Origin of the sequence: Zunongwangia sp. HGR-M22 (assembly GCF_027594425.1) — a bacterium.
In the GTDB taxonomy this organism is placed as follows: domain Bacteria; phylum Bacteroidota; class Bacteroidia; order Flavobacteriales; family Flavobacteriaceae; genus Zunongwangia.
Genome location: NZ_CP115159.1, coordinates 1,717,743 through 1,833,085, shown reverse-complemented (window position 1 = coordinate 1,833,085; position 115,343 = coordinate 1,717,743). Strand labels below are relative to the sequence as shown.

99 protein-coding genes and 1 riboswitch (2 of these 100 cut by a window edge) are annotated in these 115,343 nt (G+C 34.8%); of the genes, 64 read left to right on the top strand and 35 right to left on the bottom strand.

Features of this window, described 5'->3' with window-relative positions; genetic code table 11:
• On the bottom strand, positions 1 to 2,500 hold the start of the coding sequence (locus PBT91_RS07940) for a translocation/assembly module TamB domain-containing protein (RefSeq protein WP_270061245.1). It extends 2,510 nt beyond the left edge of the window; only the first 2,500 of its 5,010 coding nucleotides appear in the window; its start codon is at positions 2,498 to 2,500; its stop codon lies off the left edge, out of view.
• Positions 2,501 to 2,916: 416 nt separating this feature from the next.
• On the opposite strand from PBT91_RS07940, the gene PBT91_RS07935 reads away from it, so the two are divergent.
• The 3 genes from PBT91_RS07935 (at position 2,917) to PBT91_RS07925 (ending at position 5,280) form a co-directional block, all read left to right on the top strand.
• On the top strand, positions 2,917 to 3,753 hold the full coding sequence (locus PBT91_RS07935) for an OmpA/MotB family protein (RefSeq protein ID WP_270061442.1): 837 nt from the start codon (positions 2,917 to 2,919) through the stop codon (positions 3,751 to 3,753).
• 244 nt (positions 3,754 to 3,997) lie between these two features.
• Positions 3,998 to 4,306, top strand: coding sequence for a hypothetical protein (locus tag PBT91_RS07930; RefSeq protein ID WP_270061244.1), 309 nt, complete (start codon positions 3,998 to 4,000; stop codon positions 4,304 to 4,306).
• A gap of 218 nt (positions 4,307 to 4,524) precedes the next feature.
• Positions 4,525 to 5,280, top strand: coding sequence for a hypothetical protein (locus PBT91_RS07925; RefSeq protein WP_270061243.1), 756 nt, complete (start codon positions 4,525 to 4,527; stop codon positions 5,278 to 5,280).
• A gap of 66 nt (positions 5,281 to 5,346) precedes the next feature.
• Here PBT91_RS07925 and PBT91_RS07920 read toward each other — a convergent pair whose 3' ends face one another.
• The 3 genes from PBT91_RS07920 to epsC all read right to left on the bottom strand — a co-directional run bounded on the left by PBT91_RS07920 (position 5,347) and on the right by epsC (position 8,631).
• On the bottom strand, positions 5,347 to 6,861 hold the full coding sequence (locus tag PBT91_RS07920; protein ID WP_270061242.1) for a DEAD/DEAH box helicase: 1,515 nt from the start codon (positions 6,859 to 6,861) through the stop codon (positions 5,347 to 5,349).
• 95 nt (positions 6,862 to 6,956) lie between these two features.
• On the bottom strand, positions 6,957 to 7,844 hold the full coding sequence (gene cysM / locus PBT91_RS07915; protein ID WP_270061241.1) for a cysteine synthase CysM: 888 nt from the start codon (positions 7,842 to 7,844) through the stop codon (positions 6,957 to 6,959).
• Positions 7,837 to 8,631, bottom strand: coding sequence for a serine O-acetyltransferase EpsC (gene epsC / locus PBT91_RS07910; RefSeq protein WP_270061240.1), 795 nt, complete (start codon positions 8,629 to 8,631; stop codon positions 7,837 to 7,839). Before epsC ends, cysM begins: the two co-directional genes overlap by 8 nt.
• Before the next feature lie 195 nt (positions 8,632 to 8,826).
• Between epsC and PBT91_RS07905 the strand changes: the two genes are divergently transcribed.
• The 5 genes from PBT91_RS07905 (at position 8,827) to PBT91_RS07885 (ending at position 14,935) form a co-directional block, all read left to right on the top strand.
• Positions 8,827 to 10,020 carry an MFS transporter gene (locus PBT91_RS07905; RefSeq protein WP_270061239.1) on the top strand — a complete coding sequence of 398 codons (1,194 nt, stop codon included), beginning with the start codon at positions 8,827 to 8,829 and terminating at the stop codon, positions 10,018 to 10,020.
• Positions 10,021 to 10,135: 115 nt separating this feature from the next.
• Complete coding sequence (locus tag PBT91_RS07900; RefSeq protein WP_270061238.1) at positions 10,136 to 11,968, top strand: Xaa-Pro dipeptidyl-peptidase; 1,833 nt, start codon at positions 10,136 to 10,138, stop codon at positions 11,966 to 11,968.
• A gap of 213 nt (positions 11,969 to 12,181) precedes the next feature.
• Positions 12,182 to 14,053: a DUF4139 domain-containing protein gene (locus tag PBT91_RS07895; protein ID WP_270061237.1), complete on the top strand. Its 1,872-nt coding sequence runs from the start codon at positions 12,182 to 12,184 to the stop codon at positions 14,051 to 14,053.
• A 234-nt stretch (positions 14,054 to 14,287) separates the two neighbouring features.
• On the top strand, positions 14,288 to 14,476 hold the full coding sequence (locus PBT91_RS07890; protein WP_270061236.1) for a helix-turn-helix domain-containing protein: 189 nt from the start codon (positions 14,288 to 14,290) through the stop codon (positions 14,474 to 14,476).
• Between the two features lie 12 nt (positions 14,477 to 14,488).
• Positions 14,489 to 14,935, top strand: coding sequence for a DUF4870 domain-containing protein (locus tag PBT91_RS07885; RefSeq protein WP_270061235.1), 447 nt, complete (start codon positions 14,489 to 14,491; stop codon positions 14,933 to 14,935).
• A 63-nt stretch (positions 14,936 to 14,998) separates the two neighbouring features.
• Here PBT91_RS07885 and PBT91_RS07880 read toward each other — a convergent pair whose 3' ends face one another.
• From PBT91_RS07880 to PBT91_RS07865, 4 genes are read right to left on the bottom strand one after another with little or no spacing between them, the layout of a single operon-like run.
• Positions 14,999 to 15,625, bottom strand: coding sequence for a DUF4252 domain-containing protein (locus PBT91_RS07880; RefSeq protein ID WP_270061234.1), 627 nt, complete (start codon positions 15,623 to 15,625; stop codon positions 14,999 to 15,001).
• 11 nt (positions 15,626 to 15,636) lie between these two features.
• A complete protein-coding gene (locus tag PBT91_RS07875; RefSeq protein ID WP_270061233.1) occupies positions 15,637 to 16,167 on the bottom strand; it encodes a DUF4252 domain-containing protein in 531 nt (176 codons plus the stop codon).
• Between the two features lie 10 nt (positions 16,168 to 16,177).
• Positions 16,178 to 16,639, bottom strand: a complete 462-nt coding sequence (locus PBT91_RS07870) for a hypothetical protein (RefSeq protein WP_270061232.1) — start codon at positions 16,637 to 16,639, stop codon at positions 16,178 to 16,180.
• A complete protein-coding gene (locus PBT91_RS07865) occupies positions 16,626 to 17,135 on the bottom strand; it encodes an RNA polymerase sigma factor (RefSeq protein ID WP_270061231.1) in 510 nt (169 codons plus the stop codon). The genes PBT91_RS07870 and PBT91_RS07865 overlap by 14 nt, the downstream gene beginning before the upstream one ends.
• A 126-nt stretch (positions 17,136 to 17,261) precedes the next feature.
• Between PBT91_RS07865 and PBT91_RS07860 the strand changes: the two genes are divergently transcribed.
• On the top strand, positions 17,262 to 18,704 hold the full coding sequence (locus tag PBT91_RS07860) for a S41 family peptidase (RefSeq protein ID WP_270061230.1): 1,443 nt from the start codon (positions 17,262 to 17,264) through the stop codon (positions 18,702 to 18,704).
• A gap of 176 nt (positions 18,705 to 18,880) precedes the next feature.
• Here PBT91_RS07860 and PBT91_RS07855 read toward each other — a convergent pair whose 3' ends face one another.
• Together PBT91_RS07855 and PBT91_RS07850 are read right to left on the bottom strand one after the other, a co-directional pair.
• Entirely contained in the window at positions 18,881 to 19,990 is a 1,110-nt protein-coding gene (locus tag PBT91_RS07855; protein ID WP_270061229.1) for a YncE family protein, read from the bottom strand.
• Between the two features lie 10 nt (positions 19,991 to 20,000).
• Positions 20,001 to 21,836 (bottom strand): TonB-dependent receptor plug domain-containing protein, encoded by a 1,836-nt coding sequence (locus PBT91_RS07850; protein WP_270061228.1) that lies wholly within the window; start codon positions 21,834 to 21,836, stop codon positions 20,001 to 20,003.
• Between the two features lie 32 nt (positions 21,837 to 21,868).
• Positions 21,869 to 22,098, bottom strand: a riboswitch (cobalamin riboswitch).
• Between the two features lie 69 nt (positions 22,099 to 22,167).
• Between PBT91_RS07850 and PBT91_RS07845 the strand changes: the two genes are divergently transcribed.
• The 8 genes from PBT91_RS07845 to PBT91_RS07810 all read left to right on the top strand — a co-directional run bounded on the left by PBT91_RS07845 (position 22,168) and on the right by PBT91_RS07810 (position 29,396).
• Positions 22,168 to 23,307 carry an ABC transporter substrate-binding protein gene (locus PBT91_RS07845; protein ID WP_270061227.1) on the top strand — a complete coding sequence of 380 codons (1,140 nt, stop codon included), beginning with the start codon at positions 22,168 to 22,170 and terminating at the stop codon, positions 23,305 to 23,307.
• The gene (locus PBT91_RS07840; RefSeq protein WP_270061226.1) at positions 23,307 to 24,338 is read left to right on the top strand and encodes an iron ABC transporter permease; all 1,032 of its coding nucleotides are present in this window, start codon (positions 23,307 to 23,309) and stop codon (positions 24,336 to 24,338) included. Before PBT91_RS07845 ends, PBT91_RS07840 begins: the two co-directional genes overlap by 1 nt.
• Positions 24,339 to 25,139, top strand: a complete 801-nt coding sequence (locus tag PBT91_RS07835; protein ID WP_270061225.1) for an ABC transporter ATP-binding protein — start codon at positions 24,339 to 24,341, stop codon at positions 25,137 to 25,139.
• A gap of 322 nt (positions 25,140 to 25,461) precedes the next feature.
• A complete protein-coding gene (rmuC, locus tag PBT91_RS07830) occupies positions 25,462 to 26,901 on the top strand; it encodes a DNA recombination protein RmuC (RefSeq protein WP_270061224.1) in 1,440 nt (479 codons plus the stop codon).
• A 90-nt stretch (positions 26,902 to 26,991) separates the two neighbouring features.
• Positions 26,992 to 27,360: a 6-phosphogluconate dehydrogenase gene (locus PBT91_RS07825; RefSeq protein WP_270061223.1), complete on the top strand. Its 369-nt coding sequence runs from the start codon at positions 26,992 to 26,994 to the stop codon at positions 27,358 to 27,360.
• The gene (locus PBT91_RS07820; RefSeq protein ID WP_270061222.1) at positions 27,357 to 27,908 is read left to right on the top strand and encodes an acyl-CoA thioesterase; all 552 of its coding nucleotides are present in this window, start codon (positions 27,357 to 27,359) and stop codon (positions 27,906 to 27,908) included. The genes PBT91_RS07825 and PBT91_RS07820 overlap by 4 nt, the downstream gene beginning before the upstream one ends.
• Before the next feature lie 2 nt (positions 27,909 to 27,910).
• Positions 27,911 to 28,873: a bile acid:sodium symporter family protein gene (locus PBT91_RS07815; RefSeq protein ID WP_270061221.1), complete on the top strand. Its 963-nt coding sequence runs from the start codon at positions 27,911 to 27,913 to the stop codon at positions 28,871 to 28,873.
• 70 nt (positions 28,874 to 28,943) lie between these two features.
• Entirely contained in the window at positions 28,944 to 29,396 is a 453-nt protein-coding gene (locus PBT91_RS07810) for a hypothetical protein (RefSeq protein WP_270061220.1), read from the top strand.
• Positions 29,397 to 29,403: 7 nt separating this feature from the next.
• Here PBT91_RS07810 and PBT91_RS07805 read toward each other — a convergent pair whose 3' ends face one another.
• The 3 genes from PBT91_RS07805 to rpmH all read right to left on the bottom strand — a co-directional run bounded on the left by PBT91_RS07805 (position 29,404) and on the right by rpmH (position 33,042).
• The gene (locus tag PBT91_RS07805; protein WP_270061219.1) at positions 29,404 to 29,808 is read right to left on the bottom strand and encodes a DUF423 domain-containing protein; all 405 of its coding nucleotides are present in this window, start codon (positions 29,806 to 29,808) and stop codon (positions 29,404 to 29,406) included.
• A 119-nt stretch (positions 29,809 to 29,927) separates the two neighbouring features.
• The gene (gene carB / locus PBT91_RS07800; protein ID WP_270061218.1) at positions 29,928 to 32,780 is read right to left on the bottom strand and encodes a carbamoyl-phosphate synthase large subunit; all 2,853 of its coding nucleotides are present in this window, start codon (positions 32,778 to 32,780) and stop codon (positions 29,928 to 29,930) included.
• A 103-nt stretch (positions 32,781 to 32,883) separates the two neighbouring features.
• The gene (rpmH, locus tag PBT91_RS07795) at positions 32,884 to 33,042 is read right to left on the bottom strand and encodes a 50S ribosomal protein L34 (RefSeq protein ID WP_013071475.1); all 159 of its coding nucleotides are present in this window, start codon (positions 33,040 to 33,042) and stop codon (positions 32,884 to 32,886) included.
• A 152-nt stretch (positions 33,043 to 33,194) separates the two neighbouring features.
• Here rpmH and PBT91_RS07790 point away from each other — a divergent pair, with 152 nt between their 5' ends.
• Both PBT91_RS07790 and PBT91_RS07785 read left to right on the top strand, forming a co-directional pair.
• Positions 33,195 to 33,710 (top strand): DUF2892 domain-containing protein, encoded by a 516-nt coding sequence (locus tag PBT91_RS07790; protein WP_270061217.1) that lies wholly within the window; start codon positions 33,195 to 33,197, stop codon positions 33,708 to 33,710.
• A gap of 128 nt (positions 33,711 to 33,838) precedes the next feature.
• Complete coding sequence (locus tag PBT91_RS07785; protein WP_270061216.1) at positions 33,839 to 34,576, top strand: TlpA family protein disulfide reductase; 738 nt, start codon at positions 33,839 to 33,841, stop codon at positions 34,574 to 34,576.
• Positions 34,577 to 34,602: 26 nt separating this feature from the next.
• On the opposite strand, the gene PBT91_RS07780 is transcribed toward PBT91_RS07785, so the two are convergent.
• From PBT91_RS07780 to PBT91_RS07770, 3 genes are read right to left on the bottom strand one after another with little or no spacing between them, the layout of a single operon-like run.
• Entirely contained in the window at positions 34,603 to 35,526 is a 924-nt protein-coding gene (locus PBT91_RS07780; protein ID WP_270061215.1) for a M28 family metallopeptidase, read from the bottom strand.
• Positions 35,527 to 35,553: 27 nt separating this feature from the next.
• A complete protein-coding gene (locus PBT91_RS07775; protein ID WP_270061214.1) occupies positions 35,554 to 36,498 on the bottom strand; it encodes a lytic transglycosylase domain-containing protein in 945 nt (314 codons plus the stop codon).
• Position 36,499: 1 nt separating this feature from the next.
• On the bottom strand, positions 36,500 to 37,213 hold the full coding sequence (locus tag PBT91_RS07770; RefSeq protein WP_270061213.1) for an alpha/beta fold hydrolase: 714 nt from the start codon (positions 37,211 to 37,213) through the stop codon (positions 36,500 to 36,502).
• 193 nt (positions 37,214 to 37,406) lie between these two features.
• Between PBT91_RS07770 and PBT91_RS07765 the strand changes: the two genes are divergently transcribed.
• On the top strand, positions 37,407 to 38,123 hold the full coding sequence (locus PBT91_RS07765) for a pirin family protein (protein WP_270061212.1): 717 nt from the start codon (positions 37,407 to 37,409) through the stop codon (positions 38,121 to 38,123).
• A 64-nt stretch (positions 38,124 to 38,187) separates the two neighbouring features.
• Entirely contained in the window at positions 38,188 to 38,493 is a 306-nt protein-coding gene (locus PBT91_RS07760; protein ID WP_270061211.1) for an N-acetyltransferase, read from the top strand.
• On the opposite strand, the gene mtaB is transcribed toward PBT91_RS07760, so the two are convergent.
• Positions 38,490 to 39,821 carry a tRNA (N(6)-L-threonylcarbamoyladenosine(37)-C(2))-methylthiotransferase MtaB gene (gene mtaB, locus PBT91_RS07755; protein WP_270061210.1) on the bottom strand — a complete coding sequence of 444 codons (1,332 nt, stop codon included), beginning with the start codon at positions 39,819 to 39,821 and terminating at the stop codon, positions 38,490 to 38,492. The genes PBT91_RS07760 and mtaB overlap by 4 nt on opposite strands.
• 316 nt (positions 39,822 to 40,137) lie before the next feature.
• On the opposite strand from mtaB, the gene PBT91_RS07750 reads away from it, so the two are divergent.
• From PBT91_RS07750 to PBT91_RS07740, 3 genes are all read left to right on the top strand, one after another.
• Positions 40,138 to 40,932, top strand: coding sequence for a HipA family kinase (locus tag PBT91_RS07750; RefSeq protein WP_270061209.1), 795 nt, complete (start codon positions 40,138 to 40,140; stop codon positions 40,930 to 40,932).
• Positions 40,910 to 41,293 carry a DUF3037 domain-containing protein gene (locus PBT91_RS07745; protein ID WP_270061208.1) on the top strand — a complete coding sequence of 128 codons (384 nt, stop codon included), beginning with the start codon at positions 40,910 to 40,912 and terminating at the stop codon, positions 41,291 to 41,293. Before PBT91_RS07750 ends, PBT91_RS07745 begins: the two co-directional genes overlap by 23 nt.
• A gap of 158 nt (positions 41,294 to 41,451) precedes the next feature.
• A complete protein-coding gene (locus tag PBT91_RS07740; protein WP_270061207.1) occupies positions 41,452 to 41,715 on the top strand; it encodes a hypothetical protein in 264 nt (87 codons plus the stop codon).
• A 71-nt stretch (positions 41,716 to 41,786) separates the two neighbouring features.
• On the opposite strand, the gene PBT91_RS07735 is transcribed toward PBT91_RS07740, so the two are convergent.
• Together PBT91_RS07735 and PBT91_RS07730 are read right to left on the bottom strand one after the other, a co-directional pair.
• Complete coding sequence (locus PBT91_RS07735; RefSeq protein ID WP_270061206.1) at positions 41,787 to 42,959, bottom strand: GlmU family protein; 1,173 nt, start codon at positions 42,957 to 42,959, stop codon at positions 41,787 to 41,789.
• Positions 42,960 to 43,144: 185 nt separating this feature from the next.
• Complete coding sequence (locus PBT91_RS07730; RefSeq protein ID WP_270061205.1) at positions 43,145 to 43,399, bottom strand: type B 50S ribosomal protein L31; 255 nt, start codon at positions 43,397 to 43,399, stop codon at positions 43,145 to 43,147.
• Between the two features lie 146 nt (positions 43,400 to 43,545).
• On the opposite strand from PBT91_RS07730, the gene PBT91_RS07725 reads away from it, so the two are divergent.
• From PBT91_RS07725 to PBT91_RS07695, 7 genes are all read left to right on the top strand, one after another.
• Complete coding sequence (locus PBT91_RS07725; RefSeq protein ID WP_270061204.1) at positions 43,546 to 44,085, top strand: DUF4199 domain-containing protein; 540 nt, start codon at positions 43,546 to 43,548, stop codon at positions 44,083 to 44,085.
• A gap of 6 nt (positions 44,086 to 44,091) precedes the next feature.
• Positions 44,092 to 45,051 (top strand): glycosyltransferase family 2 protein, encoded by a 960-nt coding sequence (locus PBT91_RS07720; RefSeq protein WP_270061203.1) that lies wholly within the window; start codon positions 44,092 to 44,094, stop codon positions 45,049 to 45,051.
• Positions 45,052 to 45,119: 68 nt separating this feature from the next.
• On the top strand, positions 45,120 to 46,850 hold the full coding sequence (locus PBT91_RS07715) for a phospho-sugar mutase (RefSeq protein ID WP_270061202.1): 1,731 nt from the start codon (positions 45,120 to 45,122) through the stop codon (positions 46,848 to 46,850).
• Between the two features lie 15 nt (positions 46,851 to 46,865).
• The gene (locus tag PBT91_RS07710) at positions 46,866 to 48,695 is read left to right on the top strand and encodes an ABC transporter ATP-binding protein (protein ID WP_270061201.1); all 1,830 of its coding nucleotides are present in this window, start codon (positions 46,866 to 46,868) and stop codon (positions 48,693 to 48,695) included.
• A gap of 188 nt (positions 48,696 to 48,883) precedes the next feature.
• Positions 48,884 to 49,429, top strand: a complete 546-nt coding sequence (locus PBT91_RS07705; RefSeq protein WP_270061200.1) for an RNA polymerase sigma factor — start codon at positions 48,884 to 48,886, stop codon at positions 49,427 to 49,429.
• A 32-nt stretch (positions 49,430 to 49,461) separates the two neighbouring features.
• Positions 49,462 to 49,992 (top strand): hypothetical protein, encoded by a 531-nt coding sequence (locus tag PBT91_RS07700; protein WP_270061199.1) that lies wholly within the window; start codon positions 49,462 to 49,464, stop codon positions 49,990 to 49,992.
• Positions 49,993 to 49,997: 5 nt separating this feature from the next.
• Positions 49,998 to 50,444, top strand: a complete 447-nt coding sequence (locus PBT91_RS07695; RefSeq protein ID WP_270061198.1) for a hypothetical protein — start codon at positions 49,998 to 50,000, stop codon at positions 50,442 to 50,444.
• Between the two features lie 99 nt (positions 50,445 to 50,543).
• On the opposite strand, the gene PBT91_RS07690 is transcribed toward PBT91_RS07695, so the two are convergent.
• Positions 50,544 to 51,620 carry a WD40/YVTN/BNR-like repeat-containing protein gene (locus PBT91_RS07690; protein WP_270061197.1) on the bottom strand — a complete coding sequence of 359 codons (1,077 nt, stop codon included), beginning with the start codon at positions 51,618 to 51,620 and terminating at the stop codon, positions 50,544 to 50,546.
• An 83-nt stretch (positions 51,621 to 51,703) separates the two neighbouring features.
• Between PBT91_RS07690 and PBT91_RS07685 the strand changes: the two genes are divergently transcribed.
• Positions 51,704 to 52,918, top strand: a complete 1,215-nt coding sequence (locus PBT91_RS07685; protein ID WP_270061196.1) for an RsmB/NOP family class I SAM-dependent RNA methyltransferase — start codon at positions 51,704 to 51,706, stop codon at positions 52,916 to 52,918.
• A 215-nt stretch (positions 52,919 to 53,133) separates the two neighbouring features.
• On the top strand, positions 53,134 to 56,799 hold the full coding sequence (gene purL, locus PBT91_RS07680) for a phosphoribosylformylglycinamidine synthase (protein ID WP_270061195.1): 3,666 nt from the start codon (positions 53,134 to 53,136) through the stop codon (positions 56,797 to 56,799).
• Between the two features lie 69 nt (positions 56,800 to 56,868).
• On the opposite strand, the gene PBT91_RS07675 is transcribed toward purL, so the two are convergent.
• Complete coding sequence (locus PBT91_RS07675) at positions 56,869 to 57,474, bottom strand: DUF4136 domain-containing protein (protein ID WP_270061194.1); 606 nt, start codon at positions 57,472 to 57,474, stop codon at positions 56,869 to 56,871.
• A gap of 341 nt (positions 57,475 to 57,815) precedes the next feature.
• Between PBT91_RS07675 and PBT91_RS07670 the strand changes: the two genes are divergently transcribed.
• From PBT91_RS07670 to PBT91_RS07630, 9 genes are all read left to right on the top strand, one after another.
• Positions 57,816 to 59,594, top strand: a complete 1,779-nt coding sequence (locus tag PBT91_RS07670; RefSeq protein WP_270061193.1) for an AMP-dependent synthetase/ligase — start codon at positions 57,816 to 57,818, stop codon at positions 59,592 to 59,594.
• Positions 59,595 to 59,757: 163 nt separating this feature from the next.
• The gene (locus PBT91_RS07665) at positions 59,758 to 60,216 is read left to right on the top strand and encodes a MarR family winged helix-turn-helix transcriptional regulator (RefSeq protein WP_270061192.1); all 459 of its coding nucleotides are present in this window, start codon (positions 59,758 to 59,760) and stop codon (positions 60,214 to 60,216) included.
• A 51-nt stretch (positions 60,217 to 60,267) separates the two neighbouring features.
• Positions 60,268 to 62,673 carry a 3-hydroxyacyl-CoA dehydrogenase/enoyl-CoA hydratase family protein gene (locus PBT91_RS07660; RefSeq protein ID WP_270061191.1) on the top strand — a complete coding sequence of 802 codons (2,406 nt, stop codon included), beginning with the start codon at positions 60,268 to 60,270 and terminating at the stop codon, positions 62,671 to 62,673.
• A 36-nt stretch (positions 62,674 to 62,709) separates the two neighbouring features.
• Complete coding sequence (locus PBT91_RS07655) at positions 62,710 to 63,060, top strand: four helix bundle protein (RefSeq protein WP_270061190.1); 351 nt, start codon at positions 62,710 to 62,712, stop codon at positions 63,058 to 63,060.
• Positions 63,061 to 63,102: 42 nt separating this feature from the next.
• On the top strand, positions 63,103 to 64,293 hold the full coding sequence (locus tag PBT91_RS07650; RefSeq protein ID WP_270061189.1) for an acetyl-CoA C-acyltransferase: 1,191 nt from the start codon (positions 63,103 to 63,105) through the stop codon (positions 64,291 to 64,293).
• A 63-nt stretch (positions 64,294 to 64,356) separates the two neighbouring features.
• Positions 64,357 to 64,689 (top strand): four helix bundle protein, encoded by a 333-nt coding sequence (locus tag PBT91_RS07645; RefSeq protein ID WP_333474244.1) that lies wholly within the window; start codon positions 64,357 to 64,359, stop codon positions 64,687 to 64,689.
• 63 nt (positions 64,690 to 64,752) lie between these two features.
• Positions 64,753 to 66,561 (top strand): acyl-CoA dehydrogenase family protein, encoded by a 1,809-nt coding sequence (locus PBT91_RS07640; protein ID WP_270061187.1) that lies wholly within the window; start codon positions 64,753 to 64,755, stop codon positions 66,559 to 66,561.
• Positions 66,562 to 66,668: 107 nt separating this feature from the next.
• Positions 66,669 to 68,438 (top strand): mechanosensitive ion channel family protein, encoded by a 1,770-nt coding sequence (locus PBT91_RS07635; RefSeq protein WP_270061186.1) that lies wholly within the window; start codon positions 66,669 to 66,671, stop codon positions 68,436 to 68,438.
• A gap of 20 nt (positions 68,439 to 68,458) precedes the next feature.
• Positions 68,459 to 69,556 carry a mechanosensitive ion channel family protein gene (locus PBT91_RS07630; RefSeq protein WP_270061185.1) on the top strand — a complete coding sequence of 366 codons (1,098 nt, stop codon included), beginning with the start codon at positions 68,459 to 68,461 and terminating at the stop codon, positions 69,554 to 69,556.
• A gap of 23 nt (positions 69,557 to 69,579) precedes the next feature.
• Here the strand turns inward: PBT91_RS07630 and PBT91_RS07625 are convergent, their stop codons facing one another.
• The gene (locus PBT91_RS07625) at positions 69,580 to 71,379 is read right to left on the bottom strand and encodes a glycoside hydrolase family 15 protein (RefSeq protein WP_270061184.1); all 1,800 of its coding nucleotides are present in this window, start codon (positions 71,377 to 71,379) and stop codon (positions 69,580 to 69,582) included.
• Between the two features lie 95 nt (positions 71,380 to 71,474).
• On the opposite strand from PBT91_RS07625, the gene PBT91_RS07620 reads away from it, so the two are divergent.
• The 5 genes from PBT91_RS07620 (at position 71,475) to PBT91_RS07600 (ending at position 77,110) form a co-directional block, all read left to right on the top strand.
• Positions 71,475 to 73,682, top strand: coding sequence for a bifunctional alpha,alpha-trehalose-phosphate synthase (UDP-forming)/trehalose-phosphatase (locus tag PBT91_RS07620; RefSeq protein WP_270061183.1), 2,208 nt, complete (start codon positions 71,475 to 71,477; stop codon positions 73,680 to 73,682).
• Positions 73,683 to 73,807: 125 nt separating this feature from the next.
• Positions 73,808 to 74,098 carry a YtxH domain-containing protein gene (locus PBT91_RS07615; protein WP_270061182.1) on the top strand — a complete coding sequence of 97 codons (291 nt, stop codon included), beginning with the start codon at positions 73,808 to 73,810 and terminating at the stop codon, positions 74,096 to 74,098.
• A 227-nt stretch (positions 74,099 to 74,325) separates the two neighbouring features.
• The gene (locus PBT91_RS07610; protein ID WP_443089639.1) at positions 74,326 to 75,678 is read left to right on the top strand and encodes a M28 family metallopeptidase; all 1,353 of its coding nucleotides are present in this window, start codon (positions 74,326 to 74,328) and stop codon (positions 75,676 to 75,678) included.
• A gap of 316 nt (positions 75,679 to 75,994) precedes the next feature.
• On the top strand, positions 75,995 to 76,192 hold the full coding sequence (locus PBT91_RS07605; RefSeq protein WP_270061181.1) for a hypothetical protein: 198 nt from the start codon (positions 75,995 to 75,997) through the stop codon (positions 76,190 to 76,192).
• A gap of 33 nt (positions 76,193 to 76,225) precedes the next feature.
• Complete coding sequence (locus tag PBT91_RS07600) at positions 76,226 to 77,110, top strand: hypothetical protein (RefSeq protein WP_270061180.1); 885 nt, start codon at positions 76,226 to 76,228, stop codon at positions 77,108 to 77,110.
• A gap of 45 nt (positions 77,111 to 77,155) precedes the next feature.
• On the opposite strand, the gene PBT91_RS07595 is transcribed toward PBT91_RS07600, so the two are convergent.
• On the bottom strand, positions 77,156 to 79,282 hold the full coding sequence (locus PBT91_RS07595; RefSeq protein WP_270061179.1) for a Tex family protein: 2,127 nt from the start codon (positions 79,280 to 79,282) through the stop codon (positions 77,156 to 77,158).
• Positions 79,283 to 79,356: 74 nt separating this feature from the next.
• Positions 79,357 to 80,325, bottom strand: coding sequence for an App1 family protein (locus PBT91_RS07590; RefSeq protein ID WP_270061178.1), 969 nt, complete (start codon positions 80,323 to 80,325; stop codon positions 79,357 to 79,359).
• Between the two features lie 48 nt (positions 80,326 to 80,373).
• Between PBT91_RS07590 and PBT91_RS07585 the strand changes: the two genes are divergently transcribed.
• From PBT91_RS07585 to PBT91_RS07555, 7 genes are all read left to right on the top strand, one after another.
• A complete protein-coding gene (locus PBT91_RS07585) occupies positions 80,374 to 81,270 on the top strand; it encodes a diacylglycerol/lipid kinase family protein (protein ID WP_270061177.1) in 897 nt (298 codons plus the stop codon).
• A 283-nt stretch (positions 81,271 to 81,553) separates the two neighbouring features.
• Positions 81,554 to 84,637, top strand: a complete 3,084-nt coding sequence (locus tag PBT91_RS07580; RefSeq protein ID WP_270061176.1) for a SusC/RagA family TonB-linked outer membrane protein — start codon at positions 81,554 to 81,556, stop codon at positions 84,635 to 84,637.
• A 9-nt stretch (positions 84,638 to 84,646) separates the two neighbouring features.
• A complete protein-coding gene (locus PBT91_RS07575; protein WP_270061175.1) occupies positions 84,647 to 86,188 on the top strand; it encodes a RagB/SusD family nutrient uptake outer membrane protein in 1,542 nt (513 codons plus the stop codon).
• A 108-nt stretch (positions 86,189 to 86,296) separates the two neighbouring features.
• Entirely contained in the window at positions 86,297 to 89,641 is a 3,345-nt protein-coding gene (locus PBT91_RS07570; RefSeq protein WP_270061174.1) for a VCBS repeat-containing protein, read from the top strand.
• Positions 89,641 to 92,910, top strand: a complete 3,270-nt coding sequence (locus tag PBT91_RS07565) for a VCBS repeat-containing protein (protein WP_270061173.1) — start codon at positions 89,641 to 89,643, stop codon at positions 92,908 to 92,910. Before PBT91_RS07570 ends, PBT91_RS07565 begins: the two co-directional genes overlap by 1 nt.
• Positions 92,911 to 92,912: 2 nt before the next feature.
• Complete coding sequence (locus PBT91_RS07560) at positions 92,913 to 94,253, top strand: vanadium-dependent haloperoxidase (protein WP_270061172.1); 1,341 nt, start codon at positions 92,913 to 92,915, stop codon at positions 94,251 to 94,253.
• A 3-nt stretch (positions 94,254 to 94,256) separates the two neighbouring features.
• On the top strand, positions 94,257 to 95,150 hold the full coding sequence (locus tag PBT91_RS07555; RefSeq protein ID WP_270061171.1) for a hypothetical protein: 894 nt from the start codon (positions 94,257 to 94,259) through the stop codon (positions 95,148 to 95,150).
• 248 nt (positions 95,151 to 95,398) lie between these two features.
• On the opposite strand, the gene PBT91_RS07550 is transcribed toward PBT91_RS07555, so the two are convergent.
• Both PBT91_RS07550 and PBT91_RS07545 read right to left on the bottom strand, forming a co-directional pair.
• Positions 95,399 to 96,052 carry a gluconate 2-dehydrogenase subunit 3 family protein gene (locus tag PBT91_RS07550; RefSeq protein WP_270061170.1) on the bottom strand — a complete coding sequence of 218 codons (654 nt, stop codon included), beginning with the start codon at positions 96,050 to 96,052 and terminating at the stop codon, positions 95,399 to 95,401.
• Between the two features lie 9 nt (positions 96,053 to 96,061).
• Complete coding sequence (locus PBT91_RS07545) at positions 96,062 to 97,768, bottom strand: GMC oxidoreductase (RefSeq protein WP_270061169.1); 1,707 nt, start codon at positions 97,766 to 97,768, stop codon at positions 96,062 to 96,064.
• Between the two features lie 148 nt (positions 97,769 to 97,916).
• On the opposite strand from PBT91_RS07545, the gene PBT91_RS07540 reads away from it, so the two are divergent.
• The 7 genes from PBT91_RS07540 (at position 97,917) to PBT91_RS07510 (ending at position 104,659) form a co-directional block, all read left to right on the top strand.
• Positions 97,917 to 98,918: a sugar phosphate isomerase/epimerase family protein gene (locus PBT91_RS07540; protein WP_270061168.1), complete on the top strand. Its 1,002-nt coding sequence runs from the start codon at positions 97,917 to 97,919 to the stop codon at positions 98,916 to 98,918.
• A gap of 14 nt (positions 98,919 to 98,932) precedes the next feature.
• Positions 98,933 to 100,159, top strand: coding sequence for a nucleoside permease (locus PBT91_RS07535; RefSeq protein WP_270061167.1), 1,227 nt, complete (start codon positions 98,933 to 98,935; stop codon positions 100,157 to 100,159).
• A gap of 15 nt (positions 100,160 to 100,174) precedes the next feature.
• Positions 100,175 to 101,314, top strand: coding sequence for a Gfo/Idh/MocA family protein (locus PBT91_RS07530; RefSeq protein WP_270061166.1), 1,140 nt, complete (start codon positions 100,175 to 100,177; stop codon positions 101,312 to 101,314).
• Between the two features lie 18 nt (positions 101,315 to 101,332).
• Positions 101,333 to 102,385: a sugar phosphate isomerase/epimerase family protein gene (locus tag PBT91_RS07525; protein ID WP_270061165.1), complete on the top strand. Its 1,053-nt coding sequence runs from the start codon at positions 101,333 to 101,335 to the stop codon at positions 102,383 to 102,385.
• A gap of 224 nt (positions 102,386 to 102,609) precedes the next feature.
• Positions 102,610 to 103,221, top strand: a complete 612-nt coding sequence (locus PBT91_RS07520) for a superoxide dismutase family protein (RefSeq protein WP_270061164.1) — start codon at positions 102,610 to 102,612, stop codon at positions 103,219 to 103,221.
• A 101-nt stretch (positions 103,222 to 103,322) separates the two neighbouring features.
• Positions 103,323 to 103,853 carry an RNA polymerase sigma factor gene (locus PBT91_RS07515; protein ID WP_270061163.1) on the top strand — a complete coding sequence of 177 codons (531 nt, stop codon included), beginning with the start codon at positions 103,323 to 103,325 and terminating at the stop codon, positions 103,851 to 103,853.
• The gene (locus PBT91_RS07510) at positions 103,853 to 104,659 is read left to right on the top strand and encodes an anti-sigma factor (protein WP_270061162.1); all 807 of its coding nucleotides are present in this window, start codon (positions 103,853 to 103,855) and stop codon (positions 104,657 to 104,659) included. The genes PBT91_RS07515 and PBT91_RS07510 overlap by 1 nt, the downstream gene beginning before the upstream one ends.
• A 275-nt stretch (positions 104,660 to 104,934) precedes the next feature.
• Here the strand turns inward: PBT91_RS07510 and PBT91_RS07505 are convergent, their stop codons facing one another.
• The 7 genes from PBT91_RS07505 to PBT91_RS07475 form a co-directional block, all read right to left on the bottom strand.
• A complete protein-coding gene (locus PBT91_RS07505; RefSeq protein ID WP_270061161.1) occupies positions 104,935 to 105,687 on the bottom strand; it encodes a LytR/AlgR family response regulator transcription factor in 753 nt (250 codons plus the stop codon).
• A gap of 9 nt (positions 105,688 to 105,696) precedes the next feature.
• On the bottom strand, positions 105,697 to 105,993 hold the full coding sequence (locus PBT91_RS07500) for a 2TM domain-containing protein (protein WP_270061160.1): 297 nt from the start codon (positions 105,991 to 105,993) through the stop codon (positions 105,697 to 105,699).
• Positions 105,994 to 106,008: 15 nt separating this feature from the next.
• Positions 106,009 to 106,281: a 2TM domain-containing protein gene (locus PBT91_RS07495; protein WP_270061159.1), complete on the bottom strand. Its 273-nt coding sequence runs from the start codon at positions 106,279 to 106,281 to the stop codon at positions 106,009 to 106,011.
• 8 nt (positions 106,282 to 106,289) lie between these two features.
• Entirely contained in the window at positions 106,290 to 107,627 is a 1,338-nt protein-coding gene (locus PBT91_RS07490; protein WP_270061158.1) for a 2TM domain-containing protein, read from the bottom strand.
• 59 nt (positions 107,628 to 107,686) lie between these two features.
• Entirely contained in the window at positions 107,687 to 108,304 is a 618-nt protein-coding gene (locus tag PBT91_RS07485) for a hypothetical protein (RefSeq protein ID WP_270061157.1), read from the bottom strand.
• Positions 108,305 to 108,404: 100 nt separating this feature from the next.
• Entirely contained in the window at positions 108,405 to 110,555 is a 2,151-nt protein-coding gene (locus PBT91_RS07480) for a TonB-dependent receptor (RefSeq protein WP_270061156.1), read from the bottom strand.
• A 153-nt stretch (positions 110,556 to 110,708) separates the two neighbouring features.
• Positions 110,709 to 112,016, bottom strand: a complete 1,308-nt coding sequence (locus PBT91_RS07475) for an NAD(P)/FAD-dependent oxidoreductase (RefSeq protein WP_270061155.1) — start codon at positions 112,014 to 112,016, stop codon at positions 110,709 to 110,711.
• Between the two features lie 126 nt (positions 112,017 to 112,142).
• Between PBT91_RS07475 and PBT91_RS07470 the strand changes: the two genes are divergently transcribed.
• Together PBT91_RS07470 and PBT91_RS07465 are read left to right on the top strand one after the other, a co-directional pair.
• Positions 112,143 to 112,637: an RNA polymerase sigma factor gene (locus tag PBT91_RS07470; protein ID WP_270061154.1), complete on the top strand. Its 495-nt coding sequence runs from the start codon at positions 112,143 to 112,145 to the stop codon at positions 112,635 to 112,637.
• Positions 112,638 to 112,640: 3 nt separating this feature from the next.
• Complete coding sequence (locus PBT91_RS07465) at positions 112,641 to 113,282, top strand: hypothetical protein (RefSeq protein WP_270061153.1); 642 nt, start codon at positions 112,641 to 112,643, stop codon at positions 113,280 to 113,282.
• A 29-nt stretch (positions 113,283 to 113,311) separates the two neighbouring features.
• On the opposite strand, the gene PBT91_RS07460 is transcribed toward PBT91_RS07465, so the two are convergent.
• Both PBT91_RS07460 and PBT91_RS07455 read right to left on the bottom strand, forming a co-directional pair.
• Positions 113,312 to 114,124: a lysophospholipid acyltransferase family protein gene (locus PBT91_RS07460; RefSeq protein ID WP_270061152.1), complete on the bottom strand. Its 813-nt coding sequence runs from the start codon at positions 114,122 to 114,124 to the stop codon at positions 113,312 to 113,314.
• A gap of 100 nt (positions 114,125 to 114,224) precedes the next feature.
• The gene (locus PBT91_RS07455; protein ID WP_270061151.1) at positions 114,225 to 114,863 is read right to left on the bottom strand and encodes an NUDIX hydrolase; all 639 of its coding nucleotides are present in this window, start codon (positions 114,861 to 114,863) and stop codon (positions 114,225 to 114,227) included.
• On the opposite strand from PBT91_RS07455, the gene PBT91_RS07450 reads away from it, so the two are divergent.
• A protein-coding gene (locus PBT91_RS07450) for a peptidylprolyl isomerase (RefSeq protein WP_270061150.1) crosses the window boundary here: on the top strand, positions 114,862 to 115,343 show its 5' portion. Its footprint extends 277 nt past the window's final position; the window shows 482 of its 759 coding nt (coding positions 1-482); the start codon lies at positions 114,862 to 114,864; its stop codon lies off the right edge, out of view. The two genes, PBT91_RS07455 and PBT91_RS07450, sit on opposite strands and share 2 nt — an antisense overlap.

The following is a 115,343-nucleotide window of genomic DNA, read 5'->3' as shown; positions in this document are numbered from 1 at the left end:
TAACCAAGAAAACTTCTTTAAGAATAGGAGCCTGAGAAATTTTCCCCTTCAGAAATAAATTTACGGGATTCTTTACGGTGTCGGTATTATCTTCTTCGGTTAAATAATTTTGATAATGACGTCGTAACGCATTACTAAAATCTGCCGGACTCGCATTAGATCGAAGATCTAAATCTACCATTTTATTATCTACTTTTACAGAAGTTGAATCTGGCCGAACGTGCGCCGACAAATTTAAATTCCCTAGTAAATAGGTTTGGCTATCGTAAACAGCAACACCGTCTTCTATTTCTGCAGATGCATCGTATTCTTTAGAGTTTCCTTTAAAAGATCCATTTAATTTAAAACCGGTTCTTATATTGCGATTGGCTATACCAAGTGCTGCCAAATCTGCTCCATCTAAATCTAAATCCAATTTAAATTCTGGTGAAACCGAATCTAACACAACATTTGCGACAAGATTTGTGTTTAAATTATCGTCTTTATAAGAGCTTTTTACATCACCAATACCATCTGTTATATCACCTGTGATTTTTAAATCTTTAATAGGATAATCATTATAAGTAAAGCTGCTAATGTTTGTTTCTAATTGCGCATCTAAGGTATTCACAGAATTACCACTTCCCTTTGCTTGTAAAGTAAGGTTCAATTTCCCTAGAGACGGATTTTGAAGTAATTCTCCTAAACCAAGACTATCGATTTTAACATTGGCATCAAATGCTATTTCTTTGGTGTTCTGGAAGTTTCCTTTAGCGGCAATTGCCCCTAAGCTTGAATTTAAAGTGGCATCTGCATCGATATCATTTGGCGTGCCTGCAAGACTTCCGCTAAGACTAATATCTTTAGGTAAAGAAACGCCTAATTGTTTTTCGTCTAAGAAATAATTTAGGTCCTTTTTAGTAGATTTCGCTTTAAAACGAGGAATATTAAAATAAATATTATCGGGATCTGTTGCATTTTGAATTTGCCCATTAAGTACTAAAGAAGTCTGGCTACCCCAAGAAATATTTGCTGAAGGTATTTTTATATTGGCGAGTGTCCCGTTTGCACTAATCCTTCCCGTAACCAATTTACGACTTAAAGCTTTTACATGTTGATTTTCTTGAAGTGCGGGCTGAAACCTAAAAACTTCATTAATATCTAATTGAATTTCTGATAGATTAGCTTCTACAGTTACAGCCTCTGGATTTTCTATCAAAGATTCTATAGAATTATAAGATAAATTCGCTGCCCCTTTAATTTCATTATTATTTAATGCTATCATTAAATTCTTGATATTCAAAGAAGAATTATCCATAGCAATTTCAGTAGAAAAATCTCTTAACTCTAATCCTGAAGCTTCACTGAAAGTAATGTTATCAATATCAGCATTTACCTGACGGTCTGCTAGTAGTAGTTTTCCCGTCTTCAGGTTCAGATTTCTCAATTTCAATGCATTCGCATTAAAAGTTCCTTGTTCTATCTTAGCACTATCTACAATGTAAGCGATATTGTTTTTGGCAAGATCAATATTTTTAACTTCTACTTTCCAAACAGGCCAGGTAAAACCAGCAGTATCTGTTTGCGTGGAATCCTGATCTTCAGATTGTGCTGTCTTTGTTTGCATTCTTAAAAGCGCATTGGCTTTTTTAAGCTGAACTTTATTTAGCTTAATTTCATATTTCCCAAGATCCATATTAGGCATTTCAGCCAAAAATTCTGGAATATGAATATCAGCCAGTATCCCATCTGGATCAGATTGATATTTTGCATTTACATTATTTAAACGAAGCTCATCTACCTCTATAATTGGTAAGGGCGCTTCAGAATCTTCGCTTAGTGGTAAGGGTTTGGTTTGTTTATAAACTACCATCGTATTTTTTAGCGACGCATCTGCCACTGCAAATTTCATATTCTGAAGGTCGGTATTACGCATAGAAACATTCAATTCCCCCAGTTGTAGTTCAGCATCCATCCCTGTAACCTCATCATTATAATTTACGATAATGTTTTGAAGATTTACATCCCCAATACTAATTTCCATGGGAGACGATGTGGTATCTTGTGGCTGTTGTTGCTGTGTGCCGGTAGAATCTGAAGAAGCAAAAGCATCCATCAAAAATTGGTAGTTGAAACCTTTAAGACTATCTTTTCTATAAATATTTGCCTTAAGTCCTTTTAGATCTAATTCATTCAAACCAAACGCTCCTCCTTTTATAATTGGCCAGATGGGAATATTTGCTTCTAAATTGTGGGCATAAACTAGAGTATCTCCCTTTTCATCTTCAAGATATAAACCTTCCAAACTAACAGCGCCACCAAAAGTGATAAATAATCGATCGATATTAACCTTGGTATTTGTTTTATCCTCTATAGTAGAAACTACCTTATTTACAATGATATTTTGTCCCCAGGGACTTCGGATAAATAGAATAAGCAGAATTAAGAAAATAAGTATACCCGCTAAGATCTTGGCGGTAATTCTTAGTGCTTTTTTCAGTTTTGGATACTTCTTACTCAAATGTAGGATGTCTTATGTAGTTGTGGAAATTACGACTGCAATTAAATACTAAGAAGGCATATTCCTGCCTATATTCTTATAATCTTCTGTTAAAATTAAAAATACAAAACTGTGGAATAGATTCCACAAAAGCTTAGAAAAATTCAACACTTTCTCAAATGTACTCAAAAATGGTCTTTGTTCAATTAATTTTAAAACATCGTACTAACTATTGATTAACAGTAACTTAAATTACAATAATCGAATTTTGATAAATCTTGGACGAATTTTTGACTTTTCTCTCGCCAATTGTGAAAGAAGTTTGATAAGATGTTATTATGCTAAAAATAGACATAATTCTAAAATGCCTTAATAGTAGAAATGATTTTAGAAAAACTTTTTTATTAAACTATAACCACTAAAAAATTTAAAAAATGATGAGAAAGACTTTAGCAGTATCAATTTTTTCAACGGCTCTTTTAGCCTCATGTGTTTCTAAGAAAAAGTATGTCGCTTTAGAAGGAGAACTAAATGATACTAAAACCACATTACAAAAAACGAGAGTCGAAAAAGAAGAAATTGAAGATAAATATGCCGCTATAGAGGAGCGCGTTGCCGATTATAACGCAAAGATTAATTCGCTACGTTCTTCTAATGACGAAAAATTAGAATTGAACGATGTAACGGCAATGTCTAACAAAACTAAAGAGCAAATGAGAAAAACCATTGCAAAAATGGATGCTTCTCAATTAGAAGGTGTTGAGACAATTGAAGATTCGATTAATGCTGCGATTTCTTATAATTTAAAAAGTCAAATTACCGAAGGTAAAGATGGCGACGATGTAGATATCACCGTAGATAAAACAGTAGTAATGATCAATGTTTCTGATAAATTACTATTTAGAAGCGGTAGTTACAGATTATCTAGAGATGCGCAACCGCTACTTAAAAAACTTGCTGAAGTAATTAATAGTGAACCGGCAATGGAAGTAATGGTAGAAGGTCATACCGATGATCGTACAATGGTAGAAGATTCTTGGTTAGAAGATAACTGGGATCTAAGTGTACGCCGTGCAACAGCTGTAGTTAGACAATTACAGGATAAATACAATGTAGATGGTTCTAAGCTAATCGCTGCCGGTAGAAGTAGTTATTCGCCTTTAGTTGAAAATACCTCTAAAGAAAACATGTCGAAGAATAGAAGAACAAGAATTGTGGTAATACCAAATCTTGATAAATTTTTCGCAATGTTAGATTCTGAAGGGGAAATCTAAAATCGCACCTAGTAAATTTCTCCGGGGCAAGCCCACGAAGCATTTTAGCTGAACGCGTTTTCAAACTTTAAAAATTTACTAACGAGACAAGTCTCGGGGTATTTACCCTCCTAGAATAAAAGCTATAAAGCGGAACTTAGAAGTTCCGCTTTTTTTATGACTTGTTTTAAGAGTTTTTTAAATCAAGCTTAAGTTTGATTTTTGAACATTATGCCTCTATTTTTTTATATTGAAAAGAAAAATTATGAGCGCATATAAGGAAAATAAAGATCAGGAATTACCTTACAACCCTGAAATCACTAAAGACGATCAGCAAGCCCTTAACGAAAAAGGAAAAAGCATGAATAAGGGCCAAGACGCAGCACTAGATCATACGCAAACGAATAATGATTTTGCAGCAAAAGATCTGGACATCCCGGGAAGAGAAGATGCAGATACAAGCAGCAACGGTAATGATATTCCTGATGAAGAAAATAGACAGTTTAATAAGCGCGGCGTTAAACCGGACTATCAGAAAGAAAAGGAACACCCAAATTCCAATAAAAAGATTTAGAATTATAGGTCTTGAATATTTCAGCTACAGCAGAACTTTCCGGTTCTGCTGTTTTCATTTTCATGAATCTCCTTCAGCAATAAAAAAATTTAAATCGGCGTTATATTCATCTAATTACTAATATCTTCAATACGATATAATTTTTATGCAATCTGTGTAATCTAAATTTACTTATTGCCCAAGCTTTCAATGATCATAAACCTGAATTATGCTTTACCATGCTAACCATTAAACATCTTCAAACATTACTATTAATAGTTTTCGGTATTTTTTATTTGAGCGTTAATGCTCAAAAAGTTAGTGGTTACTTATATGATAGTGAAGGCATCGTTTCAAATTTCAAGATAAAAAATCAAAACCAGGGATTTTATACGGAAACAAACGAGAGAGGTTTTTTTGAAATCACAGCTAAGGTTGGTGACAGCATTTTATTTAATTCTATTGCTTATAATAGGTATACATTAATTGTAAAAGAAACAGATTTCAATAAGAATGTTGTTGTAGAACTTAACTTTAATACTTTAGATGAAGTAAAGATAAATAGCGGTAAAAGTTTTAAAACCGATCCAGATCAATTAGATGATGAACTTAATGCAGGAATACAATACAGCATTAAAAATAATCCATTGGATTATCGTCCCAGTAACGGAAATCTATTAGAAATACCTCGATTAATTATAGGCCTATTATCTAAGAAAAACGGAAAAACAAAAGTTACTACTGAAGAAGAAAAAGTTTTAGCACCTGAAGATTATCATCAACTCTTTGAAACCGATAATTTGTTTAATGCTGAATTTTTGAGTGGAGACCTTAATATCCCAGAGCATCAGCATTATCTTTTTATCGACTATCTGGCAACTAAGAATTATACCTCAGCGGTGCTTCAGGAAAATAGGAAACTAGATTTCATAGACATACTTCATCGAGCCGCAAAAGAATTTCACGAGCAGCGTATTTCCAAAGAAAATAGATAGCGGTTAATGGTTCAAACAAATAAACCTCTTGCTTTCACAAGAGGTTTTCTTTTTTTTATATCTAATTTAGAATTCTTTATTGATAGCCATTCTTAATTTTCTGGAATAATCTTCTTCTAACCAATCACGATAGTTCTTGGTACTTTTAGAAATACAATAGGAATATTGCTTGATTCTGGAAGATATATCAGCTTTTAATTCTTTAGCCAAAATTCTTGCATCAAATACATCTTCACTATTTTCTACACACATTTTTACATGCTGTTCTATAGACCATTCCAATACCGCTTTCGATTTAAGTCCGCGTTTAATAACATCGTCATAGGCTGCCTCTACATCAAAATCGACACTTTCAGAATTTGCAAATTGCTCGCGTAATTCTGGTGGCATTTCATACTTAAACTCACGTTCTATTTCTTCGTCACTTAATAGATTTTCAAAATAGAAATCTGGCGAACGGAAGATTTGTCTCCAGTCTATTGGTGAACTCCAGTGACCAAAACGTGCCATATTATTACCAAGATCAATAACACTAAACTCCTTTTTTCCTGGGAGCACCCTAGATCCACGACCAATCATCTGGAAATAAAGGGTTAACGATTTTGTTGCACGATTCAGGATAATAGTATCTACCGTAGGTTCATCAAAACCTGTAGTAAGAATACTTACTGAAGTTACAATCGCATCTGGTGTATGTTTAAACCACTTTAGAATTTCCTTACGATCCTGTTTGCTTGTCGTATTATCTAAATGCCGAATATTATACCCCGCTTGTTTAAAAGTATAATACACCTCTATAGAAGTATTTATACCATTATTAAATATTAGGGTTTTCTTTCCTTTAGAGCGTTCTAGATAAGCATTTAAAAGCTTTTCCTGCATCGACATATTCGTATACAGCTCTTCGGAAGATTTTACGGTATAATCACCATTCATTCCTACTTTTAAAGCAGATAAACCTACATTATAGCTATAAATATTAGCTCTGGCCAGGAAACCTTTTTCTATTAATGAAGATATCGAATCACCAACGATTAATTCGCGGTAATTATCCTTCATCGGTAATTTGATGTTAGAACTAAGCGGTGTTGCAGTTACACCAAGAATGAAGCATTTTTCAAAAAACTTAAATAATTTTCTAAAACTATTATAATGCGCCTCATCAATAATCACCATCCCAATATCTTCAAGATCTAATTTATCATCATGAAGACGGTTATTTAAGGTTTCTACCATAGCCACAAAACACATATAATCGTGCTGATCTGGTAGCTCTTTAACCTTACTGTTTATAATTTTATTCTTAACCCCAAAATCGGAAAGCATTTTATTAGTTTGCTTACATAGCTCGATTCTATGGGTTAGAATTAATACTTTCTTTTCTGTTCGCTGAATGTATTCTCTTACAATTTCAGAAAAAATTACAGTTTTACCTCCACCGGTTGGTAATTGATATAGAAGATTATAATGCTCTGGATTTTCATCTATTACACTAAAAATCTTATCGATATCGTTTTGTTGATATCCATATAACTGCTTATCTACCTTCTTTTCGCTAATTCCTAAATCTGAAACTTCCATAAACCCTGTTTTAATCTGCAATTTTGCAAAAATAGCGCATTTTTCAGGTTTATAGAAATTATCTGAGCATAAATCAACATTTAAGACTTAATTAATTAGTTTTCAAATAAATCTGAAGATAAATATCGGTCACCACGGTCGCAAATGATGCTTACCACTACACCTTCTTCTAACGTATCACATAATTTTAGGGCTGCTGCCGTCGCTCCTCCACTACTCATCCCCGCAAAAATCCCTTCTTCTTTTGCCAAATGTTTAGTCATTTCCCGAGCTTCGTTTTCGCTAACTTCAATTACCTGATCTACCTTAGTTTCATCGAATATCTTCGGAAGATAAGCTTTTGGCCATTTTCTAATCCCAGGAATACTAGAATCATCTGTAGGCTGCACACCTACAATTTGTATAGCTTTATTTTTCTCCTTAAGATAAGTTGAAGTTCCCATAATAGTTCCCGTAGTTCCCATACTAGAGACAAAATGCGTCACCTTATTATTGGTATCTTCCCAAACTTCGGGACCGGTAGTTTTATAATGTGCCTTCCAGTTATCATCATTACTAAACTGATTAAACATATAATAAGCTTCATTTGCTACCTTAGCTTCTGCATAATCCCTACTTCCTTCGATTCCTTTTTCAGCACTGGTTAACGTTACTTTGGCGCCATAGGCTCGCATGGTTTGCACACGCTCTTTAGTAGCATTTTCAGGCATCACTAATTCAATCTTCAGCTTAAACATCGACGCTATCATGGCCAGGGCAATACCGGTATTGCCACTAGTTGCTTCAATCAGCTTTGTTTTTTCATCTATATCACCGCGATCCAAAGCACTTTTAATCATATTATAAGCTGCACGATCTTTAACGCTCCCACCCGGGTTTTGCCCCTCTAACTTGAAAAACAGTTTAACGTTTGGATTGTTTACTAATGTTCTGGCTTCTACTAATGGTGTATTTCCTATTAGTCTGAATATCGACTTACTCATTTTGAGCTGTATTTTTAATATTAATTTGTGGTGTATGGGAAACCATAGAATTTGCGGGAACAGATTTTGTTAACCATACATTCCCACCAATTACGCTGTTCGCACCAACTACAGTATCACCGCCAAGAATAGTTGCGTTGGCATAAATAGTAACATTATCTTCTATCGTAGGATGTCTTTTTACCTTGCGAAGATTTCGATCTACATACAAGGCTCCAAGGGTAACCCCTTGATAAACCTTTACATTATCCTTAATAACCGCAGTTTCTCCTATAACTACACCTGTAGCATGATCTATAAAAAACGGAACACCAATTTTTGCACCGGGATTAATATCTGTACCGGTGAGATTATGGGCACATTCTGTCATTAAACGTGGTACTAACGGCAAACCAAATTTGTAAAATTCATGACTTAATCTATAAATGGCTATAGCAAAAAAACCTGGATAAGAAAGACAAACTTCTTCTACCGAATTTGCAGCGGGATCGTTCTCTGCGATTGCCCGGGCATCAGCATTTAATTTCTGAAGAATCTCGGGTAACTTTTCAATATACTCTTTCCAAATATTTCTACACGGCGTGTTTGGTTTCCAGCAAACAAGATCGGCTAGCGCTTCAAATTCCTTTTCTAACGTCTTTAGATTTTCATCAACCTCGGTATCTTCATCAAACAACGTGTAAAATAAATGTTTGGTAAAAGCTTCCGTTTTTTCCTTAATCTCAAATTTAAGATTAGGTAATTTCTTATGGTTTTTTATTTCTTTGATTACTGTCTCCAGATTCATTACTTGTTTGCTATTTAAAACCAAAAATAAGGATTAAGATTACAATAGCCGAAGAATATTATAAAGCTTTCATAGTAACCTATGGGATTTATTGGTTTTATGCCAATATAAAAGTTTTTAAAAATGAAATTGAATAAAATTTTAAAGCGATTTATTTAAAGCACTCTTAATTATATATTTGTAAAAACTCTGCATTTGAAGGATTTTTATAAATTTATCATCACTAATTTTAAAAAACTTAGCTTCGGCTGGATTCTTACATTTTTATCTAGTTTTGGACAAACGTTTCTTATTTCTCTCTACGTACCAGAAATTATAAAAGCCTTTTCTATTTCTGAAGGTACATTTGGCGCCATCTACGCCGGTTGTACGGTTACCGCATCAATAATAATGTTAACTGTGGGCCACACTGTAGATCATAAACCAGCTAAAACCGTAACCGCTTTTAGTATTACCGGACTCGCCATTGCGACTATTTTGCTGGGTTTTAGTTATTATTTTATTCCGTTGATTATTTCCATAATCATGTTGCGGCTATTTGGGCAGGGTTTGCTTACGCATATAAGCATGACATTAATTTCTAAAATATTTGATAAAAATCGTGGAAAAGCACTTAGTTTTTCTTCGCTAGGATTTTCTATTGGCGAAGCTATTCTCCCTATTTTAATTACAACAATTATCGCTTTTTACAACTGGAGAGTTGCGGCGATTGGCAGTGGTGTTTTATTATTGTTATACCTCATTAAACTGAAATTCACCAATCTTAAGCATTTTGATGATAAGCTGATTTCTATAAAAGGAAATACCACAAAAAAACTGGTTAAAAATTATAAAGAAATCATCTTCGATAAAAAATTTGGAATACTAATGCCGGCGGTTTTCGCAGTGAGTTTTATCAATACCGCAGTGTTTTTTTATCAATATATTTTCGTGGAACAAAAAGAATGGTCAGCGACGCTTTACGCTTCATTTTTTACGGCTTATGCCATAATCCGACTTGTATTTTCATTATTTGGTGGCGTTTGGGTTGATAAATACACCGCAAAAAAACTATTCAGATTTTATCTAATTCCACTTAATATTGGTCTTTTACCATTTGCTTTTATGGACAGCATAATAGGCGCACTTGCATTTCTTGTTTTGGCGGGGATTACCACAGGAATTTCAGGAACGGTAAAAACCGCTATTATTGCTGAAGTTTATGGAACCGAAAATCTTGGCGCCATACGAAGTATTTTTACCATGTTTATGGTAATTAGCACAGCATTAGGCCCCTTAATTGTCGGATTTTTAATCGATAACGATTTTTCAGTTTCTGCTATTCTTTTGATACTAAGTATTCTGTTAATGTCAGTTATTATAAATTCACAACGAATTAATAGCATTTGATTTTTCAAAGAAGATTTTAATTCGTTCAATTAACTTCAGAAAAACAAATAAGCAGAAATGTTTATATTTATCAAAATCTGAAATTTAATCCCTAAACCTCATTAATTATTTTAAGATGATTATAAGAAAAAACGCGCTTTTCTTGTTTGCATGTTTTGTTTTAAACGCGATGCTAGCTCAAGAAACAGCCAAAGTTACCCCTATTTTTAAAGACGGAGAAGCCCAAATTGTTCCTGAATTTGAGGATGAATCTAAATGGATACGTCATGATCTTTGGGTAGAAACCGAATTTGATACCGATGGAGACGGTAAACCCGATCGTATGCATGTTGATGTTACCCGACCAGAGCAAACCGAAAGCCAAGATTTAAAACTTCCAGTAATCTACGAGTCTAGTCCATATTACGCTGGAACTGCAGGTTTTGCTGAAGGTATTTTTTGGGATGTAAATCACGAACTTGGCGAAGAACCAAAAGAACGAGTACATCCTGAAGTTGAAAGACGTGGTGAGCGTCCAATTATTTCAAACTCACAAATTAAAACTTGGGTTCCAAGAGGATATATCGTAGTTCATTCTTCGTCTCCCGGAACGGGATTATCTGATGGTTCTCCAACCGTTGGAGGCGACAACGAATCTTTGGCTCCAAAAGCGGTAATCGATTGGCTTAATGGTCGCGCAAAAGGATATAAAGAACGTACCGGAAACGAAGAAGTAAAAGCCTACTGGTCTACCGGAAAAGTAGGGATGACGGGGACTTCATATAATGGAACTATTCCACTTGCCGCTGCTACTACCGGAGTTGATGGCTTAGAAGCAATAATCCCTGTAGCGCCAAATACATCGTATTATCATTATTATCGCTCTAATGGATTGGTAAGATCTCCAGGTGGTTATCTTGGGGAAGATATTGATGTTCTTTATGATTTTATTCATAGCGGAGTCGAATCTAAAAGAGCTTATAGCAATAAGACAATTCGTGATACAGAAATGCGGAATAATATCGATAGGGCTACCGGCGATTATAATGAATTTTGGGCCGGCCGTGATTATTTAAACGACATGGAACCAATGAAAGCTGCATTACTAATGTCTCACGGATTTAATGACTGGAATGTAATGCCAGAGCATAGTTACCGTATTTATAAGAAAGCGGAAGAAATGGGATTACCAACACAAATCTATTATCACCAAAACGGGCATGGTGGTCCTCCACCAATAAGCATGATGAATCGTTGGTTTACTCATTTTTTATTCGGAATTGAAAATGGAGTTGAAGACGATCCTAAGGCTTGGATTGTAAGAGAAAATGATGCCCCTAATAATCCAACACCTTATAAAGATTACCCAAATCCTGAGGCTAAGAAAATTACGATGTATCTAACTAAAGGTGCACCGAAAACGGGCGGTCTTACTCTAGAGAAACAAAGTAATCAAGGAAAGGAAACTTTAGTTGATAATTATTCTTTTAGCGGAGAAACACTAGCGCAAGCTGAATATACCAATAATCGATTGCTTTTCGTTACACCTACTTTAAAAGAAGATCTTCATCTTTCAGGAATTTCGACAATAAATATAAAATTATCTAGTAGTAAACCAGCAGCCAATCTTTCGGTTTGGATGGTTTCTTTACCGTGGACAGACGGTCGAAATTCTAAAATAACCGATAACATTATTACACGCGGTTGGGCCGATCCACAAAACCACAAATCGATTAGCGAAAGTGAACCTCTAAAACCAGGTAAATTCTACAAGCTGAAGTTCGATTTAATTCCGGACGATCAAATTATTCCAAAAGGACAGCAAATAGGTTTAATGATTTTTTCTAGCGACAAGAACTTTACATTACATCCAGAACCAGGCACCGAACTTACAGTAGATTTAGACGAAACTTCGATTAGTATACCTGTCGTTGGCTGTGAAGAAGCAATTAAAAAGGCTATAAAATAACACTCAACATTATATAAAATCGGCTAGTATTTTCTGGCCGATTTTTTTTATTCTTTAAAATGAATAAACTATTGGATAAGACTACCATTTCAGTAATAACTATTCATTTTTAAATATTCTTATAACTTCTATTTTATCTTCAAGAGTTATGTGATCTATTTTTTATTATCTTTCCTATAAATCTAATTTTGGATTGATAATCTGCTCTTAATTATGAGAAAAATAATTTTACTTTTAATTGTCTTAACCACCTCCACATTTAACGCACAAACCATCAATGAAAAAGAAATAGCTACTGAAGTTAGCGAAGTCACTGTATTTCTTGATGGCGCCCAGATTACCAGAAAAAAGAATGTTTCTGTAAATAGTGGAATTACAGTTTTAAAATTTACCGATCTATCTCCGTTTATAGATGGAAAAAGCCTTCAGGTAAAAGCCGAAGGAAACATAACAGTTCTCGCGGTAAATCATCAACAAGATTATTTAAATGAATTGGAAAAATCTTCAGAATTAGAAACTCTAGAAGCTGAACTCGGTAAAATCGTTCAAAAAATAGAAGTTGAAAGAACATATTTAACTGTAATCCAGGAAGAAATTGCCTTTCTAAAGGAAAACAAAAATGTTGTCGGTAAAAATGAACAGGTAAATGTTGCCAATCTACAACAGACGGCAGATTTCTACGGAAAAAAGCTAACTGAGCTAATGCTAAATGAGCTCAATAGAAAAAGAACTATTGAAGAACTTACGGTTGAAAGAACAAAAGTTGAAAGACAGATTACAAGCATTAATAGCAAAAAAGATTACCCTAATGGCGAAATATTAGTAAAAATCGATGCAAAACAAAGCACTTCTTTTCCTGTCGAATTAAACTATATTGTAGAGAATGCAGGATGGTTTCCTTCTTACGACATTAGAGCTTTAAATATTAATGAGCCCATTACACTTGCCTATAAAGCAAACGTAAAACAAGACACCAAAATCGATTGGAATAACGTAAAATTAAAATTTTCTTCGGCTAATCCATCCAATTCAGGCATGGCTCCTAAGTTACAAACCTATTATTTAGATTACAATACCTTACCTCCCTCCTATGATCTTACTAACAATACAGTAGAAGGTAAAGTTGTTGATCCGCAAGGGGAAGCACTACCAGGAGTAAACGTAGTAGTTGCGGGTACTACGATTGGTACCATTACAGATTTTGATGGTCACTATTCAATCACAATCCCAGACCAGGAAAGTAATTTGGAGTTCTCTTTTATCGGCTTTAAAAATCAGGTTCGACGAGCTAATCGAAACAAAATTGATGTTGTTTTACAGGAAGATACTAATGCCTTAGAAGAAGTTGTCGTTGTAGGTTATGGCGGAAAAAATAATCGTATTTCTGATGCGCTTGCAGGCAAAGTGAGTGGTGTTTCTATAGGTTCAAGAAGTAAAAAGAAAAGTTTACCCATACCAAGCGTTCAGACAGAAAATCAAACCACTGTAGATTTTGAAATCGAAACACCATATAGCATCAAGTCTGATAATAAAAACTATGTGGTAGAAATGACGGCTTACGAATTACCGGCAGAATATCAATATTACGCAGTTCCGAAGATAAAAAAAGAAGCTTTTCTAATCGCGAATATTACAGATTGGGAAAAATATAATCTTCTAGAAGGCGAAGCTAATATCTTTTTTGAAGGCACTTATATTGGTAAATCCCTAATGGATGTACGATATATAACCGATACTCTAGAAGTTTCTTTGGGAACGGATAAAAAAGTATCTGTTAATCGTGAAAAATTAAATGATTTTACTGAAAAGCAGTTTATAGGAAACAAGCGAGAAAAGATCAAAGAATGGGAAATTACCGTAAAAAACAATAAGAACGAAGCTATCAATATGATTGTGCTCGATCAGATTCCTATTTCTACTACTGAAGATATTTCAGTTGAAACCGAGCAATTATCAAATGCTAAATTGAACAAAGAAAATGGCGAAATTAAATGGGAATTTAATCTCGATCCATCCCGAGAAATAAAATTCAATCTTGAATATTCTGTGAAGTACTCTAAAAACAGAAATTTAATTTTGGAATAAGATATCTTAAATGTTGTTGGTTTTAGTAAACTATCAGTTTTTAGAATAGTAAAAATAACTACACCAAAATAGAAAACATAATCTATAAACTAATGAGGAATAAGCCATTTGTAATAAAGATTACATAAAGTTGACAGGAAGTTGTCGTGAAAATGACCAGCGGCTTCGTGATTTTGACTGGTAAATTTGTATTCATGATCGAGTTAATTTTTAATGAATCAAAATCGAGCAATTATGGAAAATCAAAATTTATCAAGCCATATTAAAAACTTCAGAATCCAAAAGGGTTTTTCTCAGGAAGCACTTGCTGAACATTCGGGATTAAGTGTTCGTACGATCCAGCGTATGGAAAAAAATGATAGTATGCCAAATGCAGATTCTCTTAAAAAAGTGGCTGAGGTTTTAAAAATTCCTATTGAATAACTATCTAAAAACATGAAGTCACTTAGCGATCAACAATACCTTAAAGCTTTAAATCTTTCGTCCTTATCTTCTCTCATTTTTGTCTTTTGGTTTGGCACTACATTACCAGTGGTTTTAATTTTAAGTTGTTTTATACCTGCTATCATGTGGGTTTGGAAGAAAGACCAGATTGAAGGAATAGATGCGCTTTCTAAAACAATTATTAATATTCAGCTTACATGGACTATTTTTGTCTTTTTAGCATACTTTTTTATTAATGATATACTATTCAAATTCTTACTATCTCCTCTAATGCAATTTTTGAAGTTTGATTCTTACGATTCAAACCTAGCTATCAATAATAATTATATTTGGGGAGGAATCATTCTATTAAATATATTTCTAATATTAATCAATACATTTAAAGTTCACTCTAAAGAAAAATTAAGATCTTTTTTAAAAATCAACTTTATTAAATAACCAAAATAAAAAAAGGGAATACACTTGCATTCCCTTTTTTTTCAACTAAATTAAAACAGTAAACTAATTTTCTGTAGATAATGTATCTACTTCAACATCGATCGAAATACCAGATTTTACCGTTGTAGAATCCTTCGAAACCTTTATATTGTCTGAATGTGCTCCCATCATTCCGGCGATTCCTTTTAATCCATCGACATTGATATCTTCAGAATCCAAAGATTTTATGAGCTCCATGATTTTTTGGGGATTCATATTATTACCTAAGATTCTTGCAACACCCATTCCACGTCCATTATCATAACCAAATGCTACGATTTCGTCTATCGCGTCGTCTTTTCCTGTAAAATAAAGTGCCCCTTTTCTTTCATTGCTTCCGTATTTCATAAGCAATTGATATTCATCATTGCTAAAAATTTCTTCCAATTCAGCTTTTTCAGCAACAAACGTGTCATTTTCGTCATTTAAAGGATAAGCCAGAACATTTATTTTTCGCACACTTTCCAAAGTTTCGCGCTGTTCCGAGTCCAAATTATCCATATTAGCAAACAAGCTGGTTGGGATATCAATAGCGATAAACTTGCTATCTTCTTGATTTTCTACGTAATATTGCTGTAGTGTCTTTTCGTTATTACAGGCTAACATTAAAAGACATATTGCCGCAAAACTGATGGTTTTGATGATTTTCATAATTTTTAATTTTAGTTCTTAGATTTTGCGTTTTTTAATTGATCTGCCCCGGGAACATTAAGATCTGAAGTTAATTTAGAGAGCTGTGTAAGATCGATTTTACCGGTAATTCTTAAGATTACTGAAATTGGCTTACCCTCGTCATCACCATCCATAAACATTAAAAGTTCTTTTACAATATCATCATTCTTTCCGTCTGATTTTGAATAAAATTTAATGTTTTTACCCGAATCTTTAATTCGCATAAGTTCGTCCAAAGAGCCTTTGGTTAAATACGAATCGAAATCTTTTGACATCTGGCTTCTTATAGAAGATGAGTTGGTTTTATATAATCTTATCTCACTAAGATTCTCGATCATTTCCATGTATTTTTTAGCTTCGGGATCGCCCTCGCTAAGATCTACTTTAGATAACATTTTAAACATTTTACTGGTCATAACCATCGCATCGACATCTTTCATGTTTTCATACTTCGCAAAATCCTGTGATTGTGCTAAAAACGGAGCCATAAAAAGGGCTATAATTGCTATTATTCGTTTCATTTTCTGTTCGTTATTTGTTATTGATTATTTTTTCTGTAGGGTTACTAAACTCCTTTAAATACTTTAAATCTTGTTTACCCTCATTCATTAAATTTGAAATCATTTGCAGCGTTTGTTTGGTTTTCCGGTAGGTTATTTCTTCCTGAGATAATTGGCCCATATTTTCTGAATTCAATTCAGAATCCTTATTCTGAAAGAAAAATATACTGAAGATAAGTGCAATCATCGCCGCAGCATACATCCATGATTGTGGCCTTAGTTTCGTCTTCCGTTTCTCCGGTTTTAATTGGAGTATTTCACCTGAAGTTTCCTTCCTGTTAAAAGCTGAAAAACTAAACATTATTTTGTAAGGCCGGTGCCGTGCATCTACTGCTTCACTATCAAAATAATCCTGAAGTTCTTTTTCTTCTTCCAAGCTCGTTTCTGCTGCATCATACTTTTTTAGAAGCATGTCTATTCTATCCAATTCCATAGCTGTGTTGTTTTATAAGGCTTTCTTTTATTTTTTTTCTTGCGCGTGAAAGTGCGACTCTCACAGCGGTGTTTTTCATTTTCATTATTTTACAAATCTCATCAAACTCGTATTGCTCAACATCTCTTAGTTGAAAAATCACTTGCTGTTGTTCAGGTAAACTTTTTAAAATTTCGTTTATCCATTGCATTTCATCTTTCAGTTCTAATTGCCGCTGGCCAGAGATTTCGTTATTATCATAATTAGTGTGTACTATCCTAAGATTATTGTTTTGCTTAAGCTTTAATTGATCATAACAATAATTCTTGGTAACCGTCATTGCAAACGCCTCTATGTTGGCATAGTCATTGATTTTATCCTGTTGGTTCCAAAGTTTAATAATCACATCCTGGGTAGCATCCTGTGCCGCTTCCTTAGATGTAAGCAATCTTAGCGCCAAACGATAAATCTTATCCTTAAAAGGGTTGATAATATTTAAAAATGTTCGTTCTTTCATGAATTGATGGTTGGTTTTAACTACCCTTTCATACTTACGACGGACAACTATTTATTTTGTTACAAAAAAAATTCATTTACTTTAATTTAAAGTATTTTAGTACTTTACCTACTTAAAAAATTTTATATGAAAAAAAGAAGCTTACTTATATCATCATTACTTTGTAGTATTTTATTTATCTCTTGTGCTGATGATATGGACGATGAAGTACGAGATCCACAATATCTGGAAATCGCAGATTTCATCTATAGAGGAATGAACGATATTTATCTTTACAAGCCGGGTATTCCTCAATTGGCTGATAATTACTTTACCAATAATGAAGATTATGAGGATTATCTAAAAAGTATGGACAGTCCTGAAGAACTATTTGACAGCCTAACATTTCCTTTAGATAGATTTAGTTTTATTACCGACGATTATATTGAATTAGAAAATAGTTTTAGCGGAATTTCAAAAACTACAGGGGTAGATTATAGATTATATCTTTTAAATTCTAACGATCTGGTTGGAATTGTACGATATATCGTTCCCGGCAGTAATGCTGAAGGTACCGGAATTGAAAGAGGAGATTTATTTATGCAAATAAATGGAGAATCTTTAAACCTAGATAATTATCAATCTCTGTTATCTAGCCCTTCTGTTACATTTTCTATAGCCCAACTGAACGGAAACCTTATTGAGCAAACCGGGGAAGAAGTGAAAATAAGTTCTTCTCAAATAACAGAAAATCCTATTCTTCTTCAAAAAGTTATAGAAACAGACGGTAAAAAAATTGGATATTTAATGTATAACAGTTTTGTAGCAGATTTTGATGCTCAACTTAATGATGCTTTCGCTTATTTTAAATCTGAAAATATTAACGATTTAGTGTTGGATCTAAGGTATAATGGCGGTGGCAGGGTGAGTTCTGCTACTCGTTTAGCTAGCATGATTACAGGCTCTAATACCGGTGAAATTTTTGCGAAAAAACAATGGAATGAAAGTTACCAAAACTATTTGTTGGCCGAAGAACCAGACTTTTTATTTGATTATTTTACTGATAAAATCGACAACAATGTACCTATCAATAAATTAAATTTAAACAAATTATATGTTATAGGAACCTCAAGCACGGCCTCTGCTAGTGAATTAGTAATTAATGGATTAAAACCTTATATAGATGTAATTACTATAGGAACTACAACAACAGGAAAATCACAAGCATCTGTAACATTATATGATGGAAAAAATTTTGAAAGACAATATGCAAATCCTAATCATACCTACGCAATTCAACCTTTAGTTTACGAATCTGTAAATGCAAATGATATTGTGGTTCCATACACTGGTATAGATCCAGATGTAGAAATTGCTGAAGAACTAGATAATTTTGGCATTCTTGGCGATCTATCTGAGCCACTTTTAGCCGCAGCTATTGCCAAGATTACTGGAAATTCACAAGCGCAATCTTTTGCAGCTAAAAAAATGCAGATCAATTATCAGGAATTTAAAGAACGTGGTGCTTCAAAGCCTGATTACAAAAGAATGTATATAGATAAAGTTCCGGGTATAAGGAGCAACAATTGATTAGCTGATAGATTTCCCTCTTATAATAATAAAAGCCCCGGATTTCCGAGGCTTTTTCATAGGTGATAGTATCTTTTTAGCTTTCGCTAATTATAGATACTATTTTAAAACGAAAACTTTTTCTTCTAATTTTGTATAGGATATTAAAGTTTTCTAAAGATTGAGAACAAAAAAGGTTAATCGTTAAAATAGAAGCTGTTTGGTCCAACACCTACATTAAATTCTTTCACGAATTCTCCACTGGTCGTATAGATTTCTACAGTTCCAGCAGAGGCAAAATCTCCACCATCTGATGTATAGATATAACCACCGTCTACTGTGAATCCATACATTTTTCCGTAAGCTGAACTGCTTTCATATGAGAATAATGGCGATTCTGGCGATTCTAGATCATCTTCAGTAATAGCATAAACAGAAGTTCCAGAAGTAAAATAAATTATTCCATCTTCAATATCAAGATTATTAGTGGATCCAATATTACTTAGATCTGTTTTAGTTAATTCTTCCCCAGTATTCAAATTTAAAGTATAAAGATTCTGGTTCGACAAGGCATAGATTACGTTATCAATGATTTCTATAGAAGTTAAACCTTCAGTTTCATCTTCATCATTTACAAAAAGCTCATAAGAATCTTCAAATGCATTTGTTTCAGGATTAAATACTAGAATACTGTTCCCTAATCCAAACGCCGCGTTTTCAACGTAAATTAAACCATCCTTTTCGAATACTTGTCCTAAGACTTTACCAGCTTGTATAGTTTTTTCTACTTCCAGAGTTTCCAAATCAATAACAGTTAAAAAATCATCTGTAGTATATCCATCTCCCCAAGTCAAATTACGATTGGCCACATAAGCTTTACCATTGTAAGCGACACCAAACATAGGAACGGTTAGACCGTTATCAACAATTCCTTTATATTCAAATGTATAACGATCTACAGCAGTAATCAGATTGGACCCGTTAGAAATTATATAAGCATTATCTCCATCAAAAAATATGGATTGAACATAATTACCCAAATCCATTTCTTCGTTTACGGTTTCAAAAATATTATTTTCTACGGCTGTAAAATCCCAATCTAAAAAGGAAACAGTTCCTGCCGCCTGGGATCCTTCATTTAAGATAATTACGCCTTCTTGATATGGATTCTCTCCTTCACCCTCTTCTCCAGTAGGAGTTTCTCCCTCATTTCCATTGTCGACAATAAAATCATCATCACTGCTACATGAGCTAAAAAATAAAGAACCAGCAATGGCTCCAAAGACTAAAATTTTTTTCATTTTCATTGGTTGACTATTAAAATTTAAAATTTATATACATATTAAAATTGATTCCCGGCATCCACCGGTTTTCTACATTTTGATATTCGGTATTAAATAGGTTGTTTACTTTTCCGCCTAACTGCCAATGCTGCCTTTTATCAATCGCGTAAGAAAGTCCGAGATTGGTTAAAAAATATCCCTCGAGTTCATCACTATGATCGGTTCTGGTAAAAACCTTCCCGTTATATAAAAACTGAATAGATGGCGTAAATCGATGAATTTGGTAGGTAATATTTCCATTTATTTTATGAAAGGGAACATAAATCAACTGGCGGTTGTTTTCAGCATTTTCTGAAACATTATAAGCATAATTAAAATTGACCTCTACGATTTTATTTCTCGAGAATTTCTTTCTCCAATTAATGTATGATTCAACTCCGTAAATCTCTACTTTATCTTCGTTCATTGGTCGCCAAACTCCATCTGCTCCCGGCAACCAACGAATCATATCTTCTACCTGATTATAAAATAAAGTAAGTCCTAACTCAATATTCTTGATATTGAAAACATTCCCTATTTCGGCCTGATTAGAGGTTTCTGGATTTAAATCTGGATTTCCAGCAGATGCCCAATACAAGTCGTTATAGGTTGGGATTCTAAAATTTCGGGATCCATTAAATTTTAAGGTATAAAAATCACTAAATCTATAATCGGCTCCAAAAGAAAATAAAAGCGGACTATCATAATTTTCCGTTGCTTCTTTTCGCAAGCCAATTTCGTACTTCAGTTTTTTAGTAAGACAATGCTTCATTAAAACTGCTGCTGAAAAAATATTACGTTTATTTTCTGCAATGCTACTGCCCTCGCCTTTAGTATAGGTATTCTGGATCACTGTATTAAACAGAATATTTTTTGAAGCTTCGTAGGCTAGATCATATTTTGCAATATAACTTTGTGCATTTCCGAAGGTAAAATTATCAGTATTGATATTTCCGTAATATTGATATTTTTCCTCTATAAACGCTAACCTAGTAATCTGAGTGAAATTAGAAAATTCACTATTCCATTCCAACAAATTACGATACGTACGATCGATATATTTGGTTCGGTTTTCTGATGGTCGAATGAGCGAAAAATGACGTTCACCGTCATAAAGCTCACTAATAAACTTAAGCGTGTTCTTAGAATTAAATCGATAACCCAGCGTTACGTAGGCAGAATTATTATAAAATTCGCCATTTAAGTTTTTACCGCGGTCGTTAGGATAACCGTAATCATTATCGCTGCTATTTCTAGAAATTGCTAAATTTAAACTCCAATTATTTTTTGCAGTTTTAAAATTGTAGCGCGCATCGAGCGTATTAAAACTTCCGTAACGCAGTAAAAGATGATGTTCCTGTTGTTTTTTGAAGGATAAAATATTGTTTAAATGAACACTTCCGCCAATCGCGCCCGTACCGTAAACAACGCTACCACCGCCACCACGTACCGATATTTGATTGTAAGCACCACTATTTACTGTATTAAAGTCTAATTGCCCATTAAACTGAGAATTAATATTAATCCCATTCCAGATCACTGCGGTTTGTGAAGCTGAAGTTCCTCTAAACGATGGTGATGAAACCATCCCGAGACCGTTTTCCTTAAAATAAATTGGAGTGTTAAAGCTTAAAACCTCGGTAAGCAATGGATTATTTCTTGTAAGAAGCGAATCTGATAGTGATGTAATATGCTGCCCTGTCGAAAATTTTTCGAGTTTATCGTCACTTAACAAAACTGTATCTAAAACCGTAATATTATCGGTTTGAGAAAAAATTTTAGACGTAAAAAGCCCTAAGGCTACAATTAAAAAAAGTAGTTTATTCTCCATACACCAGCGACTTTTATCCCGAAAGTCAATCCGTTTTTTATTATGCTCTGGCAGGTCTCCTGGCTAGCGTCTTGTAAATTACCTTCCCATCTTAAAAGACAGTGGTTTTGAAGTTTATTACAAGCATTCCTAAACGGAACAAAGCTTACAGTTGCGGGAACAGCTCAGGTTTTAACTAAAAATCTGCGTTTTAAAAAACTATTTTAGCTTTTCCTGATTCCCTTTTAATCGGCAATGCCGAACCAAAATTTCGGTGCGAATTTAATCATTTCCTGTTCTAAAGCATCTTAATTTCTAAATAATATTACTTTTGAAGTCAAAATTCAATCTTGTGAAGAAACTCGGAATCCTTTTAATTTTTCTTTTGAGCTTTTCCTGTAAAGACATAGGAAAGTCTGAAAAAAAAACCACAAACCTGCAAGGTCAGGAAATTGAAATTAAGTACGCCAACGGATTTTCGATCACTCAATTTGAAGATTACAGCATTATCGAAGTCAACTCCCCATGGCCTGGAGCTGATAAAACTTTCAAATATTTATTAGCTGAAAAGAATGCTCAACTTCCAGATCATTTAGAGTACGACCAAAAAGTAAATATTCCTGTAAAGAAAATTGTAGTGACCTCTACTACTCATATTCCGGCTTTAGAAGAACTTAACGAAATTGAATCTTTAAAAGGATTCCCTGGGTTAGATTACATATCGTCTAAAGAAACCAGAAAATTAATAAATTCAGGAGCAATAAAAGAAGTGGGGAAAAACGAAAGTTTAAATACCGAGGTTTTGATCGACCTTCAACCAGATGTTGTAATAGGCTTTGCTATTAACGCTGATAATAAAAGTTTTAGCACGATCGAAAAAACAGAAATCCCTGTAATTTATAATGGCGAATGGACCGAATCTTCAGCACTTGGAAAAGCCGAATGGATTAAGTTTTTTGGAGCGCTTTACGATAAATCTAAAGCAGCAGATTCAATTTTTCGAGGTATTGAGATTAATTACAATGAAGCTAAAAAGTTAGCTGAAACTGTCGAAAATAAACCAACGGTGCTTAGCGGCTCTATGTATAACGATCAATGGTATGTACCTTACGGAAATAGCTGGCAGGCGCAAATGATCAAAGATGCAAATGCAAATTATCTTTGGGCAGATACCGAAGGATCTGGGAGTCTTTCGCTTTCGTTCGAATCGGTTTTAGATAAAGCGCAAAATGCCGATATCTGGATAAGTGCAGGGCAGTTTACTTCCTATTCCGCTATGTTAGAACAATCGCAACATTACTCCCAATTTAAAGCAGTTCAGGATAAAAGAGTTTACTCGGTAAGCATGAGCAAAGGCGAAACCGGCGGTGTGATTTTTTATGAACTTGGTCCACAACGTCCAGATCTAATCCTTAAAGACTTAATTTCGATATTTCATCCACAGCTTTTAGAAAGTTACGAACCTACATTTTTTAAAGCTTTAAATAAATAATGCAGCATACAGCAAAATATGTATCGATATTGGTAATTTTAGTGCTTGTTTTATTTGCGCTAGCCTTACTGAATATCAGTTTAGGATCGGTACATATTCCTGCGAGAGACATTTTTTCCTCACTTTTTAATGCTGAAGTTTCTAAAGAAACCTATCGATATATCATTTTAGATTATCGGCTTCCAAAAGCATTTACTGCAATAATCGCCGGATCGGGCTTAGGTATAAGTGGTCTTTTAATGCAAACCATGTTCCGAAATCCGCTTGCGGGGCCCTATGTTTTAGGATTAAGTAGCGGGGCGAGTTTGGGCGTTGCTATCCTTATAATGGGATCCACTTTAATTGGTGGCAGTTTTATTGCACTAGCACTTTCCAAATGGAGTTTAGTGATCGCTTCTAGTATAGGCAGTTTAATTGTACTTTTTGCCGTTGTATTAGCTTCAGTTCGTTTACGAGACACGATGGCAATTTTGATTATAGGATTAATGTTTGCAAGTTTAACTGGCGCATTAGTTAGCATTTTAAGCTATTTTAGCCCGGCTGCGCAATTGCAACAATATATTTTCTGGTCTTTTGGAAGTCTTGGCGATCTTTCTTGGGCAGAAGTAGGTATCCTCTCTGTTTTCTGGTTTTTAGGAATTAGTCTAGCCATTTTCTGCATAAAAAATCTAAACAGCTTATTGCTTGGCGAAGAATATGCACGCAGCCTGGGAGTTAATATTAGTCAAAATCGAATGCTAATTATTATTGCTACAAGTTTACTGGCGGGAAGCATTACCGCCTTTTGCGGCCCCATTGCTTTTATAGGATTAGCAGTTCCACATTTAATTCGGCAAATCTTACCCATAAACAATCATCTTATTTTATTACCGGCAGTAATTTTAGGTGGTGCAATTTTAATGCTTATTTGCGATATCGTGGCGCAACTACCGGGAATGGAATTTACATTACCAATCAATGCTATAACTTCGCTAATTGGCGCTCCGGTGGTGATTTGGTTACTCATTAGAAAACAAAAATTTCAGTTTTAAATGCAATCCAATCCTGAAAATATAACCTTAAAAACCACGAATCTCGAAATTGGATATCAGGATAAGCACGGAATAAAATCGGTTGCCGAAAAAATTAATATTGAGGTTCACAAATCTGAATTAATTGCGGTGATTGGTGTAAACGGTATCGGAAAATCAACCTTCTTGCGTAGCATTTCAGGAATTCAGCAACCTATTTCAGGAACTATTGAAATTGAAAACAAAAACCTGAAAGATCTTAACAATTTACAGCGCGCAACGCAAATTGGTTTAGTGCTTACCAACCAACCAATTTCAAAGAATCTTAGTGTTTTTGAATTGATCGCACTGGGTCGCCAACCGTACACAAATTGGTTGGGAAAGCTCTCTAAAAACGATACTGAAAAAATCGAAAATGCAATTAAACTTACTTCTATAGAGGCGCTAAAAAATCGTAAATGTTACGAGCTTAGTGATGGCCAATTACAACGCGCTTTAATTGCACGAGCAATTGCCCAGGATACGCCAATTATTATTCTAGATGAGCCCACTACACACCTGGATATGTATTATAAAGCTAATGTTTTTAAGCTGCTTAGAAAACTTGTAAAGCAGACCGAAAAGACAATCATTTTTGCATCTCACGAAATTAATTTAGCGATTCAGATTTGCGATAAAATTATTTTAATGCATCCCGAAAAAACACAAATCGATACACCCGAAAATCTAATTTTGTCTGGTGCTTTTCAAGATCTTTTTCCTCAAGATCTCATTCAATTTGATAAAATTTCAGGAGCTTTTCGTATCAAAAATGAAGACTAAAATTCGATAGAAGCACATTTGGTTTTATAGAAAATTAAAAGTTATACTTCTCTATTTAATTATTTATTGCGTCGAAAAATAAGAATCTTGTCATCCCAAAAATTGATTCACAATTCATATTGTAATCTACTTTAATAAACCCTAAAATCACGTTCAGGAAGATATCTTTTTGAGTGATAATTCTGCTATATTTTTAGACTAATTATCACTATAAATACTTCTCTAAAATGAATGTCATTTTGATTAAAAAATCGCTTTAAATTTCACTGATTTCAAGTCTTAAAAAACTTATGATTATATTTGAAACAAACCTGCTTATTCCATGAACCAAATTTTGCCCTTTTTAGTTGTATTTATCGTTGCTTTAGCCTTAGGATTTGTTATTGGCAAGTTAATTTCTGGACTAAAATCCAAAAATAAATTAGCTATTCAGGAAGAAAAAAACAATCAACTTACACTTGAAATAGAAAAACTTAAACAACTGGAATTCAAAAACTTAAAAGAATACGAAAGAAACATCGAAAACACCAAACATGACTTGCTAATAAAATTAGCAGAGGTGAGACAAGAGCGAGAAGAGATTAGGAAAGAGAAAGATTTTTTCCATAACGAATTAACGCGAAAAAATGCAGATTACGAGCATCTTTTAGAACGACAAACCGAGCAAAAAAAAGAGCTAGAAAACCTTCAGGAAAAATTCAGTATTCAGTTTGAAAATTTAGCCAATAAAATCCTCGAAACTAAGTCTGAAAAATTCACCAATTTAAACAGAGAAAATATTCAAAATATCCTCTCTCCACTTCAGGAAAAAATTCAACTTTTTGAAAAGAAAATTGAAGAAGGAAATAAAGAAAGTATCGATAGACATGCCATGCTTCGCGAGCAAATTAATGGCCTAAAAGATTTGAATTTACAAATGAGCAAAGAAGCTAATAATTTGACGAAGGCTTTAAAAGGTGATACAAAAATGCAAGGGAATTGGGGTGAAATGATTTTGGAACGTGTACTGGAAAAAAGCGGATTGCAAAAAGGTAGAGAATACAGTGTGCAGCAATCTTTCACTACAGATGATGGTAAACGCGTTTTACCCGATGTTATTATTAATCTTCCTGGTAATAAAAAAATGATCGTAGATTCTAAAGTTTCACTAAATGCTTACGAGCGATATGCAAACGAAACCGAGGAGAGCGACAAACCAACGCATCTTAAAAATCATTTAATCGCGATAAGAAATCGCATAACTGAGCTAAGCCGAAAAAATTATCACCAATTATATGATGTTGAAAGTCCAGATTTTGTTTTACTTTTTATCCCTATCGAAGCTGCCTTTGCTGTGGCCTCTAACGAATATCCAAATTTATACAGCGAAGCCTTTGATAAAAATATCATTTTAGTGACGCCTACAACGCTTTTAGCAGTGCTAAGAACCATCGATAGCATGTGGCAAAACGAAAAACAAAAAGAAAATGCTATAGAAATAGCCACACAAGCGGGAAAATTATACGATCAATTTACTAATCTTACCGAGGAACTTCTAAAAGTAGGGAAGCAACTGGGCACGGTGCAAAATAGTTATGATAGTGCCATGAAAAAACTTACCGGAAAAGGGAACTTGATTTCTAGAGTAGAAAAACTGAAAAAATTAGGTGCTAAAGCAAGCAAACAGATTGATAGTAAACTGGTAAAAAATTCTAACAACTTAATAGAACAACATCCTGAAAAAAATCTTGGTATATTTGAAGAATCTGAGGATGAATCGTAAGAAAATTATTTCTTGAAACCGATTTATTTTATTCATAAAATTTGCCTGAATCATTCGTTTAGATTTTATGAAGCTTACAAAAAATTAAATATGAAAAAAGTTTTATTCTATATCCTTGGCGGTATTTTCCTGTTGTTTTTGCTGTACTATGCATTCGCCTATTTTGCTACCTATAGCGAAGGAACCCGGACGGGTGAACTTATAAAATTCAGCAAAAAAGGAGTTGTTTATAAAACCTGGGAAGGTGAAATAAGTCAGGGTATTAGTGGTGCCCAGATTTTTCAGTTTTCAGTTTTAAATAAAGATAAAGACGTTGTAAAAGCGCTTCAGGAAAACGAAGGAAATTACGTAAAGCTGTATTATATTGAGCGTTACGCCACATTTCTTTTTTGGGGTGACAGTAAATATTTTGTCACCGAAGTTGAAGAAGCTAAATCCCCACATTTTAGAGATCGATGACCAATTCAAAAGAATTTAAACGAGTAGAAGATTCACAGGTAACTATTTCAGAATTAATGTTACCCAACCGAGCTAATTTCAATGGAAAAATACATGGAGGCTATGTTTTATCGCTTTTAGACCAAATTGCATTTGCCTGCGCCTCAAAACATTCAGGAACCTATTGTGTTACCGCGAGTGTAGACACTGTAGATTTTCTTGCTCCCATAGAAGTTGGTGAACTTTTAACCATGAAAGCTTCCGTAAATTATGTTGGGAGAAGTTCTATGGTTATAGGTATTCGTGTGGAAACCGAAAATATACAAACCGGCGAAACAAAACATTGTAATTCGTCCTATTTTACTATGGTGGCGAAAGATAAAGAAGGAAAATCAATTAATGTACCCGGTCTGATTTTGGATAATGATCATGATATAAGAAGATTTACCAAAAGTATCAAGAGAAACAAAATGAAGAAAAAACGAGGTAACGAGTTTAAAGAAACCGATTTTGCTTCAGAAAATTATCTGCACATGTTAGAGGATTATAAAGTAAAAATAGAGCGCTAGCTGTGAAATTAAACGGTTTTATTGTTTCGTTATTTGGGGTTATTTTATTGGCTTATTTATTTCCGCAGGGAAATGATTTACTGCCTTTAAAAACAATTACTGATATTGGCATTGGATTTATATTCTTTTTCTACGGACTCAAACTCGCGCCCAAGGAAATAAAACAAGGGCTTTTAAATTACAAAGTGCACATTATTGTGCAACTAACAACCTTTGTAGTTTTTCCGCTCTTAGCGCTCTCCTATTTGCCTTTTTTTGAAGAGGGAACAGATTCTGAACTATGGACTGCAATATTCTTTTTGGCTACACTGCCTTCTACAGTAAGCAGTTCTATTGTAATGGTTGCTCTTGCCAAAGGAAATTTACCTACGGCTATTTTTAATGCAAGCTTATCTGGACTTATAGGTATTTTCGCTACACCAATTTGGCTAAGTTTTATTTTAGGTAAAAATGCCGATTTTCAATTTATTGATGTACTCATTAAGTTGGGGTGGCAAATTATGCTTCCTCTAATTTTAGGTTTGGTTTTACAACAGTACTTTGGCAATTGGGCTAGAAAATATAGTAAACAACTAGGTTTGTTTGATAAAGCAATAATACTTGTTATCGTTTACAGTAGTTTTAGCCATTCCTTTACCTCTAATTTATTTAGCAGCATTGATGCCGGTGGCTTTGCAAAATTAATATTAGGTGTTTTAGTTCTTTTCTTTGTAGTGTATTACGGAACGGCTTTAGTGAGTAAACTTTTAAATTTACCTACAGAAGATAAAATTACGGCTCAGTTCTGCGGAACAAAAAAATCTCTTGTTCACGGCTCGGTAATGGTAAAGGTGATTTTTGGGAATGCAGCAAATACAGGTCTACTTCTACTCCCTATAATGCTTTTCCATTCTTCTCAGCTAGTAATCATTGCATATTTTGCTGAAAAGTATCGCAAACGTAACTTAGATACCGCTGAAGTCTAATAACAAATAAAAAAATGTTAAGCGATTTGAGTTTTTAAAAAGACAAACTACCTTTATAAAAAATAAAATAATGAAAATTCGACCGATTATTTTAGGCTTGTGCGGAATCTTAATTTTTTCATGTAAAAATAATGAAACAAAAAGTGCTAAACCTACTGAAACTATTGTCGAAGAGCCTATACAAGCGGAAGAAGAAATTCCTGTAATGATGTGTTATATGTACGCCTCTGAAACAGATACCATAAGTTTAAACATAGAGAAACTCGACAAATCTGTAACAGGAAGTTTAGTATATATGCTTCAGGAAAAAGACGTAAATCGTGGGCGCATCGATGGCGAGATGAAAGGAGATACGCTATTCGCAGAATATTCTTTTATGAGCGAAGGAAAAAATTCAGTGAGACCTATCGTTTTTTTGCAAAAAGATGATCAATTAATTGAAGGTACTGCCACAGAAGATAGCACGAGCTATTCATTTAACGAAAGTTTTCCGCTAACCAGAACTAATTGTGGTGTAAATTAAAAAGTAATTATTGCGCCGGATTTAAATATGTTGCAATTTCAGCAATATTGATTGTAAACAAGATCCAACCAATAATTAAAATAAGTCCGCCTAGTGGTGTAACCGGCCCTAAAAATTTCATTTTCTTCCCCTTGGCATCGCTTAATACCAATCCATAGATACTGAAGGAAAAAAGTAGCACTCCTATCACAAAACACCAACCGGTAATTTGCTGCGAAACTTCTCTAAACGGAAAGGCAATCGCTGTAATTATGAGTATTAGCGCATGATACATCTGGTATCGCACACCGGTTTCAAAACTTTTTTGTTGATCTTCAGATAATTTCTTTTTTAAAGCATGGGCACCAAAAGCTCCTAAGACTACCGCTAAACCACCGTAAATTCCACCTATAACTAAAAATAGTTCTTTCATTCTTTAAATATTCTACTCTAAATTAGCTAATTTCAGTATCAAAAATTAAAAATCCTCTGTTGTATTTTGTTTTTCAGCTAAAATACGACAGAGGATTTATTTTTTAAAAGCAACCTAATCTATTTGCTTAAATACATTTTTCTTCTTGTATAAAGATTATAGAAATCATCATCTTTTAGATCTTTTATAAAAAGTATGCTTTCTCCTGTACTCTTCATCTCTGGTCCCAATTGCTTATTAACTTTATGGAATTTTTCGAAAGAGAATACCGGTTGTTTTATCGCATATCCATCTAATTGCGGATTAAAGTTGAAATCTTTAATCTTCTTCTCACCAAGCATTACTTTGGTTGCGTAATTCACATAAGGTTCTTTGTAAGCTTTCGCGATAAAAGGAACGGTTCTGGAAGCTCTAGGATTTGCTTCTATAATAAATACCTTGTCATCTTTAATTGCAAACTGAATATTAATTAGACCAACTGTATTAAGTGCTAAAGCAATTTTTCGCGTATGATCTTTAATTTGCTGAAGAACTAAATCCCCTAAAGTAAAAGGAGGAAGTAGCGCATTAGAGTCTCCTGAGTGAATACCACAAGGCTCAATATGCTCCATTATACCAATAATATAAACGTCTTCACCATCACAGATGGCATCAGCTTCAGCTTCTATAGCTCCATCTAAATAATGGTCTAGTAATAATTTATTATTCGGGATCTTTCGTAATAGATCTACTACAGTTTCTTCTAATTCCTGTTTATTGATCACAATTTTCATTCCCTGCCCACCAAGCACATAAGAAGGACGAACCAAGATCGGGAAATCTAATTGATCTGCCAATTTAAGGGCTTCTTCCGCATTTTCAGCTGTTCCAAATTCAGGATAAGGAATATCATTATTTTGAAGCAATGTAGAGAAACTACCACGATCCTCGGCAAGATCTAAAGCTTCAAAACTGGTTCCCATAATTTTGATTCCGTAGCGCTCTAATTTTTCAGCAAGTTTTAAAGCCGTTTGCCCACCAAGCTGAACGATAACACCTTCTGGCTTTTCATGCTGAATAATATCATAGATATGTTCCCAGAATACAGGTTCAAAATAAAGCTTATCTGCAACATCAAAATCTGTAGAAACCGTTTCTGGATTACAGTTAATCATAATGGTTTCGTAACCACATTCAGACGCAGCTAAAACGCCGTGTACACAACTATAATCAAATTCGATTCCCTGGCCAATCCTATTTGGGCCAGAACCTAATACCACAATTTTTTTGCGGTCGGTTACTGCACTTTCGTTAGAAGTATATTTTTCTCCGTTAGGTTTTTCGATTTCAGCTTCAAAAGTCGAATAGTAATACGGAGTTTCCGCTTTAAACTCTGCAGCGCAGGTATCAACCAGTTTATATACACGGTTAATATTTAGGTCGCTACGTTTTTTATGTACTTCACTCTCTAAACATTTCACCATAAAAGCGATTTGTCGATCTGCAAAACCTTTTTGTTTTGCCTCTAGCATCAAGTCTTTAGGAAGTGAATTTATATCGTACTTAGTGATCTCATTCTCTAACATGTAAAGCTCTTCGTATTGCTTAAGGAACCACATATCGATTTTAGTAATTTCGTGAATACGGCTTAAAGGTATACCAGCCTGTATGGCATCATAAATTACAAATACACGATCCCAGCTGGCATAAGTCAGCTTTTCAATGATCTCGTCATATTTCGTATAACTTTTTCCATCTGCACCCAATCCATTTCTCTTAATTTCTAGAGATTGAGTTGCTTTATGTAAAGCTTCCTGAAAAGAGCGTCCAATACCCATTACCTCACCAACGGCTTTCATCTGAAGCCCTAAAGTTCTATCTGAACCTTCAAACTTATCAAAATTCCAACGTGGAATTTTAACGATCACATAATCCAAAGATGGTTCAAATAAAGCTGAAGTAGATTGGGTAATTTGATTATCTAATTCGTCTAAGGTATATCCTAAAGCTAATTTGGTAGCAATTTTTGCAATTGGATATCCAGTTGCTTTTGAGGCTAATGCGGAAGATCGTGATACACGTGGGTTGATTTCAATCGCATAGATCTCTTCTTTTTCATCTGGACTCACTGCAAACTGTACATTACATCCACCGGCAAAATCACCGATACTACGCATCATTTTTATAGCAAGATCTCGCATTCTCTGGAATGCAGTATCACTAAGCGTCATGGCTGGAGCTACAGTAATAGAATCTCCGGTATGGATTCCCATAGGATCCATATTTTCTATGGTACAGATAATTACTACATTATCATTTTTATCTCGAAGTAATTCTAATTCGTATTCTTTCCATCCAAGTAAGGCTTTATCGATAAGAACTTCGTGAATTGGAGATGCTTCTAAACCACGAGTAAGCATTTCGTCAAAATCCTCGGCTTTATGAACAAAACCTGCTCCACTTCCACCTAATGTAAAAGAGGCTCTAATTACTAAAGGAAAACCAAATTCTTGTGCTACTTCTTTTCCTTGCAAATAAGATGTAACTGTTTTAGCAGGAGCTACAGGAATACCTATACGTCCCATTAATTGTTTAAACTGCTCTCTATCTTCAGTAATATTAATGGCATCGATATCTACACCAATAAGTTTTACATTATAATCTTCCCAGATGCCTTTATCATCTGCCTCGATACATAAATTTAGTGCAGTTTGCCCTCCCATGGTTGGCAAAACGGCATCGATATTTGGATGAGCTTCCAGAATCTCGATGATAGATTTTGTGGTAAGTGGCTTCAGGTATACATGATCTGCCATTGAAGGATCTGTCATGATTGTTGCGGGATTAGAGTTGATAAGAATCGTCTCTATACCGTCTTCACGCAAAGACCTAAGGGATTGCGTTCCTGAATAATCGAATTCACAGGCCTGTCCGATCACAATCGGTCCAGAACCAATAATCAAAATACTTTTAAGATTGTTGTTTTTGGGCATTTTAAATTGTGTTGTGGTGCTATAAATGTAAGAAGCTATTAGATATAAAAAAAGGCGTTACTTAAAAAGTAACACCTTTAATATTTTAACTTACTAATTTTCATTAGTGCTTATGTCTGTTTTCAGAAGATACAGATAATTTCTTTCTCCCCTTTGCTCTTCTTCTAGCAAGGACTTTTCTACCGTTCACACTAGCCATACGCTCTCTAAATCCGTGCTTGTTTTTTCTTTTTCTCTTAGATGGTTGAAACGTTCTTTTCATTTTACTGTATCTTTAAACTTCTGTGAAATCTTTTTTATTGCTCTTTTTAAAACTGCGTGCAAATATACAAAGCTTTTTAACTCTTCCAAATAGAAAATTAAATTATTTTTAAATCTTTTTATTACCTTTGGCCGCTCAAAAATCTATGCATTATGTTCAATAAAAATATAAAGTTAGTTTTAGCAGGATTAGTTTTAGCTGCGGCCGTTTGGCAATTTATCGAAGGGTATATTGGTAATGGTATTATGCTTGTTCTTTTAGCAGGAATCTTTATATTTTTATATTTTAAAAATGAAATTATTCTTCTTGCGTTTTTAAGATTAAGAAAACAAGATTTTCCCGGTGCGAAAAAATGGTTGGATAAAATTAAAAATCCAGAAGCTGCTTTAACCAAAAAACAACAGGGCTACTACTGGTATTTACATGGACTTATGGTTTCACAAACCAATATTACACAAGCTGAAAAATTCTTTAAAAGAGCTATAAAATTAGGGTTGGCCATGGATCATGACTTAGCAATGGCTAAACTGAATCTTGCGGGTATTGCAATGACCAAAAGAAGAAAACGCGAGGCTACAAATTTACTTTCCGAAGCTAAAAAACTAGATAAACACGGTATGCTAAATGACCAGATTAGAATGATGAAGCAGCAAATGAAGAAGATTTAAGCTCATTTCCAAGCATTTAAGCTTTAACTAACTCTTTACCTAAAATATTCACTTTTAAGCGATTATATTTAATTAGCTTGTTTATTTTCACTAAATTTGGTATGCACTAACCATGTAGACCACGACCAATGCAGAGATCATTATTTTTAATATTGACCTTACTGCTTTTTACCTTCTTTACTGGAATTTCTCAAGAACAGGAAAAAGAAGAGAATCGATTATTATTTTCGGAAGCTCTAGCCCTACACCTTCCTCAATATAACGATAAAGCAAATAAGGCATACCAGCAAAGAAATTTTAAAGAAGGAAAACGCTTATTCGATTCCTTAACTAACAACTGCCTGTCTGGATCGTACATTGATGATTTTAGACTTTTCAATCTTAGAGACAAAGAAGTAAGATTACACGATATACACAAGCCAATTTATTTAATAACCTATGCTTCTTGGTGTATTCCCGGTAAAGGAGCTATTCCAGCTATAAACGATATTGCCAACAAGTATAAAAATAATGTTCAATTGGTTGTTCTTTTTTGGGACACCAAAGCGAAAGTTAAAAGAGTAAGTAGAGAATTCAATAAAAATGTAAAAGTTTTGTATGTAGATGAAACTCAAAATCATTCTTCCTATGTAGTAAAACAATTAAAACATTCTTTAGGTCTGCCTACCTGCTTTTTAATAGATTCTGATCATAAAATCATGGATATTTCGCGCTACACTGCTGTAGCATACGATACAAGTATTGAAAATGCTCTTAAAAAGAATTTTAATCAGATTAATGAAGGCATTGTTTCCTTCTTGATGAAAGATGTTGAAGCGAGGCCACAATCCGATCTAGCTTCTTCCCATGAGGAAGAAGAAGAATAAGATTGCTCTTAAAAATACCTGATGTATTAATCTTGAGCTATAAACTTCATTTCTCGCGTAGATGTCGCAATTGCCATTAAAGCATTGTAAATATAATTCGCGACTTTTACCTCACCCGCAAGATTTAAATTTACAATAACATCCGTAGGCTTATGATAATTATCATGACCACCAGTATGAATACCAAGAACCGATATTCCCTTTTTGTAAAATGAAACATGATCTGATCCTGCGATAGATCCTGCATGAACAACTGGTTTAACATGGTTGGGCATACCTAAACTATCCATTAATTGCATGCCACCAGGAAAAGTACCGGCGCCACCCATATACACATGATTTTCTGCATTTAAATGCCCTACCATATCCATATTAATCATCAATTTAATATCATTTAAAGATACCGTAGGATGATTCACAAAATAAGAACTTCCCAACAAGCCTTGTTCTTCCGCGCCAAAAGCAATAAATAAAATGCTTCTTTTTAATAATCCGTGATTGGCCTTTACCTTTTCTGCTATTTCTAACAAAGCGGCAGTACCACTAGCATTATCATCTGCTCCATTGAAAATGGATCCTTCATTTTCTCCTAAATGATCATAATGCGCACCTAAAACAATAATCTCATTTTTTAATTTAGAATCATTACCTTCAATAAATCCAATAACATTCCAGGTTTTTACTTCGGAACTATCAACTTTCAATTTTGCTTTAAATTCCTGAAATTCAGAAGTAATTCCGTTCGCAATAAAATCACTTTTTATATAGTCTACTACAATCTTGTTTTGTGCAGTTCCAGGAAATCGTCCTTTTAGCGAATCATGTGCTAAAAATTGAATATGATCTTTCAATTCTTGCTTAGTTATTTCTTCCTGAGAAAAAACATCGCTAAATGGATTTATAATGAATAAAAAGATTAAAGCTATTGAAAAATTTAATTTTGGGATCATGATAAAATGTAGGGATAAATCAATAAATTATTTATAATAACCGTCTTCTGGAATATCGATATAATATGATTTTCCAGAGGAATTATTTAAATGAGCTTCGCGCAGCCAGGGATTATGAATTTTTAAGATCTTGTAGGTAATTCCAAATTTTGCAGCAAAATCTGGGAAATCGTTGACAACCGTATCTACCTTCACCTTTTTTGTTGGAATATGCTGATAAAGATCTGATTCTTCAAATTTGAAACCATATTCGTAAGGATTAGACATAATTTCTTTTAAAGCCAAAATTCTAAAAACATAACGACCAGTTTCCTCTCCTAACAAAAGATCATAATAATCTTTTACTTTTTGACGCTCCTGCTGCCTGGCAATTCCTGCCCTACCGGCATTATATGCTGATGCAGCTAAAGTCCAGCTTCCAAAATCCTTTTTAGAATCTTTTAAATATTGGCAAGCAGCTCTGGTTGCTTTTTCAATGTGATAACGTTCGTCTACATTACTATTTATTTCCAGACCAAGATCGCGCCCTGTTCCTTTTAGTATTTGCCAGAAACCAACCGCATTTGCAGGACTTACAGCCTGAGTTAAGCCACTTTCTATAACCGCTAAATATTTAAAATCATCTGGAACGCCTTCTTCTTTTAAAATAGGTTCTATTATTGGAAAAAATTTATGCGCACGTTTCATTAGCAATAAAGCATTAGATTGCCAATAGGTATTTACTAATAGCTCACGATCTAAACGTTCGTAAACATCTGGATCTGTTAAAGGTACAGACTCTCCCGCAAAATTTATATTTTCAGGAACACTCAAAGCTTTAATTGTATAAACTTTAGCCACATTTTTATCGAATGTTTCCTGATAAACTTCTTTATGTTCTTCCTGTATATCGGGAGTTTGAACCGCCTCTGTAATGGCAAAAAAAACTGTTGCTGCGCCTACTACAATTAGCCCTGTTTTTAAGATTTTCATATTATATTTTAATAATTTTCGGATTATTTTTTATTGCTTCTTTTCCTTTCAAAATTAACTCTGGAAGGTATTTATTAAACCATCTAAATCGATTAATAATCATTACATGGGTTCCACCTTCTACAAGAATAGCATCTTTAATATATTTAATAGGAAAAACTACATCTTTATTACCATGAATATGAATTATTTCTGGATTTACCGTACTACAATCCCAGTTCACCATATTTTCTATGGCCCACGAAAGATAATATTTATCCCGAACCGACAAATATTGTTTATATAATTTTGCACGTTTTTTAAGATAATCGTTTACCGCTATTTTTTCTAATTGATCAACATAATCCATCAAACCTATTGGCAGTAATTTATAAACACCTGTTTTACTGGCAAATTTCATATTCTTAGGCAACTCATCTCTACATTTTATACTGGAAATTATAATTAATCGTCTAACCTTAATATATTTTGCAATTTCCTGAACAATCACTCCGCCAAATGAAACCCCAATTAATACAATATTTTTGTGGTGAATATTTTCTATTATTCGTAGCGAATATTCTTTAATACTTTCTTTTTTAGTAGGAATTAGCCATTGCAACCAATGAACTTCAAACCGATCTTCTGGAAATTTTATAAATTCAAAAATACTAGGATTGGCGGCCATTCCCGGCATAAAGTAAACGTGAATCAAGTCTTTAGCAGTATCACTCATGTTAGTAAGGCAGCTTTTCAGGCTTAGAAATTGTAATTTTACTCCAATTTCGAGATTTAATGTTATGATACTGATAGCTATCAGGATACCTCGAAATAATTATTTTTTGGTAAATGTCCCTCGGGATTGCCCAGAAAAAATTTACCTTCAAAAATAAGACTTAATTATTGGCTTACATAAAAGAAAAAGGAAAATGAAAAAAACAATTTACCCGGCAGATCTAAGAGGAAAAGCCAATTTTGGATGGCTTAACGCCCGCTACTCTTTCAGCTTTGCAAACTATTTTAATCCGAATAATGTGCATTTTGGACTCTTAAGGGTTTTAAACGATGATTTAGTAAAAGGTGGAATGGGTTTTGGTACGCACCCACACCAAAATATGGAAATAATAAGTATACCTTTACAGGGTGCTATTGCTCATAAAGATTCTATGGGAAATGCATCAACAATTAATACTGGCGAAGTTCAGGTGATGAGTGCCGGGACCGGCGTCGAGCACAGTGAATTTAACCCAAATCAGTCTGAAACGCTTAACCTTTTACAAATCTGGATTTTTCCTGAAAAAGAAAATGTAGAACCAAGATACGACCAAAAAAACTTTTCAGACTTATTGATTCCCAATAAACTGGTTACCGTTGTTGGTCCTAAAGGAAATGAGTTCGAAAATGCGTTATGGGTTCATCAACAAGCTTATCTATCGCTTGGTAATTTTGAAGAAGGCACAACTTTTGCTTATACTATAAAAGGAAAAAATAGTGGCGTTTATGCCTTTTTGATTGAAGGCGAAGCCAGCATCGACGGCGAAAAGCTAAACAAAAGAGATGCAATGGGAATTTCTGATGCAACATCTTTTGATGTTTCCTTCAGTAAGGATAGTAAAATATTACTTATTGAAGTACCAATGGAGTAAGCATAACATTTTCTGAATTCGGTAGAGTTCATATTTGCCGAATTCAGGATTAAATATTTATAAGATGAATGATGAGGAATTTAAAATTACCAAAAATGAATTTTTACGACAATTCGAAACAACACTAAACGGAGAATTAGCAGTTATCGAATATTCAGATCAGGATCGAAAGGTTTTTCTAACAAAACTTACAATGCCTAAAGATTTTGAGGATGAAGAAAACACCAACAAATTTATAGAGGCTGTATTAGCTGAAATTAAAGAAAACAGCAATTCTCGTGTAATGCCAACACATCCAGACATTGCTAAATTTATGCGGCGCAATCGTAGAAGATATAAAGATCTATTACCGGTTGGAATTAATATTTAAGCGGTTACTGCTGCTTTAGCATATTCAAAACGCACCAAACCATCTTCGTCAATCTCTGTAAGCTGAATTTGATGAAGTGTATTTACAAGCTCCGGATTCCACGGAGCTTTTACTTTTACGTAATTCTCTGTAAATCCGTGAATATAACCTTCTTTATTTTCACCTTCAAAAAGAACGGTGTGCGTTGTCCCTAACTGACTTTCGTAAAATGCTCTACGTTTTTTAGCTGAAAGACCACGCAACATTTTACTTCTTTTCTTACGAACCTTGGTAGAGACCACTCCACTCATTTCAGCAGCAGGAGTATTATCACGTTCAGAATACGTAAAAACGTGCAGATAAGAAATATCAAGTTCAGTCAAAAATTTATAAGTTTCCAGGTAATGCTCATCGGTCTCTCCAGGAAAACCAACAATCACATCTACCCCGATACAGGCATCTGGCATCACTTTTTTAATCTGCGCAACACGATCTACATACAATTCTCGCAAATAACGACGACGCATCAATTTTAAAATATCATTGCTCCCACTCTGTAACGGAATATGAAAATGGGGTACAAACGTATTACTTTCAGAAACAAAATCGATAGTCTCATTTTTAAGTAAATTTGGCTCTATAGAAGAAATTCGAAGTCTTTCGATACCATCAACTTCATCTAAGGCTTTTACAAGATCAAGAAAAGTATGCTCATGTTTTTTATTTCCAAACTCACCTTTTCCGTAGTCACCAATATTTACGCCTGTAAGTACAATTTCTTTGATGTTCTGTTCAGAAATTTCAGCAGCATTTTTTAAAACATTATCCAATTTATCGCTTCGTGAAATCCCTCTTGCTAATGGAATAGTGCAATAAGTACATTTATAATCACAACCATCCTGTACTTTTAGAAAAGCGCGAGTACGATCGCCAATAGAATATGATCCAACATAAAAATCGGCTTCCTGAATTTCGCAGCTATGAACTTCTCCAAAATCGTTTTTGGAAAGATCGTTTAGATAATCTGTAATTTTAAATTTTTCTGTAGCTCCCAAAACCAAATCGACACCATCTACTGCGGCCAATTCTTCTGGCTTTAATTGCGCGTAACAACCAACCCCCACAATAAAAGCATCTTGGTTGTTTTTTTGAGCTTGTTTTACGATGGTTTTAAAGCGCTTATCTGCATTTTCTGTAACCGAACATGTGTTGATCACATAGATATCTGCATGCTCGTTAAATTCAACTTTCTGAAATCCTTCATCCTGGAAAGACCTTGCAATCGTTGAAGTTTCAGAGAAATTTAATTTACATCCTAGGGTATAAAAAGCAACTTTTTTATTCATCATTTTCCTGCTCTTTTCAGCAAAAACACGTTTTACCTTATTTGGGGTGCAAATATACTATCTAAAATTGGTTTACTAAAATTAGCCGTTTAGTTTTAGTCTTTGTAAATCAAACGCTTAAAAATTATCCACATATTTTAACCAATATCGATAATTAGGAAAGATTAATTGCTGAAGAATTCTTAAAAAATAGGATTTCAAAACATCCAATTTCAGCATAGATATATCTAAGACTGAAATATAAAAACTACTGCCCTTTTTGAACAATCTTAGTGATATGAAAATTCAGAATAATCTATATTTGCTGAAAATAAAAGCTATGAGCAAAGCTCTGGAATTACGTACGGTTAATGTGATGCGGTATATCACGCCTTTACGAGAAGGCGGTTCTCTACCAGCATTGGCCGATGCCGATGACGATTTTAAATATGTAATTAAATTTAGAGGCGCCGGGCATGGTAGCAAAGCTTTGATTGCCGACTTGATTGGGGGTGAAATTGCACGTTTTTTGGGCTTTAATGTTCCTGAAATTGTTTTTGCTGAATTAGACGAAGCTTTTGGTAGAACTGAAGGTGACGAAGAAATTCAGGATTTGCTAAAAGGTAGTCAGGGTTTAAATCTCGGACTTCATTTTTTATCTGGAGCAATAAACTATGATCCTGTGGTTACTGAAATTGACGCGGAAACGGCTTCTAAAATCGTTTGGTTGGATGCCTATTTAACCAATATCGATCGTACATTTAGAAACACAAATATGCTAAGCTGGCATAAAGAATTATGGCTTATCGATCATGGTGCTTCTTTGTATTTTCATCACTCCTGGACCAACTGGGAAAAAACTGCAAAAACTCCGTTTACTTTTATAAAAGATCATGTTTTACTGCCACAAGCCAGTAAACTTGCAAAAACCGATAGCGAGTTTAAGCAGAAAATAACTCCCGAAGTTTTACAAAACATCGTAAACTTAATTCCTGAAGATTGGTTACTTTGGGAGGGTACCGATGAATCTCCTGAAGAGATTAGAGAAGTTTACTTTAACTTCTTAAAAATACGATTAACTCATTCTGAAATTTTCACAAAACAAGCGCAAGATGCAAGAGAATCACTTATATGAGTATGCCGTAATTAGGATCGTTCCTAAAGTAGAACGTGAAGAATTTATAAATGTGGGCGTAGGAATTTTTTCTAAAAGCACACGATTTATCAATATGCGCTATCATCTGGACAAGGAAAAATTAAAAGCAATTTGCCCTGATTGTGATCTAGAGGAAATCGAGAAGAATTTAGAAAGTTTTAAACGTATTTGTAAAGCGGAAAAAAATGCAGGCCCGATTGGGCAAATGGATGCCGCTTCCAGGTTTAGATGGTTAACGGCAACAAGAAGTTCGGTCATTCAAACTTCAAAAACACACCCAGGATTCAGTAAAGATTTAGAAAAAACCTTAGATTGTTTATTTAAAGAGTTGGTTTTGTAAGGCTATAGAATAGAGACTAGAATATCGAAAATTATAAATACCACACGAAGTGTTTTTTTAGTAACTAATTCAATATTCTTTATATTTTTCTATTGCAAAAATTAATAATAATTGAGTCTATACTCTAGATCCTATTTTCTTATATCTCAATTTAAAATATGAGTTTTGGAAGTTCAATAGGAGCTATAATTAGCTTGAAAAATAATAAAAGAAAACGTTCTTCTCAATTAGCACGATATGCTAAAAATCTAGGATCTGGTTTAGGCAATCTAGATGATTACAAAAAATTACCAAAAGAAGAATTAGATAAGCTAGGCCAAAAAATTAAAGTAGAAAACAACAAAAAGCGGCAAAGAGTAATCGTTCTTACCGCTATTATTATGATTGTTTTGATTTGTATTTTCTGGTATTTTATGTTTTAGAAATAAAGCTTTTTTAAAAATTCTAATGACTAACCGCTAATATCTAAAAGTGTAGCTATCTATGATTTAATCTAATACCTACGATACTTTGATGTTTCCTCAAAAACATGTTCTAACATTGCTTCATCCTGCTCGGTAAATTCCATTTGACGGCGTTCTAAAACAAGCCTGGCAACTTCAAAAACCTTTTTCGTTTGGTAGGTTGTCATTCCGGCGCTTCCTCCCCAACTAAAACTTGGGATAAAATTCCGTGGATATCCAGTTCCGAAGATATTACAACTCACACCAACCACAGTACCGGTATTAAACATTGAATTAATGCCACATTTACTATGATCGCCCATCATTAAACCACAAAATTGGAGTCCGGTTTTCGCAAATCCTTCAGTTTCATAATCCCATAAACGGACTTCAGCATAATTATTTTTAAGGTTTGAGTTATTAGTATCTGCACCCAAATTACACCATTCCCCTAACACCGAATTTCCTAAATAACCTTCGTGACCTTTATTTGAATTTTGAAATAATACAGAATTATTGATTTCTCCTCCTGCTCTACTTCCAGGACCAATCGTTGTTGCTCCGTAGATCTTAGCACCCATTTTCACAATGGCTTCTTCGCCAATAGCTATAGGTCCTCTAAAAAAACAGCCTTCCATCACCAATGCATCTTTACCAATATAAATTGGACCAGAACTGGCGTTTAGTGAACAATTTTCTACTACCGCACCTTCTTCTATAAAAACATTTTCAGCGTTTTTTACATAATTTGAAGAATCTATAGGCTGAGATTCGCGATCTTTTGTAATTAACTGAAAATCAAAACTGATGGCCTTTCCGTTTTTCGAAAATATATCCCAGGTATGCTCTAATTTTAAGACATCACCCTTAATTTCCAATTGTTTATATGCTGAAAAATCGACTTCCTGATCCTCTTCAGTATAAAAAGCAACGATTTCTTCGCCATCAAAAATTGCTTCCTTTTTATTTAAATTTTTAATTTGCTGAATAAATTCCGCAGAAGGAAAATAAGCCGAATTGATCATTATATTTTCCTCAAATTCTACTAAAGGCCATTTTTCACTCAAATAATCTTCAGTAATGGTTGAAGTGGTATAACCTAAAATATATTCCCAACGCTCGCGCATAGTCAAAATACCAAAACGAATATCGGCTACAGGTCTTGTAAAGGTAAATGGAAGCAACTGGTTTCTCACCGAACCATCAAAAAGTATATAATTCATTTCCGCACAAAATTTTTATAAAGTTAAAGCGAAATGCGAAAGATTAAAGAAATTGAAGTTAAAATCAATTTAAAATAGCTATTTCTAGACTAGTTTTTTTGCCTTAAGATGTCATACTAAAATTATTAGAAACAAAGAAGGCTGCAAAAAATGCAGCCTTAATATATTTCTCAAATTCGAGAAAATTATTTCTTCTTGAATTTTGCGTATTTGTTTTTGAATTTATCAATTCTACCAGCACTATCCACAAGTTTAGTCTGCCCAGTATAATAAGGATGAGAAGTTCTAGAAATTTCCAATTTGATTAATGGATATTCAGCACCTTCTACCTCGATAGTTTCTTTTGTCTTTGCGGTAGATTTTGTAATGAATACATCATCGTTAGACATATCTTTAAATGCTACCAATCTATAATTTTCTGGATGGATTCCTTGTTTCATCGCTTTGATCTTTTATTTTTCAGGGTGCAAATTTAACCAATTTGTTTATAAATCCAATTATAATTTAAATTATTTTTTATTTAACAGCTTTGTAACGAATTACTATATTTGCTTACTAACCGATAAACACCAAAATTAATCAAAAAATGGAAAACACTACTTCAACTAAATCGGTTGCCACTCCCTTTGGAATTTATTTAGGAATTCTACTATCACTTATTACAGTCTTAGCATATGCCTTTAATCTAGAGCTTTTTACAAGTTGGTATCTTGGCGTATTCAATTTTATAATCATTATCGCTTTTTTAGTTCTTTCAGAATTTAAATCGAGAAAAGCTGTGGCAGACCCTGCTTTTTCTTTTAAAGATGCATTTATTGCTGCGTTTATACCAATTGCGATTGGGTTACTAATTAGCACAATTGTTTCTATAATTATCTTTAATTTTGTAGATCCTGAAGCAGCACAAACAGTTGTAGAACTGACTGCTGAAATGACTAGAAAGATGATGGAAGGTTTTGGTTTACCAGAGGCTGAAGTTGATAAGGTTGTAGCAGAAGTAATGAACACTAATCAATTTACGCCTCTAAATCAACTTAAAACTTATGTTTTCCAGTTGGCTTTTTGGGCAGCAATAGGATTAATTTTGGCTTTAATTTTTAGAAAAAAAGATCCGCAAACTTATTAATATTTAATGCAGATTTCCGTAGTTATACCTCTTTTAAACGAGGAACAATCTTTAGTAGAATTATATAGTTGGATCGCAAAAGTAATGCGATCCAATTCGTTTTCTTACGAGATCATTTTTATTGATGATGGTAGTACAGATACTTCATGGAAGACCATTGCTGCCATTGCTGAAAATGACAAAGCTGTTAAAGGCATTAAATTTAATCGTAATTATGGCAAATCTCAGGCGTTACATGCCGGCTTTTTAAAAGCAGAGGGTGATGTTGTAATCACCATGGATGCCGATCTTCAGGACAATCCAGACGAAATTCCCGAGTTATACTCAAAAATAACTAAAGATGGGTACGAGCTCGTTTCCGGCTGGAAAAAGAAACGATACGACTCGGTTTTGGCTAAAAATTTGCCTTCAAAATTATTTAATGCGGCTGCAAGAAAAACTTCAGGATTAAAATTACACGATTTTAATTGTGGTTTAAAAGCATACAAAAAAGATGTAATAAAAAATATAGATGTATATGGAGAGATGCATCGCTATATCCCTGTTTTAGCTAAAAACGCGGGCTTTTATAGAATAACTGAAAAAGAAGTAAAACACCAGGCAAGAAAATATGGCAAAACTAAATTTGGCCCAGAACGCTTTATTTTTGGTTTCTTGGACTTATTAACCATTTGGTTTTTATCTAAATTTGGTCGTAGACCCATGCATTTATTCGGTTCGCTGGGAGTGTTGATGTTTATCATAGGATTTTTTACGGCTGGATTTGTAGGATTATCCAAACTATACAAAATGTATCACGGCGTGCCTAATACGCTTGTCGCCTTAAATCCTTGGTTCTACATTGCACTTACCGTGATGATTATAGGTTCGCAATTATTTCTTGCGGGCTTTGTAGGAGAACTCATCTTAAGAAGCAAGCGCGATAAAGAACGTTATCTTATTACTAAAACTACCGAGAATTATTAAGTTTGAATACAGAATATATTATTTTTGAAATCTATTTTGTGTGAACTACTAAAACTAAAACCAAAATTATGTCACAAGTAAAACCTGAAATTTTAGCGAAAGCCCAAACCTGGCTTACCGATGTATTTGATGAAGATACCAAAAAAGAAATCAACCAACTTATAGAAAACAACCCTTCTGAGTTAGAAGATAGTTTTTATAAAAATGCAGCTTTTGGTACAGGAGGGATGCGCGGAGTGATGGGCGTTGGTACTAACAGAATCAATAAATATACATTAGGAAAAAACACACAGGGACTTTCTAATTATCTTAAAAGAGAATTTTCAGGCGAAGCACTAAAAGTGGCAATTGCTTACGATTGTAGAAATAATAGTAAAGAACTGGCACAGGTTGTTGCCGATGTCTTTTCTGCAAATGATATTGAAGTTTTTTTATTTTCAGATTTGCGCCCTACACCAGAATTATCTTTTGCTGTTAAGCATTTAGATTGCCACTGCGGAATTGTTTTAACCGCTAGCCATAACCCACCAGAATATAATGGCTATAAGGTTTACTGGCAAGATGGTGGCCAATTGGTTCCGCCTCAAGATAAAGATTTAGTTGAAGAAATTAATGGTTTGGAGTACGAAGCGATTAGCTTTGATGCTAAAAGCGATTTGATTCATAAAATCGATAAAGATGTAGATGAAGCCTTTATTGAAGCTTCCGTAGCTAATGGAAGTTTTGATACTTCTGCTGAAGCTAAAGCAGATCTTGGTGTTGTTTTTACTTCTTTACACGGTACTTCGATTACCATGGCTCCGCCGGTATTAGAAAAAGCTGGTTTTACCAATGTTACTATTGTTGAAGAACAAAGAGAACCAGATGGAAATTTCCCAACAGTAAAATCTCCGAATCCGGAAGAGCCGGAAGCTTTAAAAATGGCTTTGGATATTGCTGAAGAAAAAGGAGCTGATATCGTGATAGGAACAGATCCAGATTGCGACAGACTAGGAATTGCAGTTAGAAATAACGAAAATAAACTAGAGCTTTTAAACGGAAACCAAACGATGTTGGTGATGTCCTGGTTCCTATTAGAGCAATGGAAGAAAGCAAATAAAATGGATGGTAATGAGTTTATTGCCTCTACCATCGTTTCGACACCAATGCTAAAGAATTTATCTGAAGCTTACGGCGTAGAATATAAAGAAGTGTTAACCGGCTTTAAATGGATCGCAAAACTTATTAAAGATCATCCAGAATTAGATTTTATTGGTGGTGGCGAAGAAAGCTTTGGTTATATGGTTGGAGATTTTGTACGTGATAAAGACGCGGTAACCTCTACCCTACTTGCTTGCGAAATTTCAGCATTTCTAAAAGCTCAGGGAAGTTCGTTCTACAAAAAACTATTAGAGCTTTATACTACTTACGGTTTGTACAAAGAAGAATTAATTTCTTTGGTTAAAAAAGGAATATCAGGTGAGCAGGAAATCAAACAAATGCTTATCGACCTAAGAGAAAAACCTTGGGAAACTATTGATGGAGAAAAAGTGGTTTTAGTTGAGGATTATCAATCTTCTATTGCGAAAAACCAAAACGATCATACCGAAAGTGAAATCAGTATACCAAAATCTAATGTACTTATTTATTACACTGAAAACGGAACTAAAATTGCGGCACGACCAAGTGGAACTGAGCCTAAAATTAAATTCTATTTCAGTGTAAATACTTCTTTAGATAGCGTGAGTGATTTTGAAGAAAAGAATCAGGAATTAAAAGATAAGATCAGCCGAATTAAAGCTGAATTACAACTGGGGTAAGACCTTTGAAATTTTATGAGTTATTTAAAAAAAGTTCTTCAGTTTGCGAAACCATATAAGCGTTACGCAATTCTGAATATTATTAGTAATATTTTTTATGCACTATTTAGCACCTTATCATTTTTGGCATTTATCCCGATGCTGCAAGTGCTATTTCAAGTAAATGATCCCGTAACTGAAAAACCAATTTGGGATGGTAATTGGGGAACATTAAAAGATTTTGCTGAAACGTATGCGAACTTTTTTTTAAACCAAAGGATAGAACAATATGGGCAGATTTCTGCCCTTATTACTATCTGTATTTTGATAATTATTCTATTTTTTATCAAAAACCTATTTAATTATATGGCGATGTACTTTATCGCCTCATTAAGAAACGGAATGTTACGTGATATACGTAATCGCATTTACGATAAGATTACAGAACTTCCTATTTCTTTTTTTTCTGAAAAACGTAAAGGAGATACTATCTCTAGAATTACGAGCGATGTACAGGAAATTCAGTCTTCTTTTCTTAGCATGTTAGAAATGTTTGTAAAAGAGCCCCTAACATTGCTCTTTACACTAATAGGAATGCTAATTATTAGTTGGGAACTCACACTTTTTGTGCTTATTTTCTTACCTATTTCTGGGTTAATTATTTCTTCTATTGGGAAAAAGCTCAAAGCAAAGTCAACCAGCGCTCAACAAGAAAATGCGCATTTTTTATCGATTGTTGAAGAAACACTTTCCAGCCTAAAAATTATAAAAGGTTTTAATGCTGAAGGAAAGTTTAAATTGAAATTTCACGAAAGCACCAATAGATTAAATAATATTCTAAATGCACTGCTTCACCGCCAAAATTTAGCTTCACCTATGAGTGAATTTCTGGGAGTTATGGTGATCACGGTTGTGCTTTGGTTTGGTGGTAAAATGGTTTTGATCGATCAAACTATGGATGCTGCAACTTTTATTGGTTTTCTGGTTTTAACCTATAATATCCTTACTCCTGCAAAAGCAATTTCTAAAGCAACTTATAGCGTACAAAAAGGAAACGCCAGTGCAGAGCGTATTTTGGAGATTATAGAAACTGAAACTAACTTAAAAGATGCGCCAAATGCGATCAAAAAAGAAAGTTTCGATACAAAAATTGAAGTAAACAATATCAATTTTAAATACGAAAAAGAGTTGGTTTTAAAAAACTTCAGCATGAGTGTTCCCAAAGGACAAACCATTGCTCTTGTTGGCCAATCTGGTAGTGGAAAATCAACAATCGCTAATCTGATAACTCGTTTTTACGATGTAAATGATGGAAGCATTAAAATTGATGGAACCGATATTCGTGAAATTTCGAAACATTCTTTAAGAAATTTAATGGGCCTTGTTACTCAGGATTCTATATTATTTAATGATACTATTCGTAATAATGTGGCCTTGGGAAAAGATAATGCTACAGAAGATGAAATTATCAATGCGCTTAAAATCGCCAATGCCTGGGAATTTATTTCAACAATGCCACAAGGTTTAGATACTAATATTGGAGATTCTGGGAACAAATTAAGTGGCGGACAAAAACAGCGTCTTTCTATTGCCAGAGCGGTACTTAAAAATCCGCCGATAATGATCTTAGACGAAGCAACTTCTGCTTTAGATACCCAAAGTGAAAAGCTAGTTCAGCAGGCTTTAGAAAATATGATGCGTAATAGAACTTCCGTAGTTATTGCTCATCGCTTAAGCACTATTCAAAATGCCGATAATATTATTGTAATGCAGCGCGGTCAAATCGTAGAACAAGGAAAACACGAAGATTTATTGGCTAAAAAAGGAACCTATCAAAAACTGGTCGAAATGCAATCTTTTGCGTAGAAAACTTTAAATTAAAATTTCCTTTCACTTTACCCGCGATTATTCATAAAAATTTTAATTTTTCAGAGCAAAAATCAATTAGAATATAGCAGTCTTAGTAAAATTATAATGCAATAATTAGTCAGCTTTAAAGTTTTCTATATTTTAGCCAAATCATCTTAAAGGGATTGTAAACTAAATTTTTTCCCTTGGAAAAAGCCGAAGATTTACTTATACATCAATTAAAAGATAAAAAAACTTCTCAGGAAGCTTTTAGGAAACTTGTATCTCAATATAAGGAGCGTTTGTATTGGCATATTAGAAACATGGTTAAAGATCATGATGATTCTCATGATGTACTTCAGAATACTTTTATCAAAATTTTCAGAAATATTGGCCAGTTTAAAGGAGACAGTAAATTATTTTCCTGGATGTATCGAATTGCCACGAACGAATCGATTACATTTTTAAATAAAAAAGCGAAACTTCAACAAATTTCTTCAGACGAACTTCAGGATGCAATAATAAATAATCTTGAAAGTGATGTTTATTTTGAAGGAACAGCGATTCAGCTAAAACTTCAAAAAGCTATAGCTAGTTTACCCAAAAAACAACAACAGGTCTTTACGATGAAATATTTTGAAGAATTGAAGTATAGGGAAATGGCTGAGATTTTAGAAACCAGTGAAGGTGCTCTTAAAGCTTCTTATCATATTGCAGTAAAAAAAATTGAAGAATTTTTAAAAACAAATTAAACCTTTTTGATTTTTAAAAGTCAAATAATCAAATGAAGGAAGAGAAAATACCATATCGTGGCGCCTCTGGCTTTAAAGTGCCTTCTGGATATTTTGAAAATCTAGAGGATCAGCTATTTGATACGGTCTTAAATGAAGGAAAGCAGATACAAGAAATAGAATTACCGGTAGAGACAGGATTTAAAGTTCCTGAAGCTTACTTTGATGGCCTTGAAGATCGTTTGGTTGAAAAAATTGAACCAAAACAACCAAAATTAATTAAAGTAAACTTTAGAAAAACACTTTATTATGCCGCTGGCATCGCCGCTATTTTTTTTGTTTTATACACCACGTTTTTTAAATTAGGAAACGAACAATCTGCTAGTTGGGATGATGTAGAACTTTCGGCTATCGAAGATTATATTGATGATGGATACGTTGATTTATCGGATACTGAATTTTCTAATATGATCTTTGAAGATGGGTACATTGTAGAAGAATCAGATTTTGCTGCAATGAATAGCGATGCTGTATTTCAATACATTGATGAAAATGTTGAAGATCCCTCTTATATTTTAGAATAATTGCTATGAGAAAGATTGCATTAATACTCTTATTGATCTTAGGCTTTGCAACAGCACAAGCACAGGATGATAACGAGAAAGAACGAATTAAATCTTTAAAAACTGCTTTTATAACTCAGGAATTAAACTTTAGTAATAAAACAGCGCAAAAATTTTGGCCTATCTACGATAAATATGATGAGAAACGTAGAGCATTATTTCGAAGGGAACATCGAGATATAGAAAATGTAGATTGTATGGCGGAAGATAAAGCGCAGGAGGTTATTGATGAATTAATTGAAATTGAAAAGCAAGATTACGAACTTAAGAAAAAGTATTATCAGGATTTAAAGTCTATTCTTTCTGCACAAGAAATCGTGAAGCTTCATCAGCTTGAAGAAGATTTCCATAGAAAATTGATAAAAGAATATCGCGCCCGTAAAGAAAAAGAACGAAAAAATAACGAAGAATAAAAGTATTTATAATTTAGTTTTTTGGTTAGTTAGTAGTAAGAATTCCGGTTAACATTCATTTGTTCTCCGGAATTCTTTTTTTAGTCAATTAAAGAATTATTATTGAAAATAAATTTTCGAAATTCGTTTAGATCCCGCCGCAAAAGCAGTTGAATCGTTTAAAAACCGAATGGTATAGAAACCTTCATCGCTTAACTTTTTCCAGGTTTCTCCCGCATCTTTAGAATAAGAAATTCCTGTAAAACCAGTTGCTACAATTTCTTTTCCGTTTCTATTTGGAACATAACGCACACTACTTTTATAATTTGGTTCTTCACCGTCAGCAATAAGATTCCACGTTTTCCCGCCGTCTTTTGTGATGGCTTTGTTTCCTGTGTTTCCATCTGGATCTTCGTAATTTCCGCCAATGATTATTCCGTTTTCAGTATCATAAAAATCCATGCTATAACCGCCCAAAGTTGATTTTCCTTGTTTAAGCGGAGTATCTGCAACTTCCCATGTTTTGCCCTTGTCGGCAGAGTGGAAAACTCGTGATTTCATTCCGCCACTCAAGATCCAAACATTATCACCTTCTATTGCAATATTAGAGTTACTAGCTGCAAATGCCGCTTCACCTTCAGCCGCTTTTGGAAGTTTCTCACAATCAATTTTTTCCCAGGAATTACCACCATCTCTAGTTACAATTATAGACAGGCAATCTTCAGTAGGATCGCCCATGGCAATTCCTTCCTTATCATTCCAAAAAGCAATGGCATCATAAAACACTTTTTCGTTCTCTTCTTTATAAACTAACTTCATCTTACCGTCATCACCGGTTTTATAAAGCAGCGCCGGATTAGCAACACTTAGCATAAAAAAATCTGTACTTGTACTGGCTACTGCTCTAAATTCTGGTTTTAAAGTATCATATTTTTGCTGAGATAACTTCCAGTTACCTGTGGCAGAATTATATAGTCCGTAAGTCCCATTATTTGCGGCAAAAGCCAGATTATTCCCAATAACTTCGATTGCTCTTATACTTAAAGAATCATTTTCTAAAATAGGCTCGATTTTAAAGCTCTCAAAAGTATCATGAGCACTTATTTCTTTTTTTTCGTTTAAACTTGTTTCGGTTAATTTAGTATCATTTTTACAGGCCGCGAAAGCTAATAAAGCCATCATCCAGACTTTCTTCATTTGATTGGTTTTTGGTGGATTTCCTCCAAATATAAATGTTTCGGCAATAAAAAAGATTACCTTTGTGCCCTTAAATTTTAGCAATGCGTTTACATAGAAATTTAGTTTTTGCAACTATAGATGCCCTAAAAGAAATTTTTAACGAAGGTCAATATGCCGATAAGGTGATCGAAAAAACTCTAAAACGAGATAAGCGTTGGGGAGCCAGAGATCGTAGTTTTATTGCTGAAACGACTTACGATATCGTAAGATGGAAACGCCTGTATGCTGAAATTGCTGAAGTTAAAGAACCTTTTTCCAGAGAAAACCTATTTAGACTATTCGCGGTTTGGGCCACTTTAAAAGGAATTACCTTACCCGATTGGAAACAAATCGAAGACACCCCAACACGCCGTATTAAGGGACGTTTTGATGCGCTTAGTAAAATTAGAAAGTTTAGAGAATCGATTCCAGATTGGTTAGACGAGCTTGGTGTTGCTGAACTTGGTGAAGAAACCTGGGAAAAAGAAATTGGTGCGCTAAATAAACAGGCGCCAGTTATTATTAGAGCCAACAAACTAAAAACAGATGCAACTGCACTAAAGAAAAAACTTAGTGAAGAAGGTTTCGAAACCATAAATCTTAAAGATTATCCAGACGCATTGCAATTGGTAGAACGCGCTAATATTTTTAAAACCGAAAGTTTTCAAAAAGGTTTATTCGAAGTTCAAGATGCATCTTCACAACTTGTAGCCGATTTTCTTGGCGTGCAACCTGGCGATCGTGTAGTAGATACTTGCGCTGGTGCTGGTGGAAAATCATTACATCTGGCTGCTTTAATGGAAAATAAAGGTCAGGTTATTGCTTTAGATATCTACGGAAACAAATTAAAAGAACTAAAACGTCGTGCTAAACGTGCCGGTGCCCATAATATTGAAACCCGTGCGATCGATACGAATAAAGTGATCAAAAAACTTCATGGGAAAGCCGATAAAGTTTTGATCGATGCACCTTGTAGCGGTCTTGGTGTCTTGAGCCGTAATCCAGATGCCAAATGGAAATTGGAACCGGAGTTTTTAGACCGCATTCGTAAAACGCAGCAGGAAATTATTCGCCAATACTCCAAAATCGTTAAAAATGGTGGTAGAATGGTTTATGCAACCTGTTCAGTTTTACCTTCAGAAAATCAAATGCAGGTAAAAGACTTTTTAGCTTCAGAAGAAGGAAAAGATTTCAAATTGATTGAAGATCAAAAAATCCTTTCTTCAGAAACTAGTTATGATGGTTTTTATATGGCATTATTAGAAAGAGCAAATTAATGAGTAATCGTAGCAATTTGTTTTGCTCATTACTTTGCATGTAAGTCGATGAATTATCGCTTAGAAAGCGTCCATATTTACATCAAGTAAATCTAAGAATATCAAACCCTCAATGAGGGATTAAAAAAATAAGTTTACAAGCGCTTGTTTAATTTCAATATTCAGTTTAAAAAAGTAAATTTGCGCTTTCAACAACAACACAAAACTTCTTTAGGATGATCCTATTCTTCGGAACTCAAACCAACAAGGTTTATGCCGTGCAAATGCACTCTCAGCCAACAGCTGAAGATATTTCTAAATTAAACTGGCTCTTTGGAGGCGCGCAAAAATATAACGAATCTGCTTTGGCAGATTTTTTTGTTGGTCCACGTGCCGCAATGATCACTCCCTGGAGTACCAACGCGGTAGAGATCACCCAAAATATGGGCATCGATGGAATTATTAGAATTGAAGAATTCTATAAAATCGATGAAAATTTTAACGATTTTGATCCTATGCTTTCTCAGAAATATGCTGAATTAAATCAGGATATTTTTAAAATTGACATTCAGCCGGAAGCCATTGAAGAAATCGAAGATATTGAAGCTTATAACCAACAGGAAGGTTTAGCTTTAAATACCGAAGAAGTAGCGTATTTACAAGGCTTAGCTACTAAATTAGGTCGAAAATTAACAGATTCTGAAGTGTTCGGATTTTCTCAGGTAAATTCTGAACATTGTCGCCATAAAATCTTCAACGGAACTTTCGTGATCGATGGTGAAGAAAAACCTTCATCGTTATTTAAACTGATTCGAAAAACTTCCGAAGAAAATCCAAACGAAATTGTTTCAGCTTATAAAGATAATGTCGCCTTTGTAAAAGGACCAAACGTGGAGCAATTTGCTCCTAAATCTGCCGATAAGCCGGATTTCTATCAAAATACAAATTACGACTCCGTAATCTCACTAAAAGCGGAAACACATAATTTCCCAACCACGGTAGAACCTTTTAACGGTGCTGCGACTGGAAGTGGTGGTGAAATTCGTGATCGTCTTGCCGGTGGTAAAGGCTCACTTCCTTTGGCAGGAACCTCAGTTTACATGACTTCGTATTCGAGATTAGAAGAAAATCGACCATGGGAAAAAGCCATGGAAGAGCGTAAGTGGTTATACCAAACGCCAATGGATATCTTAATTAAAGCTTCTAACGGAGCTTCAGATTTTGGTAATAAATTTGGACAACCCTTAATTGTTGGTTCTGTTTTAACTTTTGAGCATGAAGAACACGGCCGTAAATTAGGTTACGATAAAGTAATTATGCAAGCTGGTGGTGTTGGGTATGGCAAAGCAAGCCAAGCGCAAAAAGATATTCCACAAAAAGGGGATAAAATCGTTATTCTTGGTGGTGAAAACTATAGAATTGGAATGGGTGGCGCTGCAGTTTCTTCAGCTGATACCGGAGAATTTAGTAGCGGAATTGAATTAAATGCGATTCAGCGTTCTAACCCAGAAATGCAAAAACGTGCTGCCAATGCAGTACGTGGTATGGTTGAAGCGGAAGAAAACCCGATTGTTTCTATACACGATCACGGTGCCGGTGGTCACTTAAACTGCTTAAGTGAGTTGGTTGAAGACACTGGCGGGGATATCGACTTAGATAAACTTCCGGTGGGAGACCCTACGCTTTCTGCAAAAGAAATTATTGGTAACGAATCTCAAGAACGTATGGGATTGGTTATCGGAGAAAAAAATATTGAAGCACTAAAACGTGTTGCCGATAGAGAACGTTCTCCAATGTACAATGTTGGTGATGTTACCGGTTCACATCGCTTTACTTTCGAAGGAAAACAAAGCGGTAATAAACCTATGGATTTGGATCTTTCAGATATGTTTGGAAGTTCACCAAAAACCATAATGACTGATAAAACGGTTTCTAGACAGTATGAAAAACTAGTATATTCCGACGATAATATTCAGGAATATGTAAAACAAGTTTTACAGTTAGAAGCGGTAGCTTGTAAAGATTGGTTAACCAACAAAGTTGACCGTTGTGTGTCGGGCCGTGTGGCGAAACAACAAACTGCAGGGCCACTACAATTGCCGTTAAATAATGTTGGGGTGATGGCCTTAGATTATAAAGGGAAAGATGGTGTAGCAACTTCTATTGGCCACTCTCCTATCTCGGCTTTAGTAGATCCTGTTGCTGGTTCTAAAAATTCTATTGCTGAAGCACTTACAAATATAGTTTGGGCTCCGCTAGAAAAAGGTTTAAAATCGGTTTCGCTATCTGCAAACTGGATGTGGCCTTGTAATAATGAAGGTGAAGATGCTCGTTTGTATGAAGCAGTACAGGGAGTATCTGACTTTGCTATAAGCTTAGGAATAAACATTCCTACGGGCAAAGATTCGCTTTCTATGAAGCAAAAATATAAAGATGGCGATGTACTTTCTCCGGGGACAGTAATTATTTCGGCTGCAGGACATTGTGATGATCTTACTAAAATTGTAGAACCGGTTTTCCAGAAAAATGCAGGTTCTATTTATTACATCAATCTATCGCAAGATTCGTTAAAATTAGGTGGTTCTTCTTTTGCGCAGATTCTTAATAAAATTGGTGATGAAGTTCCTACGATTAAAGACGATCAAAAATTCGCTGATGCTTTTTATAACCTTCAGGGATTAATTAAAAATGACATGATCGCTGCCGGTCACGATGTAGCTTCAGGCGGATTAATCACTACGCTTTTAGAAATGTGTTTTGCCGATCAAAACCTTGGTGCAAACATCGATCTTTCAGCATTAGGAGAAAACGATCTTGTAAAATTATTATTCAACGAAAATAGCTCGGTTGTTTTCCAGGCGACTGATGATGCTGCGGAAAAAGTTTTAGCCGAAAACGGAATTGAATTCTTTAAGATTGGTGTAGTTTCTGAAAATAGTAAACTGACTATAAAAAATGCTTCGGAAACATTGAATTTCGATGTTGCTGAATTACGTGATGTTTGGTATAAAACGTCTTTCTTATTAGACCAGAAACAAAGCGGAAAAGAAAAAGCGACAGAACGTTTTGAGAACTATAAAAATCAGTCTCTTTCTTATAAATTCCCAGCAAACTTTACCGGAAAACTGCCTGAAATCGATCCTAATAAACCTAAAATTAAGGCAGCGATTATTCGTGAAAAAGGATCAAATTCGGAACGCGAAATGGCCCGCGCCATGCACCTTGCCGGTTTTGATGTAAAAGATGTACACATGACCGATTTAATTAGCGGTCGTGAGACTCTAAAGGATATTCAGTTTATCGCAGCGGTTGGAGGTTTCTCTAATTCCGATGTTTTAGGAAGTGCTAAAGGTTGGGCTGGCGCATTCCTTTACAACGAAAAGGCGAAAACAGCTTTAGATAACTTCTTCAAAAGAGACGATACGTTATCACTTGGTGTTTGTAATGGTTGCCAACTTTTTATCGAATTAGGTTTAATCAACCCTACGCATCAAGAAAAACCAAAAATGTTGCATAACGATTCGCATAAATTTGAGTGTAATTTTACTTCCGTAGAAATTGCTGAAAACAATTCGGTTATGCTTGGCGATCTTGCAGGTAGCAAATTAGGAATCTGGGCAGCTCACGGTGAAGGTAAATTTAGTTTCCCGTATGAAGAATCGAAATATAATATCGTTGGAAAATATGGTTTTGAAGGTTATCCGGCCAATCCAAATGGATCTGACTTTAATACGGCAATGCTAACCGACGACTCTGGTCGCCACCTAGTGATGATGCCGCATTTAGAACGTTCTACATTTTCTTGGAACTGGGCATATTATCCAGAAGATCGAAAAAACGATCAAGTAACGCCATGGCTTAGCGCATTTGAAAACGCTAAAAAATGGTTAGAAAATAAATAATCTTAGGACTATTATTAAATAAAAAAGCCGCTGAAAATTCAGCGGCTTTTTTAATAATTTGACTTTATTTTATTCTGAATCTTTCTGAAATGCCGGCAATTCACTAAATACAAGATTTACCATTTCTTCCTGAGCTTCTAAATCGGCTTGATCGACAAGGTTTTTCTTTGTTGTGCCTTTCCAAACTGTTTCTTTGGTTTTACGATCTACTAAATCGATAATTACAGCACCAGCTTCATATTCATAAGAATCGGTATCATATCCGGTAATTCTTCCGAAGTTACCATAACCACCATAATAATAATTACCGTAAGCCGGGTTTACTCTGCCTACGCCATCAGTATAAGGATACGCTGCGTAATCTTTTTGAAGTTCAGGATTTTGTTGCGCTGTAGGCTCTACCAGTTTTTTAGAGCTTATAAGAACCAAAAGATCTGGATTTTCTGAATCTAATGTATATCCAGCTCTTTCCATATTCGCATTCACAGTTTCTACCACAACTTTACTTACATCTTGCTGTTCTGGATTCGTATTTAAATTTGCATTGGGTAAAAAGGCAAAGCTTTTATAATTTTTGAGGCTATTTTTATCCGGATTTACAGTTTTTACCTGAGATCCACAAGCATAACAAAAGAGTACAATTAAAATTGGAATAAAAATGTTTTTATTTTTCATGAAGTTTTTTGTGTGAAACTATAAATCAAATACTGTAAAAAGAAATATTATTGCGATTTTAAAAGCAATTTAACGCATTGCCCTAAAATTGAGATAAAACATATAAACTTTTAAAATGATTAAAATTGTAGCTCTTGAATGTAAATGCTTATTAATAGAAATAAACGCATACGCGATTACTTCTCTTTAGCTGTATAGTTCTCCCAAAATCAAGAAGAATTAGAATGCTTCGAAATAAAAACTTTATAAAATTCTAATAATTTTTCTATTCTTTTTGTTATATTCAATCCAAAAACTGCCGTATTTTGCTATTTTGCAATATACTGATAATGAAAAAGTAGATGAATACTATAAAACGTCTTTTTGATTTCCCTTATTTTCAGCAAAAAAATTACCCGCTGCAAACTGCTTTAGCTACAAAGTACAATGGTGAATGGAAGAAAATTTCTACTAAAGAATATATCGATGAAGCTAATAAAGTAAGCCGCGCTTTGCTAAGAATGGGCATTAAACCCAATGATAAAATTGCGATTATTTCTTCTACAAATCGTAATGAATGGAATATTACAGATATCGGAATTTTACAAATAGGTGCTCAAAATGTACCTATCTATCCAACGATTTCCCAACAAGAATATGAATATGTTTTAAATCATAGTGAAGCAATATATTGTTTTGTATCTGATAAAGAGGTATTAAGCAAAATCAATGCAATAAAAGCTAATACTCAGCTTAAAGAAGTATATAGTTTTGATGAAATTGAAGATTGCAAAAACTGGAAAGAAGTCCTAAAATTAGGAGAAGACACAGGTAATCAAAAAGAAGTTCAAGAGCGTATGGATGCGATCAAAACGACAGATCTCGCTACGTTGATTTATACTTCTGGAACTACGGGAAAACCCAAAGGCGTTATGCTTTCTCACGAAAATATAGTGAGTAATGTCTTGGGAAGTGCTCCAAGGGTTCCATTTGATTTTGGAACATATACTGCGCTTAGTTTTCTACCAGTTTGCCATGTTTTTGAAAGAATGATCTTGTATCTATACCAATATTATGCGGTATCGATCTATTTTGCTGAATCGATCGATATGCTAAGTGAAAACCTGAAAGAAGTTAAACCTAATGTGATTACAGCTGTTCCGCGCCTACTTGAAAAAGTTTACGACAAGATTGTGGCCAAAGGATCTTCTGCCGGTGGTATAAAAACGGCTTTATTCAATTGGGCCTTAGCATTAGGACATCAATATGAACCATACGGTGCAAATGGATCATGGTATGAGTTTAAATTGAATTTAGCCAGAAAAATTGTATTTTCTAAATGGAAAGAAGGATTAGGCGGAAATATTGAATTAATTGTATCTGGTAGTGCTGCATTACAACCTCGACTCGCCAGAGTCTTTGCTGCTGCAGGAATTCCTGTTATGGAAGGATACGGACTTACTGAAACTTCACCGGTAATTGCAGTAAACGATCAAAGAGATCATAACTTTAAAATTGGAACCGTTGGAAAACCAATAAAGAATTCAGAAGTAAAAATTGCAGAAGACGGAGAAATTCTCACCAAGGGTCCAAGTGTTATGATGGGCTATTATAAAGACGAAGAAAAAACGAATCAGGCATTAACTTCAGATCGCTTTTTCCACACAGGAGATATCGGAGAAATCGACGATGACGGTTTTCTTAAAATTACCGACCGTAAAAAAGAAATGTTCAAAACTTCTGGCGGCAAATATGTAGCTCCGCAGATATTGGAAAACACCATGAAACAATCACAGTTTATAGACCAAATTATGGTTGTAGGTGAAGGAGAGAAAATGCCGGCTGCTTTGATTCAGCCAAACTTCGACTTTTTAAAAGAATGGGCTTCAAGAAAGAATATCGATTTAGGCAAAGGTTCTCTATCAGAGATTACAGAGAATAAAATGGTGAATGATCGTATAGAGCAAGAAATCGATTTTTACAATAAAAATTTTGGTAGCTGGGAGCAGGTTAAAAAATTTAAGTTAACTCCCGAAATATGGAGTGTAGAAGAGGGCCTTTTAACCCCTACTATGAAAGTGAAAAGGAAAAATGTAGTAGAAAAGTATCGTCATTTATACGATCAAATTTACGACAGATAAAAAATTGATTATTTTATTATCACAGAAAACTCTCCTATATAAGGAGAGTTTTTTATTTATTCTATATTTTGAAAAAGATATAATGAAGAATTAACAATTTTCACATTTACTTATTATGCATGCATAATATATTTTATTATCTTTGGTTGGCTTAGAAGAATTTATGAAAGAAAAAACAATAGATTATGTGTTGAGAGCAACTTGGATGACTGTTTCTAAAATGTATAATGAAGAAGCAGGTAAAGCAGGTAGCACAATGGCTACAGGTTTCGCACTTCTTAGCATAGATCCCGAAAAAGGAACACCCTCTACATCCCTCGGGCCCAAAATGGGAATGGAAGCTACCAGTTTAAGCAGGATGCTCAAAACTATGGAAACTAAAGGATTGATCGAGCGCAGAAAAAACCCTAACGATGGTAGAAGCGTATTAATTTATCTAACCAAATTTGGATTAGAAATGAGAGATTTCTCTAAAGGAGTAGTTCTAAGGTTTGATGAAGCTGTAAAAGAAAATGTTAGCGAACAGGATCTCAAAACCTTTACAGAAGTTGCAAACACCATTACTGATCTTATAGCAAACAGAAAAATTTATAATCAAGAGATTGAATTAAAGAATAAATAACCAGACTTCAATATTCTAAATATGAAGTTTTCTAAAACCAGAACTTATACTATGAACAGAAAAATCAATAAAGTTGCTGTCATTGGTTCAGGAATTATGGGTAGCGGTATTGCCTGCCATTTCGCCAATATTGGCGTCGAGGTCTTACTGCTCGATATTGTTCCTAGAGAACTCAATGAAAAGGAACAGAAAAAGGGACTTACCTTAGAAGATAAAGAAGTGCGCAATCGCATCGTTATCGAATCGTTACAAAATTCTTTAAAATCAAAGCCCTCTCCTATTTACCATAAAGATTTTGCCAATCGCATAACCACCGGAAACTTAGAAGATGATATCGCTAAAGTTGCTGAAGTCGATTGGATCATCGAAGTGGTGGTAGAACGATTAGATATTAAAAAACAGGTTTTTGAAAAACTTGAAAAACATAGAAAACCGGGAACTTTAATCACTTCCAATACTTCCGGGATTCCCATTAAATTTATGAACGATGGAAGAAGTGAAGATTTCCAGAAGCATTTCTGCGGAACACACTTTTTCAATCCGCCACGTTATTTACGATTATTCGAAATTATCCCGGGACCCGATACTTCCAAAGAGGTGTTAGATTTCTTGAATCACTACGGAAAAAAATTCCTCGGTAAAAAATCAGTGATCGCAAAAGACACACCGGCCTTTATTGGAAACCGCGTTGGGATCTTCAGCATTATGAGTTTATTCCATATGGTAAAAGATATGGATATGACCATTGAAGAAGTCGATAAATTAACCGGACCGGTAATTGGTCGTCAAAAATCGGCTACCTTCCGTACCGTCGATGTGGTTGGTTTAGATACCTTGGTTCACGTCGCTAACGGTCTTTACGAAAACGTTCCCGAAGATGAAGCGCACGATCTTTTTGCGCTACCAGATTTTATCCAAACCATGATGGATAACAAATGGCTGGGAAGCAAAACCGGACAAGGTTTTTATAAAAAAGAAAATAAAAAAGATGGTTCCAGCGAAATCAAATCGCTAGATCTGGATAAGATGGAATTTCGTGATCGAAAAAGCGCGAAATTTAATGTTTTAGAACAGACCAAAACCATCGATAAACTTAGCGATCGCTATAAAGTTTTAATTAAAGATGAAGGAAAAGCAGGAAAGTTTTATCGCAAAAACTTCTCCGCATTATTTGCTTACGCTTCTAACAGAATTCCGGAAATTACTGATGAACTTTACAAAATTGATGATGCGATGCAAGCCGGTTTTGGATGGGAGCACGGACCATTTCAGGTTTGGGATGCCATTGGCGTAGAAAAAGGAATCGAAATGATGAAAGCTGAAGGTTACGAGCCTGCAGCTTGGGTTTCAGAAATGGTAAATGAGGGCATTACTTCCTTCTATTCTATAAAAGAAGGCAACACGTATTATTATGAAATTCCGAAGAAAGAACACGTAAAAGTTCCGGGGCAAGATTCCTATATCATCTTAGATAATATTCGCGAATCTAAAGCCGTATTCCAAAATAGCGGCGTTGTCGTTGAAGATCTAGGTGATGGCATTCTGAACTTAGAATTCCGCAGTAAAATGAATTCGATTGGTGGTGATGTTTTAGACGGAATCAACAAAGCCATTGATTTAGCTGAAAAAGAATACCGCGGACTCGTAGTCTCTAACGACGGAAAAAATTTCTCGGTAGGTGCCAATATTGGGATGATCTTTATGATGGCGGTCGAGCAGGAATATGATGAACTGAATATGGCGATCAAATACTTTCAGGATACTATGATGCGTATGCGCTACTCCTCTATTCCAACGGTTGCTGCGCCGCATAATATGGCGTTAGGTGGTGGTTGCGAACTTTCGCTTCACGCCGATAAAGTGGTGGCTCACACCGAAACCTATATTGGTTTAGTGGAATTTGGTGTTGGGGTAATACCCGGCGGTGGCGGTTCTAAAGAAATGACATTAAGAGCTGCTGATACTTACCAGAAGGATGATGTAGAGCTAAACAGATTGCGAGAAAATTTCTTGACGATTGGTATGGCAAAAGTTTCTACTTCGGCATATGAAGCTTACGATACCAACATCCTTCAGAAAGGAAAAGATATTGTAGTGGTGAATCGTGATAATCAATTAACCATTGCGAAAAAACACGCCTTATTAATGGCAGAAAATGGGTATACACAGCCTATCAAACGTAACGATATAAAAGTTTTAGGAAAACAAGCATTAGGAGCTTTTTACGTAGGAACCGACCAAATGAACGCCGGAAAATACATTAGCGACCACGATAAAAAAATCGCCAATAAGTTAGCCTACGTAATGGCTGGTGGAGACCTATCTGAAGCTTCTTACGTTAGTGAACAATATTTACTAGACCTAGAACGTGAAGCTTTCTTAAGTCTTTGCGGAGAACGTAAAACTTTAGAACGCCTTCAGCATATGTTGCAGAAGGGGAAACCGTTGAGAAATTAGTAGTTAGTAGTGAGAAGTTAGAATTGAGTATTTAAAATGCACAGGTTAGAAGACTTAAAAGTTTGGAAAAAAGCGATGGAAGTAGCTGAGGATATTTATCTAATTTCAGCAAATTTTCCCTCAGACGAGAGATTTGGCTTAACAAGTCAGATCAGACGATGTGCAGTTTCTATCCCTTCAAATATTGCTGAAGGAGCAGGTAGAAATACTAAAGGTGAATTCAAAAATTTTGTAAGCATTGCCAATGGTTCTGCCTATGAACTTTTTACTCAACTAACTCTAGCTCATAAACTAAAACTAATAGAAAAAGATGAAGTTAAACCTATTTTGGAGCAGGTCGTTGAAATTCAGAAAATGAATTATTCGCTAATAAAATCTCTGAAATAAACTCACTAAATACTCACTACTCAATTCTAAATACTAGAAAAAATGAAAACAGCATATATAGTAAAAGCATACAGAACCGCCGTGGGGAAAGCTCCCCGAGGTGTGTTCAGATTTAAAAGACCAGATGAACTGGCAGCGGAAACCATCGAATATATGATGGCAAAACTTCCGGAATTTGATAAGAATCGTATCGACGATGTGATTGTAGGGAATGCAATGCCCGAAGCGGAGCAAGGTTTAAACGTAGGTCGCTTAATTTCTTTAATGGGATTAAAAACCGAAGACGTACCGGGAATGACGGTGAACCGCTATTGCGCTTCAGGATTGGAAACCATTGCTATTGCTTCCGCTAAAATCCAAAGTGGAATGGCCGACTGTATTATCGCCGGTGGAGCGGAAAGTATGAGCTACATCCCGATGGGTGGTTACAAACCGGTTCCCGATTACAAACTGGCGAAAGAAGGTCACGAGGATTATTATTGGGGAATGGGATTAACTGCGGAAGCGGTTGCTAATCAGTACAAAGTATCTCGTGAAGATCAGGATGAATTCGCTTACAATTCGCATCAAAAAGCCATTAAAGCGCAAGCGGAAGATCGTTTTCAAGATCAAATTGTTCCCATTACCATAGATCAGACTTATGTAGATGGCGACGGAAAAAAGAAAACTAAAAGTTACACGGTAAATAAAGATGAAGGTCCGCGTAAAGATACTTCGGAAGCAGTGCTAAACAAACTCCGCCCTGTTTTTGCCGAAGGTGGAAGTGTCACTGCCGGAAACTCTTCACAAATGAGTGACGGTGCTGCTTTCGTAATGGTGATGAGCGAAGAAATGGTAAAAGAACTCAATCTTGAACCAATTGCTCGAATGGTAAGTTATACCGCTGTTGGTGTAGAACCAAGAATAATGGGAATCGGACCGGTAAAAGCGATTCCAAAAGCCATTAAACAAGCCGGATTAAAGCAAGATGATATTTCATTAATCGAATTGAATGAAGCCTTTGCTTCTCAGTCCTTAGCGGTAATCCGTGAATTAGGATTGAATAAAGATTTAGTAAACGTAAATGGTGGCGCCATTTCGATGGGGCATCCACTAGGTTGTACGGGAGCAAAACTATCGGTTCAAATCTTTGATGAAATGCGCAAACGTAACCTCAACAATAAATATGCAATGGTAACAATGTGCGTTGGTACCGGACAAGGTGCTGCGGGGGTTTATGAATTCCTAAATTAGAAAATAGAGACAAGAGACAGGAATCAAGACATAAGATTGATGAAAAGGCATAATTTTAAAAAATTGAAAATTTGGAAAGAAGGAATTTCTATCGTAGAAATCACCTATAAATTAGTTGAAAATTTTCCAAGTATTGAGAAATTCAATTTATCAAATCAATTAATAAGATGTGCTGTCTCAATTCCATCAAACATAGCAGAAGGAACGAGTAAAACTAGTGAAAAGCATTTTGCCAATTTTTTAGAAACAAGTCTAGGCTCTTCATTCGAATGGGAAACCCAAATCATAATAGCTTTTAAATTAGGATATGTCTCCAAAGAAAACTTTGAAGATTTGGAAAATAAAATTCAGCAATTACAAAGAATGATTTCAAAATTTATAGATAATCTAAAATAATCTTGACTCTTGAGTCTTAGATCTTGATTCTAAACTCGGAGTCTTTATAAAAACAATAAAATAATGAGTAATACAACTGAACAAAAAGATATTCTTCGTGGTGGTCAATTCTTAGTAAAAGAAACCAATTGCGAAGACGTTTTTACTCCGGAAGATTTTAACGAGGAGCAGAAAATGATGAAAGATTCTGTACAAGAATTTGTAGAACGTGAAATTATTCCGCATCGAGAACGCTTCGAAAAGAAAGATTATAAACTCACCGAAGAGGTGATGCAAAAAGCCGGAGAACTTGGTTTTCTTGGCGTTGCAGTGCCGGAAGAGTATGACGGACTAGGAATGGGATTTGTTTCTACCATGTTGGTTTGTGATTATATTTCTGGAGCAACCGGATCTATCGCTACCGCTTTTGGAGCGCATACCGGGATTGGAACAATGCCCATCACGCTTTACGGAACTGAAGAGCAAAAGAAAAAATACGTTCCTAAATTAGCCACCGGCGAATGGTTTGGCGCGTATTGTTTAACTGAACCGGGCGCGGGTAGTGATGCCAATTCAGGGAAAACCAAAGCCGTACTTTCTGAAGACGGAAAATACTACAGCATTAGCGGACAGAAAATGTGGATTTCAAATGCTGGTTTTGCAAATGTGTTTATCGTTTTTACACGAATTGAAGATGATAAAAACATCACCGGATTTATTGTTGAAAACGATAGTGACAACGGAATCTCCTTTGGAGAGGAAGAAAAGAAATTAGGGATTCACTCCTCCTCTACCCGTCAGGTTTTCTTTAACGAAACTAAAGTTCCGGTAGAAAATATGTTAGCGGGTCGCGGTGAAGGTTTTAAAATTGCTATGAATGCCTTAAACGTAGGTCGCGTTAAATTGGCAGCAGCCTGTTTAGATGCGCAACGTCGCGTAACGAACAATGCGGTAAAATATGCCAATGAAAGAGTTCAGTTTAAAACTCCGATTGCACAATTTGGAGCGATTAAACAGAAATTAGCAGAAATGGCAACTTCTGCTTATGTAGGAGAATCGGCTTCTTACAGAGCTGCTAAAAATATTGAAGACCGAATTCAGATGCGTATGGAGAGCGGAAACTCCCATTCTGAAGCCGAATTAAAAGGTGTTGAAGAATATGCCATAGAATGTTCGATTTTGAAAGTTGCCTGTTCCGAAGATATTCAGAATTGTTCAGACGAAGGAATTCAGGTTTTTGGCGGAATGGGATTCTCAGCCGATACGCCTATGGAAGCGGCGTGGAGAGATGCTCGTATTTCCAGAATCTATGAAGGTACCAACGAAATTAACAGAATGCTTTCTGTTGGTATGCTTGTGAAAAAAGCGATGAAGGGTCACGTAGACCTTTTAGGGCCTGCGCAAGCGGTAGGAGAAGAATTAATGGGTATTCCGTCTTTCGATAAACCCGATTATTCTGAATTATTTGCGGAAGAAAAAGAAATGATCAAAAAGCTGAAAAAAGTGTTCTTAATGGTTGCCGGTAGCGCCGTTCAGAAATTTGGACCTCAGCTGGAAGAACATCAGCAATTACTATTAGCCGCTTCAGATATTTTAATTGAAGTGTATATGGCAGAATCGGCTATTTTAAGAACCGAAAAGAATGCGAAACGTTTTGGCGAAGATTCGCAAAAAGAACAAATAGCTATGGCTCAGCTTTACCTTTATAATGCCGTTGAAAAAATCAACGCAAAAGCTAAAGAAGGAATAATCTCTTTTGCCGAAGGTGACGAATTAAAAATGATGTTAATGGGATTGAAGCGTTTCACGAAATACGACAACTTCCCGAACGTAGTCAAATTAAGAACTCAAATTGCCGATAAATTAATCGCAGAAAATAAGTATTGTTTTTAAGTTAAGTTGAGATTTTTAAATCGAAAAAGAGCTGCCCTTGGGCAGCTCTTTTTATTTTAACAAAACGATAATAAAATCTATTATGAAATGAATGTAACTTGTCGGATATGTCAAGAAAACTTTCTATTTCGAAGATTTTTATAGTACTATTTTTATTGAATTATAACTTCGTCCAAGCTCAACAAAAAGCAACAGAAGATTCAGTAAAAGTAAAGAAGGATCCTACAACGCTACCAAGTAATGAAAAGACAGTTCCTGAAAATGGTAATTTTGGATCTAATGCAGTTAAAGAATATAACCAAGCCTATTATGTTTTAAATAGACTGAATAATATCACAGGACTTGCACCTACAAAATTCAATTTGCAAACTCCGCAAGCTGCGTTAGAACACTTTATTATTCAATGTCGAAATGAAAATTATGAAGATGCAGCCTACGCATTAAATTTAAATTTACTGCCAGATACTACTACAAAAGAGCAAGCAGCTACTTTAGCTGAAAAACTCTATTTTGTGATCAATCAGCGCGTAAATATTCGCTGGGACGATTTACCAGATAGACCCGATGGACAAATAGATGTTCAAACGACCACCAATCAAGCTGTAGCAGGAAAGCCGCGAAGAAGTATTGTATTTGGAGAAGTTGAATTGGATGGTAGAGATATCATAATGCGCGTTCAGAGAGTAAAATATAAAGATTACGGCGCTTTTTGGCTAATTTCACAAAATACGGTAGAAAACATTGATGCAATTTACGCAGAGTTTGGCCCCAGAAAATTAGATCGAATATTCCCAGATTGGGCTAGAATTAAATTGTGGAGTATTCCTATTTGGAAATTTGTTAGCACTCTCATAATTGCTTTTTTATGCTATTTTTTAGGAAGAATAACGGCTTATGGCATAAGAAAACTACTTTCTAAATCAAAAAAAACCTGGATTCAGGATATCGCTACAAAACTAGCAGCACCTGCAGGCTTAGCGGTAGGCGTCCTTACATTCTACTTATTATTAAATCACTTAATTTCGTTTGCAGGCACATTCGCCAGCAGTATTTATGCTCTGCTGTTAGTCATAGTTATAAGTTCCATTACATGGTTCTTCATGAGAATTATCGACTACTTTATGCTCAATGTCGCCGAGAAAAAAATAGGCGACACCAGCTTGGAAGAAAACACGGATGCTCGCAGAATGTTAACTTATATCTCGGTTGCCAGAAGGGTAGCAACTTTTATAGTAATAATTGTTGGAGCATCAATAGTACTTTCTCAATTTAGATCTTTAGAAAAATTAGGCATTTCGCTATTAGCTTCTGCCGGAGTTGCCACCGTAATTTTAGGTATTGCGGCGCAAAGTACTTTAGGAAATATCATTGCGGGAATACAAATTGCAATTACGAAACCGGCAAGGATTGGCGATACCGTAATTATAGAAGATAACTGGGGATACGTAGAAGATATCAGATTTACTTACATGATTGTTAGAACATGGGATTGGAGACGCATAGTGGTTCCTTTACAGTATGTAATTTCTAATACTTTTGAAAATTGGTCTATTACTGCCGCCAATCAAATTAGACCAATTACGTTATACGCAGATTATCGAATCGATGTAGGAAAAGTAAGAAAAAAGTTTAAAGAACTTTTAGAAGCTTCTGATGATTGGGACGAGGAAAAACCGCCCGTTGTACAGGTATCAGAAGTAACTGAAAATGCTATAAAAATAAGATGTCTTTGTAGTGCGAAAGATGCATTTACAACATGGGATCTGCATTGTAGCTTAAGAGAAGATTTAGTTCGGTTTATAGCAGACCTCGAAGATGGTGAACATCTGGCAACATCTAGAGTAAGAATTCAGGAATTTCCCCACAAAAATAAATAAACTTAAATAAATCACCCCACATGATTATATCACTTATTGTTGAAGATAACGCTCTAACCCGCGATAGCTTGAAATATATAATTTACGGTATTGTTGGATTGATGCTTAGTTTCTATTTAGCATCATACCTCATTAAAAAAATCGGAAAAGATCCGCGTAATATTCTACCGGTTAATTTTGCACGTAGAATACGCATACCTCTTTTGCTTTTTCTATTGGCTATATTGTTATGGATTGGTAATATCTCAGATTTCTCAAATTCCGAAGAATATGAATACATTGCCAGGCATGTAATAATCGCGCTATTAACTATTTCCATTACCTGGTTTTTGATCGTTTGCTTAAAGGTTTTTAAAGAGCGGATGCTTCGTAAGTATGATGTTTCATCTTCAGATAACTTAAAAGCTAGAAAAGTTTATACTCAATTTACTATCCTTGAAAATATTATCATTTTCATTTTAGTGATCTTGGCGATTGGTATTACGCTTATGAGTTTTGAAAGCATTCGGTCGGTCGGAGTTAGTTTATTAACCTCTGCAGGAATCGCCGGTATTATTGTAGGTTTAGCCGCACAAAAGGCTATTGCTACATTATTAGCCGGAATACAAATTGCCATTACACAGCCAATTAGACTTCAGGATGCGGTTATAGTTGAAGGAGAATGGGGTTGGATCGAAGAAATTACGCTTACTTATGTGGTCGTAAAAGTTTGGGATAAACGAAGATTGGTGGTTCCTTCTACATATTTTATTGAAAACACTTTTCAGAATTGGACGAGAAAATCTGCTGATTTAATGGGGACGGTTTTTATCTATACCGATTATGATGTTTCATTTGATGCGATTCGAGAAGAACAAACAAGATTATTGGAAGGCACTCATTTATGGGACGGAAAAGTAAATGTGCTTCAGGTTACCGATGCCACTGAAAAATCAGTAGAAATTAGAATTTTAGTGAGTGCTAAAGACTCGCCCACTGCCTGGGATCTTAGAGTTTATATTCGGGAAAAAATCATCGATTTTATCCGCAAAAATTATCCACATAGTTTACCAAAAACAAGAGTGGTGCTCCCTCAGCAAGATCAGAATCCTACTGAAACAACACCACCTTCAATTTGATTATTTTATTTATTTCTCAACTATTAAAAACCGCTAAATGCATTTTCTTCAGAAATATGACCTTTACTGAAGTTTGCTGCTGTTTCAATTAGCGCTAAATGTGAATAAGCCTGCGGGAAATTCCCTAGAAGTCTTTTTGTTTCAAAATCAATATCCTCACTAAATAATCCTAAGTGATTACTATAAGAAAGCAACTGCTCAAATATAGCTTTAGCTTTTTGCTCTTCTCCAATTTTGAAAAGACTATTGATAAGCCAAAAAGTGCAAATGGTAAATGACGATGATGGTAAACCAAAATCATCTTTATTCTTATAACGATACATTAAACCGTCATTACACAATTCTTTTTCTGTGGCTTGTACTGTACTTATAAACCTAGGATCTTTAGCATCTATAAATCCATAAGATTCCATTAATAAAGTACTAGCATCTAAGTCTGATGATCCATAAAACTGCGTGTAAGCTTGTTTCTCTTCGTTCCAACCGTTGTTATAGATATCATCGTAAATTTCGGCTCTAAGTGCTTTCCAATGTGTATCGTTAATCCCCATTCTTAAGACTTCTCCAATTTTAATAGCTCGATCTATCGCGACCCAACAAAGCAGTTTGGAAAATACAAAATGACGATCCTCAGTCCTTAATTCCCAAATTCCTTTATCTGGTTTTTGCCAGTTCTCTTCAACGATCATTACAATACCACGAACCACAGTCCATAATTCCTCACTATTTTCTAATGAAGTTTCAAATTGTAGAAATTGTTGATAGATTACTTCCATCAAAATTCCGTAAATATCATTTTGCTTTTGGATATATGCAGCATTACCAGTTCTAACAGGGCTAGAACCTTTGTAACCGTCTAAGTGATCCAGAATATGTTCGGTAAGTTCCTTTTGTCCATCAATACCATACATAATTTGGATTTTCTCATCCTTGTCTGGTATAATATCTATAATAAATTGTAAAAAGTCTTTTGCAGATTTTACATGACCTAGACCGGCCATTACCTTAATGACCATCGAAGCATCTCTAATCCAGCAAAAACGGTAATCCCAGTTTCGCTCTTCTCCTATTGTTTCAGGTAAAGAGGTGGTTGCTGCTGCTAAAACAGCACCAGATTTTTTATAGCTAAGGAGTTTCAGCACTAAAGCACTACGCATAATCTCGTTACTGTAATGAGAATACCTGGTGGTTTTCTCACTCCAGTTCATCCAGTAAGTTTTTGTTCTCTGGAATTTAAGATACGAACGATCTAAGGATTGCGTGATCAATTTTTCATGGTATCCTATTAAACAATAGGCGTTACCGGTAAGTGTAATTTCGCGTTGCTGTAAAATATCTTCCAGATCAAGGCTAGAATAAAAAAATAACGAATCATACTTGCCCTCGGTAGTATAACTCTTAATATAATTTCCTTTATTTTCGTTGTACGTTTCTTCTCTGGCAAAATCCAATCTTGGATTATAAATGACTTTAAATTTTGGTTTACCTTTAAGTAATCTCAAAAATCTAATAATATCTGGTGGAGAATAATAAGAACCATCGTCCCTTGGATATCTCGGCATAAAATCTATTAATTGGAAAGCATCTTCTCCATTATCAAAAACGGTAGATAATATATTTGTTTCCCAAAGGTATTCTTGCGAAATATTGTAATCATCACTAACTTTAAACTCAAAACTACCTCCTTTATTCTCGTCGAGAATTTTGGCAAAAACAGCAGCAGCATCAAATGCCGGCAAACAGCACCAATCTAAAGATCCAGTTTTGGATATTAGCGCACAACTCTTACAATTTCCGATTATTCCGTAATCTAAATTGTCCATATATCTTAAATTTCTTTTAAAAGAATGGTATTCTAAAATGAATTCCCGAAATTTAGTAAAATTCAAATTGGCAACAACAGTCTTAGCATATAATTATGAGTAAAACTATTATTATTTCTAACCGTCTACCCCTAAAAATTTCTTTAAAAGACGATGATCTTGAAGTCACGCCGAGCGTCGGTGGACTTGCAACTGGATTAAAATCTTTTCACCGTGATGGTGATAGTATTTGGATTGGTTGGAGTGGTTTAACTGAAGAAGAAATTCCAGATCATTTAGTAGACGACGTTAAAGAAAAAGCAAAGGCTGAAGCATGTGTTGCGGTAAACCTAAGTGAAGAAGAAGTGGATGGTTTTTACTACGGTTTTAGTAACCGTACCATTTGGCCTCTATTTCACTATTTTATGGAATTTACTGAAGCAGAGCACTCGTCCTGGGAAATTTATAAGCAGGTAAATATCAAATATGCCAAAGAAGTCCTTAAATATTACGAGGAAGGTGATCGGGTTTGGGTTCACGACTATCAATTATTGCTTGTCCCTAAACTTATAAGAGATGAACAACCAGAAGCCGTAATTGGCTTCTTTAATCATATCCCCTTTCCTTCTTACGAAGTTTTTAGAACCTTACCTTGGCGAGAATCGGTTTTAGAAGGAATGCTTGGTGCAGATTTAATTGGATTTCATACCTACGATTACGAACGACACTTTTTAAGTTCAGTTACAAGGATTTTACGCCATCAGGTTGATTTTAATGAAGTAACATTGCCAGAGAGAATTGTAAAGGTAGATTCCTTTCCCATGGGAATTGATTATAAAAAATTCGAGGATGCTGCACTTAACCACTTCCGAGGAACCGAGGACGAACAATCAGAATTGCAGCGAAGATTAGATCTACATTTAGAAGCTACTCCAGATGCCAAACTAATATTAAGTATCGACAGGCTAGATTATACTAAAGGTATTGCCAACCGAATTAGAGCATTCGAATATTTTCTGGATAAATATCCAGAATTTATAGAAAAAGTGCGTCTTGTAATGCTTGCCGTACCTTCCAGATCTAATGTTCCGCAGTATCAAAGACTGAAGCGTGAAATAGATGAATTAGTTGGTAGAATAAATGGTAAATTTTCCACCGTAAGCTGGACGCCAATATGGTATTTCTATCGTTCTATGCCATTCGACAATCTTATTGATCTTTATACATCTTGCGATATTGCACTACTCACTCCTATTAGAGATGGGATGAATTTGGTCGCAAAAGAATACATTGCTACCAGAACAGATCATACCGGTGTTCTTATTTTAAGTGAAATGGCAGGTGCTGCGCACGAAATGAACGAAGCACTAATCATTAACCCCAATAATTTTGAGCAAATAGCTATCACCCTAAAACAAGCTATTGAAATGCCCAAAGAAGAACAAATTGAAAGAAATAAAACGCTTCAGAAAAGATTAAAAAGATACAATGTTGAAAAATGGGCTAAAGACTTTATGAGTGCTTTAGAACATACTGAAGATAATCGCAAATCTTTTGAGTCTATACGTATAACTCCCAAAATTGCCGATCAATTAGTTGAAGATTACAAAACTTCAGAAAAAAGAATATTATTTTTAGATTATGATGGGACTTTAGTCGATTTTAAAGATAAACCTGAAGAAGCGCGTCCCGATAAAGAACTAATTGATTTAGTGACCCAGCTAAACGCTCAAGAAAAAACCGATGTAGTAATAATTAGTGGTAGAGATAAAGAAACACTTGGGGATTGGTGGCAAGGAACATCTATTGAACTTATCTCTGAGCATGGTGCATGGATGCGTCAAAAAAATTGCGAATGGGAATTATCTGAAAATGTAAAAAACGAGTGGATGGACGCCGTAAGACCGGTTATAGAAAGTTTTGTTGATCGTACTCCTGGAACATTTTTAGAAGAAAAAAATTATTCCTTAGCTTGGCATTATAGAAAAGCAGATCCAGACCTGGGTGATCTTAGAGCAAATGAGCTTTCTAATACTCTAAAAGGATTAGTTTCTAATCGAGGATTAAGTGTATTGGCAGGGAACAAAGTTTTAGAAATTAAAAGTAGCGGGGTAAATAAAGGAAAAGCTTCTTCCAAAAAATTGGTGGGTGATAATTACGATTTCATTTTTGCAATAGGAGACGATTGGACAGATGAATACATGTTCGAAGAATTACCAAGAAAATCGTACACCGTAAAAGTGGGTATCAAAAAGACAAGTGCCAATTATTACGTAAACGATACAAAAAGAGTTAGAGAGATCTTAAGATCCTTTTTAGACTAATTTGTTAAAATTATTGAGAAATAATGAGAAAGTTTATATCAAGATTAACTCGTTAAGTGAGGCTATCAGTCTGTTTATAAGTAATTTTACATCTCAATTAATTACGAACCAATAAAAACGAAACTATGAGATCAGGAGGAAAAATTTTAATAGGATTATTATCTGGAGCTGCAGCAGGAATTGCAGCAGGTTTATTATTTGCTCCTAAAAAGGGTAAGGATACAAGAAAATCAATTGCTACAACAAGTGATAATTATTATAAAGGAGCCAAGGGTAAAGTAACAGACTTTTCAGATGCTGTTAATCACAAAATCGATGCTCTTAAGGCTAGAACAAAAGCTAACCTTACCAATTCTAAATCTGAAGAAAAGATAAATGAAGCAAAAGCTGAAATCCACGAGATGAAAGCAAGCTAAATCTTAAATAAATATTTTTTACTAAGCCTCGAAACTTTCGAGGCTTTTTTATGTATTAAAATGAATGATGGATATAGAAAATTTTGAAATAGCTTGCTATTCCTTTTAGTGATGGTCTATCATCATTTGTATTCACTATTAGCTTTTTAATTCAGTTAAAACAGCAAATGCATTTGTTTGTAAAAGCAAAGTTTGATTAAATTACAGATTTAAAATAATTTAATCTTATGATGAAACAATTACCAGTTACTTCTCTCCTATTAATTATCTTTTTTTCTTTAGGATCTTTATATTCTCAAAATAAAGATCCTAAAATATATGATATTATCGACAAAATTTCAGCAGATAGTATAGAAGCTGATATAAGAAAATTAGTGGATTTTGGTACCAGAAATACTTTTAGTGATACCGTTTCTGATAAACGTGGGATTGGTGCTGCACGTCGATGGATAAAATCTGAATTCGATAATATCGCTTCAGAATGTAATTGTATGGATGTTTTCTATCAGAAAGACTTCGTTAAAAAAGAAGATGGCAGCAGAATCCCAAAAGATGCCTGGGTTGTAAATGTTGTTGCTATTCAGAAGGGAAAAAAATATCCTAATCGCTATATTATTATGAGTGGTGATATCGATTCTCGTGCGAGTAATACGATGGATTTTAAAATTGATGCACCTGGAGCTAATGATAACGCGAGTGGTATGGCCGGTACCATGGAAGCTGCACGTGTTTTATCTCAGTATGAATTCGAGAATAGCATTGTTTACGTGGGTCTTAGTGGCGAAGAACAGGGACTTTTTGGTGGTAAAGGTTTAGCCCAATACGCTAAAAAGAACAACTGGGATATCATTGGTATTTTAAATAATGATATGATAGGGAATATCGAAGGGGTAGATGGCGTGATTAGTAATCGTGATTTTAGAATTTTTTCTGAACCCGTTCCGCCTACAGAAACTAAGGAAGAACGGAATATGCGCAGATTTTACGGAGGCGAAGTTGATGGAATTTCAAGACAATTAGCAAGATATATCCACAAAACCACCAAAACCTATATGCCAGAAATGAATCCTATGATGATTTATAGACTCGATAGGTTTGGGCGTGGAGGGCATCATCGACCTTTTAACGATCTTGGTTTTGCCGGAGTACGAATTATGGAAGCCCATGAAAATTATAATCGCCAACATCAAGATATAAGAACTGAAAATGGAATTGAATATGGTGATGTAATTGAAGGTGTTAATTTTGATTACGCAAAAAAGCTTACTGCCGTTAATGCCATAAATCTTGCAAGCCTAGCTTGGGCTCCACCTGCTCCAGCAAAAGTAGAGATTGGAGGAATAGTTGAGGCCGATACTAAACTGAGATGGGAAGCAGTAGAAGGCAATATTTCAGGGTATAAAATTTATTGGAGAGAAACTACAGCTCCACAGTGGCAACATTCTAGATTTGTGAGTAAAAATGTAACTAATTTCACCTTAGATGGTGTAGTAATCGATAACTTTTTCTTCGGCGTTTCTGCTGTTAGTGAAAACGGACACGAAAGCGTAATCGTATTTCCTTCAGGTACATTTAGATAAAAATTACTATAATTAGTAGTAGCAAAAGGTTCTATCTATAGAACCTTTTTTTATGCTCAATTCTCAAAATTAAATGCGTATTTCTCATTTTTTGTCTTTTATTGGCAGTAAAGAAATACATACCTTTTAAAGCGCAAATCATCACTACTACGCGCCTTGCATTTAGAAAATTATCTATATCAAAAGATAAAATCTAAATTGGATAAGCTTAACATTCACATATTTAGTTAATTAACAATAGTTTACTTTTTACTTAAGTATAATTGGCACTTTTCAACTCTACCTTAGTTTCTAATTAACCAATAAATCGAAACCAATGGCAGAGATAAAAATTGAAAAGAAGAAAAAAATTTGGCCCTGGATTATCATTATCATCATTGTAGCTGTATTAGCATTTCTATATTTCTACGGAAGTACTTCTGATGATGATGTTGAAAACAATACCCAGATGGAAGAAATTGGACAAATCCACACTTCAAGAAAAGCCTCAGATAGCTTAATTTTTAAAGTTTAATTCTATTACTTAATTATCCTAAACTTGTATGTTATGAAAACAAAAGAGAAGCATTTATATTATCTAAACGAGCTTGGAAATTATAAAATATCAAGCAAAGATCCAGACATCCGAAATTGGGAAGTTAAGGATCGTGATTACATGAGCATAGGTAAAGTAGACAATCTTATCGTGAATAAAGAATTGGATAGGGTTGTGTATGTAGATGTAGAAGTTAATCAATCTATTATCGATAAAAACCACGATCCATACTCACCAGATAACAATTCAGGATTTAAAGAATTTATTAATAAAGAAGGTGAAAACCATATCATCATTCCAATTGGATTAATTGATATTAACGTAGATGAAAAATTTATTCATACCGATTCTTTAGATCATAAGATTTTTTCTGAAACCAAAAGATATCGCACAGGCGATCCTATCTCTAGAGATTACGAAAAAAATATAATTTCATCATATAATAGAAATTATACGCCTAATGAGATACAAGGTAAAAAAGCAAAATTGACTGATGATGAATATGTAATAGATGAATATAGCGCAAGAAAAACTGCTCATAAACCCAGCAGTACAGAAAAGCGAATTGCTGAAGAAAAAGCAAATCTTCATTATAAATCTGAGACGCTTCATGATCGCGAAAGAGCAGAAAGCCGGGAAGAAAGAATGGAAAGAGAAAGAGCCCAATTAAGAGCAACTTCTCCAGAAAATAACTATTCAAAAGAAACAAAATCTATTCACGATACTCCAACTCCTAAAGAAGGTATTCGGCCAGAAAAAACTTATGACGACGATACCAACTGGAACCGTGAGAAACATTTTCTTTCTGAAGATGAAATAGAATCTAGAGAAAGAAAAAGATTAAGAGCTGAAGATGATTTTTATAATCGTAGCGAATTTAAAAGAAGAGATCAATAATCTTAAGCATTTTAAAAAACTCCCGGAAAAACCGGGAGTTTTGTTTTAATCTATCATAGAAAGCTGAATTCTTTTTCGCTCTACATCCACTTCTAAAACAGTAACTTCAACTTCTTGATTTAAGCGAACAATCTGCGTAACATCACTCACATAAGTATTTGATAATTTCGAGATGTGCACAAGTCCGCTTTGCTTCAGTCCAATATCTACAAAACAACCAAAATTGGTTATATTATTTACCAGTCCCGCTAATTTCATTCCGGGTTTTAAATCGGTGATTTCCCGGATATTTTCGTCAAAAGAAAATGCACTAATTTTTTCTCGTGGATCTACGCCCGGCTTCTCCAATTCAGCAAGAATATCTTTTAGAGTTGGTAATCCAATATTATCCGTAATATACTGCTCTAACTTGATTTCCTGAAGTTTCTTTTTGTTCCCTATTAATGTTGAAATTTCTACAGAAAGATCTTTTGCCATTTTATTTACAATGAAATAACTTTCTGGGTGTACAGCAGAATTATCTAATGGATTTTTAGGATTTTTGATTCTAAGAAAGCCGGCTGATTGCTCAAAAGCCTTGGCGCCTAGTCTTGGTACTTTCATTAAATCTTTTCTAGACGCAAAAGCGCCATTTTCGAATCTTGTTTTTATAATATTATCAGCAAGCGATGGTCCTAATCCACTTACATAAGAAAGCAGTTCTTTACTCGCCGTGTTTAAATTTATGCCTATTTTGTTTACCGTACTCATTACGGCGGTATCCAAACGTTGCTTCAGTAAATTTTGATCTACTTCGTGTTGGTACTGCCCTACACCAATAGATTTTGGATCTATTTTAACCAATTCTGCTAGAGGATCACTAAGTCTTCTTCCAATAGAAACCGCTCCTCGAACCGTGATGTCATAATTAGGGAATTCATCTCGAGCCACTTTTGAAGCCGAATATACCGAAGCTCCAGCTTCGTTTACTACATAAATCGCAACTTCACGATCAAACGAAAGAGATTTTACAAACTTTTCGGTTTCTCGGCTCGCCGTACCATTACCAATAGAAATTGCTTCAATTTTATACTTTTTAACTAGTGATTCAATTTTCTTCGCAGCCACATTTTGCTCTCTTTGTGGAGGATGTGGATAAATATTCTCATTATGTTCTAGCTTGCCGTTTTCATCTAGGCAAACAACTTTACAACCCGATTTAAATCCGGGATCGATCGCCAAAATTCGTTTTTCTCCAAGCGGTGGTGCTAAAAGCAACTGCTCTAAATTTAACGAAAAGACTTTTATAGCTTCTTCATCTGCTTTTAACTTTGTTTCATTTAAAAATTCAGTGAAGAAAGAAGGTTTTAGGAGTCTGGAAAATGCATCTGTCGCGGCTTCTTCAATTAGATCGGCAGATTCAGAATTTCTATTTTTAATAAGCGATTCAGTAATTATCCGCAAAGCTTCCAATTTTTCGACCTCAATTTTTAGTTTTAAAATTCCTTCTTTATCACCACGAAAAATGGCTAAAAATCGATGCGACGGAATTCTTTTAAGAGATTCACTCCAATCAAAATACTGCTGAAATTTTTGCGCATCATCCTCCCCAGATTTTGCCTTCACTACCTTCGAAGATATTTCGGCCTTTCTGGAATATAATTGTCTAATTCGCTTTCTTACAAATTGATTTTCATTAATCCATTCAGCAATAATATGTTTCGCTCCTTCTAGCGCTTCCGCTTCAGAATTCACTTTATTTTTAACGAATTTGGAGGCTGCTGAAAAAATATCTGGCGAATTTTGCGCCATAATCATTTTAGCCAATGGCTCCAAACCATTCTCCCTGGCAGTATCGGCTTTGGTTTTTCGCTTTTTCTTAAACGGAAGGTATAAATCTTCTAAAATTGTAAGATTTTCAGCATTTTCTATTTTTGATTTCAGTGGATCTGTAAGTGATCCCTGCCATTCAATTGTTTCTAAAATAGATTGTTTGCGTTTCTCTAAATTCTGAAAATATAAAAGTTCTTCTGAAATTTGCTGAATTTGGGTTTCATCCAAATTGCCTGTTTGTTCCTTGCGGTAGCGAGCAATAAAAGGCACGGTAGCATCTTCCTGAAGTAATTGTACTGTATTTTGAATGCTCTTAGCCGGCAGGCCGAGCTTTTTTATAATAAACTGTTGTAAACTCACATTAGAAAATTTAGCGGAATGCGAAGATAGTATTCCGCTTATAAAAAGTAAGTTTCAAATTCGGCAATTTAAGCTTAGATAATATTAATTTTTTCTGAGTGTGCAATTGCCGTATTACTATCTTTAAAGTAACAGGTTGCGACATCCAGACTTTCGATATTTTTTAATGTAGCCGTAACTTCTTTATTCTTCTTTTTTTCGGTTTGTCTTATGTAAATAGATCGCACATTTGTGGGATATGTTTTACAGATTCGTTCGTAAATATGAACATCCTGCTGCGAATCGTCTCCTAATAAAACATATTCTAAATTTGGATAGAAAGAGATAATATCCTTTACTTTCTGAAATTTATGATCGTGACTTCCCCTACCTGTTTTAACAAAATCTGAAATTCCCGTTTTTATTTTCTTCAACTTAATAACCGCTTTTGGTAGTTCGTGCATGTCGGCAAATTCAGCAATAAAATCATATAAATTCCACTCGCTACTAGAAACATAAAAAAAAGAATTAGACGCCTCTTCACTGTCCTGCCCTGCTTTACTTAAAGATTTATAATGATCTACCACATCTTCAAAAATCTTTCTTCGGTTTACATTTTTAGATAACATCACATAAAGCTTTTTAAAGAAGCTATTGCTATGAGAAATTAAAAAAGTATCATCGATATCTGATATGATTCCCAATTTACTCTCGTAAGGCTTTAATAATTCACCTTTTTCGATAATACCAAAATGATCCTCCATTTTTGCAATCACTTCGTACTCGTGCCAACCACTTTGCAAATTTTCTTCGTAAGGAACTGTGAATCTAAAATAACCATCCTCCATAGTTTTGGTTTTCCATTCTTTTCCTTTAAAACACAGATGAAGTTCGTAATTAGATAAGGGCTTTATTCTAAATTTATGAATAATGGCAGAGGTATGTTTTATTCCTTTTCTGTCTAAGCGATATTTATCGGGAGCCCAGCTTTTAAAAAGGTGACCAAAAACCACCAATTCTTTGTCGTTAGCGTATCCGCGGTAAAGTTTTAAGTCAAGTTTCAAAATATTTAATTTTTTATAAAGAGTAGGCCTGCTCCAAATTAGTTAATTTTGGATATAACTATACAGAAAATGGGAGACTTTAGGAATATTTTAATGGTTGTAAATCCGATTTCGGGCGGCGAAGAAAAAGACGATCTTATCGCCGATGTTCAAAAAGAAGTGCAAAATAAGAATTGGAAATTTCATCTTTTTAAAACTGAAGGAGAAAATGATATTGAAAAAATCCAACAAGAAATAAAGAAAGTCGAACCAGAACGAATGCTCGTAGTTGGTGGTGACGGCACAATTAATATGGTTGCTGAAGCTTTATTACATCAAGAATTACCTATAGCTATTTTCCCTGCGGGATCTGCAAATGGACTTGCACTAAATCTAGACATCCCAAAAGATAGAAAAGAACAAATAAAGATTGCTTTAGGAGATAACTTTACAAATTTAGATGTACTGCAAATTAACAATCAACTTTGTTTACACCTAAGCGATATTGGCCTTAATGCCGAATTAATTGAGAATTACGAAACAGCGGCTATTCGTGGCAAATTTGGGTATTTAATGCAAACTATTCCTACGCTAATAAAAAGTAAATATCCTTATGAATATGAAGTTGAAATTGATGGGAATACCTTCCATCATAAAGGAATAATGCTAGCCATAGCTAATTGCAAAAAATATGGTACCGGCGCTAAGATTAATCCTGAAGGCATGCATGATGACGGGAAATTTGAAATTTTAATTTTCAAAAATCTTGATATTGCTGAAATTTTAGGAACACTTCGGGAAGATGTGAAATTTAACACTGATTTTGCAGAGATCATTTCTACAAACCAGGCAAAAATTAAATGCAAAAAACCTATAGCCTTCCAAATTGATGGAGAATTTATCGAAAATACGCAGAATATAGAGGTAAATATTGCTTCAAAAAGCTTAAAAATCGCCGTGAAATAGAAAATAAGTAAAAAATATTATTTTTTTATTAAAAATTCTATTTAAGCGTTTTAAATACATTTATTTTTCAATAAAATCCCCATAAACCCTATAAATACTACGATTTTCGAATAAGTGTGAATTTAACACGATTATCATATTCACATTTTAAAAAGTATTTTTACAGTTTTTAATTAAAGAATTGAGTCTAAAACTAAATAATCTTTATTTTTTGATTAATATTTCACTAAATTTATATTCGGAAATTATAAGGTTTAGTTAATCAAATTGTAAAATTATTTTTATGAAAAAAGGATTACTCAGGTTAGGTCTGTTCCTCTTAGTGTCGCTTTGTTTTTCATTTGCAAAAGCGCAAACGATTTCGGGAACAGTAACAGATGGTTCTCTGCCAATTCCAGGAGTAAACATTCTGGTAAAAGGTACCTCCAATGGAACCACAACAGATTTTGACGGAAACTATAGCCTAAAGGATGTTGCAGAAAATGCAACATTGGTTTTTAGTTTTGTTGGATACGCACAGCAAGAAGTTGCTGTTAATGGAAGATCAACAATTAATGTAACTTTATCTGAAGATGCAGCTGCACTAAGCGAAGTTGTTGTAATTGGTTATGGCTCCACAACCATTAAAGACGCAACTGGTGCTGTAGCAACCGTTTCTGCAGAGGATTTTAACCAGGGGGTTATTTCTTCACCCGAAGAGTTAATTCAAGGGAAAACTGCAGGCTTACAAATTACAACAACTAGTGGTGAACCCGGCGGCGGAGTGAACATAAGAATTCGTGGTACTTCATCAGTAAGAGGTGGCAACAATCCATTATTTGTTGTAGATGGTGTGCCATTAGCAGGGAACGATGTTTCTTCTGGTGGTGAAGATGTAGGTTTTGGATCAAGTTCAGCAAAAAATCCGCTTAACTTTTTAAATCCTTCAGATATTGAAAGTATGAGCGTTTTAAAAGATGCTTCTGCTACCGCAATTTACGGTTCTCGTGGTGCGAACGGAGTGGTAATTATTACTACCAAAACTGGTAGAGGAACTGAGTCTAGACTGGATTATGGTACGACCTTAAGTTTAGCCTCTCCCGCCAATACGTATGATTTATTGGATAGAGATGAGTATTTAGAAGCTGTATCTGAGTTAGGTGGAGATCTTGCTATTTTAGACCAAGGCGCAAATACAGATTTTCAAGACGAAATTACCAGAACGGCTTTTTCTCAGATTCATAATTTGTCGTATTCCGACTCATATAATAGTGGTAATTATCGCGCTTCTTTAAGTTATGCAGATCAAGAAGGTATTGTAGAAAATTCTGCTTTAGAGCGTCTTTCTGGAAGATTCAATATTACTCAGCGTTTATTTGACGATAAATTAAAATTGAATTTACAGTCTACGCTATCAAGAGTAAATGATACCAGAGCACCAATTTCTAATAATGCAGGATTTCAAGGAGATTTATTAGGCGCAGCTTATCAGGCTAATCCCACTTTCCCAGCAGATCCAGATTTTCAGCCTCAGGGAAGCATTATAAATCCTTTATCACTATTAAAATACTTTTCAGATGAATCTGAAACCGATAGAGTGCTTCTAAATTTCTCTGCCGATTATGAAGTTATTGAAGGCTTGAATGCTAAAATAAACTTTGGATATGATACTTCCGAGTCGAACAGAGAAGCAGCAATATCTGGCGGTTTAACCGGGATTCAATCTGGCGTACCAGATAATGGTAGAGGCGCGCTAAATCAAGTTGAAGCTACCAACCGTTTGATGGAATTTACTTTGAATTACGAAAAGATGTTTGAGAACTCGAAGTTTGAAGCTTTGGTTGGATACTCTTTCCAAGATTTTGAAAGAAAAGGTTATAATGTAAGTGGTTTTGGTTTCCAGAGCGAAGATTTAGGAGAAATGACCAGTAGTTTAAATGATGCAAATAACATTTTAAGAAATAATATTTCTGGTTCTTACCAACAATATGGATACGATCCTAATGGTTTCTTTGTAACCAGATTGTTCCCAAACATTGCAACGGAAGACTTGACATCTCCTTCAGGTATTGGGCCAACTTCTGTAGCTTATGATAGTTTTAATATTACAGACGAACTACAGTCTTATTTTGCTAGAGTAAATTTTGAGCTCGCAGGAAAATATTTATTTACAGCTACGGTAAGAGCTGATGGTTCTACCAGATTTGGAGGTAACAATAAATATGGTGTTTTCCCATCTGGAGCTTTCGCATGGCAATTGGCAGAAGAAGACTTTATTCCTGAAGCCTTTTCTACTCTTAAGCTTAGATTAGGTTATGGTATCACAGGAAATCAAGAGATTCCTTATAATCAATATACTGTTAGAGAGCGATATGCCGAATTTGGTATTCAGGATAATGGGAATATTAATCGCCCAGGTGTTACGCAAGTATCCTTTGCCAACCCAGATTTGCAATGGGAAGAAACAAGCCAGACCAACCTTGGTTTAGATTTTGGCTTTATGCAGGATAGATTAAGTGGATCTTTAGACTTTTATTACAAAAATACAACAGATTTACTTATTCAGGTATTCTCTGCGCAACCTTCACCTCAACCATTCGTTTATCAAAATTTAGATGCACATGTTATTAATAAAGGTGTTGAGTTTGCTATCGATTACAACATAATAAATACTGAAGACTGGTATTGGAACTTCGGGTTTAATATAGCCTACAACGATAACATGGTTGAAGATTACGCAGGACAAAACAGAACAGGAGAAATTAATGGACAGGGGCTTACCGGTGCATTTGCTCAATTACTCGCTGGTGGACAACCTTTATTCTCCTACTACTTAAGAGAATTTGGTGGTTTTGATGAGAATGGGCAAAGTATTTATCCTGATGGTGATGTTCAAACTTTTATAGGAAAAAGTGCACTTCCAACAACTAATGTTGGTATTTCCACAAGAGTAGAATATAAAAACTGGGATCTTTCCCTATTTATGGCAGGACAGTACGGTCACTATATCTATAATAATACTGAAAACGCATTTTTCACTAAAGGAGCCTTAAATAATGGTCGTAATGTGACACGCAATGTAGTTGATAATGGCGAATCCGCTTCTAACGCTCCAGATGTTTCTACAAGATTCTTGGAAAAAGGAGATTTTCTAAGAATGCAAAATGCCACTTTGGGATATAACTTTGATCTAAACGAAGATAGTATGTTCAAGACTTTAAGATTATACTTAAACGGACAGAATCTATTTGTAATCACAGATTATTCTGGTTTAGATCCTGAGGTTGATACTAACAAAGCATTGAACGGAATTCCATCTGCCGGTATCGATTATACTGCTTATCCTAAGCCAAGAACATTCACTTTTGGGTTGAACGTATCATTTTAAAAAATTATTATGAAAAATAGATTTATAAAACTTTCAATACTCTTAGGAGCACTGGGATCTTTTACCGCGTGTACAGACCTGGAGTTAGAAGACACAGATTCTGTATCGCGGGTGCAGACTACTGGAGACTTTACTGGTGTTTCTGATGTTGCTGGATCTTTAAGTAACGCCTACAATAGCCTTCGAGCAAATGTAGAGACCCATGAAAATTTATACGGACTTAATGAAGGTACTTCAGACGAGCTATTAATTCCTACCAGAGGAACTGACTGGGGCGATAACGGGGTTTGGAGAACCTTACACCAGCATACGTGGGATGCGAACCACAACTTTGTTCTAAATACATGGAACGAATTTAACTCTGCTATATTCAATCTCACTGAAATAATTGCTCCAGAGAGCGACGCAAATGCACAACAAATCGCAGAAGCAAAATTCTTAAGAGCTTTTCATATGTACTGGATAATGGATCTTTACGGACAGGTCCCTTTTAGAGAAGTTGATGAAGGTCCAGATGTAAATCCTCGAGTAATGACAAGAAGTGAAGCTTTTGAATTTGTTATGCAGGACCTTAACGAAGCTATGCCAAATTTACCAAGTATAGGACCTGGTAATGGTACAGTACAGGCTTCTAAATCAGCCGCTCATTATTTATTGGCTAAATTATACCTTAATAAGCATATTTATTTAGCGACGGCATCTGCTGAAGCGGCAGACATGACAGCGGTTATAGATCACGTTGATGCCATTATAGGCGAAGGATTTGAACTTCAGGAAGGTTTCTTTGAAATTTTTGAACCTTCAGATGATACAGAGACCATTCTTTATACAACTTCTAGTGCCGGAAACCGAATGTGGTCTACACTCCATTATGCGCAAGGAACAGATGATAATGCCGCTGGTGGATGGAATGGGTTCTCAACTTTAGCAGAATTCTACGATCTATTTGAAGGTGATGAAAACATAAATACTCCCGGATCTGGACAGGAAGAAAGACGTGGTTACGTACCTTTAAATGGCAATTCGACTGGTACTTATATAGGCAAAGGTTTTCTTATAAATCAGCAATATGCTGCCGATGGTAGCGAGCTTACGGATAGAGCTGGTAATCCATTAGTTTTTACCAAAGATCTCCCAGGACTTTTAGGAAACAACGAAAGAAATGGAATTCGTGTACTTAAATATCATCCTTCAAATGGCGCTTATACTGGTCATGTAGTGGTATTTAGGTTTGCAGATGCTTATTTAATGAAAGCCGAAGCCATTATGCGAGGTGGTTCCAGCTCTGAAGATGCGTTAACTATGGTGAATAATTTACGTGCCATTAGACAGGCAACACCGTTACCTTCATTAACCGAGCAGGATATGCTAGATGAGCGTGGACGTGAGTTATATACAGAATACTGGAGAAGACAGGACCAAATTAGATTTGGAACTTTTACTTCTACTTGGGAGTTTAAAGACAATACTGAAGAATTTAGAGTGCTTTTCCCTATTCCTTCTGTGGCTCTAACTTCAAATCCAAATTTAACGCAGAATCCGGGATATTAGGATAAGTCAGGCTTTTCAAGAGACTTAAGAGGCGCCCTAACGTCACTTAAGTCTCTTTTACTTAGCGTTTAACGTCTCTTAAAACTTATTTAATAAGCTTACCCCAATATGAATAATTCATCATCAATTTCAAACTTAGCTAAGATAATTCTTATAGGATTGCTCTTTCCCTTAATCTATTCCTGTAATAAAACTTCAGAAAATAAAAAAAAAGAACCAAAAGATGTTCTTTTTACTCTAATGCCAGCAGATTCTACAGGTATTTCTTTTATCAATCAGGTAAGAAACGAAAAAGAATTCAATATTTTCAGATATCGTAATTTCTATAACGGTGCCGGTGTTGGTATAGGTGATATTAATAATGATGGTCTTCCTGATGTTTATCTTACTTCGAACATGGGAAAAAACAAGCTTTATTTAAATCAGGGAAACTTTAAATTTAAAGATATTTCTGAATCTTCAGGAACGCAAGGAATCAGATCATGGTCTACCGGGGTTACCATAGTAGATATTAATGGTGACGGTCTATTAGACATTTATGTATCTAACGCTGGCAACATCTCAGGTGACGATCGCCGTAATGAACTTTTTATCAATAATGATGATCTTACATTCAGTGAAGTTGCATCAGAATATAATTTAGATGAAAACGGCTTCACTACTCACGCTGCATTTTTTGATTACGAACTGGATGGCGATCTCGATGTCTATATCCTGAACAATAGCTTTATCCCTGTATCCAGTCTTGGATACAACAACAAAAGAGAACTCCGCGGTAAAGATTGGAATCTACCTGAAGTTTTTAAAGGCGGTGGAGATAAACTCTTACGAAACGATAATGGAAAATTTGCCGATGTTAGCGAAGAAGCTGGCATCTATGGAAGTCTTATTGGGTTTGGCCTTGGGGTAACTATTGGTGACGTTAATGGTGATATGCTCCCGGATATTTACGTATCTAACGATTTTTATGAGCGTGATTATCTGTACATTAATAATGGTGATGGCACCTTTATCGAAGATATCAAAAATCAGATGGCGCACTTAAGTTTGTCTTCCATGGGAGCCGATATGGCAGATATTAACAACGACGGTTTACCCGAAATTTTTGTAACCGATATGCTCCCAGAAAATGATGAACGCTTAAAAAACACCAGCGAATTTGAACGCTTTGATCTTTATAAATTAAAAGAAGATCGTGATTTTTACCATCAGTACATGCAAAATAGCCTTCAGCTAAATAATGGAAATAATAGCTTTTCTGAGATTGCTTTTTATAGCGGTGTGGCGCAGACCGATTGGAGCTGGAGCGCTCTTATCTTCGATATGGACAATGATGGTTATAAAGATATTTTTGTGAGCAATGGCATCTATCACGATCTTACCAACCAGGATTTTATGGATTTCTTTGCTAATGATATTCTTCAGGATATGGTAATTACAGGGAAAAAAAAAGAATTCGATTCTATTCTGAATAAAATGCCAAGTACCCTTATTGCTAATTATGTTTTTAAAAATAATGCAGACTTAAGTTTTTCCGATACTACAGAAGATTGGGGATTTAGCACACCAAGTTTCTCCAATGGCTCGGCCTATGGCGACTTGGATAACGATGGTGATCTAGATCTTATCGTGAATAATGTAAACATGGAATTATTTGTTTATCGTAACGAAACTGATAAAAAACATGATCACAACTGGACTAAAATTCAGCTTAAAGGAAACGATAAAAACACCTTTGCCATTGGCAGTAAAGTGACAATTTATACCGAAGACGATCAATTAACACAACAGCTTATTCCTACTCGTGGTTTTCAATCTTCAGCAGATTACAACCTCACTTTTGGATTGGGAACACACCAAAAGATCGATTCAATTCGGGTAATCTGGCCAAATAAAACTGCTTCAATAAAGACTAACATTAACATTAATGAACTTGTTATTTTCGATCAGGAGGAAGCTGAAGAATTTAGTCTTCCCAAGATTGAATCCAGCCAATATTTTAAAGAAATCGATACAGATTTTACCGCACATAAAGAAGACAACTATATAGATTACGATTACGAAGGCTTGATAAATAAAATGCTTTCTCGCGAAGGTCCCGCAATCGCTGTGGCTGATGTAAATAACGACGGAAATGATGATTTTTACGTGGCCGGAGCTAGAAATGAGTCAGGTGTACTTTATATTCAGCAAACTAGCGGTAAATTTTTAAAAAATATTTTAGATGAAACCGAAGAATCAAAGATTTTTGAAGAGACCGGTGCCATTTTCAAAGATATTGATAATGATGGTTTTAAAGATCTAATTTTAATTGCTGGCGGAAATAATATTTATGCTGAAAAAGAACAATATGAAACCCGAATTTATTTGAATGACGGGAAAGGCAATTTCAGTAAAAGTGATTCAGAATTACCAATCAATGATCAAAATGCGGCCGTTATCGCCGCAAATGATTTTGATAAAGATGGAAAAATCGATCTATTTATTGGATATCGAAGCGTTCCTGGAGTTTACGGAATAAACCCAAGCCATCAACTATTAAAAAATAAAGGCAATGGCAAGTTTACTTCTTTAGACACTTCAAATTTAGATAATCTGGGGATGATCACCGATGCATCCTGGGCAGATATCGATAATGATGGAAAAGCTGAATTGATTGTAATCGGCGATTGGATGGCTCCTACAATTTTTAAAATTCAGGTTAAAAAATTAAGTCCAATAAGCTCAAATCTTAGCGAATATGCCGGAGCGTGGAATAGTATGAAAATTGCAGATCTTAACAAAGATGGTCTACCAGATCTAATTTTGGGAAATCGTGGGACTAATTCTTTTTACAACGCCAGTAAAAAAGATCCGGTGAAAGTTTACATCAGCGATTTTGATCATAATGGGACGACCGAGCAAATTTTTACCCGAACAATAAACGAAAAAGATGTTCCTATTCATTTAAGACGAGAACTTTCTGGACAGATTTCTTCAGTAAAAAAACAAAACCTAAAATTCGCTGAGTATGCGACAAAATCTATAGATCAGTTATTTTCAAAAGATGTTTTAGATGAAGCATTGGTTAAAGAAATTACCGGTTTTAAAAGTATTATCGCGATAAATAAAGGCGATGGAAATTTTGAAGTTCAGGAGATGCCAGCGCAGGCTCAGTTTAGTTCTATCCACGCCATCGAAACCATGGATATAAATAATGATGGTAATCTGGATATTATTATTGCCGGAAATGATTACGATCTTAAACCGCAATTTTCCAGATTAGATGCAAATTATGGATTGGTTTTAATGAACGATGGAAATGGCAACTTTAAAGCTGAAACTTCAGAAAAAACGGGCTTATTTTTTAAAGGTCAGGTTCGGGATCTAAAAATAATTCAAAATAAAAAAGGTGAAAAGTGCCTATTGGTTGGAATCAACGACGAGAAACCGCAATTGTACAAACTTCAGTAATGAAAAATCTTTGCTACATATTGATTTTTGCTGTTTTAGCGGCCTGTTCTAAGAGCGAAAAAGAAGTTCAGGAAACCGCCACTCCTCCCCTATTTAAAGAATTAGACGCTGAAATCACCAATCTCGATTTCAGCAACACACTTACTGAAACCGATAGTCTTAATATTTTAGATTACCTGTATTATTACAATGGTGGCGGCGTGGCGATTGGTGATATCAACAACGATAGTTTGCCCGATATTTTTCTTACAGGAAATCAGGTTCCCAATAAATTATTTTTGAACAAAGGAAACCTGAAATTTGAAGATATTACTGAAACTGCCGGAGTTGCTGGCAATTCAGATTGGAATACGGGTGTTGCAATCGTCGATGTTAATGGCGACGGCTTTCTCGATATTTATGTTTGTGCGGTGGTGGGTATTAATGGATTAAAAGGAAAAAATGAACTTTTTATCAATAATGGTGATGGAACTTTTACTGAAAAAGCTTCAGAATATGGTTTAGATTTTCAGAATTATAGTACCAACGCAGCTTTTTTTGATTATGATAATGACGGCGATCTTGATCTATATTTACTGAATCATGCGGTGCATACCGTGAACACCTACGGACCTGCTGAAATCAGAGAAAAACGAAGCAAAAAAAGCGGCGATAAATTTTTGAGAAACGATGGCGGTCATTTTACCGATGTTAGCGAAGAAGCCGGAATTTTCGGTGGGCCAAATGGTTACGGATTAGGTATTGCGACAGCCGATTTTAATAATAACGGTTTTACAGATATTTATATTAGTAACGATTTTCACGAAGATGATTTTTATTACCTGAATAATGGCGACGGAAGGTTTACTGAAAGTTTAAAATCTAAATTTGGGCATACCAGCAGATTCTCGATGGGCAGCGATGCGGCTGATGTAAATAATGATGGATTTTTAGATATTCTAACTTTAGATATGCTGCCTGATGATGAAAAAATAATCAAAGCGAGCATGGGCGACGATTCTCCAGATATTCATAAAATGAAAAGTGAACGCCTGCATTATCACGAGCAGTTTAGCCGAAATATGCTGCAAATAAATCAGGGTGGTGAGTACTTTCAGGATCTGGGATTAATTAGCGGATTGGCCGCTACAGATTGGAGCTGGAGCGCTCTATTTGCAGATTATGATCTGGATGGACATCAGGATGTTTTTATTTCTACCGGAATTCCAAAACGTCCAAACGACTATGATTATATAAAATACGTTTCGAATAATCAGATTCAAAAAGAGCTAAGTAAGGGAAACAAAATCGATAAAAAAGCGATCGAAATGATGCCTTCTGGCGCGGTTGCTAACCGAATTTTTAAAGGGAATAAAAATCTGCATTTTAAAGATCATTCTGGCAAGTGGATATCCAAAGATAGTATTATGAGTACCGGCTCGGCTTATGCAGATCTGGATAACGACGGCGATCTTGATATTATCGTCAACAATATCAATGCACCGGCGCGAATTTATGAAAATCGTATTACTGAAAATAATAAGAATTTTATAAAAATAAAACTGCAGTATAAAAACCCAAATATCCAGGCGATTGGCAGTAAAGCTATTGCTTATCAAAATGGTAACCGACAGGTAAAGCAATTATTTACCACACGCGGATTTCAATCAGCTTCTGAAGCTTTGTTGCATTTTGGTTTTGAGCATTCAAAAAATATAGATTCTCTTTTAATTATATGGCCCGATAATTCAATTCAAAAATTATCGAATATCGCTTTGGGACAAACGCTTTACATAAACCAAGCTGAAAATCTTAAAAAAGTAAATTATGCCCATTTGTTTCCGAAGAAAAAAGCCTGGTTTACGAAAGTAGATTCTTTACCCGGTTTAGATTATGAGCATAAAGAAAATCGCTATCAGGATTTTGATCGCCAAAAATTGATTCCGTATCAAATTTCAGATCGCGGTCCCGCGGTGGTGGTAAAAGATATCAATGGCGATGGGAAAGATGACATCTTCTTCGGAAGTGCGAAATTTGCTCAATCGGCTGTATATTTTCAAACTAAAAATGGTTTCGAAAAACAAACAATTTCGGTTTTAGCGAATGATATTCGTTCAGAAGATATTTCCGCAGTGATCGAAGATTTTGACAATAATGGTGAGAATGATTTGTTGGTAGTTTCTGGTGGCGGAGAATATTACAGTGAAAACAAAGCTTTATTGGACAGATTATACCTTCAGAAAAATAGAAACTTCAGCAAAAACAATTTTCCTGAGTATTTTGAAAATGGAAGCATTGTAAAAGCAGCCGATTATGATAATGACGGTGATTTAGACATTTTTATTGGCTGCGCAGCGGTTTCTAACGATTTTGGTAAAATTCCGCAGTCATTTTTATTAAAAAATGAGAATGGAAATTTCAGCATTGATAAAGAAAATAAACTTGGCGAGATAGGAATGGTTACCGATGCGATCTGGACCGATTTTAATAATGATGGGCAAATCGATCTTATTGTAATTGGCGAATGGATGGCACCAAAATTCTTCGAAAATCAAAATGGAAAGTTTAAACCGTATAAAATTGAAGCTGGTTTAAAGGGATTATGGCAAAGTATCGCTGCGTTTGATATCGATGGCGATGGCGACAAAGATTACCTTTTGGGAAACTGGGGATTAAATATAAAACTGGTTGCAAACAGGGAAAATCCGCTTAAAATGTATTATCTTGATTTTGATAAGAATGGAAGCACCGAGACTATTCTCGCCCAGGAGAAAAATGGTAAATATTATCCTGTAAATGGTTTAGATATGTTGGTAGGACAATTGTCTTATCTGCGCAAAAAGTTCCCTAATTATAAAAGTTTTGCAGGAAAAACGATCGAGGAGATCTTTGATGCGGAAAAGCTGGAAAAGGCTGAAATCTTAAAGGTTGAAACATTGGCTTCAGGATATCTTTTAAATGATGATGGAAACTTTAGTTTTAAAGCATTTGAAAATCCATTGCAAATTTCGCCAATAACAGCATTTTTAAAGCACGATTTTAATAAAGACGGTAAAACCGAAATGTTGATTGGCGGTAATTATTTTGGAACTATACCATACCACGGAAAATTCGATCAATTTGCCGGCATTATTCTGCAATCTGTCGACTCTTATATCGAAGCTAAAGACCTTGGTATTAATTTTACGCAAAAAGCGGTAATTAGTATTGATATTTTAAATTTTAAAGATCACGAATATTTGCTGGTCACTTACAACAATAATAAACCAGAAGTTTATAAAATTAACTAAGCATGAGAAAAGCACTAATATTTCTATTAAGTATTGCGATTCTTAGCAGCTGCGCAGATGATAAGAACACCAATGTTGAAGCTATAAATATTAGTGCTTCAGATTATCACGCCTCTCTAGACCAGATCACCAATATTATGGTGCATGATATTTTCTCGCCTCCGGTAGCAAGCCGAATTTATTCTTATGCTAACCTCGCTGCTTATGAGATCGTAGCACAACATAATCCTAATTTTGAATCGCTTACAAAAACTATAAACGCAGAAATTTCTATCCCTGTCTTAGATACCAACAAAGCGATCGATTACAGAATGGCAGCCTTGATCGCTCAGTTAGAGATTGGTAAAACGCTTATTTTTTCTGAAGCTGAAATTACCAATTACAGTGACAGCTTATTTGTAAGCTGGAAAGAAAATAACGAAGAAATATTTAAAAATTCTAAAACCTACGGAATGCAGGTGGCTGATGCTTTTAAGAAATGGATTGATAAAGACAATTATAAAGAAACGCGTACAATGCCTAAATTTTCAGTAAATACTGAAGATGTTTCGCGTTGGCAACCTACTCCCCCAACCTATATGGATGGGATTGAGCCACATTGGATGAAAATTAGGCCGTTTACTTTAGATTCGGCTTCACAATTTAAACCAGAACCTCCTCCCGAATTTTCTATGGAAGAAGGATCTGATTTTTATAAAGAATTGATGGAGGTTTACGAAGTACGGAACCAAATGGATGAAACTGGTAACAAATCTGAAGAGATGGCTATCGCTAAGTTTTGGGATTGTAATCCTTATGTTTCCACGCAGCGTGGGCACTTAATGTTTGCAACAAAAAAAATAACTCCCGGTGGTCACTGGATTGGTATTACAAAAATTGCCAGTCAAAAAGCAAATCTCGATTTCGATAACACCATTTATGCTTATACGGTAACAAGCATGGGAATCGCAGATGCTTTTATTAGTTGTTGGGACGAAAAATACCGTAGCAATTTGGTTCGGCCAGAAACGATGATTAATAAATTTATCGACGACCAGTGGAAACCGGTTTTACAAACTCCGCCATTCCCTGAGTACACCAGTGGACATTCTGTGGTAAGTGGAGCTTCAGCAGAAATATTAACGCAACTATTTGGTAATCAATTTCAGTTTTCAGATAACACTGAAGTCCGCTATGGTTTACCGGAAAGAGAGTACACTTCGTTTAGAAATGCAGCGCAAGAAGCGGCTCTAAGCAGGCTTTATGGCGGCATCCATTATCGTGCAGCAATCGAAAATGGATTAGACCAGGGAATCGATCTTGGAAAGCATGTTGTAAAAACTCTCAACGTAAAAGCACTTTAATCAATGAAGAAATTACTTTTGGGATTATTAATCGTAGGCTTAGTTGGAAGTTCTATTTGGTATTTTGCCGTAAAACCCTACGATTATAGCATCGCCTTTACCACTAATACTCCAAGCGGTATTATTTATGAAAAAATACAATATTGGAAATATGATCATTTTAATAATTCTGAAATCGTTGAGGAAAAATTGAATGAAAGTGTAACTCATAATTTCGATTTTGAAGATAAATCCTTGCTAATCGATTGGAATATTATACCTATAAATGACTCGGTAAATCAAGTAAAAGCAGTTGTAAATCATCCTGGAAATCTAATTTCTAATCGGCTTGCTTTACTAAACGGAAAAAATCAAGAACAGGACAGTCTCAAAGCTGAACTCGAAATTCTGAGGAAATCTTTAGAAGGCGACAAAACCAATTACAGTATCGAAATCTTGGGCAAAGCAAAAGCACCAAAAACATATTGTGCTTGTATGAGTTTAAAAGGCCCACTACAGCAAAAAGCTATGCTTATGATGACTAATATTGGTTATTTATCAGATTATGTTTTAAAACACGATCTAAAAATGCCGGCAAAACCAAGAGTTTTAGTTAAAAGTTGGGATAAAGAAACCAATGAAATTAAGTTTGATTTTTGTTTTCCGATCGTAAACAAAGAAGGTTTACCAGAAACCGACAAAATCAAGTTAAAAACGCTACCATCTTTTAATTCGATGCATGTGGTGTTTAACGGGAATTATCTTTTTACACATTATGGTTGGTATAAACTTCAGGATTATGCAAAATTCAAGGAACTCAATTTAAGCGAACAAGTTTTAGAAATTTTTAATCATAATCCTGAAATGGGAGGAAATTCTATCGACTGGAAAACTGATATTTTCACCTTGATGAGATAATTATAAAAATCAGCTAGAAAGATTAAATTATTGCTTTGTTAGTGTATTTTTTTAGACTTTAGAATTATAAACAATTTCTTTCTTTAGGAAAGATTAAAATCTAAATGTAATAAAAAAGCTGTCTCTTTTTAAAAAACAGCTTTTTCAGGATAATTAGTAATTAGATCAATTTATATGAAAAATTGAATTCTTAAAGTCTAATCCCAATTTCCACTTATAATCTATTTTAAATTAAAGTAATTTGAATTTTAAAGGGACATTGCTTTACCACCACCTAGCTCTTCTACAGGACCACAAGGAATATATTTTCCCGGGATTGGGTCATACCAAAGTACGTTTTCACCAATCTGCTCGCTAGTTTGCCACGCCCAGATTCCCATATCTCTTACAGTTTCTAAATATGCCAGAGCACCAGAATCGTGATTCATTTCTAATTCTTCCTCTGGATCTTTATCCTGTGGATCTTGAGTTTCAGTAGTTCGTTTTGGCCTAAAACTTTCTTTTTCTTCAGAAGTCGCTTTTAAATATTTAGCTATTATTTGATCGTATTCTTCTGCAGTTCCATTTCCCGGATTTTTATCAAATTGTTTTTCAAAAGCACTGGCAAAAGCATCAGCAGATTTTTTAAAATCTTTCTGTTGGGATTCCGGAGCCACTTCATTCATGTAAGAATCGATAAATTCAGCTATATTTAATTCACTTGCACCAGCGGTATCTGTCTTAGGCAAAATAATTTCCAAAACTTCTTTCAGAATAAATCCATTAGATGCAGTTAAATATATAGGCTGCCAGTCGTAAGAAGGTTCGCTTTTACAACTTTGCAGTAAGCTTAAAGTACTGGGGCCAACGACCATCACTCCAGCTCCCAATCCTATATTTCTTAAGGCCTGTCTTCTATTCATGATCTTTGTTTATGCGTTAGACGAATTTTTGAAGTTTTTGGAAGCATGATCTGCAGCTCTGGCAGTCATGGCCATATATGTTAATGATGGGTTTTGGCAGCCAGAAGAAGTCATAAATGCACCATCGGTTACATAAACATTTTTGACATTATGTATCTGGTTATTTCCGTTTAAAACAGAAGTTTTAGGATCACGGCCCATTCTTGCTGTACCCATTTCATGAATTCCTAAGCCTGGAGCTCCTAAATTATCATAGGGAGAAATATCATAACACCCCGATTTTTCCAACATGGCGACAGCTTGCTCTTTCATGTCTTTGCGCATTTTAAGTTCGTTATCTTTAAATTCCGCATCGAAAGTTATCGTAGGGATTCCCCACTTATCAAGCTTATCGTAATTTAATGTCATTTTATTTTCGTGATAGGGCAAACATTCACCAAAAGCACCAAGGCCCATCGTCCATCCTCCCGGTTTGGTAATTGCTTCTTTCATTTTTTGACCATAACCAAATTCTGCAATGGTTTCTTGCCAATTATTACGACTTGCACCTCCCTGGTAACCATAGCCTCTACTAAAACCTAATCCTTCATTATCTTTTAGGTTTCGAAAACGCGGAAGGTAAATTCCGTTTGGTTTTCTGCCCTTGTAATAAGAATCTTTAAAACCATCAAATTTTCCTGATGCTCCTACCTGAAAATGGTGATCCATAATATTGTGTCCTAACTCTCCACTATCATTTCCTAAACCATCAGGAAATCTATCAGATCTGGATTGCATTAGGATACTGGTAGAAGCCATCGACGAGGCACAAAGAAAAATTACATTGGCCTTAAATTCCATTTCCTCTTTAGTTTCAGTATCTATTACTTTAACCCCGGTCGCTTCCTTGGTATCTGGATCGTATAAAACCTCACTAACAATAGAATAAGGTCTTAATGTCATATTATTGGTTCTGCTTGCTGCCGGTAAAGTTGAAGAAGGGCTACTAAAGTAACCTCCGTAAGGACATCCTCTAATACAGCGGTTTCTAAATTGGCAATTAGATCGGCCTTCAAATTTTTTATCTCCGGTAATATGTGCCACCCGGCCTGCAGTTAAAACGCGACCTTCAAAATTTTCTGCAATTCGATCTCTTACATGTTCCTCTAAACAATTTAAATCCATAGGAGGTAAAAAATTACCATCTGGTAACTGACTTAAACCTTCTTTGCGACCACTTACTCCAATGTAAGATTCTACGTAATCATACCAGGGAGCAATATCTTTATAACGAATAGGCCAATCTACACCAATACCCTCCTTTTTATTTGCTTCAAAATCCAAATCGCTTAAGCGATAACTATGACGCCCCCACATTATTGATCTACCTCCAACATGGTAACCACGCATCCAATCGAATCTTTTGGTTTCGTTATAAGGATGATCTATATCATCCACAAACCAATGTGCACTTGCTTTATTTGTGGAATAACCAGTACGAGCTTGCTTCTGTTGGCGTGCAACTTCTTCTCGTGTTTGCTGACCTTTAAATTTGTAATCCCAGGGATCATCATTCATCGTAGGATAGTCTTTTACATGTTCTATCATACGACCTCTTTCCAACACCAAGGTCTTAAAGCCCTTCTCACACAACTCTTTAGCAGCCCAACCTCCACTAATTCCTGTACCCACCACTATAGCATCGTAGGTTTCGTTTTGATAATAACTTTTGCTCACGATAATGTTATTGGTTAATAATCTGATAATCGAATCTTCTCAAATATATAAATTATTGATTAAAATTTCACATATTTAAAAAAAACAATAAATTTATGACTGAAATAAAATAAATATCATAATTTTCAATACTATATTAACAGAATTTATGAACAGTCAAATTTCCAAATTTCAAATAATTCTTTTGGGGGTATTTATATTCAATTTATCACTACTATCTTGTAAAAATAAAGGAGCAAAAAATAAAGATGAAATCTCTACACCTATTGATTCTACTGTAAACAATAAACCTTTCTTTAAACTGAGTTTAGCTCAGTGGTCGTTGGAAAAGCCAATTCATAGTGGCGAATTAGATCCGGTTGATTTTGCTGAAAAAGCAAATCGATTAGGATTTGATGGTATTGAATATGTAAACCAACTTTATTTCAGCAAATATCGTGATGCTAAAGATCCAGAAGCTGCTTTCACCAAGCTTTTAGACACTTTAAAATCAAAAAGTGAGCAATTTGATATTAAAAATGTGCTGATAATGGTCGATGGTGAAGGAGATTTAGCAGCGATAGAAGATGAAAAAAGAGAAGAAGCCATCCAAAATCATAAAAGATGGGTAGATGCAGCTCAAATTTTGGGTTGTCATGCGATTAGAGTAAATTTATTTGGAAGCAATCAAGAAGCAGCCTGGAAGACGAACGCTGTAAAGGGCTTAACCAAATTATCTGAATATGCTGCAACTAAAGGTATAAATGTATTGGTCGAAAATCATGGTGGTTTGTCCAGCAACGCTAAACTTCTAACCGAAGTTATGGAAGAAGTAGATCTTCCTAATTGTGGAACACTGCCCGATTTTGGCAATTTTTGTCTTCGTAGAAAAAACGGTGAAATGTGGGGTGCAGAATGTGTGGAGGAATACCCTACTTATCAAGGAATTGAAGAAATGATGCCTTACGCAAAGGCCGTTAGCGCTAAAACTTACGAGTTTGATGAAAATGGTAAAGAAACAACATTGGATATTGGCCGAATCTTGAAAATAGTAAAAGACGCTGGTTATAATGGTTGGATTGGTGTAGAATATGAAGGCACTGGTTTGGCACCAGAAGAAGGTATTTTAAAAACTAAAGAACTATTACTCAAAGAAGCTGAAAAACTTTAAACGAACTACACGCTATGAAGAAACTTGTAAGATTTCAATTATCCCTAATGATGTTTTTAGAATTTTTTATCTGGGGCGGGTGGTTTGTAACTCTGGGAACATTTTTGGCCGATAACTTAAGCGCAACGGGAGCAGAAACTGCAATGGCATTTTCTACACAATCTTGGGGAGCCATAGTTGCTCCTTTTATTATTGGATTAATTGCCGACAGATTTTTTAATGCTGAACGAATTTTGGGTATGCTTCATATAATGGGGGCTGTATTGATGTATTTGATGTATAGCTCGGTAGATTTTGGAAGTTTTTATCCCTATGTACTCAGCTATATGATTCTATATATGCCAACTTTGGCTTTGGTAAATTCTATTTCATTTGCGCAAATGAAAGATCCGTCTAAAGAATTCTCTAATATTAGAGTATTTGGAACTATTGGTTGGATTATTTCTGGAGTGGTAATCAGTACAGTTTTTGCATGGGACGCCCCGGAAGCAAGAGCTGAAGGTATGCTAAAATATACATTCTTAATGGTAGCGATTGCATCAACTATTTTAGGACTTTTTAGCTTTAGTTTACCTAAAACTCCGCCTTCTGGTAAAGGAGAAGAAATTACGATCAAAGACATTTTGGGTTTAGAAGCCATAGGTTTACTTAAAAATCGAAACTTTTTTATGTTCTTTTTATCTTCAATATTAATCTGTATTCCTCTAGCATTTTATTATCAAAATGCTAATCCATTTTTAGCTGAAGTTGGTATGGCAGCTCCTACGGTAAAAATGGCAATTGGGCAGGTGTCTGAAGCCTTATTCTTATTGTTGATTCCTTTCTTCTTTAAAAGATACGGTTTTAAAATAACCCTTATTGCAGGAATGCTAGCATGGACGATTCGATACTTACTTTTCGCTTATGGAAACGCAGATGAAAAAATTATAATGCTCTATTTAGGAATTGCATTACATGGAATTTGTTATGATTTCTTCTTTGTATCGGGACAAATTTATACCGACTCTAAGGCCGGTCCAAAAATTAAAAGTGCCGCTCAAGGATTAATCACTCTGGCTACTTATGGTGTTGGTATGTTGATAGGATTTTGGGTAGCAGGACAAATTAGTGATATGTATCTTAATGCAGATGGCAGCCATGACTGGACAAATATCTGGATCGTGCCAGCTGGTTTTGCCTTTGTGGTAATGATCATTTTTTCTATCTTCTTCCGCAATGAAAAAGTTGAATATTCAGAATAAAATTTAAAAAATAGAATGGGAAAGAAAATAAAACTAGGCATCCTTGGTGGTGGTAGTGATTCATTAATTGGCGTATTGCACCGTGTTGCCTCTTCAATGTTCGATATGTTTGAAGTTGTAGGTGGTGCTTTCAATACAGATTTCGATGAAAGTAAAAGATTCGCTGAAGATCTTGGTATTGGTACAGATCGCATTTACTCAAATTTGGAGGATCTTATAGCACAAGAAAACAAATTACCAGAAGAGGATAGAATACAGGTCGTTTCAGTACTTACCCCAAACTTTCTCCATTTTCCTATGGCAAAACAGCTCGTGGAAGGTGGATTTCACGTGATCTGTGAAAAACCAATGACCACGACTTTGAAAAAAGCTCAAATTCTTAAAGAAGTTACAGATAAAGCAGGGAAAGTTTTTGCTGTCACTTATACGTATACTGGCTACCCAATGGTGCGCCAAATGCGAGAAATGATCACCTCAGGAAAGCTTGGCAAAATTCAGAAGATCGATGTTCAGTACTATCAGGGATGGATCAATCCTATCATCCATGATAAAGAACAGCGTAATAACATTTGGCGCTTAGATCCAGAAAAATCTGGAATCAGTTGCTGTATTGGTGACATTGGTACACATGCTTACGATATGATCGAATATGTTACTGGTATGGAGGTTAAAAAGATCCTTGCAGATCTCAATTACCTGTACGAGGATAATTCAATGGATATCGATGGTACAGTTCTATTACGATTTGAAGATCAAATTAAGGGAGTGCTTAGAGCAAGCCAGATCGCTACCGGCGAAGAAAATAACTTTACGGTAAAAGTGTATGGTGATAAAGCTGGTATTAAATGGGAACAGGAAAATCCTAATTATCTATATTTTTTAGAAGAAAATAAGCCATTACAAGTTCTAAAACCGGGACATGCTTACAACAGTGACTTTTCTTTAGGAGCAACCAAATTACCACCGGGACATCCTGAAGGAATTTTCGATTCTATGGGAAATATTTATCACGGTGTTGCTAAAGCTATTTTAGGTGAAAAAATTTTTGATGGCGAATATCCAACGATTAACGATGGTTTACGCGGAATGAATTTTATCGAAAAAGCAGTAGAAAGCCATAAAAATGGTAATGTTTGGGTAAACATAGATAATTAACCTTCAAAAAACTAACTAATGAAAACTATAAAAGGACCTGCGGTTTATTTAGCTCAATTTATGGATTCTAAAGCTCCATTTAATAGCTTAGACGGTCTTTGTAAATGGGCAGCAGATTTAGGATATAAAGGAATACAAATCCCAACTTGGGAGTCAGCTTTGATCGATCTTAATAAAGCCGGAGAAAGTAAAACTTATTGCGATGAGCTTAAGGGGAAAGTGGAATCTTATGGATTAGAAATCACCGAACTTTGTACACATCTACAGGGACAACTAGTTGCTGTACATCCGGCCTACGACATTATGTTCGATAATTTTGCTCCAGATGAATATAAAGGTAATCCAAAAGCCAGAACGCAATGGGCAGTAGAACAACTTAAAAGTGCCGCGAAAGCCAGTAGGAATTTTGGTTTAGATGTGCACGGTACATTTAGTGGCTCGCTTTTATGGCATACCGCCCACCCATGGCCACAAAGACCAGATGGTCTTGTAGAACTTGGATTTAAAGAGTTAGCAAATCGCTGGTTACCTATCCTGGATACTTTTGATGAAAACGGAGTGGATCTTTGTTACGAAATCCATCCTGGTGAAGATCTCCACGACGGCGACACATTCGAACGCTTTTTAGCTGAAACCAATAATCATAAAAGAGTAAATCTTCTTTACGATCCAAGTCACTTTGTTCTTCAGCAATTAGATTATTTAACCTATATCGATCACTATCATGAATTCATCAAAATGTTTCATGTGAAAGATGCAGAGTTTAATCCTACCGGAAAAAAAGGAAGTTTTGGTGGTTATAACGATTGGGTAAACCGCGCAGGTAGATATCGCCACCCCGGCGATGGGCAGGTAGATTTTAAAACTATTTTCTCTAAATTAACTCAATATGGATGCGATATTTGGGCGGTAATGGAATGGGAATGCTGTATAAAATCACCAGAACAAGGAGCTAAAGAAGGAGCTCCTTTTATACAAAAACATATTATTGAAGCTACTCAGAAAAAATTTGACGATTTTGCAGGATCCGAAATCGATCAAAATCGCTTGAAATCCATTTTAGGAATTTAATAAATTTCAATTAAACATAAGCAGTAATAAGAAGATCGTTAATAGTTTTAATTGCGTTAATTTTACAACAGTTAACTCTAAACATTTTGTATTATTAATTTCTAAACAAATGATGAATGCAGGTGAATATTGAACCTTCGCAATGTTAAGCTATACTTAAATCTTTGCGAAAGCACTATATTCAAAGTACTTTAGTACCTATAATCACAAAACCAATCATTATTATGAAACGTATTAGCTTATCGCTACTATTCTGCGCTTCACTTTTTATTACTAGTTGTAAAAACGAGAAAAAAGATAACGAAGAAGTAGAAGTAGATGATCAAAACACAGAAATGACTTCTGAAATGGACGAAGATAACGATGCTGATTCTTCTGAGAAAAAAGAAGTTATGGTAACATTAGAGCCTAAAAGTGATAGCGATCTTTCCGGAGAAGTGACTTTTACTGAAGAAAACGGTGAAGTAACTATGGAAGCAACTATCATGGGACTTTCAGAAGGTAAACATGCAATCCATATTCACCAAAAAGCCGACTGTTCTGCAGCAGATGGAACTTCAGCAGGCGGACACTGGAATCCTACTAACGAGCCTCATGGTAAATGGGGATCTGAAGAAGGATACCACAAAGGAGATATTGGAAACTTTGAGGTAGATTCTAGCGGAAAAGGAACAATTACAGTAACTACAGATGAGTGGTGTATAGGATGTGGAGATGATACTAAAGATATTCTAGGAAAAGCAATTATCGTACATGATGGTGTGGACGATTTTACTTCTCAACCTTCAGGTGCCGCTGGTACTCGTGTAGGATGTGGAGTTATTGAGATGAAATAATTTTAGTAGAAATACTACAATATTTTAAATAAAAGCAGCTATTCATATAGCTGCTTTTATTTTTTTATATATTTTTAAAGAAACTAACCACATTCAGATTTATGCAGCAGGATGAGCTTATTCTTGAGTTACAAAAAGGGAATCAAAAAGCCTTTGAGCGTATTTACCAGCTCTACTCAGAAAGTACTTATGGAATAATTTTTAGTATTATCGGTGAAAAAGATGTTGCCGAAGAAGTTTTACAGGATGTATTCATGAAAATATGGGAAAATGCAGCCTCTTACGATTCTAGTAAAGGCCGTTTTTTCACTTGGGTACTAAACATTGCAAGAAATGCATCTATAGATAAAATACGGTCAAAAAGCTTTAAAAATAAACGACAAAACCTAGCTGCAGATAATTTCGTAAATATATTAGAATCAAAAACTAATTTTAGTGCTACTATAGACGCTATAGGATTGAAAAAATATATTGAAGTTCTAAAGCCAGTTTGTAAAAAATTAATCGACCTATTATTCTTCAAAGGATATACTCAAAAAGAAACCGCTGAAGAATTGGAAATGCCCCTGGGAACTGTAAAAACCAGAAATAGAGCCTGTATAAATAAATTAAGAGAAATTGTAGGAAACTAATGGCTGAGATCGAAGAATATATATCATCTGGAATTCTGGAACTTTATGTTTACGGCGCACTTACAGACCAAGAAAGTCGAGAAGTAACGGCGGTATTAAAAGAATACCCTGAAGTAGAAAAAGAAGTTGAAGAAATTGAAGATGCCTTACAAAAATTAGCCGCCGGTATTGCACCATACAGTCCGGAAGCGCTATTGTCGACCTTAAAATCTAAATTATCTTCACGTACTCCAGTAAGGCAATTAAGCCCTGAAAGTAGCCAACGCACAAGATGGGTTAATTATATAGGATGGGCCGCAAGTTTAGTATTCTTGATCGGACTATTCTTTTTATTCCAACAAAATAGTGAACTTAGAAAATCTTTAACTGAAGCTGAAACGAAAAACAGTATTATTGAACAGCAAATCGCAGATATACGTGACGAAGCTGAAAATACCAAACAAATTTTAGCAGCAATAAGAGATAATAATATCTCGAGAATACCATTACAGGGCCAGGAAGGTTTTTCTGATGCTTACGCAACTGTGTATTGGAACGATATAGATAATACTGCATATATTGATGCTAAAGGTTTACCAGAACCTCCAAGGGGTAAGGTTTATCAGGTTTGGTCTTTAACAATGCAACCGCTCACTCCTACCAGTTTAGGATTATTAGATGATTTTGCTAGCGATGAAAATAAAATCTTTAGTCTACAAAATGTAAATCAATCTGAAGCCTTTGGTATTACGCTAGAGCCAGAAGGTGGCAGTGAAACGCCAACCATGGATCAATTATATGTTTTAGGGACAGTTGCTGCTCCTTAAGATTGTATTTAATTTTATAAAATTAAAAAGCCCGGCAATTGCCGGGCTTTTTTCATAGGTGTTTATCATTCTTTTCAGACAAACTGAAAGGCTTGCCGAAGCAAGCCTTTCATTCTAACCAACCAAAAAAAATCAAAAACTCAAACCAAAAATTCGACCAAAAAAAATGATTCAAGCCTGAGAAGCATTTCTCACTTTGCTTCTCATTTATATTTACGTATAAAAAACCATAGCGGTTTTTAAAAGTTTGATTTTTAACATTTAAGAAGCATTTATTAAGAAATCCAATTCTTGAAATCCTTAACGCGCTCTCTACTTACAATCATTTGAAATTCATTGAAGTTCGTAAGTTTCAGTTCTAACCTCGAATTTGTGTACGAGATAATATCTTTAATAGCTTTTAATTGAACAATACACTTTCTATTAATTCTGAAAAACAGCTTGGGATTTAGCTCTTTTTCAAGTTGTTCTAGGGACAAATCCATTAAATAAGATCTACCCTCTTTATTGTGAATATAAGTTGCTTTATTTTCAGAATAAAAACAAACTACTTCCTCTATATCTATAATTTTTAGATGCTGCCCAACCTGAATAGTGAATCTGGATTTGTAATTATCAGAGGAAGATAAACTAAGCAGATTTCTAAAATCATCTACATTTAGTTTGACCGATTTAGATTGAAATGTATTTTCAAATTTATCAATTGCTTCATCTAATTCTTCATCATCAATCGGTTTCAGTAAATAGTCTACACTATTAAGTTTAAATGCTTTAAGCGCATATTCGTCGTAAGCGGTGGTAAAAATAATAGCACTTTTCACCTTTACGGCTTCAAAAATTTCAAACGATAATCCGTCACTAAGCTGTATATCCAAAAATATAAGATCTGGATGCTCATTTTCAGAAAACCAAGAAATGCCTTCAGCTACAGAATGCAGCATAACTTCTACTTCTAAGCCTTTTTTATTCAGTAAACGATTTAACCGTCGTGCGGCCGGCTTCTCATCTTCTACGATAACTATTTTCATTTATGTAATTTATTCCCAACGCTGCTGTTCACGTTCTTTATTCATGTATTCATTGATCTTGCGCTCTTCCCAATCTTTATTGAACATTGGATTTTTGTCAAAAGCTTTCAGATAATCGAAAGCCAAACCTATTCCCCATCCAAATAAAACCCACAAAAACCAAGGATATTGTAGATCGATAGTGTACCAATTTACACCGAATAAAAAGAGATTTACTAGGATGAACACCATTAAGTGTGTATAAAAATCTTTTATCTTTTTTACCTTTTTACGTGCTTCTATATATTTTTCTTCTGAATTTTGCATGATCTATAATTATCTTTATTTATCCAATATTTCTTTCATTTTGCGTTCTTCCCAGCCCTTCCTTAAAAACGGATTTTTATCAAATGCTTGCATATAATCAAAAGCTAAACCTATGCTCCAACCAAAAGTTCCCCATAAAACCTCCGGAAATTCGATGTAGTTTTCGTAATAGTTTAAACTTAAAAAAACAATATTAAAGAGAATAAAGGATATCGCATGAGCATAGAACTTTTTAATATTTCTCATTTTTTCCCGCGCCGAAAGATATTTTTCTTCTGAATTTCTCATCGCGTATTTTAATCTTCTTTATTCATTATTTCTCTAATCTTACGCTCTTCCCACTTTCTTCCTAAAAATGGACTATAATTAAAGGCTGAAAGACCATGAAAGAGAAGTCCCAGTCCCCAACCTAAAGCCGGAAATAACACCCAGAAAAAATCTGTAGTCAAATAATTGAAAACCGCTAAAACAGGAATTATAATACAATATGAAGTTAAGTTCCCATAAAAATCTTTTTCTTTTTTAACCTGCTCTTTAGCGTTTAAATAATCTTTATTTTCTAGTTCTAAACTTTTCATATTTTCAGTTTTAATGATTGGTTTTTGATTAGTTTTTTTAGTTAATAATGGAAGACGTACCATAAATTCATCCTCAGTTTTAATGATCTCCATGGTTCTTTCGGTAAGTAAATTATAGCGTTCCTTAATATTTGCGAGACCAACACCGCTACCATTTCTTAAAATTTCTTTTGGCTGAAGGTTGTTTTTAACTACCAAAATTTTATCTGCCTCGTAAATAGTAATCACCAATGGAGAATCTGGGGTGATCTTGTTGTGTTTTACGGTATTTTCTAATAATAATTGAAGAGAAAGCGGAACCACCTTAGCCTCAGGATTCGTTAATTTTTCAGGAAAATTATAGATAATAGAATCCTCAAACCGCATCTTCAATAGATTCATATACACATTGGCGAATTTCAGCTCTTCTTCTATTGTGACCAATTCCTTACTTTTTTGCTCTAAAACGTAGCGATAGACTTTGGAAAGAGAACCGGTGAATTTCTGTGCCTTTTCTGGATCTTCATCAATCAAAGAGCTTAGCACATTTAAGCTGTTAAATAAAAAATGAGGATCTAGTTGGTTTTTAAGCGCATCGAATCTTGAGGTTGCTGTACCCGCTATAATTTTTTGCTCCTTCATTTTTTCTTCCTGTCGCGCCCTAAAAAGATAAATCAAATGAAAAAACAGGGTTATTGCGGTACTAAACAAAAGAGGGAATAAATAATATCTTAATTTTTCTTCGCTAACAAACTGGGCTATTGTTTTTGTGGGCACAAGCCACACAAGATGTATTAACCTACACAAAAAATAAGCAACAAGTGTAACTATAATGGCACCTAAGGCCGAATAGAATATTCGCCTTGTTCCTGCATTTTCCCAACCAACATATTTTTCAAAAAGATCGGCATACAAAACATTAACGATAGTGATCGATACACTATAAAAAACCATCACTCCCCAGTTTTTTATATCTCGAAAAAAATCGATATCAAAATCATTAAATATTAAGTTAATAACAAAAACCAGAATACATACAACAATACTGATCTTGAAAATTTTAAGTAAACTTTGCATAAGCGAAATGTTATGATTCTAAAAATACTATAAATTTTAATTACACTCTATCTGATTTATTACTGGCAACTTTTCAAAGCTTTTATAGCCTGATCTTTTCCCCAGTTCGGGTAAAATGGTGTATCGTTTTCAAATTCTTCAAAAAGGACGATAGAAGTCTCAATATCTTTGCAAATCGGTGCAAGATCGTTTCCAAAGAATTTTGCGCTCCCCATGGCAAATTGCGCTTTTTCAAACTTCACCCGTGGATTGTTTGGCTCAAATTTTTCAGCTTTTGCATAAATTTCATTGATTTTCGGCATATATTTTTGTCCGTTAATCATGGGATTTTGAGTAATTTTCACCGTATAAATCAATGCTTCCAACACTAATAACTCTGCGTTTTCTTCAGTTTTTAATAGCGCAGATTGTAATGCACCTTCCGCCTTTTTAAGTTGAGCTTCAACTTTCTTCTTGTCCTTGGTATTAAATGCTTCCGTAATATTCACCAGTCCTAAATAATAATCTGGTAACCAGTTTTCTTTTTCAGCACTGGCTATACGTTCAAAAAGAGCGCTAGCTGTTTCTACATTTCCTTCCTCCCAATGCTGCATGCCTTTTTGCATCGCCTCCTCGTATGTCTGTGCCGAGATAACTTCTGCAGCCGTAATTAATAATAGGATAATAAGTGTTTTCATGTTTATGATTGATTTTATTTGTAGTGTAAAATTGAATAAATACAGTTGTACTTTAAAGAATAGATTACTGAACCGTCAAAACTTTATACTGAATTGTATTTTAAAGTTGATCTAGCTGATTTCGATTTTTATTATCACTAATCGTCCAAAAGAAACCAACAAAGAAAAAGCGATCTGCCGTAGGTCTAACCGCAGTAGCTGCGTATCTGCCAGACGCATTTGGATAATCTGAATACTCGTATCCAAAAATATTTTCGGTTCCTAAAACATTCGAAATGGACACGTATAAAATTTGTTGTTTGCTTACTAAATATGCCCAATTAAAATTTAAACTATGATAAAATTTCGTTTTTGCAGCCATAAAATTTGAAGTATTAGGATCATTATACGGTCTGCCTGAATTGAAATTATATGTAAATCCTACCTGACTTCTTAAAGATTGAATCCAATATTTACTTACGATCGATAGGTTATGATTCGCTACAAAATTAGGAGTAACCTGCGTTGGATAGTTTCGATATCTTCTTTCTGAATCTATAAAAGAATAAGAAATCCAATAATCTAAATTTTTAAAATGTTCATCTCGCCAAAAAATATCGATGCCTTTGGCATAACCTGAACCCGAATTGCTAAAGTTGGAATTGTAGGTAATTTCTTTGCCAGTATAAGTTAGTAAGTCACGATATTTTTTAAAATAAGCTTCAGCTCTTAATGTTTTTGAAGCTTTAGAATATTGGTAATTAAGAATATAATGCGTTGCTTTTTGCTGAAATAAATCTTGATTGAATTTTAAATATTCTTGAGAGGTCTGCTGCTTAAAACTTCCAAAAGCAGTTGAAATTTGTTGATTTTCATCGAGTTTATATGCTAAAGATATTCGCGGACTAGCAAAAATCTCTTCTGCCAAAGCATCTTGTGTTGCTCTAACTCCAACTTTAGCTGCAAGATTTTGTGTAAAGTAAACATCCGCTTCAGAAAATACTGAAAATAATCCTGAAGTATAATTAGGATTATAATTCCCGTCTTCGGAAAAATATGATTGATCGAAGTCGGTATTAAAATATTCAACTCCAAAATTGAGTTTAATCTTATCGGAAAACTTTTTGCTGAGCTTGGCCTTTAAATGAAAACTATTCTCTATATCATCTATAGCTTCCGTATCCAAATCAATTTCGTTTTGGCTGTTTCCGTAACTTATTCCGCTAAATAAATGCCACTTATTTCCTAGGGAATGATCGTAAGTAGAATTGAGATAAAAATTATAATTTTTCAAATTCACTTGACGGCGAGTGCCGTCTTTTGGCTGATTTACATTGAAAGAAGTGTAATCATATGCGGTGTAAACTTTTAATAGGCCATTTTTTAACTGATTTCTATAAACTACTTCTCCCGCAATGGATTGGAATGCTTTATCGAATGTAATATTTTGATCGATTAGTGATTGATAAGGTCCTAAATTGGTATAATTGGCATTTAAAGTAATCGAGCTTTTTTCCCAATTTTTAGTCTTGCCTATACCTAAACCTAAACTCATAAAACTAAGCTCAGTATTATCTTCTTCGGCTTCATCCTGGGTGTCCATCACTAAAATACTGGAGAGGGCGTTACCATATTCTGCACTGTAGCCACCCGTAGAAAACGACATTCCTTTAAATAAATAAGGTGAAAATCGTCCTCTGGAAGGCACATTTTGGACTGATGCATTATAAGGTTGCGCCACACGCAAACCGTCTACAAATGTTTGTGTTTCTGTAGCATCGCCACCTCGAACAAATAAGCGCCCATTTTCCCCAACGCTTTGCGTGCCGGGAAGTGTCTCTAGCGCCGCGATGATATTCCCAACACTCCCAGCAGTTGTAACAATGTCCAAAGGTTTTAAGACGGAAGCTTCTGAAGTGCTTCCTGCTTCAAAATTTCCTGCATTGATCATCACAGCTCCCAAAGCATCAAACTTTTCTTTAAGCTGAATTTGTAAGTTTTTGAGGCTATTAATTTCTGCTGAAATCTCTTTAGTTTCAAAAGAAAGAAAGGAGATAACTAATGTTTGGATTCCGGTTTCTTCTGAAGTGAAATTAAAACGACCATTTTCATCTGAAATAGCTCCGTCGTAAGTTCCTTTTAGATAAATATTAGCTCCTGCAATTGGTTGCTCTTTTTTATCGGTCACCACACCAGAAATTTCCTGTTGTGCAAATGACGATTTCGTGATAAAAATAAAGACGAATAGAAAAAGGTAGTACTTGAAGTTCATTTTTGATTGATTTTATACTTCAAAAATGCTTCAGATACATCCATTACCGTAAAAAAGAAAACTGAACTGTAATTTTTTAGCGACCAATTGAAAAAACAAAACCCGAATCTTTCGATACGGGTTTATATTATCTTTTTATTCTGGCTTATGATGCTATATTTTTTTCTGATTTGTTTCCAAATTTTCTTTATTCGATTTATAAGGTCTTATAATTAGCCTTGCCGCGCGATCGAAGTTAATATAATTGTATACCCAATTACAAAAGGTGACTAATCTATTTCTAAAGCCTATTAAAAACCAAAGATGCACAAACATCCAAATAAACCAGGCAAAAAAGCCTCCGAAAGTTGATTTTCCAAGATCTACAACGGCTTTATTTCTTCCAATTGTAGCCATACTTCCCTTATCAAAATAATCAAAAGGTTCTAATTTCTCACCTTTAATTAATTTCTTAAGATTCTTTGCCAAATGTTTTCCTTGCTGTATAGCCGGCTGTGCAACCATTGGATGTCCTTTTGGGTATTCTTCAGTTTGCATAACTGCAATATCGCCAATGGCAAATATGTTCTCGTAACCATTAACCTGATTAAACGCATTTACCTCATAACGATTTGCTTTTTCGATCATAGCAGAAGCATTTAAACCTTTTACAGGAGCACCGGTAACCCCGGCAGACCATATTAGGGTTTCTGTCTTTAAAGCTAGATCTGTATTTGTGGTAACCAAATGACCATCATAATTCTCTACCATGGTGTTCAAATGAATTTTTACTCCTAAATCTTCTAAAAATTTCTGAGCTTTTTTAGAAGATTTTTCACTCATAGGTGGAAGTACACGCCCTAAACCTTCTAACAAGTGAATATTCATTTCTGCGGGATTAAGATCGGGATAATCTTTTGGCACAATATTATTCCGAAGGCCTGCTATAGCTCCGCTCAATTCAACTCCGGTAGGACCAGCCCCAACTAAAACGAAATTTAATAAGGATTTACGCTTTTCTGGATCTGTTTCAATTACAGCCTGCTCTAAATTCTCTAAAATGAGACTTCTAATATTTAATGCCTGCGGGATCGTTTTCATCCACATGGCATTCTTTTCTACACTCTCATTTCCGAAGAAATTCGTTTTAGATCCGGTAGCAATCACCAAGTAATCGTAAACAAGTTCTCCAATATTAGAGTGAATGATATTATTTTCGGCATCTATAGATTCAACTTCTGCATTTCGAAAAAAGCATTTTTGCGAATTCCTTGTCACTTTTCTTAAGGGATATGCAATAGAATCTGGCTCTAATCCAGAGGTTGATACTTGATATAAAAGGGGTTGAAAGGTGTGATAATTATTACGGTCTAGCAAGACCATCTGTATTTCTTCGTTTAATAACTTTCTTGCCAGGGAAATTCCGGCAAAACCGCCACCAATGATGACCACCCTGGGCAATTCGGTTCTGGGTATATTCATAATTATTGATTGGTTTACCGTAAAGTTACGGCTTAAACCATAAAAACGAAGCGCATTAACGGTATTTTAAAGTTTTTGTGTAACAAAAAATAGTTTATTGCTACCTATAGAAGCTAATCAATCAATGTGGAGAAAGAATTAGAACATCAATTCGTCACAAATTTAGAGCGACATCAAAATATTGCGCATAAAATTTGCAGATTATATACGCACGATAGAGAGTCGCATAACGATTTGTTTCAGGAAATCACTATTCAACTATGGAAAGCCTATCCTAAATTTAGGGGTGATGCTAAATTTAGTACATGGATGTACAGAGTAGCTTTAAATACTGCAATTACCTTATACCGAAAGAAAAAACGTGGTATTGCAACTCAGGATTTTGATACCGTTCATTTTAAAATAAAAGCGGAAGATTATGACGATGAAACCGAACAGCAATTAGGATTGATGTATAGTGCTATTAAAGAATTAAATGATATTGAAAAAGCATTGGTTTTTCTTTATCTAGAAGATAAAAATTACAAAGAAATATCGGAAACTTTAGGAATAAGTGAAGTGAATGCACGAGTGAAAATGAATCGAATAAAAACTAAACTTAAAAGTGTTTTAAATCCGTAAACTATGGATGGATTAGAATTATTAAAAAAAGACTGGAAAAACCAGGAAGTGAATCTTCCCAAAGTTTCCTATGACGATCTTTATAAAATGATCTGGAAACGATCTTCTTCGATCGTAAAGTGGTTGTTTGTTATTAGTCTATGTGAGTTTGTGCTTGGTATTGCACTTAACTTCTTTGTAATGGATGATAATTACTGGAAAAATCTGGATAAGGTAGATTTAAGAGAGTTTACCATCGCATTAAATGGTATTAATCTAATTATCTGGTTATTTTTTGTGTACAAATTCTATAAAAACTACCAAAGAATATCCTCGACCAGCTCTACCAAAAAATTGATGCAAAATATTTTAAAAACCAGGAAAACTGTTAAGCATTACATTGGTTATATGTTGATCTCAAGTGCTTTTGTAATCGTCATGTATTCTTTCCTTATTTTTTATCATTATTTGCATGAAACTCACATCGAAAATAATCCAATAAAAGATTTCGACACTATCGATTATTTTAAATTTATCGGGATAATCATAATTGTTCTGAGTATTGTTCTTGGCGGGATCTGGTTATTTTATCGTCTTATTTATGGTATTTTACTAAGGCGATTAAAGAAAAACTATACGCAGTTAAAAAATTTAGACTGCGATTAACACCTTTATAATTCTGAATAACAACGCTGCTATTCTTCTTTATAAGAATAGCGGCGTTTTTCATTTAAATGTTCTATCTCTTCCAGTTCATCTGTTGGAATTACCTTTAAAAATGAAGAATGTTGTTCGATTGCATATTCTAATTTTCCAACGATATCCTCAATACTATCATTATCATAATCGATCTCTAAAGGTTCTTTTACCTGAAATGATTGTAAAATGCCTCGCTTTTTTATACGCAGACCTTTCTTATCAAAAGAACGTCTAAAACCGTCTATAACAATAGGCACAACAATTGGTTTGTATTGTTTAATAATATGAGCTGTCCCTTTTCTTATAGGTTTAAAAGGAGTTGTGGTACCTTGTGGAAAAGTGATAACCCAACCATCATCTAAAGCGACTCCTACATTTTTAGAATCGTCTGGATTTACCTTTCTTTTTACTTCTTGGCCTTTAGATCGCCAGGTTCGTTCTACCTTAATAGCCCCCGCATATGCTAAAACTCTGGCCAACAATCCGGCTTTCATTGTTTCTTTAGCTGCAACGTAGTAAATATTCATTTTGGGTTGCCAGATGTAACCCACGTTCTTTATGCTATCTACCCTTCCGCTTAAACTGGCATTAAAAACGTGAAACATGGCCACAACATCGGCGAAATATGTTTGATGGTTAGAAACAAATAAAACTCCTCTTTCTGGAAGGTTTTTGATAATTTCTGAACCTTCTATATTTAATTCGTTGAATCCTCTATAACGACGATGCGTCATTAATCCGAAAACTCGAATAAGCCATTTTTTAATAAATAATATATGTCCAAATGGATTCTTTTTGAATAATCCCATAATTTAGTTGGTCTATTGGTCGCAATGGTTCTATTTTAACGAAAACTAAAAATTCCTCTTCATTTTTTCTGAAAAACCCACAAATATAAGGATTTCGATTTTATAGAATTTCCTGGAGCATTTCTCGAAGTTCACCAAGCATCATGCCTGTTGCGCCCCAAACGATCTGATCGTTCAATAAGAATGCTGGAACATCAATATTCTCCATATAAGAAGTACTCAAATTCTCGGTCACAAAATTTTTCTCATCTAAAAAGTCTTCAAGTTTTACTTCCAATATAGCTTCTACTTCGCTTTCTTGCGGAATAAGATGTGGAGTTTCAGTCATAACTCCTACAAAAGGATGTACCCAGAAATTACTGGGCGGAATATACAGATTTGTTAATCCTCTTATCACTTTAATTTTATCTCGAGGGATACCAACTTCCTCTTCAGTTTCACGTAAAGCCGTTTCTTCTATATTTTCGTCTTCCTCTTCCACCCTTCCGCCGGGAAAACCAATTTGATTTGAATGAACACCTTTATAAGTTTTTCTTAGAATAAGCACAAAATAAGTTTGACCATTTTTGGGGTAAAAAACCGCCATTACTCCCGCTTTATTTGTTCTTTTTGCTGAAAAGTCAATTTTTTTAAGTTCCTGAACTCTAATAGAAGGGGCTAATTTATTGTGTGCAGCCTCGCCGGGCAGTTCAATTTTTTTTAAATTTGAAATTCTATTTTTAAACTCGAAAAATTCCATGTTTAAACGTGTATCAGTAATCGTAATTTTGGTTGTTAGTGTTTTCGCAAGTTGTGAAGATAAGAAAACTTCAGGCGATAATAATTCAGAAAACACCTCGGCAGCCGTTAAAAATAGCATAAAAAGCGAGGATTCGGTAAAAAATAAAGTCGATTTTTCAGAAATTGAAAATAAACAGGAGAAAAATAAAACAGAAAAAGATACCGCCTTTCCTATTCCGCAAGAAAAATTAATACCATTTTTAACCGAATATGGAAAGAAAAATCCAGAGAATAAAGTACTTATAACAACCTCTTTTGGAGCATTTGAGGTAACATTATATCGTGATACGCCGCTGCATCGCGCCAATTTTATTATGCTTGTTAAAAACAATTATTTTAATAATACTTATTTTCATCGTGTGGCGCCAAATTTTGTGATTCAGGGAGGTAATTCAGATAATGCTTCTACTAATAAAAAAAGATACGCTATTGGAGATTA

Bases quoted from the DNA above. Each gene is read 5' to 3' on its own strand.
- PBT91_RS07620 (WP_270061183.1), top strand. From the start codon at position 71,475: ATGAGTAAAACTATTATTATTTCTAACCGTCTACCCCTAAAAATTTCT.
- PBT91_RS07825 (WP_270061223.1), top strand. From the start codon at position 26,992: ATGAAAAAAGTTTTATTCTATATCCTTGGCGGTATTTTCCTGTTGTTT.
- rmuC (WP_270061224.1), top strand. From the start codon at position 25,462: ATGAACCAAATTTTGCCCTTTTTAGTTGTATTTATCGTTGCTTTAGCC.
- PBT91_RS07790 (WP_270061217.1), top strand. From the start codon at position 33,195: ATGTTCAATAAAAATATAAAGTTAGTTTTAGCAGGATTAGTTTTAGCT.
- mtaB (WP_270061210.1), bottom strand. From the start codon at position 39,821: ATGATGAATAAAAAAGTTGCTTTTTATACCCTAGGATGTAAATTAAAT.
- purL (WP_270061195.1), top strand. From the start codon at position 53,134: ATGATCCTATTCTTCGGAACTCAAACCAACAAGGTTTATGCCGTGCAA.
- PBT91_RS07640 (WP_270061187.1), top strand. From the start codon at position 64,753: ATGAGTAATACAACTGAACAAAAAGATATTCTTCGTGGTGGTCAATTC.
- PBT91_RS07840 (WP_270061226.1), top strand. From the start codon at position 23,307: ATGCAGCATACAGCAAAATATGTATCGATATTGGTAATTTTAGTGCTT.
- PBT91_RS07860 (WP_270061230.1), top strand. From the start codon at position 17,262: ATGAAAAAAAGAAGCTTACTTATATCATCATTACTTTGTAGTATTTTA.
- PBT91_RS07560 (WP_270061172.1), top strand. From the start codon at position 92,913: ATGAGAAAAGCACTAATATTTCTATTAAGTATTGCGATTCTTAGCAGC.
- PBT91_RS07675 (WP_270061194.1), bottom strand. From the start codon at position 57,474: ATGAAAAATAAAAACATTTTTATTCCAATTTTAATTGTACTCTTTTGT.
- PBT91_RS07625 (WP_270061184.1), bottom strand. From the start codon at position 71,379: ATGGACAATTTAGATTACGGAATAATCGGAAATTGTAAGAGTTGTGCG.
- PBT91_RS07895 (WP_270061237.1), top strand. From the start codon at position 12,182: ATGAGAAAAATAATTTTACTTTTAATTGTCTTAACCACCTCCACATTT.
- PBT91_RS07875 (WP_270061233.1), bottom strand. From the start codon at position 16,167: ATGAAACGAATAATAGCAATTATAGCCCTTTTTATGGCTCCGTTTTTA.
- PBT91_RS07715 (WP_270061202.1), top strand. From the start codon at position 45,120: ATGTCACAAGTAAAACCTGAAATTTTAGCGAAAGCCCAAACCTGGCTT.
- PBT91_RS07630 (WP_270061185.1), top strand. From the start codon at position 68,459: ATGATTATATCACTTATTGTTGAAGATAACGCTCTAACCCGCGATAGC.
- PBT91_RS07460 (WP_270061152.1), bottom strand. From the start codon at position 114,124: ATGGGATTATTCAAAAAGAATCCATTTGGACATATATTATTTATTAAA.
- PBT91_RS07925 (WP_270061243.1), top strand. From the start codon at position 4,525: ATGCTAACCATTAAACATCTTCAAACATTACTATTAATAGTTTTCGGT.
- PBT91_RS07930 (WP_270061244.1), top strand. From the start codon at position 3,998: ATGAGCGCATATAAGGAAAATAAAGATCAGGAATTACCTTACAACCCT.
- PBT91_RS07555 (WP_270061171.1), top strand. From the start codon at position 94,257: ATGAAGAAATTACTTTTGGGATTATTAATCGTAGGCTTAGTTGGAAGT.
- rpmH (WP_013071475.1), bottom strand. From the start codon at position 33,042: ATGAAAAGAACGTTTCAACCATCTAAGAGAAAAAGAAAAAACAAGCAC.
- PBT91_RS07835 (WP_270061225.1), top strand. From the start codon at position 24,339: ATGCAATCCAATCCTGAAAATATAACCTTAAAAACCACGAATCTCGAA.
- PBT91_RS07690 (WP_270061197.1), bottom strand. From the start codon at position 51,620: ATGAAGAAAGTCTGGATGATGGCTTTATTAGCTTTCGCGGCCTGTAAA.
- PBT91_RS07650 (WP_270061189.1), top strand. From the start codon at position 63,103: ATGAAAACAGCATATATAGTAAAAGCATACAGAACCGCCGTGGGGAAA.
- PBT91_RS07725 (WP_270061204.1), top strand. From the start codon at position 43,546: ATGGAAAACACTACTTCAACTAAATCGGTTGCCACTCCCTTTGGAATT.
- PBT91_RS07735 (WP_270061206.1), bottom strand. From the start codon at position 42,959: ATGAATTATATACTTTTTGATGGTTCGGTGAGAAACCAGTTGCTTCCA.
- PBT91_RS07855 (WP_270061229.1), bottom strand. From the start codon at position 19,990: ATGAAAATGAAAAAAATTTTAGTCTTTGGAGCCATTGCTGGTTCTTTA.
- PBT91_RS07660 (WP_270061191.1), top strand. From the start codon at position 60,268: ATGAACAGAAAAATCAATAAAGTTGCTGTCATTGGTTCAGGAATTATG.
- PBT91_RS07570 (WP_270061174.1), top strand. From the start codon at position 86,297: ATGAATAATTCATCATCAATTTCAAACTTAGCTAAGATAATTCTTATA.
- PBT91_RS07750 (WP_270061209.1), top strand. From the start codon at position 40,138: ATGAGCAAAGCTCTGGAATTACGTACGGTTAATGTGATGCGGTATATC.
- carB (WP_270061218.1), bottom strand. From the start codon at position 32,780: ATGCCCAAAAACAACAATCTTAAAAGTATTTTGATTATTGGTTCTGGA.
- PBT91_RS07550 (WP_270061170.1), bottom strand. From the start codon at position 96,052: ATGAATAGAAGACAGGCCTTAAGAAATATAGGATTGGGAGCTGGAGTG.
- PBT91_RS07530 (WP_270061166.1), top strand. From the start codon at position 100,175: ATGGGAAAGAAAATAAAACTAGGCATCCTTGGTGGTGGTAGTGATTCA.
- PBT91_RS07695 (WP_270061198.1), top strand. From the start codon at position 49,998: ATGAGAAAGATTGCATTAATACTCTTATTGATCTTAGGCTTTGCAACA.
- PBT91_RS07495 (WP_270061159.1), bottom strand. From the start codon at position 106,281: ATGAGAAATTCAGAAGAAAAATATCTTTCGGCGCGGGAAAAAATGAGA.
- PBT91_RS07885 (WP_270061235.1), top strand. From the start codon at position 14,489: ATGAAGTCACTTAGCGATCAACAATACCTTAAAGCTTTAAATCTTTCG.
- PBT91_RS07685 (WP_270061196.1), top strand. From the start codon at position 51,704: ATGCGTTTACATAGAAATTTAGTTTTTGCAACTATAGATGCCCTAAAA.
- PBT91_RS07600 (WP_270061180.1), top strand. From the start codon at position 76,226: ATGAAAACAAAAGAGAAGCATTTATATTATCTAAACGAGCTTGGAAAT.
- PBT91_RS07720 (WP_270061203.1), top strand. From the start codon at position 44,092: ATGCAGATTTCCGTAGTTATACCTCTTTTAAACGAGGAACAATCTTTA.
- PBT91_RS07605 (WP_270061181.1), top strand. From the start codon at position 75,995: ATGGCAGAGATAAAAATTGAAAAGAAGAAAAAAATTTGGCCCTGGATT.
- PBT91_RS07785 (WP_270061216.1), top strand. From the start codon at position 33,839: ATGCAGAGATCATTATTTTTAATATTGACCTTACTGCTTTTTACCTTC.
- PBT91_RS07820 (WP_270061222.1), top strand. From the start codon at position 27,357: ATGACCAATTCAAAAGAATTTAAACGAGTAGAAGATTCACAGGTAACT.
- PBT91_RS07480 (WP_270061156.1), bottom strand. From the start codon at position 110,555: ATGAACTTCAAGTACTACCTTTTTCTATTCGTCTTTATTTTTATCACG.
- PBT91_RS07610 (WP_443089639.1), top strand. From the start codon at position 74,326: ATGATGAAACAATTACCAGTTACTTCTCTCCTATTAATTATCTTTTTT.
- PBT91_RS07850 (WP_270061228.1), bottom strand. From the start codon at position 21,836: ATGGAGAATAAACTACTTTTTTTAATTGTAGCCTTAGGGCTTTTTACG.
- PBT91_RS07880 (WP_270061234.1), bottom strand. From the start codon at position 15,625: ATGAAAATCATCAAAACCATCAGTTTTGCGGCAATATGTCTTTTAATG.
- PBT91_RS07670 (WP_270061193.1), top strand. From the start codon at position 57,816: ATGAATACTATAAAACGTCTTTTTGATTTCCCTTATTTTCAGCAAAAA.
- PBT91_RS07510 (WP_270061162.1), top strand. From the start codon at position 103,853: ATGGCTGAGATCGAAGAATATATATCATCTGGAATTCTGGAACTTTAT.
- PBT91_RS07465 (WP_270061153.1), top strand. From the start codon at position 112,641: ATGGATGGATTAGAATTATTAAAAAAAGACTGGAAAAACCAGGAAGTG.
- PBT91_RS07665 (WP_270061192.1), top strand. From the start codon at position 59,758: ATGAAAGAAAAAACAATAGATTATGTGTTGAGAGCAACTTGGATGACT.
- PBT91_RS07760 (WP_270061211.1), top strand. From the start codon at position 38,188: ATGAATGATGAGGAATTTAAAATTACCAAAAATGAATTTTTACGACAA.
- PBT91_RS07565 (WP_270061173.1), top strand. From the start codon at position 89,641: ATGAAAAATCTTTGCTACATATTGATTTTTGCTGTTTTAGCGGCCTGT.
- PBT91_RS07890 (WP_270061236.1), top strand. From the start codon at position 14,288: ATGGAAAATCAAAATTTATCAAGCCATATTAAAAACTTCAGAATCCAA.
- PBT91_RS07500 (WP_270061160.1), bottom strand. From the start codon at position 105,993: ATGCAAAATTCAGAAGAAAAATATATAGAAGCACGTAAAAAGGTAAAA.
- PBT91_RS07765 (WP_270061212.1), top strand. From the start codon at position 37,407: ATGAAAAAAACAATTTACCCGGCAGATCTAAGAGGAAAAGCCAATTTT.
- PBT91_RS07655 (WP_270061190.1), top strand. From the start codon at position 62,710: ATGCACAGGTTAGAAGACTTAAAAGTTTGGAAAAAAGCGATGGAAGTA.
- PBT91_RS07540 (WP_270061168.1), top strand. From the start codon at position 97,917: ATGAACAGTCAAATTTCCAAATTTCAAATAATTCTTTTGGGGGTATTT.
- PBT91_RS07935 (WP_270061442.1), top strand. From the start codon at position 2,917: ATGAGAAAGACTTTAGCAGTATCAATTTTTTCAACGGCTCTTTTAGCC.
- cysM (WP_270061241.1), bottom strand. From the start codon at position 7,844: ATGAGTAAGTCGATATTCAGACTAATAGGAAATACACCATTAGTAGAA.
- PBT91_RS07745 (WP_270061208.1), top strand. From the start codon at position 40,910: ATGCAAGAGAATCACTTATATGAGTATGCCGTAATTAGGATCGTTCCT.
- epsC (WP_270061240.1), bottom strand. From the start codon at position 8,631: ATGAATCTGGAGACAGTAATCAAAGAAATAAAAAACCATAAGAAATTA.
- PBT91_RS07775 (WP_270061214.1), bottom strand. From the start codon at position 36,498: ATGAAAATCTTAAAAACAGGGCTAATTGTAGTAGGCGCAGCAACAGTT.
- PBT91_RS07575 (WP_270061175.1), top strand. From the start codon at position 84,647: ATGAAAAATAGATTTATAAAACTTTCAATACTCTTAGGAGCACTGGGA.
- PBT91_RS07770 (WP_270061213.1), bottom strand. From the start codon at position 37,213: ATGAGTGATACTGCTAAAGACTTGATTCACGTTTACTTTATGCCGGGA.
- PBT91_RS07710 (WP_270061201.1), top strand. From the start codon at position 46,866: ATGAGTTATTTAAAAAAAGTTCTTCAGTTTGCGAAACCATATAAGCGT.
- PBT91_RS07900 (WP_270061238.1), top strand. From the start codon at position 10,136: ATGATTATAAGAAAAAACGCGCTTTTCTTGTTTGCATGTTTTGTTTTA.
- PBT91_RS07490 (WP_270061158.1), bottom strand. From the start codon at position 107,627: ATGCAAAGTTTACTTAAAATTTTCAAGATCAGTATTGTTGTATGTATT.
- PBT91_RS07700 (WP_270061199.1), top strand. From the start codon at position 49,462: ATGAAGGAAGAGAAAATACCATATCGTGGCGCCTCTGGCTTTAAAGTG.
- PBT91_RS07525 (WP_270061165.1), top strand. From the start codon at position 101,333: ATGAAAACTATAAAAGGACCTGCGGTTTATTTAGCTCAATTTATGGAT.
- PBT91_RS07535 (WP_270061167.1), top strand. From the start codon at position 98,933: ATGAAGAAACTTGTAAGATTTCAATTATCCCTAATGATGTTTTTAGAA.
- PBT91_RS07455 (WP_270061151.1), bottom strand. From the start codon at position 114,863: ATGGAATTTTTCGAGTTTAAAAATAGAATTTCAAATTTAAAAAAAATT.
- PBT91_RS07615 (WP_270061182.1), top strand. From the start codon at position 73,808: ATGAGATCAGGAGGAAAAATTTTAATAGGATTATTATCTGGAGCTGCA.
- PBT91_RS07520 (WP_270061164.1), top strand. From the start codon at position 102,610: ATGAAACGTATTAGCTTATCGCTACTATTCTGCGCTTCACTTTTTATT.
- PBT91_RS07740 (WP_270061207.1), top strand. From the start codon at position 41,452: ATGAGTTTTGGAAGTTCAATAGGAGCTATAATTAGCTTGAAAAATAAT.
- PBT91_RS07810 (WP_270061220.1), top strand. From the start codon at position 28,944: ATGAAAATTCGACCGATTATTTTAGGCTTGTGCGGAATCTTAATTTTT.
- PBT91_RS07515 (WP_270061163.1), top strand. From the start codon at position 103,323: ATGCAGCAGGATGAGCTTATTCTTGAGTTACAAAAAGGGAATCAAAAA.
- PBT91_RS07780 (WP_270061215.1), bottom strand. From the start codon at position 35,526: ATGATCCCAAAATTAAATTTTTCAATAGCTTTAATCTTTTTATTCATT.
- PBT91_RS07475 (WP_270061155.1), bottom strand. From the start codon at position 112,016: ATGAATATACCCAGAACCGAATTGCCCAGGGTGGTCATCATTGGTGGC.
- PBT91_RS07870 (WP_270061232.1), bottom strand. From the start codon at position 16,639: ATGGAATTGGATAGAATAGACATGCTTCTAAAAAAGTATGATGCAGCA.
- PBT91_RS07920 (WP_270061242.1), bottom strand. From the start codon at position 6,861: ATGGAAGTTTCAGATTTAGGAATTAGCGAAAAGAAGGTAGATAAGCAG.
- PBT91_RS07805 (WP_270061219.1), bottom strand. From the start codon at position 29,808: ATGAAAGAACTATTTTTAGTTATAGGTGGAATTTACGGTGGTTTAGCG.
- PBT91_RS07580 (WP_270061176.1), top strand. From the start codon at position 81,554: ATGAAAAAAGGATTACTCAGGTTAGGTCTGTTCCTCTTAGTGTCGCTT.
- PBT91_RS07730 (WP_270061205.1), bottom strand. From the start codon at position 43,399: ATGAAACAAGGAATCCATCCAGAAAATTATAGATTGGTAGCATTTAAA.
- PBT91_RS07635 (WP_270061186.1), top strand. From the start codon at position 66,669: ATGTCAAGAAAACTTTCTATTTCGAAGATTTTTATAGTACTATTTTTA.
- PBT91_RS07865 (WP_270061231.1), bottom strand. From the start codon at position 17,135: ATGAAAGAACGAACATTTTTAAATATTATCAACCCTTTTAAGGATAAG.
- PBT91_RS07485 (WP_270061157.1), bottom strand. From the start codon at position 108,304: ATGAAAACACTTATTATCCTATTATTAATTACGGCTGCAGAAGTTATC.
- PBT91_RS07505 (WP_270061161.1), bottom strand. From the start codon at position 105,687: ATGAAAATAGTTATCGTAGAAGATGAGAAGCCGGCCGCACGACGGTTA.